This window comes from Marmoricola sp. URHB0036, from assembly GCF_000426045.1.
Lineage (GTDB): Bacteria > Actinomycetota > Actinomycetes > Propionibacteriales > Nocardioidaceae > Marmoricola.
Genome location: NZ_AUEP01000008.1, coordinates 165,999 through 256,808, shown reverse-complemented (window position 1 = coordinate 256,808; position 90,810 = coordinate 165,999). Strand labels below are relative to the sequence as shown.

At 70.0% G+C, this 90,810-nt stretch carries 91 protein-coding genes and 1 riboswitch (1 of these 92 cut by a window edge); of the genes, 45 read left to right on the top strand and 46 right to left on the bottom strand.

Annotation, left to right across the window (positions count from 1 at the left end; translation table 11 throughout):
• Positions 1-207 precede the first annotated feature (207 nt).
• Positions 208-891, bottom strand: coding sequence for a bifunctional 2-polyprenyl-6-hydroxyphenol methylase/3-demethylubiquinol 3-O-methyltransferase UbiG (locus tag H976_RS0110845; protein WP_027861565.1), 684 nt, complete (start codon positions 889-891; stop codon positions 208-210).
• On the bottom strand, positions 888-1,826 hold the full coding sequence (locus tag H976_RS0110840; protein ID WP_027861564.1) for an NAD(P)/FAD-dependent oxidoreductase: 939 nt from the start codon (positions 1,824-1,826) through the stop codon (positions 888-890). Before H976_RS0110840 ends, H976_RS0110845 begins: the two co-directional genes overlap by 4 nt.
• A 91-nt stretch (positions 1,827-1,917) precedes the next feature.
• Here H976_RS0110840 and H976_RS0110835 point away from each other — a divergent pair, with 91 nt between their 5' ends.
• On the top strand, positions 1,918-2,502 hold the full coding sequence (locus H976_RS0110835) for a helix-turn-helix domain-containing protein (RefSeq protein WP_027861563.1): 585 nt from the start codon (positions 1,918-1,920) through the stop codon (positions 2,500-2,502).
• Here the strand turns inward: H976_RS0110835 and H976_RS0110830 are convergent.
• Positions 2,491-3,243: a TetR/AcrR family transcriptional regulator gene (locus tag H976_RS0110830; protein WP_027861562.1), complete on the bottom strand. Its 753-nt coding sequence runs from the start codon at positions 3,241-3,243 to the stop codon at positions 2,491-2,493. The genes H976_RS0110835 and H976_RS0110830 overlap by 12 nt on opposite strands.
• 62 nt (positions 3,244-3,305) lie before the next feature.
• Here H976_RS0110830 and H976_RS0110825 point away from each other — a divergent pair, with 62 nt between their 5' ends.
• Positions 3,306-4,181, top strand: coding sequence for a daunorubicin resistance protein DrrA family ABC transporter ATP-binding protein (locus H976_RS0110825; protein WP_027861561.1), 876 nt, complete (start codon positions 3,306-3,308; stop codon positions 4,179-4,181).
• 14 nt (positions 4,182-4,195) lie between these two features.
• Entirely contained in the window at positions 4,196-4,987 is a 792-nt protein-coding gene (locus H976_RS0110820) for an ABC transporter permease (protein ID WP_051276667.1), read from the top strand.
• On the opposite strand, the gene H976_RS0110815 is transcribed toward H976_RS0110820, so the two are convergent.
• Positions 4,977-5,672 (bottom strand): hypothetical protein, encoded by a 696-nt coding sequence (locus H976_RS0110815; protein ID WP_027861559.1) that lies wholly within the window; start codon positions 5,670-5,672, stop codon positions 4,977-4,979. The genes H976_RS0110820 and H976_RS0110815 overlap by 11 nt on opposite strands.
• Entirely contained in the window at positions 5,669-6,592 is a 924-nt protein-coding gene (locus H976_RS0110810; protein WP_369759020.1) for a 5'-3' exonuclease H3TH domain-containing protein, read from the bottom strand. Before H976_RS0110810 ends, H976_RS0110815 begins: the two co-directional genes overlap by 4 nt.
• Before the next feature lie 52 nt (positions 6,593-6,644).
• On the opposite strand from H976_RS0110810, the gene H976_RS0110805 reads away from it, so the two are divergent.
• Entirely contained in the window at positions 6,645-7,082 is a 438-nt protein-coding gene (locus H976_RS0110805; RefSeq protein ID WP_027861557.1) for an Lrp/AsnC family transcriptional regulator, read from the top strand.
• A gap of 192 nt (positions 7,083-7,274) precedes the next feature.
• Here H976_RS0110805 and H976_RS0110800 read toward each other — a convergent pair whose 3' ends face one another.
• Entirely contained in the window at positions 7,275-7,760 is a 486-nt protein-coding gene (locus tag H976_RS0110800; protein ID WP_027861556.1) for a VOC family protein, read from the bottom strand.
• Between the two features lie 82 nt (positions 7,761-7,842).
• Positions 7,843-8,844 carry a DNA topoisomerase IB gene (locus H976_RS0110795; protein WP_027861555.1) on the bottom strand — a complete coding sequence of 334 codons (1,002 nt, stop codon included), beginning with the start codon at positions 8,842-8,844 and terminating at the stop codon, positions 7,843-7,845.
• A 104-nt stretch (positions 8,845-8,948) separates the two neighbouring features.
• Here H976_RS0110795 and H976_RS0110790 point away from each other — a divergent pair, with 104 nt between their 5' ends.
• A complete protein-coding gene (locus H976_RS0110790; RefSeq protein ID WP_027861554.1) occupies positions 8,949-10,448 on the top strand; it encodes a carboxylesterase/lipase family protein in 1,500 nt (499 codons plus the stop codon).
• A gap of 54 nt (positions 10,449-10,502) precedes the next feature.
• Positions 10,503-10,874 carry a hypothetical protein gene (locus H976_RS0110785; protein WP_027861553.1) on the top strand — a complete coding sequence of 124 codons (372 nt, stop codon included), beginning with the start codon at positions 10,503-10,505 and terminating at the stop codon, positions 10,872-10,874.
• A 4-nt stretch (positions 10,875-10,878) separates the two neighbouring features.
• Here H976_RS0110785 and H976_RS25735 read toward each other — a convergent pair whose 3' ends face one another.
• Positions 10,879-12,291, bottom strand: coding sequence for a KamA family radical SAM protein (locus H976_RS25735; RefSeq protein WP_051276665.1), 1,413 nt, complete (start codon positions 12,289-12,291; stop codon positions 10,879-10,881).
• Positions 12,292-12,394: 103 nt separating this feature from the next.
• Between H976_RS25735 and H976_RS0110775 the strand changes: the two genes are divergently transcribed.
• From H976_RS0110775 to H976_RS0110750, 6 genes are all read left to right on the top strand, one after another.
• Positions 12,395-13,417, top strand: coding sequence for a hypothetical protein (locus H976_RS0110775; RefSeq protein WP_027861552.1), 1,023 nt, complete (start codon positions 12,395-12,397; stop codon positions 13,415-13,417).
• Positions 13,418-13,419: 2 nt separating this feature from the next.
• Positions 13,420-15,015, top strand: a complete 1,596-nt coding sequence (locus tag H976_RS0110770) for a lysine 5,6-aminomutase subunit alpha (RefSeq protein WP_027861551.1) — start codon at positions 13,420-13,422, stop codon at positions 15,013-15,015.
• Entirely contained in the window at positions 15,012-15,842 is an 831-nt protein-coding gene (locus tag H976_RS0110765) for an OAM dimerization domain-containing protein (protein ID WP_231388858.1), read from the top strand. The genes H976_RS0110770 and H976_RS0110765 overlap by 4 nt, the downstream gene beginning before the upstream one ends.
• Positions 15,839-16,243: a hotdog domain-containing protein gene (locus tag H976_RS0110760; protein ID WP_027861549.1), complete on the top strand. Its 405-nt coding sequence runs from the start codon at positions 15,839-15,841 to the stop codon at positions 16,241-16,243. The genes H976_RS0110765 and H976_RS0110760 overlap by 4 nt, the downstream gene beginning before the upstream one ends.
• A 439-nt stretch (positions 16,244-16,682) precedes the next feature.
• The gene (locus H976_RS0110755; RefSeq protein WP_027861548.1) at positions 16,683-17,462 is read left to right on the top strand and encodes a polyprenol monophosphomannose synthase; all 780 of its coding nucleotides are present in this window, start codon (positions 16,683-16,685) and stop codon (positions 17,460-17,462) included.
• A 7-nt stretch (positions 17,463-17,469) separates the two neighbouring features.
• Positions 17,470-17,958, top strand: coding sequence for an FxsA family protein (locus H976_RS0110750; RefSeq protein ID WP_369759019.1), 489 nt, complete (start codon positions 17,470-17,472; stop codon positions 17,956-17,958).
• A 21-nt stretch (positions 17,959-17,979) separates the two neighbouring features.
• Here the strand turns inward: H976_RS0110750 and H976_RS0110745 are convergent, their stop codons facing one another.
• The 3 genes from H976_RS0110745 to H976_RS0110735 form a co-directional block, all read right to left on the bottom strand.
• Positions 17,980-18,366: an RNA polymerase-binding protein RbpA gene (locus tag H976_RS0110745; protein ID WP_027861546.1), complete on the bottom strand. Its 387-nt coding sequence runs from the start codon at positions 18,364-18,366 to the stop codon at positions 17,980-17,982.
• 241 nt (positions 18,367-18,607) lie between these two features.
• Positions 18,608-19,990, bottom strand: a complete 1,383-nt coding sequence (locus H976_RS0110740; protein ID WP_027861545.1) for an MFS transporter — start codon at positions 19,988-19,990, stop codon at positions 18,608-18,610.
• A 43-nt stretch (positions 19,991-20,033) separates the two neighbouring features.
• Positions 20,034-20,870, bottom strand: coding sequence for a glycerophosphodiester phosphodiesterase (locus H976_RS0110735; protein ID WP_231388857.1), 837 nt, complete (start codon positions 20,868-20,870; stop codon positions 20,034-20,036).
• A 105-nt stretch (positions 20,871-20,975) separates the two neighbouring features.
• Between H976_RS0110735 and H976_RS30345 the strand changes: the two genes are divergently transcribed.
• Positions 20,976-21,236 (top strand): zf-TFIIB domain-containing protein, encoded by a 261-nt coding sequence (locus H976_RS30345; RefSeq protein ID WP_036225798.1) that lies wholly within the window; start codon positions 20,976-20,978, stop codon positions 21,234-21,236.
• A 96-nt stretch (positions 21,237-21,332) separates the two neighbouring features.
• On the opposite strand, the gene H976_RS0110725 is transcribed toward H976_RS30345, so the two are convergent.
• Positions 21,333-22,859 carry a UDP-N-acetylglucosamine 1-carboxyvinyltransferase gene (locus H976_RS0110725; RefSeq protein WP_027861543.1) on the bottom strand — a complete coding sequence of 509 codons (1,527 nt, stop codon included), beginning with the start codon at positions 22,857-22,859 and terminating at the stop codon, positions 21,333-21,335.
• Between the two features lie 54 nt (positions 22,860-22,913).
• Between H976_RS0110725 and H976_RS0110720 the strand changes: the two genes are divergently transcribed.
• A complete protein-coding gene (locus H976_RS0110720) occupies positions 22,914-23,933 on the top strand; it encodes a zinc-dependent alcohol dehydrogenase family protein (RefSeq protein WP_027861542.1) in 1,020 nt (339 codons plus the stop codon).
• Here H976_RS0110720 and H976_RS0110715 read toward each other — a convergent pair.
• Entirely contained in the window at positions 23,926-24,477 is a 552-nt protein-coding gene (locus H976_RS0110715; protein WP_027861541.1) for a GNAT family N-acetyltransferase, read from the bottom strand. The two genes, H976_RS0110720 and H976_RS0110715, sit on opposite strands and share 8 nt — an antisense overlap.
• Positions 24,478-24,637: 160 nt before the next feature.
• Between H976_RS0110715 and H976_RS25725 the strand changes: the two genes are divergently transcribed.
• From H976_RS25725 to H976_RS0110680, 7 genes are all read left to right on the top strand, one after another.
• Complete coding sequence (locus tag H976_RS25725) at positions 24,638-26,470, top strand: response regulator (RefSeq protein ID WP_051276663.1); 1,833 nt, start codon at positions 24,638-24,640, stop codon at positions 26,468-26,470.
• Between the two features lie 26 nt (positions 26,471-26,496).
• Positions 26,497-26,904: a DUF5709 domain-containing protein gene (locus H976_RS0110705; protein WP_027861540.1), complete on the top strand. Its 408-nt coding sequence runs from the start codon at positions 26,497-26,499 to the stop codon at positions 26,902-26,904.
• A 109-nt stretch (positions 26,905-27,013) separates the two neighbouring features.
• On the top strand, positions 27,014-29,134 hold the full coding sequence (locus tag H976_RS28750) for a cell wall metabolism sensor histidine kinase WalK (RefSeq protein WP_051276661.1): 2,121 nt from the start codon (positions 27,014-27,016) through the stop codon (positions 29,132-29,134).
• The gene (locus H976_RS0110695) at positions 29,097-29,555 is read left to right on the top strand and encodes a helix-turn-helix transcriptional regulator (RefSeq protein WP_027861539.1); all 459 of its coding nucleotides are present in this window, start codon (positions 29,097-29,099) and stop codon (positions 29,553-29,555) included. The genes H976_RS28750 and H976_RS0110695 overlap by 38 nt, the downstream gene beginning before the upstream one ends.
• Positions 29,556-29,565: 10 nt before the next feature.
• The gene (locus H976_RS0110690; protein WP_027861538.1) at positions 29,566-29,982 is read left to right on the top strand and encodes a VOC family protein; all 417 of its coding nucleotides are present in this window, start codon (positions 29,566-29,568) and stop codon (positions 29,980-29,982) included.
• Positions 29,979-30,215, top strand: a complete 237-nt coding sequence (locus H976_RS0110685; RefSeq protein ID WP_027861537.1) for a DUF1059 domain-containing protein — start codon at positions 29,979-29,981, stop codon at positions 30,213-30,215. The genes H976_RS0110690 and H976_RS0110685 overlap by 4 nt, the downstream gene beginning before the upstream one ends.
• 28 nt (positions 30,216-30,243) lie before the next feature.
• Complete coding sequence (locus H976_RS0110680) at positions 30,244-32,601, top strand: excinuclease ABC subunit UvrA (RefSeq protein WP_027861536.1); 2,358 nt, start codon at positions 30,244-30,246, stop codon at positions 32,599-32,601.
• A 142-nt stretch (positions 32,602-32,743) separates the two neighbouring features.
• On the opposite strand, the gene H976_RS0110675 is transcribed toward H976_RS0110680, so the two are convergent.
• On the bottom strand, positions 32,744-33,298 hold the full coding sequence (locus tag H976_RS0110675) for a cysteine hydrolase family protein (protein ID WP_027861535.1): 555 nt from the start codon (positions 33,296-33,298) through the stop codon (positions 32,744-32,746).
• Positions 33,299-33,362: 64 nt separating this feature from the next.
• Positions 33,363-33,872, bottom strand: coding sequence for a carboxymuconolactone decarboxylase family protein (locus H976_RS0110670; protein ID WP_027861534.1), 510 nt, complete (start codon positions 33,870-33,872; stop codon positions 33,363-33,365).
• 262 nt (positions 33,873-34,134) lie between these two features.
• On the opposite strand from H976_RS0110670, the gene H976_RS29935 reads away from it, so the two are divergent.
• The gene (locus tag H976_RS29935; RefSeq protein ID WP_155918161.1) at positions 34,135-35,253 is read left to right on the top strand and encodes a hypothetical protein; all 1,119 of its coding nucleotides are present in this window, start codon (positions 34,135-34,137) and stop codon (positions 35,251-35,253) included.
• Positions 35,254-35,339: 86 nt separating this feature from the next.
• Here the strand turns inward: H976_RS29935 and H976_RS0110665 are convergent, their stop codons facing one another.
• A complete protein-coding gene (locus tag H976_RS0110665) occupies positions 35,340-35,717 on the bottom strand; it encodes a cupin domain-containing protein (RefSeq protein WP_036225794.1) in 378 nt (125 codons plus the stop codon).
• 30 nt (positions 35,718-35,747) lie between these two features.
• On the opposite strand from H976_RS0110665, the gene H976_RS0110655 reads away from it, so the two are divergent.
• Genes H976_RS0110655 through H976_RS0110635 form a run of 5 tightly spaced genes read left to right on the top strand, consistent with a single transcriptional unit; the run spans position 35,748 to position 39,791 of the window.
• Positions 35,748-36,434 carry an NADPH-dependent F420 reductase gene (locus H976_RS0110655; RefSeq protein ID WP_036225792.1) on the top strand — a complete coding sequence of 229 codons (687 nt, stop codon included), beginning with the start codon at positions 35,748-35,750 and terminating at the stop codon, positions 36,432-36,434.
• A 14-nt stretch (positions 36,435-36,448) separates the two neighbouring features.
• On the top strand, positions 36,449-37,285 hold the full coding sequence (locus H976_RS0110650) for an SDR family oxidoreductase (RefSeq protein ID WP_027861531.1): 837 nt from the start codon (positions 36,449-36,451) through the stop codon (positions 37,283-37,285).
• A complete protein-coding gene (locus tag H976_RS0110645) occupies positions 37,282-38,052 on the top strand; it encodes a methyltransferase domain-containing protein (protein WP_027861530.1) in 771 nt (256 codons plus the stop codon). Before H976_RS0110650 ends, H976_RS0110645 begins: the two co-directional genes overlap by 4 nt.
• Positions 38,053-38,075: 23 nt before the next feature.
• Complete coding sequence (locus tag H976_RS25715; RefSeq protein WP_155918159.1) at positions 38,076-38,750, top strand: peptidylprolyl isomerase; 675 nt, start codon at positions 38,076-38,078, stop codon at positions 38,748-38,750.
• Between the two features lie 30 nt (positions 38,751-38,780).
• Entirely contained in the window at positions 38,781-39,791 is a 1,011-nt protein-coding gene (locus H976_RS0110635) for an aldo/keto reductase family protein (protein WP_027861529.1), read from the top strand.
• A 6-nt stretch (positions 39,792-39,797) separates the two neighbouring features.
• Here the strand turns inward: H976_RS0110635 and H976_RS0110630 are convergent, their stop codons facing one another.
• Positions 39,798-40,514, bottom strand: coding sequence for a hypothetical protein (locus tag H976_RS0110630; RefSeq protein WP_027861528.1), 717 nt, complete (start codon positions 40,512-40,514; stop codon positions 39,798-39,800).
• Positions 40,515-40,605: 91 nt separating this feature from the next.
• Between H976_RS0110630 and H976_RS0110625 the strand changes: the two genes are divergently transcribed.
• The 6 genes from H976_RS0110625 to H976_RS28745 all read left to right on the top strand — a co-directional run bounded on the left by H976_RS0110625 (position 40,606) and on the right by H976_RS28745 (position 49,962).
• Complete coding sequence (locus H976_RS0110625; RefSeq protein WP_027861527.1) at positions 40,606-41,439, top strand: formate dehydrogenase accessory sulfurtransferase FdhD; 834 nt, start codon at positions 40,606-40,608, stop codon at positions 41,437-41,439.
• Between the two features lie 61 nt (positions 41,440-41,500).
• Positions 41,501-42,673, top strand: a complete 1,173-nt coding sequence (locus H976_RS0110620) for an exonuclease SbcCD subunit D (protein WP_027861526.1) — start codon at positions 41,501-41,503, stop codon at positions 42,671-42,673.
• Positions 42,673-45,684: an AAA family ATPase gene (locus tag H976_RS0110615; RefSeq protein ID WP_027861525.1), complete on the top strand. Its 3,012-nt coding sequence runs from the start codon at positions 42,673-42,675 to the stop codon at positions 45,682-45,684. Before H976_RS0110620 ends, H976_RS0110615 begins: the two co-directional genes overlap by 1 nt.
• 10 nt (positions 45,685-45,694) lie before the next feature.
• Complete coding sequence (locus H976_RS0110610; protein ID WP_036225784.1) at positions 45,695-47,218, top strand: TldD/PmbA family protein; 1,524 nt, start codon at positions 45,695-45,697, stop codon at positions 47,216-47,218.
• Entirely contained in the window at positions 47,218-48,609 is a 1,392-nt protein-coding gene (locus tag H976_RS0110605) for a metallopeptidase TldD-related protein (RefSeq protein WP_036225782.1), read from the top strand. Before H976_RS0110610 ends, H976_RS0110605 begins: the two co-directional genes overlap by 1 nt.
• Before the next feature lie 3 nt (positions 48,610-48,612).
• Entirely contained in the window at positions 48,613-49,962 is a 1,350-nt protein-coding gene (locus H976_RS28745; protein WP_051276657.1) for a serine/threonine-protein kinase, read from the top strand.
• A gap of 13 nt (positions 49,963-49,975) precedes the next feature.
• On the opposite strand, the gene H976_RS0110595 is transcribed toward H976_RS28745, so the two are convergent.
• The 5 genes from H976_RS0110595 to H976_RS0110575 all read right to left on the bottom strand — a co-directional run bounded on the left by H976_RS0110595 (position 49,976) and on the right by H976_RS0110575 (position 56,139).
• A complete protein-coding gene (locus H976_RS0110595; protein WP_027861522.1) occupies positions 49,976-51,241 on the bottom strand; it encodes a serine hydrolase in 1,266 nt (421 codons plus the stop codon).
• Positions 51,238-54,084, bottom strand: coding sequence for an aminomethyl-transferring glycine dehydrogenase (gene gcvP / locus H976_RS0110590; RefSeq protein WP_027861521.1), 2,847 nt, complete (start codon positions 54,082-54,084; stop codon positions 51,238-51,240). The genes H976_RS0110595 and gcvP overlap by 4 nt, the downstream gene beginning before the upstream one ends.
• Before the next feature lie 84 nt (positions 54,085-54,168).
• Positions 54,169-54,265: riboswitch (glycine riboswitch) on the bottom strand.
• Positions 54,266-54,298: 33 nt separating this feature from the next.
• Positions 54,299-54,886 (bottom strand): MerR family transcriptional regulator, encoded by a 588-nt coding sequence (locus tag H976_RS25705; protein WP_051276676.1) that lies wholly within the window; start codon positions 54,884-54,886, stop codon positions 54,299-54,301.
• Positions 54,887-55,101: 215 nt separating this feature from the next.
• A complete protein-coding gene (locus H976_RS0110580) occupies positions 55,102-55,575 on the bottom strand; it encodes a bifunctional nuclease family protein (RefSeq protein WP_027861520.1) in 474 nt (157 codons plus the stop codon).
• A 9-nt stretch (positions 55,576-55,584) separates the two neighbouring features.
• Positions 55,585-56,139 (bottom strand): TetR/AcrR family transcriptional regulator, encoded by a 555-nt coding sequence (locus H976_RS0110575; protein ID WP_027861519.1) that lies wholly within the window; start codon positions 56,137-56,139, stop codon positions 55,585-55,587.
• Positions 56,140-56,213: 74 nt separating this feature from the next.
• On the opposite strand from H976_RS0110575, the gene H976_RS0110570 reads away from it, so the two are divergent.
• A complete protein-coding gene (locus tag H976_RS0110570) occupies positions 56,214-56,540 on the top strand; it encodes a multidrug efflux SMR transporter (protein ID WP_231388866.1) in 327 nt (108 codons plus the stop codon).
• Positions 56,541-56,560: 20 nt separating this feature from the next.
• On the opposite strand, the gene H976_RS0110565 is transcribed toward H976_RS0110570, so the two are convergent.
• The 10 genes from H976_RS0110565 to H976_RS0110520 all read right to left on the bottom strand — a co-directional run bounded on the left by H976_RS0110565 (position 56,561) and on the right by H976_RS0110520 (position 63,771).
• Positions 56,561-57,283 carry a MerR family transcriptional regulator gene (locus H976_RS0110565; protein WP_027861517.1) on the bottom strand — a complete coding sequence of 241 codons (723 nt, stop codon included), beginning with the start codon at positions 57,281-57,283 and terminating at the stop codon, positions 56,561-56,563.
• 3 nt (positions 57,284-57,286) lie between these two features.
• Entirely contained in the window at positions 57,287-57,814 is a 528-nt protein-coding gene (locus H976_RS0110560) for an FHA domain-containing protein (RefSeq protein WP_027861516.1), read from the bottom strand.
• A 133-nt stretch (positions 57,815-57,947) separates the two neighbouring features.
• Entirely contained in the window at positions 57,948-58,331 is a 384-nt protein-coding gene (gcvH, locus tag H976_RS0110555; RefSeq protein ID WP_027861515.1) for a glycine cleavage system protein GcvH, read from the bottom strand.
• A 38-nt stretch (positions 58,332-58,369) separates the two neighbouring features.
• On the bottom strand, positions 58,370-59,119 hold the full coding sequence (locus H976_RS0110550; protein ID WP_081682821.1) for a DUF881 domain-containing protein: 750 nt from the start codon (positions 59,117-59,119) through the stop codon (positions 58,370-58,372).
• Complete coding sequence (locus tag H976_RS0110545) at positions 59,116-59,448, bottom strand: small basic family protein (protein WP_027861513.1); 333 nt, start codon at positions 59,446-59,448, stop codon at positions 59,116-59,118. Before H976_RS0110545 ends, H976_RS0110550 begins: the two co-directional genes overlap by 4 nt.
• Positions 59,445-60,308 carry a DUF881 domain-containing protein gene (locus tag H976_RS0110540; RefSeq protein WP_155918156.1) on the bottom strand — a complete coding sequence of 288 codons (864 nt, stop codon included), beginning with the start codon at positions 60,306-60,308 and terminating at the stop codon, positions 59,445-59,447. The genes H976_RS0110545 and H976_RS0110540 overlap by 4 nt, the downstream gene beginning before the upstream one ends.
• A gap of 4 nt (positions 60,309-60,312) precedes the next feature.
• On the bottom strand, positions 60,313-60,924 hold the full coding sequence (locus tag H976_RS25700) for a CDP-alcohol phosphatidyltransferase family protein (RefSeq protein WP_081682820.1): 612 nt from the start codon (positions 60,922-60,924) through the stop codon (positions 60,313-60,315).
• 385 nt (positions 60,925-61,309) lie between these two features.
• Positions 61,310-61,705: a nuclear transport factor 2 family protein gene (locus H976_RS0110530; protein WP_027861511.1), complete on the bottom strand. Its 396-nt coding sequence runs from the start codon at positions 61,703-61,705 to the stop codon at positions 61,310-61,312.
• 48 nt (positions 61,706-61,753) lie between these two features.
• The gene (locus H976_RS0110525) at positions 61,754-62,944 is read right to left on the bottom strand and encodes a 4-hydroxybenzoate 3-monooxygenase (protein WP_027861510.1); all 1,191 of its coding nucleotides are present in this window, start codon (positions 62,942-62,944) and stop codon (positions 61,754-61,756) included.
• 50 nt (positions 62,945-62,994) lie between these two features.
• Positions 62,995-63,771 (bottom strand): IclR family transcriptional regulator, encoded by a 777-nt coding sequence (locus H976_RS0110520; protein WP_027861509.1) that lies wholly within the window; start codon positions 63,769-63,771, stop codon positions 62,995-62,997.
• A gap of 34 nt (positions 63,772-63,805) precedes the next feature.
• Here H976_RS0110520 and H976_RS0110515 point away from each other — a divergent pair, with 34 nt between their 5' ends.
• From H976_RS0110515 to H976_RS0110480, 8 genes are all read left to right on the top strand, one after another.
• The gene (locus H976_RS0110515; RefSeq protein WP_027861508.1) at positions 63,806-64,651 is read left to right on the top strand and encodes a carbohydrate kinase family protein; all 846 of its coding nucleotides are present in this window, start codon (positions 63,806-63,808) and stop codon (positions 64,649-64,651) included.
• Positions 64,652-64,722: 71 nt separating this feature from the next.
• The gene (gene pcaH / locus H976_RS0110510; RefSeq protein ID WP_027861507.1) at positions 64,723-65,502 is read left to right on the top strand and encodes a protocatechuate 3,4-dioxygenase subunit beta; all 780 of its coding nucleotides are present in this window, start codon (positions 64,723-64,725) and stop codon (positions 65,500-65,502) included.
• The gene (pcaG, locus tag H976_RS0110505; RefSeq protein WP_027861506.1) at positions 65,499-66,065 is read left to right on the top strand and encodes a protocatechuate 3,4-dioxygenase subunit alpha; all 567 of its coding nucleotides are present in this window, start codon (positions 65,499-65,501) and stop codon (positions 66,063-66,065) included. The genes pcaH and pcaG overlap by 4 nt, the downstream gene beginning before the upstream one ends.
• Positions 66,065-67,294: a lyase family protein gene (locus H976_RS0110500; protein WP_027861505.1), complete on the top strand. Its 1,230-nt coding sequence runs from the start codon at positions 66,065-66,067 to the stop codon at positions 67,292-67,294. The genes pcaG and H976_RS0110500 overlap by 1 nt, the downstream gene beginning before the upstream one ends.
• Complete coding sequence (gene pcaC, locus H976_RS0110495) at positions 67,291-68,490, top strand: 4-carboxymuconolactone decarboxylase (protein WP_027861504.1); 1,200 nt, start codon at positions 67,291-67,293, stop codon at positions 68,488-68,490. The genes H976_RS0110500 and pcaC overlap by 4 nt, the downstream gene beginning before the upstream one ends.
• Positions 68,487-69,668, top strand: a complete 1,182-nt coding sequence (locus H976_RS0110490) for a thiolase family protein (protein ID WP_027861503.1) — start codon at positions 68,487-68,489, stop codon at positions 69,666-69,668. Before pcaC ends, H976_RS0110490 begins: the two co-directional genes overlap by 4 nt.
• Complete coding sequence (locus H976_RS0110485; protein WP_036225775.1) at positions 69,665-70,336, top strand: 3-oxoacid CoA-transferase subunit A; 672 nt, start codon at positions 69,665-69,667, stop codon at positions 70,334-70,336. The genes H976_RS0110490 and H976_RS0110485 overlap by 4 nt, the downstream gene beginning before the upstream one ends.
• On the top strand, positions 70,333-70,983 hold the full coding sequence (locus H976_RS0110480; protein ID WP_027861501.1) for a 3-oxoacid CoA-transferase subunit B: 651 nt from the start codon (positions 70,333-70,335) through the stop codon (positions 70,981-70,983). Before H976_RS0110485 ends, H976_RS0110480 begins: the two co-directional genes overlap by 4 nt.
• Positions 70,984-70,996: 13 nt before the next feature.
• On the opposite strand, the gene H976_RS0110475 is transcribed toward H976_RS0110480, so the two are convergent.
• The 11 genes from H976_RS0110475 to H976_RS0110425 all read right to left on the bottom strand — a co-directional run bounded on the left by H976_RS0110475 (position 70,997) and on the right by H976_RS0110425 (position 82,885).
• Positions 70,997-71,266, bottom strand: a complete 270-nt coding sequence (locus tag H976_RS0110475) for a hypothetical protein (protein ID WP_027861500.1) — start codon at positions 71,264-71,266, stop codon at positions 70,997-70,999.
• A 58-nt stretch (positions 71,267-71,324) separates the two neighbouring features.
• Positions 71,325-72,179, bottom strand: a complete 855-nt coding sequence (locus tag H976_RS0110470; protein WP_027861499.1) for an NAD(P)-dependent oxidoreductase — start codon at positions 72,177-72,179, stop codon at positions 71,325-71,327.
• A gap of 281 nt (positions 72,180-72,460) precedes the next feature.
• Positions 72,461-73,369: a non-homologous end-joining DNA ligase gene (gene ligD / locus H976_RS0110465; protein WP_051276655.1), complete on the bottom strand. Its 909-nt coding sequence runs from the start codon at positions 73,367-73,369 to the stop codon at positions 72,461-72,463.
• 25 nt (positions 73,370-73,394) lie between these two features.
• Positions 73,395-74,243: an aldo/keto reductase gene (locus H976_RS0110460; protein ID WP_036225771.1), complete on the bottom strand. Its 849-nt coding sequence runs from the start codon at positions 74,241-74,243 to the stop codon at positions 73,395-73,397.
• Positions 74,244-74,276: 33 nt separating this feature from the next.
• The gene (locus tag H976_RS0110455; RefSeq protein WP_027861496.1) at positions 74,277-75,284 is read right to left on the bottom strand and encodes a sugar phosphate isomerase/epimerase; all 1,008 of its coding nucleotides are present in this window, start codon (positions 75,282-75,284) and stop codon (positions 74,277-74,279) included.
• A gap of 25 nt (positions 75,285-75,309) precedes the next feature.
• Complete coding sequence (locus tag H976_RS25695) at positions 75,310-76,530, bottom strand: Gfo/Idh/MocA family protein (RefSeq protein WP_051276653.1); 1,221 nt, start codon at positions 76,528-76,530, stop codon at positions 75,310-75,312.
• A gap of 63 nt (positions 76,531-76,593) precedes the next feature.
• Positions 76,594-77,652: a substrate-binding domain-containing protein gene (locus H976_RS0110445; RefSeq protein ID WP_027861495.1), complete on the bottom strand. Its 1,059-nt coding sequence runs from the start codon at positions 77,650-77,652 to the stop codon at positions 76,594-76,596.
• A 76-nt stretch (positions 77,653-77,728) separates the two neighbouring features.
• Positions 77,729-78,796 (bottom strand): ABC transporter permease, encoded by a 1,068-nt coding sequence (locus H976_RS0110440; RefSeq protein WP_027861494.1) that lies wholly within the window; start codon positions 78,794-78,796, stop codon positions 77,729-77,731.
• Positions 78,793-80,325, bottom strand: a complete 1,533-nt coding sequence (locus H976_RS0110435; protein ID WP_231388855.1) for a sugar ABC transporter ATP-binding protein — start codon at positions 80,323-80,325, stop codon at positions 78,793-78,795. The genes H976_RS0110440 and H976_RS0110435 overlap by 4 nt, the downstream gene beginning before the upstream one ends.
• A gap of 119 nt (positions 80,326-80,444) precedes the next feature.
• Positions 80,445-81,641 (bottom strand): ROK family transcriptional regulator, encoded by a 1,197-nt coding sequence (locus H976_RS0110430; protein WP_036225768.1) that lies wholly within the window; start codon positions 81,639-81,641, stop codon positions 80,445-80,447.
• Positions 81,642-81,802: 161 nt separating this feature from the next.
• The gene (locus H976_RS0110425) at positions 81,803-82,885 is read right to left on the bottom strand and encodes a histone deacetylase family protein (RefSeq protein WP_027861491.1); all 1,083 of its coding nucleotides are present in this window, start codon (positions 82,883-82,885) and stop codon (positions 81,803-81,805) included.
• 48 nt (positions 82,886-82,933) lie between these two features.
• Here H976_RS0110425 and H976_RS25690 point away from each other — a divergent pair, with 48 nt between their 5' ends.
• Both H976_RS25690 and H976_RS25685 read left to right on the top strand, forming a co-directional pair.
• On the top strand, positions 82,934-84,019 hold the full coding sequence (locus H976_RS25690) for a P1 family peptidase (RefSeq protein ID WP_051276652.1): 1,086 nt from the start codon (positions 82,934-82,936) through the stop codon (positions 84,017-84,019).
• Positions 84,006-85,937: a CocE/NonD family hydrolase gene (locus H976_RS25685; RefSeq protein WP_051276650.1), complete on the top strand. Its 1,932-nt coding sequence runs from the start codon at positions 84,006-84,008 to the stop codon at positions 85,935-85,937. Before H976_RS25690 ends, H976_RS25685 begins: the two co-directional genes overlap by 14 nt.
• 4 nt (positions 85,938-85,941) lie before the next feature.
• Here the strand turns inward: H976_RS25685 and H976_RS0110410 are convergent, their stop codons facing one another.
• The 3 genes from H976_RS0110410 to H976_RS0110400 are packed head-to-tail and all read right to left on the bottom strand — an operon-like array spanning position 85,942 to position 90,307.
• On the bottom strand, positions 85,942-87,153 hold the full coding sequence (locus tag H976_RS0110410) for an acyl-CoA dehydrogenase family protein (RefSeq protein WP_027861490.1): 1,212 nt from the start codon (positions 87,151-87,153) through the stop codon (positions 85,942-85,944).
• Positions 87,154-87,179: 26 nt separating this feature from the next.
• Positions 87,180-89,120: an alpha/beta fold hydrolase gene (locus H976_RS0110405; protein WP_155918154.1), complete on the bottom strand. Its 1,941-nt coding sequence runs from the start codon at positions 89,118-89,120 to the stop codon at positions 87,180-87,182.
• Positions 89,121-89,140: 20 nt separating this feature from the next.
• A complete protein-coding gene (locus H976_RS0110400) occupies positions 89,141-90,307 on the bottom strand; it encodes an aromatic ring-hydroxylating dioxygenase subunit alpha (RefSeq protein WP_036225766.1) in 1,167 nt (388 codons plus the stop codon).
• 53 nt (positions 90,308-90,360) lie between these two features.
• Here H976_RS0110400 and H976_RS0110395 point away from each other — a divergent pair, with 53 nt between their 5' ends.
• Positions 90,361-90,810, top strand: partial view of a TetR/AcrR family transcriptional regulator gene (locus H976_RS0110395; RefSeq protein WP_027861487.1) — the 5' portion only. The gene runs 159 nt beyond the window's last position; the window shows 450 of its 609 coding nt (coding positions 1-450); the start codon lies at positions 90,361-90,363; its stop codon lies off the right edge, out of view.

Sequence of the window (90,810 nt, the reverse complement as noted above, 5' to 3'; positions counted from 1 at the left end):
GGGGGGGGGGGGCGTATTCGTCGCTCAGCGACCAGGCCGGCGCCTGGAGCCGACGAGGCCTGGTTGCGCCTACGCGGTTGACGGATCGTTCCGTCAACGGAGCGTTTTGGCGGAACGATCCGTCAAGCCGGTTCGCCGCCCGACCCGTCTAGCCTTCTTGTCCACCCCTGCCGACCGAAGCTGCCGTGCGCCGGCTGAGCGTCCACGTCAGCGGAGTCGGCGCGCTCGCAGCACCGTGTCGTGCAGGGTCACGGCCCCGCCCTCCGGGTGCCGGCCGGGACGGGGTCGTTCCTCACTGGTCAGGATCTCCCACCGGTCGTCGAGCCCGGCGGCGAGCTCCTCGGCGGTGAAGTAGAGGTCGGGGTCGTCCGGTCTCGGGACGACGCCGATGTCGAGAGGACTGTGCGCGCCGACCAGGAAGGTGCCTCCGACGACGACGGCGTCAGCCAGCCCGGCGTACACCGCCCGCCGGTCGCCGCCGGGGAGGTGCATGAACGACACCGTGACGAGGTCGTAGGCCCGCTCGGGTGGCCGCCAGGACATCAGGTCGCGCTTGGTCCAGGTCAGTCGTCCCTCGGCCTCCGCGCCGGCCGCCGCGGCGTGACGGGCTGCCCGGTCCAGGGCGACCTGCGAGACGTCGACACCCTCCACCTGCCAACCGCGCCCGGCCAGCCACAGGGCGTCGCCGCCCTCGCCGCAGCCGACGTCGAGCGCGGTGCCGGGGGGCAGGCTCTCGGTCTCGGTCATCACCACGGCGTTGACGTGACCGCTCCACAGTGCCGGGCTGGAGCCGTAGCGCTCGTCCCAGAACTCCGCGGTCCAGCGGACCGACGGGTCCTCGGCCTCGCCTGCCTCGTGCTGGTGCCCGTGGTGTGCCTCGTGCGCGCTCACGCGACCACCTTCTCGCGTGCGTCGCTCATCACCAGGTCGGCGTTGACCGCGGCGCCGGCCTTCGTCCCCGCCGCTGCGGCTCCCATCACCTGGGCCGAGATGTCGGTGACGTTGCCGGCGGCGTACACGCCGGGAACCGACGTCTGGCCCATCAGGTCGACCTCTACCGACTCGCCCATGCCGGACGGGTGTGCCACAGCCTCGATGCCGAGCGACTCGAGCAGGCTGCTCCGCGCGCTGGAGTACGGCGACACCACGACCGCCCCGACCGCGAGCAGGCTCCCGTCCTCGAGCCGCAGGCCCGAGACGACCCCACCGGCGGCCTCCACCGACCGGACCGTGCTTTCGAGCACGGTCACACCGGCCCCGGCCAGCAGGCTGAGTGACTCGGCGTCCGGCTCGAAGGAGTGCGTCACCAGCGTGACCTCGTCGCTCAGCTGGCTGAACAGCAACGCCTGGTGCACCGACGTCGCACCCGTGGCCACCACGCCGATCGCCTGGTCACGCACCTCCCACCCGTGGCAGTACGGGCAGTGCAGCACCCCGGTGCCCCAGTGCTCGCGCAGACTGTCGATGTCGGGAAGGGCATCGACCACACCGGCCGTGACGACGAGACGCCGCGCCACCAGTCGCTCGCCGTCCTCGAGCCTGACGGCGAACCCGTGGTCCAGCCGTTCGGCGGTGTCGACCCGGCCGAGACGCAGCCCGCCGCCGTAGTGGGCCAGCTCGGTCCGCCCCGACGCCACCAGGTCGTGCGGACCGATCCCGTCGCGGGAGAGGAAGTTGTGCACGCCCGCGGCCGGAGCGTTGCGAGGTTCTCCGGCGTCGATCACGAGTACCGAGCGACGTGACCGGGCCAGTGCGATGCCCGCGCTCAGTCCCGCTGCTCCGCCCCCGACGACGATCACCTCGTGATCGATGTGGTCGATGTCCATGGTCGTGCTCCTGTCTCTGGGGTCTGGTCACCAGAGTCCGCCGTACGGCCGCAGTTGACAAATCAGGTTGCTGAAACGGCAAACTGGTCCCATGACAGATGACGTGCTCGACGGGGTGGGCGCGCGGCTCCGCGCGCTGCGCCAGGAACGTGACATGACCCTGGCGGAGCTGTCCGAGGGCACTGGCATCTCGGTGAGCACGCTGTCGCGGCTGGAGTCGGGGCAGCGCAAGCCGACGCTGGAGCTGCTGCTGCCGCTCGCCCGGGTGCACCAGGTGCAGCTCGACGAGCTCGTCGGCACCGGTCCCGCCGAGGACCCGCGGGTGCGCGGCAAGGCCATCAAGATGGGCGGCATGACGATGGTTCCGCTGACCCGCCGGCCCGGCAGCCTGCAGGCGTTCAAGACCACCATTCCCGGTGGCTCACGCCGCCGGAAACCGGAGCCGAAGACGCACGAGGGCTACGAGTGGCTCTACGTCCTCAGCGGTCGCCTGCGGATGATCCTCGGCGAGCACGACCTGGTGCTCGAGCCGGGCGAGGCGGCGGAGTTCGACACTCGCCTGCCGCACTGGTTCGGCGGCGCGGACCCGCGTCCGGTGGAGTTCTTGTCGATCTTCAGCCGTGAGGGGGAGCGCATCCACGTCCGCGCCCGCTCCACCGATCCGTCACGTGCCTGACCGGGTGGCGGCCTCGAAGCCGTCGAGGATGATGCCGATGTCGAAGAGGTACTCCGCGTGGGGGTCGTTCGCCGGCGCCTCCGCCGGTGGCTCGCTGTGCACGAGCCGGGTCAGGTGTGGGTACGTCGCCGGGTCGGCCAGCTCGCGGATCAAGGTGGCGTAGTCGGTCTCGACGCCCGTCTCCTCGGCGGCCTCGCGAGCCTTGCGCTCGTCGTGGACCATGCGAGCATCGATCAGTCCGTGCTGGCTGATCAGGCCCAGGACCCGGATCTTCACGTAGTCCGGCGCGTCCACCTCGTCCAGGGCAGCCAGCCCGAGCTCCACCCACGCCAGCGACGAGGGGGCGAGGGGAGGTGTCGACATCGGCAGCCGGGTGATCCAGATGTTCTCCTCCACGACCTCGCGCTGCCGGAGGGCCCAGGACGTCAACCGCTCCCGCCATGTGTTCCCCTCGGGAGTCCAGTCACCCAACGTCCGGGCGCTGGCGTTCCACATCAGCTGGAGCAGCTCGTCCTTGTTCTGCACGTGCCGGTACAGCGACATCGTGGTGAAGCCGAGCGCCTTGGCCACCCGCGCCATCGAGACGGCTTCCAGCCCCTCGTCGTTGGCGATGCGGACGGCGGCATCGACGATGCGGTCCACGTCGAGCTCGGCGCGCGGACCGCGCGTCCCGGGGGAGCGGCGACCCCACAGCGCCTCCAGGGCGGGTGGCAGCACGACGCTGTCGGTGGACTCGGGCATGGCGGAAATCTTTCACATCGAGGTGCTTGCTATGTTCAGTGTACGACGCATACAGTTTGTGTATGACATACACAGTTAACGTCGGCGGGGTCACCAAGACCTTCGGCCAGACCCGCGCCCTGGACGGCGTGGACCTCCGCATCACCGCCGGCACCATCTACGGCCTGCTCGGTCCCAACGGCGCCGGCAAGACAACGCTCGTCCGGATCCTGGCGACCCTGGTCCGGCCGGACGCCGGCACGGCGTTCGTCGCCGGGCACGACCTGGTCGCCGAGGCCGACGCCGTCCGGCGGTCGATCGGCCTGACGGGGCAGCACGCCGCGGTCGACGACGTCCTGACTGGTCAGGAGAACCTGCTGATGATGGCGCGGCTGCGCAAGCTCTCGGGCTCCGTCGCGCGGGCACGCACCCAGGAGCTGCTCGAGGAGTTCGACCTCGTCGAGGCCGCCGGGCGCCGGGCCGGCACCTACTCGGGCGGGATGAAGCGGCGCCTCGACCTGGCGGTGAGCATGATCGACCGACCGAGGCTGCTCTTCCTCGACGAGCCCACGACCGGACTCGACCCGCGCAGCCGCGAGCAGGTGTGGTCGACGGTCAGCCAGCTCAGGGCCGAGGGCGTGACCATCCTGCTGACCACCCAGTACCTCGAGGAGGCCGACCGGCTGGCCGACCTCGTCGGGGTGCTCGATGGAGGCCGCATCGTCGCCGAGGGGACGCCCGACGAGCTGAAGGCGACGGTCGGTGCCGAGCAGGTGCGGCTGGAGCTGGCCGACGGGTCGGTGCAGACCGTGACGACGGACGGGTCAGCCACAGCGATGGCCGAGGTCCTGGCCGACGCCGCACGCCGTCAGCTCGACGTACGCCGGGTGGAGACGGTCCGCCCGTCCCTCGACGACGTGTTCCTGTCCCTCACCGACCGCCGCCCTGTCGCGGCCTGAACCGGAGAACCCAGATGAGCCTGACCGTGCACCACTTCGCCGACCGGGTTTCCGGTACCGCGCTCGACACCCGGGTGATGGTGACCCGCAGCGTCCGCCGGTCCTTGCGCGACCCCGAGGCGTTCTTCACCGCACTGATGCTGCCGGTGATCCTGATGCTGCTCTTCGTCTACGTCTTCGGCGGTGCCATGCGCACCGGCACGTCGTACGTCGACTACGTGGTGCCGGGCCTGATCGTGCTGTGCGCCGGATTCGGTGCCGGCACCACCGCCACCGCGGTCGCACAGGACATGACCAACGGCATCGTCGACCGCTTCCGCTCCATGCCGGTGGCGCCGTCCTCGGTGCTGACCGGTCACGTCGTGGCCAGTGTGCTGCGCAACCTGCTGGCGACGTTCCTCGTCATCTGCGTCGGACTGGCGGTCGGCTGGCGCCCGACCGGTTCGCCCCTCGACTGGGTTGCCGCGATGCTCGTGGTGGTGCTCTTCATCCTGGCCCTGTCGTGGCTGGCCGCCGCCGTCGGCCTGCTGGCCGGTGGGCCGGAAGCCGCCAACAGCATGACGATCGTGCTGATGTTCCTGCCCTACGTCAGCACCGCCTTCGTGCCCGTCGACACGATGCCGTCGTGGTTGCAAGGTTTCGCGGAGCACCAACCGATGACCCCGGTCATCGAGACCCTGCGCGGGCTGTGGATGGGTACGCCGCTGGGGCACCAGCCGTTCTGGGCCGTCGTCTGGTGCGTCGGCATCCTGCTCGTCGCAGCCGTGGTCTCCTCGATGCTGTTCACACGCCGGGTCAGCCGCTAGGTGAGCGACGGCGCTCCGGGAGCACGATGCGGACGTGCGGGTGGTACTGCCCCACGTGGGCCAGCAACGGTGGCAGCAGGTGCACGAACCGCGCCGGCACGCCCCAGACCATGGCGCCGGCCGCCTCGCTGACCCCCAGGAGGCGGCCGGCGCCGCGGGTGCGCTGCAGGCCGCGCACGAGACGGATGCGGTCCTCGTGCACCGCCACGAACTGCAGGAACACCATCGCGGCACCGTCCGGCACCTCGACCTCGCTGGCCACCAGCGCCGCACAGTCCGTCCAGGCGAGCCGGGCCAGGGGTGCGTGGTCCTCGGCTCCCTGGCGGATCGCGATGTCGTCCTCGGTGAAGACCAGACCGAGCTCCGGCGACGGCGCACCACGGGCGTCGAGGAGGGCGGCCACCTCGGTCGGCGGGAGCACCTGCTCCTCGCCACCTTCGTCTGTGGCGGGGCCCCACAGGCGCCGTCGGCCCTCCGAGGTCATGTACCGGGACAGCATCACCAGCACGACGAGGTCGAGGAGCAGGAGCACCATCGCATGGCGCAGCCCGGCGGGGGTGCCCGTGCTCGCTTGTCGCGTCGCCGGCACCAGCAGCACCAGGAACAGCACCACCCCGACGGCGACGTCGTAGACCGCGCGCCAGCGAATCGTCCAGGGGGAGGAGTCGCCGGCCGCGTCGCTCATCGCGCCAGGGTCTCCCGCAACCGCTCGACCGGGCTGTTCAGCCCCCACTGCTCGGCGATCGCCTCCAGCATCTCCGGGTCGTGCGGCGCGGACGGAAGGGTCAGGTCGCGGTCGCCGAGGTCGATGTCGCGAGCCACGGCGACGACCTGTGGGGCCACCGCGAGGTAGTCCAGCGAGGCCTTGATCTTGCCGCGTGGTCCCGGCCCCATGTCGCCGTCGGGGTCCTGTGCCGCGGCGATGATCGCGTCGAGGTCGCCGAACCGGTTGAGCAGCACCGCCGCCGTCTTGTCACCGACACCGGGGACGCCGGGCAGCCCGTCGGAGGTGTCGCCGCGCAGGGTGGCGAAGGCGGCGTACTGGTCGGCATTGACGGCGTACTTCTCGCGCAGGACGTCGTTGGTCACGCGCTCGTGCTTGCCGACCCCGCGCGCCGTGTAGAGGACCCGCACACCGGCCTCGTCGTCGACGAGCTGGAACAGGTCACGGTCGCCAGTGACGATGTCGACCGGCATGCCGGCATCGGTGGCCAGGGTGCCGATCACGTCGTCGGCCTCGTAGTGGTCGGCGCCGACGATCGCGATCCCGAACGCCTCGAGCACGGCGACGATGATCGGGATCTGCTGCTCGAGCGGGTCGGGGACCTCCTCGATGTCGGGGGTGTCTCCCGGCCGGGGGGCCTCCACGCGGTGAGCCTTGTACGACGGCAGCAGGTCGACCCGCCACTGGGGGCGCCAGTCGTTGTCCCAGCAGCACGCGAGGTGGGTCGGCCGGTACTCGTCGACGAGCCGGTTGATGAACTCGAGCAGTCCCCGCACTGCGTTGACGGGCATCCCGTTCGGAGCCACCACGGAGTCCGGTACGCCGAAGAAGGCGCGGAAGTACAGCGAGGCGGTGTCGAGCAGCATCAGCCGGGAGTTCACTCCGGGAGTCTAGGTGCCCCCGCCCGGTCCGCGTCCGTCTAGGCTCAGGCTCGTGGAGAAGATCGACCGCCAGATCCTGGGACTGCTCGCCGACGACGGGCGGATGTCCTACACCGACCTCGGCAAGGCGACCGGGCTCTCGACGAGTGCCGTGCACCAGCGGGTCAAGCGACTCGAGGAGCGCGGGCTGATCCTGGGGTACGGCGCCACCATCGACCATGCCGCTGCTGGGAAGCCGCTGACGGCGTTCGTCAGCATCACCCCGTTCGACGTCTCCGAGGCCGACGACTACCCCGACCGGCTCGAGCACATCACCGAGATCGAGTCGTGCTGGTCGGTCGCGGGGGAGGAGTCCTACATCCTCAAGGTGCGGGTGGCCACACCGGCCGACCTCGAGGAGCTGCTGGCCCGGGTGCGTACGGCGGCCAACGTCTCGACGCGGACCACGATCGTGCTGTCCACGCCGTACGAGAACCGCCCGACGCACTGACCGCACGTCCTCCGGGCAAGGCGCGACCCCGTCCGGTCTACACCGGTTCGCGGCATTCCTGCCGACATTTCGCGTCTTGTTCGCCTGATGCCGCAGAATCTCCGTCGTGGGCGGTGTCAGCCTCCCGGGTTCCTCGCCGTGGTAGGAATCCGAGGACGATGACACCGCCCACATCCAGTTCTTGAGGGCGTCTCACTCGCCGGCGAAGGCCGCCTCGAGCTCGTCGATCCGGAACGCGCGCTTGTCGATCGCCATGAAGCACGCCGTGACCCGCCGGACCCGCTCCGGGTCCGAGTCGGCCATCATCTTGTCCAGCACGGTCGGGTAGACCTGCCAGCTGAAGCCGTAGCGGTCCTTCAGCCAGCCGCACGGCCCGGGCTCGCCACCGTCGACTAGTGCGTCCCACAGGCGGTCGATCTCGTCCTGGGTGTCGCAGGGGATCGCCAGCGACACCGACTCGTTGGCCTCGAACCGGGTGTCGGCACCGTTGATGGCGACGAACGGCTGGCCCTGGAGCTCGAAGTAGAGAGCCATCTTCTGCCCGGCCCACTCGCCGGCCTCCGGGCCGTAGTCGGAGGAGCTGACCACGCGGCTGTCCTCGAAGAGCGAGCAGTAGAAGGCCACCGCCTCCTCGATCCTGCCGTCGTTGATCCACAGGTTGGTGGTGATCCGTTGCATGGCTGTCTCCTCTGCGTGAGCGATCCGGGGTCAGGGAGGCAGACCCGGTCAGGCAGCGAGACTCATCGCTGCCCCACCCACGCTAGGCGAGCAGCTCGAGGACGGCTGCCTCGAGAGTGCGCTGCTTGGCAGCGGGGGAGCGGTACTTCTTGGTGACGAGCTTCGGGTCGATCGTCGTACCGTTCTCGTAGAGGTCGAGGACCCGCGGGTCGATGTAGGAGTTCTTCGCGATGGTCGGGGTGTTGCCGAGGTACTCCGACACCTCGGTGACCGCCGCCTTGATCGCACGCTGACGCGATCGCTTGGTGTCGCCGGGCTCGTCGGAGGCGGCCAGTGCCGCGGCCGCGATCACGGTGGCGTGCCAGGTGCGGAAGTCCTTGGCAGTGAGGTCCTCGAACAGGCCCCGGATGTAGGTGTTCACCGCCGTCGAGTCGAGGTCGCGCCACCGCCGTTGCAGCTGGTAGGCGAGCAGGCGGTCGCTGCCGCCGCGACGGCGACGCAGGCTGTCCAGCACCTCGAGCAAGGCGGGATCGTCGATCTCGATGCTGTGCTCGATCCCGGACTTCCCCACGAACCGGAACACCAGGCGGTCCCGGTTCTTCGACACGTGCCGCTTCTCCAGCGTGGTCAGCCCGAACGAGCCGTTGGTGTCGGCGTACATGTCGCTGCCGATCCGGAAGTAGCCCAGGTCCAGCAGGCGTACGGCGACGGCGTCGGCTCGCTCGAGCGGCATCCCCTCGAGGGCCAGGTCGCGCATCACCGCCCGGCGCGCGGCCGGCAGCTTGCGGGCGGCCTGGAGCACCCGGTCGAACTTCTGCTTGTCGCGCTTGATGCGCCAGTCGGGGTGGTAGAGGTACTGGCGCCGTCCGGCATCGTCGGTGCCGACGGCCTGGATGTGCCCGTTCGGGTACGGCGAGATCCACACGTCCCGCCAGGCCGGCGGGATCGCCAGTGACTTGATCCTCGCGATCTCCTCGGCGTCGGAGATGCGGGCTCCGCTCTGGTCGATGAACGTCCAGCCCGACCCGGCACGACGGCGCGTGAGACCCGGTGAGTGAGGGGAGACCGTTCGCAGTCGGGGCATGGCGGAGAAGTTCCCCGAGGGGCCGGTCGCATGCTTGACCGGCTGCGGTGACGTCCACCACGCTGCAGTCACCCGGTGGCCGGGTGCGAGCGAATGGGGCGACGATGGACATCCATCTGAACAGCGGAACGGTCCGCGGCGCTGAAGCAGGCGGCATCGCCCGGTTCCTCGGGATCCCCTACGCCGCCGCGCCCTTCGGGGAGCTCCGGATGCAGCCACCGGCGGCAGTCGAGCCGTGGCACGGGGTGTTCGAGGCAACGACGTACGGGCCGACCGCGCCCAAGGGCGACTACCCACCGCAGTACCAGCCGTTGCTGCCCGAGCAGGTGATCCCCGGTGAGGAGTGCCTGAACCTCAACGTCTGGACGCCGGCCGATGCACCGGCGAACGGCGCCGACCTGCCGGTGCTCGTGTGGATCCACGGCGGCTCGTTCATGAACGGCTCCGGCTCGGTCCTGGAGTACGACGGCGCCAACTTCGCTCGCGACGGTGTGGTCTGCGTGACCATCAACTACCGCCTCTCCGCCGAGGGCTTCATGTTCGCCGAGTCCGACGTCGCCGACGGGCGGGCCAACCTCGGTCTCCAGGACCAGGTGGCTGCCCTGCGGTGGGTGCAGCACAACATCGCGGCATTCGGCGGGGACCCGTCCCGGGTGACCGTCGCGGGGGAGTCGGCCGGCGCCATGAGCATCACCACCCTGCTGGCGATGCCCTCCGCTGCCGGGCTCTTCGCGCAGGCCATCACCCAGTCGGGCGCCGCGGCTCACACCCTCACCCCGGAGATCGGGCTCACCGTGACGCGGACGCTGGCCGAGGCGCTCGGCGTCGCGCCCACCCGGGAGGCGATCGCCGCCGTCGACCTGGACACGCTGATCCGGGTCGCCGCCCAGCTCGTCATCGAGGTGCAGAGCGCACCCGACCCGGTGAAGTGGGGTTCGCTGGCGCTGAGCCTGCTCCCGTTCGCGCCCGTGGTCGACGGCACCGTCCTCCCGCAGCACCCTCTCGACGCCTTCGCCGCCGGGGCGTCCTCCGACGTGCGCGTGCTGGTGGGCGCCAACCGGGAGGAGTCCCGCCTGTTCCTGGTCGCCCCCGGTGCTATCGACTTCGTCGACGAACCGTCCCTGGTCGGCGGCGCGGCCGCCTACGGACTCCCGCCCGACGGCGTCGACCTCTATCGGAAGAACCGGCCGGGTGCGTCCCCGGGTGACGTGCTGGCGGCCGTGGTCTCCGACTGGTTCTTCACGATCCCGGCGATCCGTCACGCCGAGGCACGAGCCGAGGGTGGCGGCACGACCTGGGCCTATCGGTTCGACCGTCCCGCGCAGGAGGACAACAACCGCTACGGAGCCTGCCACGCGGTCGAGATCCCGTTCGTCTTCGACAACATCGGGCTCGACCAGACCAGGCCGCTGATCGGCGACCACCCCTCCCAGGCCCTCGCCGACACCGCCCACGCGACGTGGGTCGCCTTCGTGACGTCGGGCGATCCCGGTTGGGCGCCGTACACCGCCCGGACCCGGACCACCGGTGTCATCACCGAGGAGCTCACCGTCATCGACGACCCGGACGGCGACGAGCGGGCCACGTGGGACGGCATCCGCTAGAACTCCATCTGGCTGGCGAGCGCGACTGTCAGGGGTGGCTGCCACGATCACGGAATGCTGACCGGACTGCTTCTGGCCGAGAGCCTGCGCGTGGGCGCCGAGCTGGCGGTGCCCGACGTCCGGCTGACCCGCCTGGTACGTCGCGACGTGAGTGACTCGGTGGTCGAGAGCCAGCCCGACGTCTGGACCTTCGTGGAGTTCGAGGCACCCGAGCATCGTGCCGACGAGCTGGCCGAGGCGCTGGCTGCGGCGCTGATCGCGGAGGACGGGTGGTACGCCGACTTCGACGTCGGCACCGACCACGTGGTCGTCTTCGCCGGCCGGGTCTTCCGCTACCGCAACGACGACGAGGCCGGACACCGCGAAGCGGTCGACTACGGCCGCTCCGCCGGCACGCCCGAGCACCAGCTGGACTGGAAGAGCTGACCGCTCAGACCGAGTGCACGGTCTCCTGCCCCTGGCGGGCCCACCACGCCTGGCCCTCGGCGGGCAGCGTGTGGATCGGGTCGTAGTACTCGTAGGTGCGGGTCAGCGCCTCCGGGTCGGCGGCCTCGATCGAGGTGCGGTAGTTCTTCGTCCAGTAGGAGATGCCCTTGACCTCGTCGTACGACGAGATCTGGTGCACCCACCGCTTGCCGACGAACGGCACGTCACACACGATGCGAGGCGTCGCAAAGCCGGGGAGGTAGCCCATGATGTGGTGCTGGAGCCGCTGGGCGTCGGCGACCGAGATCCGCCAGTGCTCGGCGTTGGGGATCATGTCGCACATGTAGAAGTAGTAGGGCAGGATCTGCGCGCCGTCGAGCAGCCGGAAGCACAGGTCGAGCATCGCGTGCGGGTCGGCGTTGACGCCGTTGAGGATGACGCCCTGGTTGCGGACGTCGCGTACGCCGGCGTCGAACATCGCCTGCGCCGCCTTCGCGACGAGCGGCGTGACCGAGTTGGCGTGGTTGACATGGGTGTGGATCGCGAGGCCGACGCCCCGGGCGCGGGCCGTGCCGGCCACCCGGCTCATGCCCTCGACGACCTCGTCCTGGAGCCAGTGCTGGGGCAGGCCCATCAGCGCCTTGGTGGCCAGCCGGATGTCGCGGATGTTCTCGATCTCGAGCAGCTTGGTGAGGAACTCCTCCAGGCGCGCCCACGGCATGTTGGCCACGTCGCCACCGGATACCACCACGTCGCGGACGCCCGGGTGGGTGCGCAGGTAGTCGAGCATCTCGGCGTGCCGGTCGACCGGCTTGCCGAGGAACTTCAGCTTGTCGACGGTCGGGGTGGAGTTGCCGACGAGGTCCATCCGCGTGCAGTGGCCGCAGTACTGCGGGCAGGTCGGCAGCAGCTCGGCGAGCACCTTGGTCGGGTAGCGGTGGGTGAGGCCCTCGGCGGCCCACATGTCGTGCTCGTGCAGCGAGTCGCGGCTGGAGTAGGGGTGCGAGGGCCAGTCGGTACGCCGGTCGGAGAACACCGGGATCATGTAGTGCCGGATCGGGTCGGCGTAGAAGGCCTCGGTCAGCGAACCGGGCCCAGCCGGCTGCTCGTGGGGCGCCATCGTGTTCATCATCTGCGGCGGGATCAGCATCGACATCGTCGCGCGCTCGGCCTGGTCGCGCTCGAGATCGGCGTAGAACCGCTCGTCAACGAGGTCACCGAGCAGCTCGCGCAGCTGGCGGAGGTTCTTCACGCAGTGGGAGCGCTGCCACTGGGCGCTCTCCCACTCCTCGCGGGTGACGTCCTTCCACCCCGGGAACCGGGTCCAGTCGGGCTCGACCAGCTCGACACGCCGGTAGGGATAGGGCTGGCCCGTTTCTCCCTCGACAATGGAGGCGATGGAGGTCTCGATGCTCATGCGACTATGGGACCACGAAGTTTGCGGTGCATCAAACACATCACCGTAAGATTTGCTGGCAAGAACTGGTTCAACGGGAAGGTGTCGGGACAACGTGGGACGCATGACAGGCGATCCGGTGGGCATGCACCGCGTGCTGGAGCCCGTGGGGGTGCTGCCGCAGGCGGCTCAGCGGCTGGACACCGACCCGGTGATCCGTGACGACGAGGTCCGGGTGCGGGTCGAGCGGCTCAACCTCGACGCCGCCTCCTTCCGTCAGCTCGAGACCAAGCACGGCGGTGACGGCGACGCCGTGCGGGCCGAGGTGCTCGAGATCGTGCGCAGCCGCGGCAAGATGCACAACCCGGTGACCGGCTCCGGCGGCATGCTCGTGGGCACCGTCGAGGACGTGGGGGAGGGTTCGCCGCTCGGCCTGGCGGTCGGCGACAAGGTGGCCACCTTGGTCTCGCTCACCCTCACTCCGCTCGTCATCGAGGGCGGGCTCTCCGACTGGGACGGTCGCAGCGAGCAGGTGCCGGCCGACGGCTACGCCATCCTGTTCGGCCGGTCGATCGCGGCGAGGCTGCCCGACGACCTGCCGGCTCCGCTCGCGCTGTCGGTCATGGACGTCTGCGGTGCGCCCGCCCTGACCGAGCGCCATGTCCGGCGGTACGACGCGCCGGTCGTCGCCGTGGTCGGCGGCGCCGGCAAGTCCGGGTCGCTCTGCCTGGCGGCAGCGCGTCGGGCCGGCGCGAGCAGGATGCTGGCCGTCGTACCCCACCAGGGCGAGGCCGATCTCCTCGAGCCCACCGGACTCGCCGACGAGGTCGTGGTCTGCGACGCGCGCGACCCGGTCGCCCTGCGTGACGCCGTCTCCGCCGCGGGCGGTCCGGCCGACCTCACCATCGTGTGCGTCGACGTGCCGGGCTGCGAGGGTGGCGCCATCCTGGCCACTGCCGAGGGCGGCACGGTGATCTTCTTCTCGATGGCCACCTCGTTCAGTGCTGCGGCGCTCGGCGCCGAGGGCCTGGCCGCCGACGTCACCATGATCGTGGGCAACGGCTACGTCCCCGGTCACGCCGACCTGGCGCTGGAGATCGTGCGCTCCACCCCTGCCGTCCGGGCCCTGCTCGAGCGGAGACTGTGACCATGGCGACCCCCCAGAAGACCAAGCCGAAGCTCGACCTCGACCCGGTCACCGTCCGGAAGGCGCGCAGCCTTGCCCGCAAGGTCGGCCGCCCGATCGTCAAGCTGGCCCAGCAGCACACGACGGTCTCGGTCGAACGCGCCACCCTGCGCCTGGCCGGGCTGGCCGGCGCCGACCCCGACGGCACCCCATGGGTCAACCGTCTCGCCGACGCGGTGCGCGCCGACGTCGGTCTCGAGCACGGTCTTGCCCTCCCGGTCTGGGACGCGCTGCTGCGCGGCGAGGCCGAGGACCTCTCCACCCTCGCCCAGAAGGCGTCGGCCGGTTCGGTCAGGTTCCGGTTGCCCGAGGGCCGCGACGCCCAGAAGGCCACGACCGCTTCCCGCAAGGTGGTCGGCGCCGGAGTACGCCGCATCGACGGTCGTCGTCGCGAGCGGGAGCGACTGGTCAAGCGGATCGGTGACGCTCCTCGCCAGCCCTGGATCTACCTGATCGTGGCCACCGGCGACATCTACGAGGACATCCCGCAGGCCCAGCAGGCGGCCCGCGAGGGCGCCGACGTGATCGCGGTGATCCGCTCGACCGGGCAGTCGCTGCTCGACTACGTGCCCGAGGGCGCCACCCGCGAGGGCTTTGCCGGCACCTACGCCACCCAGGAGAACTTCCGCCTGATGCGGGCCGCGCTCGACGACTCGAGCAAGGAGCTCGGCCGCTACGTCCGGCTGACCAACTACGCCAGCGGCCTGTGCATGCCCGAGATCGCAGCCCTGGCCGGCCTCGAGCGGCTCGACATGATGCTGAACGACTCGATGTACGGCATCCTCTTCCGCGACATCAACCCGGTACGCACCTTCGTCGACCAGCGCTTCAGCCGTCAGGTGCATGCCCGAGCCGGCATCATCATCAACACCGGCGAGGACAACTACCTCACCACCGCCGACGCGGTCGAGGCCGCGCACACCGTCACCACCAGCCAGCTGCTCAACGAGTACTTCGCCAAGGAGGCCGGTCTCGAGGACTGGCAGCTCGGTCTCGGCCACGCCTTCGAGATCAACCCGGAGCTGCCGGACTCCTTCCGGATGGAGCTGGCCCACGCCCTGCTGGCTCGCGAGCTGTTCCCCAAGGCCCCGTTGAAGTGGATGCCCCCGACCCGGCACATGACCGGCGACGTGTTCCGCGGCTACCTGCTGGACGGGTTCTTCAACCTCGCCGGGGCTCTCACCGGGCAGGGCATCCTGCTCGTCGGGATGATGACGGAGGCGGTCGTGACGCCGTGGATCAGCGACCGCGACCTGGCGCTGCAGAACGTGCGCTACGTGATGGAGGCCGCCGGTGCCCTCCACGAGGACTTCCACCCGGCGCCCGACGGCTTCATCGCCGAGCGCGCCCGCACGGTGCTCGCGGAGACCATCGACCTGCTCGACCGGATCGCCCACGACACCGACAGTGCCGGCGACCCACCGTTGCTTGCCGCCATCGCCGACGGCACCTTCGGGCTGATGAAGCGACCGGCCAACGCGGGCCGCGGGCTCGAGGGCGTGGCCAGGAAGTCGGCCGCCTACTTCAACCCGGCGACCGAGATCCTGGAGGAGTCGTGAGCAAGCAGCTGCCCCCCGCAGAGGGCGCCGCAGACTCGGGCGACGGCGACAGTGGCGGCGCTCTGCCGACGGCCTCCGCCGCCGCGAAGCGCCTCCTGAGGCCGTACGGGGACACGACCGGTGACGGGATGGTGCAGCTCTCCTTCACGCTGCCGATGCCCCACTCCAAGATCGTCGAGGGGGCCGCCGTACAGCTGGCCAACAAGATGGGCATGGACCCGGCGTTGGTCGTGCACGCGAAGGCGATGGGGCCGGACTTCACCTTCTTCGTCGTCTACGGGCGGGTGAACCACCTCGTCGACCCGAGCGTGGTCGAGGTCGTCGAGCGTGACTACGAGCTGCTCACCCCCAAGGAGGTCAACGCCGCGATCAAGCGTGCGCTGCGTCGCCGGATGGTCGTCGTGGGCGGGTGCATCGGCACTGACGCCCACACCGTCGGCATCGACGCGATCCTGAACATCAAGGGGTTCGCGGGGGAGAAGGGGCTGGAGTACTACCGCGAGCTGAAGGTGGTCAACCTCGGGGCCCAGGTCTCCGTGCCCCAGCTCGTCGAGCGGGCCGTGGAGGAGAAGGCCGACGCCGTCCTGGTCTCGCAGGTGGTCACCCAGCGCGACGCCCACCTGCTCAACACCCGCGAGATGTCGGCCGCCTTCCGCGAGGCGTTCCCACCGGCGCGGCGTCCGCTGCTGGTGGTCGGCGGACCTCGTTTCGACGAGACCATGGCCGCCGATCTCGGCGTCGACCGGGTCTTCACGCGCGGCACGACACCCGGCGAGGTGGCCAGCTACCTCGTCCACCGCGTCGTCACCGAGAAGATGTCAGCATGAGCGCGCCCTTGGAGCCCGAGGTCGGCACCGCCGTCACGCACCGCCGCTACGTGTCGTACGCCGAGGCGCACTACGCCGGCAACCTCGTCGACGGCGCCTGGGGACTCGGACTGTTCGGCGACGTCGCCACCGAGATGTGCATCCGTACCGACGGCGACGAGGGCCTGTTCGCGTCGTACTCCGACGTGCAGTTCCGGGCACCCGTGCACGCCGGCGACGTCGTGGAAGCAGTGGCCACGCTCACGCGGGTGGGTCGACGCTCCCGCGAGATGACCTTCGAGCTCCGGGTGGTGGCTCGCGGTGACGCCTCGGCGGGGTCTGCTTCGGCGGCCCTGATGCTCGACGAGCCGATCGTGGCGACCACCGCGACGGGCACGGTCGTCGTACCTGCTGAGGCGTGAGGTCTGGACCACCCCGGCGTGTCCAGCGCGACACGCCGGGCAAGTGCAAATTTGGAAACCTGTTGTTCATCCGCAGGTCGCCGGGCTGACCTGCGGTTTTGCCCGAAAGGGCTGGTCAGGCCCCTGTTGACACCGGTGTGTTCGCCGCGCGAAAGTTCGCGAGTTACTCCGGGCAGAACGTCAGTCGCATGCTCGACGGATGCGGTTTCCGGGCCATCTCGCCAAGATGGCTTCGGGGTCGCACTTGGCGGGTTGAGCAACGCGGCCTCGACGGGAGGACACGGGGGGAGTGAGGCGTCCAGTAGACAACGCCTACGACTCTGGCAGCCGGCCAGGGCGTGAGCGGTCCGAAGGTCACCCAGCTCCCCTCGTCCTGCCCCCTCTTCGTGACGGCACCTCCGTCGAACCTCACGAGCATCTCTTCGATAGGTTGCTCGGCATGCCTGCAGGGGAGGGTCTGGGTCGGGTCGTCATGGTGGTGCCCACCTACAACGAGTCGCTCAACCTGGGGCCGGTCATCGAGCGGTTGCGGCGCGCACAGCCCGAGGTCGACGTCCTCGTCGTCGACGACGGGTCGCCGGACGGTACCGGTGATCTCGCCGACGCGATCGCCGCCGAGGACCCCCAGGTCACGGTGCTGCACCGCACCACCAAGGAGGGCCTCGGAGCGGCGTACCGCCACGGCTTCGAGGTCGCGCTCGACCGGGGCTACGACGTGATCGGCGAGATGGACGCCGACGGGTCCCACCAGCCCGAGCAGCTGCAGCTGCTCCTGGATGCGCTGCGCGAGGCCGACCTGGTGATCGGGTCGCGGTGGGTTCCGGGCGGTCGCATCGTCAACTGGCCGCTGCACCGGGAGCTGCTCTCGCGAGGAGGCAACTTCTACACCCGCCACCTGCTCGGCATCCGGGTGCGCGACGCGACGGCGGGCTACCGCCTCTTCCGTCGTACGACGCTGGAGCGGATCGACCTCCAGGAGGTGCAGTCCTCCGGCTACGTCTTCCAGGCCGACCTCGCCTTCCGGACCGTCCAGGCCGGCCTGCGCGTGGTGGAGGTTCCGATCGAGTTCGTCGAGCGGGAGCTGGGCGACTCGAAGATGAGCAGGGACGTGGCCACCGAGTCGCTGAAGCGGATCACGGTCTGGGGTCTCGGTGAGCGGCGGCGTCGGCTGCGTGCCGCTCTGGGGCGCTCGGAACAGCCCACCCCTCCCAGTCGTTGAGCCAGACATGAGCGAGATGCGCAGACGCAGGTTCCCCAAGGGGCTGCTGTTGGCTGCCTTCATCCTGGTGCCGCTGGTGGAGATCTACGTCATCATCCAGATCGGCCAGGTGATCGGCGCCTGGTGGACGATCCTGCTGCTGATCGCCGACAGCATCCTCGGCTCCTGGCTGGTCAAGCGCGAGGGCGGGCGGGCCTGGCAGGCGCTGCGCGTGGCCCTGCAGGAGGGCCGGATGCCGCACAAGGAGCTGGCCGACGGCATCCTGATCCTCGTCGGCGGCCTGCTGATGCTGACCCCGGGCTTCGTGCTCGACATCGTCGGGGCGATCTGCATCCTGCCGTTCACCCGGCCCATCGGCCGGCGCTTCCTGTCCGGCATGATCAGCCGCCGGCTGGTCGGGGTGACCTACCCCGGCGCCGGCACCGGCACTGGTCCCCAGGCACAACAACGCCCCGGACCCGATGATGGCGTGGTCCAGGGCGAGGTCGTGGACTGACCGGAGCGGTCAGTCGTCAGCTCAGACGGAGGACTTCTTCTTCCGCGCGCTGGCACGGTGCAGGTGCGCCGGGCCGATCTCGCCGCCGCGCAGCAGCTCCAGCCGCTCGGTGAGGATGTCCTCGAGCTCCTTGACCGACCGGCGCTCCAGGAGCATGTCCCAGTGGGTGCGGGCCGGCTTCTCGGCCTTCACCTCGGGCTCGATGCCGGACGTGGCGCGGGCCTCGGCACCGCACCGCGGGCACTCCCAGAGGGCCGGGACGTCGGCCTCGACCGACATCGTCACCTCGAACTCGTGGCCGTGGGTGCAGCGGTATCCGACCTGCTGGCGGGCGGCGAACTCGATCCCGCGCTCGTCCTCGAAGCTCTGACCTCCGAGTCGTGCCCCTCGCAGCGTGCGCTCTCCCATGGGAACCTCCAAAACTATGCGCCCGCGTCCAGACGAATCGCGGGTGTCTTGCTCATGCGTACCGTCCCTGAGACGGAACATCAAGCCGGTCATGACGCTGGTCGAGTCTGGTGAGTCGGCCGGTGAGCCTGACCTCTCATCATCCACCGCTCGGCAGCAGGCGTCACGGGTATCAACGAACGTGATGCAGTGAGGATTCCCCGCGAGACCCGCCTCACACCTCGGGAGGCCCCAGATGACCTCAGATGGCCTCGGGAGGCCGGTTTCCCGCCTCGCGGATGCCGCGTTCGGGGTCGAGCCGGAGCAGGAAGACCACCCCGAGGACGAAGAAGATGATCAGCGCGAAGATCGCCGGTCGGTAGGACCCGGTGATCTGGAAGACCACGCCGAACAGCAGCGTCCCGAACCAGGAGGTGCCGCGCTCGGCCGCGTTGTACAGGCTGAAGTACTCACCTTCACGACCGCGGGGGATGAGCAGGCTGAAGAACGACCGCGAGAGCGCCTGGGTGCCACCGAGCACGACGCCGATGGCGAGCGCGAGTAGGTAGAACAGCACCGCCTGGCCGGCAGGCAGCACCATGGCGACGACCACGATCCCCATCCACGCGAAGGTCCCCCAGAGAATGGCCCGGTAGGAGCCGAAGCGCTGGGCCAGCCGACCGAAGTAGAGGGCCCCGCCGAAGGCGACGAACTGGATGAGCAGGATGGTGGCGATCAGCACCGTCTTGTCGAAGCCCAGTGTCTTCTCGCCGTACGTCGAGGCGGCGTAGATCACCGTCTGGATGCCGTCGTTGTAGAACAGGTAGGCCACCAGGAAGGTGAGCGTCATCGGGTAGCCACGCATCTCGCTGAGCGTGGTGAACAGCTGCCCGAAGCTTCGTTGCCAGAGACCGCCCCGCTCGACGAGACGACCGACCGCGGGATGGTTCCTGAGCCGCGCCAGCGGGATCAGGGTGAACAGCGCCCACCACAGACCGGCACTGAGCAGCGACAGGCGCACCGCGAGCTCCTCGCCGAGGCCGATGGCGTCGTGGCCGAGGTACATGCCGAGGTTGATCGCGAGCAGCAGGCCGCCGCCGAGGTAGCCGAACGCCCAGCCGCGTGAGGACGCGCCGTCGCGTTCCTCCTCGGTCGAGATGTCGACCAGGATGGCGTAGTAGGCGACCAGGGAGCAGCCGCCGAGGATGCTGCTCATCACGATCGCGAAGGCACCGAGCTGCCACTGGTCGCCCTTGAGGAAGAACAGCAGCATGCAGAAGAACGAGCCGGCGAAGGCGAAGCCGGCCATGTTCCACTTCTTGCGGTCCGAACGGTCGACGAACGCCCCGACGACGGGCAGCACGAAGGCGCTGGCGATGGTGGCGAAGCTGGTCAGGTAGAACGGCAGGGACCCGGCGGCGAGGTGCAGTCCGAGCAGGTTCACCGTCTTGTTGCAGGAGTCGGTGTCGTCGGTGCAGCCCGCGGCGCGACCGGCGACCGTGCTCATGTACGGCGCGAACAGCACGCTCAGCACGGTCGTGTAGTAGGCGCTGTTGGCCCAGTCGTACCAGTTCCACGCCCGCTGCTGCTGGAGCCGGTCGACCGGCGTCAGATCAGCGATCCCCGACGGTGTGTCCGTGCTCATGCGGGGCCCCCGCGGAGGTGCGAGTGGCTTCGTGGGGTGAACATCATGGGTGGTCCCTCCATTGTCCGCGCCTCATCAGCACCTGCTTGAGCACGTCGGTCCGGTCGGTGATCAGGCCGTCGACGCCCAGGTCGAGCAGCTCGTCCATCTCCGCCGGCTCGTCGACGGTCCACACGTGCACGTGCGCGCCGGCCGCGTGGGCGCGTCGTACGAGCGAGCGGGTGACGATGGGCAGCGGTCCCCGACGATGAGGCACCTGCAGGGCCGCGACCCGTCGGCGGGTGACGAACCGCGCGGCCCGGCCCGAGGGCAGCGCCATGAAGACGGCCACCTCGGTCGGGGCCGCCGAGGTCGCGACCCGGCCGCCGGTGGCCCGGCGGAAGGTGTCGAGGCGGCGCTGGGAGAACGACCCGATGCAGACCCGGTCGTGGCTTCGCGTCTGCTCGACCAGGTCGACGAGCGGCTGCACGGCCGCAGCCGACTTGATGTCGATGTTGAACCGGCAGTCGGAGAACTCCTCGAGGAGCTCGGCCATCGAGGGCACGGCGTGCGCGCCACGGATGCGCGCCTTGCGCACCTCGTCGGCGGTCAGTCGCGACAGCTCTCCCTGGGAGTCCGTGACCCGGTCGAGCACCAGGTCGTGGAAGGCGAGCAGGACCCCGTCACTGGTGGCGTGCACATCGGTCTCGAGGTAGTGGTAGCCCAGCGCGACAGCGTGCGCGAAGGCGTGCAGCGTGTTCTCGGTGCCGGGGATCTCGGGGTGGAGGCCGCCGCCCCGATGCGCCATCGCGATCACCGAGCCCGGCTGGTCGAGCACCGAGTCGAGATAGCCGAACCCCGTCACTGGCGAGGGTCTCCCCGCCGGGGTCTCCGCGGTCACGCGAGCAGTATTCACCGGCACCCTGCGATGGTGCTCCCGAATCGCCGCCCGGGCCATCCGCGTTCCTACTCAGGTGCTCCCGGGCGGGGGAGTACGGTGCGAGACATGGAGGAGATGACGTGCCCGAAGTGCGGCGGCGCCATGGCCGCGCGCTCCCACGGGCGGGTGACTGTCCGACAGTGCGAGTCCTGCCAGGGCGTGTTCCTGGACCGTGCCGACCTCGGCTCCCTGGTCGAGGGCGAGAACGACTGGCACGCCCACCGGTCGACCGACACGGCCCGGTTGCCCCGCATCACGCCCGACATGGTGGCCCCGCCTCCGCGGGCCAAGGCGCGGTCGTACGTCGACTCGCTGTTCACGGGGTGAGGTTTCACCACCGGTGCTGTGAAACTGGCGTTGCGATCGAAGCCTTGATCGGGTCGCCACAGCTTCACGACACGTGTGATGAAGCTGCCAGCCGCCTCAGAGGTCCCGGAAGGTCTCGATCTGGGCGCCGAGCTCGTTGAGCCGGTCGGCGAGGCCCTCGTAGCCACGGTGGATGACGTACGTCGAGCGCAGCACAGAGGTGCCCTTCGAGGCCAGCATCGCCAGCAGGATCACCACGGCCGGACGGAGGGCCGGAGGGCAGACCACCTCGGCACCCGACCAGCGGGTCGGGCCCTCGATCATCACCCGGTGGGGGTCCATCAGGGTCACCCGGCCGCCGAGCTTGTTCAGCTCGGTCAGGTAGATGGCGCGGTTCTCGTAGACCCAGTCGTGCAGCATCGTCTGGCCCTGCGCGGTGGCCGCGATGACCGCGAAGAACGGCAGGTTGTCGATGTTCAGCCCCGGGAACGGCATCGGGTGGATCTTGTCGATGGGGGAGCGGAGCAGGGAGTGCTGGGTGGTGACGTCGACGAGGCGGGTGCGCTGGTTGGCGGCGAGGTACTCCTCGGAGAGCCGGTAGCGGAATCCCATCTCCTCCAGCACGGCCAGCTCGATCTCCATGAACTCGATCGGGACCCGCTTCACGGTGATCTCGGAGTCGGTGACGATGGCGGCCGCCAGCAGTGACATCGCCTCGATCGGGTCCTCGCTCGGCGCGTAGTCGACGTCGCGGGAGATCTCGGTGCAGCCGGTGACGACCAGGGTGGTGGTGCCGATGCCCTGGATCTCCACGCCCAGCTTCTGCAGGAAGAAGCACAGGTCCTGGACCATGTAGTTCGAGCTGGCGTTGCGGATCGTCGTCGTGGTGTCGGAGAGCGCCGCCGCCATCAGCGCGTTCTCGGTGACGGTGTCGCCGCGCTCGATCAGCACGATCGGGCGCGTCGGCGAGATCCCGGGCTGCACGCTGGCGTGGTAGTTGCCCTCGGTCGCCTTGACCTGCAGCCCGAAGGGACGCAGCGCGGTCATGTGCGGCTCGACGGTGCGGGTGCCGAGGTCGCAGCCGCCGGCGTAGGGGAGCTCGAACTCGCTGATCCGGTGCAGCAGCGGGCCGAGGAACATGATGATCGAGCGGGTACGACGGGCGGCAGTCGCGTCGATGCCGCTCAGGTCGAGGTTCGGGGGCGGAGTGATCTCGAGGTCGTTGCCCTCGTTGAGCCAGCGGGACTTCACCCCGATGCTGTCGAGCACCTCGAGCAGCCGGTTGACCTCCTCGATCCGGGCGACCCGGCGCAGCGTCGTACGGCCACGGTTGAGCAGGGACGCGCACAGCAGCGCGACTCCGGCGTTCTTGGAGGTCTTCACCTCGATCGCACCGTGCAGCGTGGTGGGTCCGGTGACGCGGAGGTGCGTCGGTCCCTGGCCGATGCTGACGATGGGGGAGTCGAGGGCCTCGCCGATGCGGGCGATCATCTCCAGGGACAGGTTCTGGTGGCCGCGCTCGATGCGGTTGACCGCACTCTGGCTGGTGGCCAGCTCGTCGGCCAGCTGTTGCTGGGTCCAGCCACGGTGCTTGCGGGCGTCGCGGATCAGGTTGCCGATGCGGGCCAGGTAGTCCTCAGTCACCGCGCGACTGTATCTCAGATATGAGATAGGACCGCACATGGCAGCATGCGTGTCATGCGCGCCACCACCATCCACGCAGCCCGCGACATCCGCCTCGAGGAGCGCCCCACACCCAGCATCGAGGCGCCCACGGACGCCATCGTGCGAGTGACCGCCGGCTGCATCTGCGGCTCGGACCTGTGGCCCTACCGGGGCGAGAACGACATCACGCCGGGCGACACCATCGGGCACGAGATGATCGGTGTGGTGGAGGAGGTGGGCAGCGGGGTCAGCTCTTTCGGGCCGGGCGACTTCGTGATCGCGCCGTTCTGCCACTGCGACAACACCTGCGCCCACTGCCGGGCCGGCGCCCACTCCGCGTGCGTCAACGTCGGCTTCACCCAGAGCGGGCAGGCCGAGTACGCCAGAGTGACCCAGGCCGAGGGCAGCCTGGTCAAGACCGACGGCATGCCGCCGGCCTCGCTGCTGCCCTCGCTGCTCACCCTCTCCGACGTCTTCCCGACCGGCTGGCACTGCGCGGTCTCGGCCGACGTGAGCCCCGGCGACACCGTCGTCGTGGTCGGCGACGGCGCGGTCGGCCTGTGCGGCGTGCTGGCCGCGGCCGAGATGGGGGCCGAGCGGGTGATCGCGATGTCGCGCCACGAGCAGCGCCAGGAGATCGCCCGCCAGTTCGGGGCGACCCACATCGTCGCCGAGCGCGGCAAGGAGGGTGCCGAGCGCATCAAGGAGCTCACCGACGGGGTCGGCGCCGACGCCGTCCTGGAGTGCGTGGGCACCGACGACTCGATGAAGCAGGCGTTCGCGTGCGCCCGTCCGGGGTCGACCGTGGGCTTCGTCGGGGTGCCGCACGGGGTCGAGCTCCCGGTGCGCCGGATGTTCAGCAAGAACATCGGGCTGGCCGGGGGTGTGGCCCCGGTGCGCCGCTACCTGCCCGAGCTCCTCGAGCTCGTCACCGACGGCACGGTCGACCCAGGGCTCGTCTTCGACCTCACCCTGCCCCTCGACAAGGTCGCCGAGGGCTACCGCGCGATGGACGAGCGCACCGCGATCAAGGTCTACCTCGAGGTCAGCTGAGCTCCGCTGGTGGTTCGCTGCCGGCCGCCAGCCGGCGCTGCATCCAGAGCACGTCGTGCCAGGCGCCGAACTTCCAGCCGATGCGCCGCCAGGTGCCGACGTCCTCGAAGCCCAGGCTCCGGTGCAGTGCCTCGCTGGCCGGGTTGGGCAGTGTCATCCCGGCCAGCGCCGTGAGGTAGCCGCGGTCGACCAGCCGGGGGAACAGCGCCTCGTAGAGCACCCGCCCGGCTCCGGTGCGACGGCGACCGGTCTCGACGTACACGCTGACCTCGCACGCCCACCGGTAGGCGGCGCGGCTCCGGTAGGCGCTGCCGTAGGCGTAGCCCCGGACGCCGAGGTCGTCCTCGAGCACCAGCCAGTCGTGGGTCTCCAGGGACCGCTCCATCCGGTCCCGGACCTCCGGAACCGAGGGCGGGTCCATCTCCAGGCTGATCACGGTGTCCCGCACGTACGGCGCGTAGATGGCCTGGCACGCCACGGCGTCGTCCGGGGTGGCGCGGCGTACGACGAGAGCGCCGCCGGCATCCGTTTCTGGAACGCTCACGGACAGGACCGTAGACCCGAGTCCGGCACCGGGCTAGACCGCTCGTCTCACATCCTGGGGACTCCGGCGTCCCGCGGCCCTTGTCCGGCTTTCGTATCGCGCCCCACGAGCCACAGACGTAGAGTCCAAGCACGCGGGACACACCCTAGAAAGCGTTTACATGGAATCCACGGCCCAGCTGGGGCAGCTGTTCGAACTCGCCGGTGTGCTCTCCGGCGTGCACGAGCCCGACCGGGCGGTCGTCGCCGCCCTGCCGCTGCTGCGTCAGCTCGCCGGCGCCGAGGCCGTCCTGCTGGTCAGCGCTGCAGACCAGACCGATGACTCCGCACCTCGACCAGTGGTGGCCCACGACGGAGTCGCGCTGCCCGTCGAGGACCTCGCCGGCATCGCCGCCACCGGGCCCACGCTGACCGGCACAGGGGTCCCCGGCAGCTGGGGCGCTCAGGGCATCGGCCACGTCGCCGTACAGGAGCTTCCCGGCCACGTCGGGCTCCTGCTGCTCGCCTGGCCCGATACCGATACCGACACCGACGCGCACGTCTCGCCCGCCCTCGAGCTCGCCCTGTCCTACGTCGACACCGCCGTCGGGCGCGCGGTCTCCCAGGAGCACCTCGTCGACCTGGCTGCGCGCGTGGACAACGCCCAGCAGCTGGCCAACATGGGCGACTACGACTGGCACATCCCGACCGACACCAACCGATGGTCCGACCAGCTGTTCCGCATCTACGGGCACGAGCCGCAGTCGTTCAACGCGTCGTACGAGCGGTTCCTGCAGCTGGTCCACCCCGACGACCGCGAGCGCATCCAGGCCCTGCACCAGAAGGCCTACGCCACCGGCGAGCCCTGGCAGGTGGTCGAGCGCATCGTCCGGCCCGACGGCGCGGTCCGGCACCTGCTGACCAACGGCGAGGTCGTGATGGGGCCCGACTCGGTGCCGGTGCGCATGCGCGGCACCTGCATCGACATCACCGACCGCGTGCTCGCCGACGGGGAGAAGGCGCAGATGTCGGCCCGCTTCCAGAGCCTGGTGGAGTCGGCACCGGACGCCATCCTGGTGCTCGACGAGGCCCAGTGCATCCTCAGCCACAACCCCCAGGCGCGCGAGCTGCTCGGCGCAGAGCCGCAGGGGCACGCCATCGCCGAGATCCTGCCGGGCTGGCCCGACATCGACGGTGACGCGGCCGCGGCCCGGAGCCTCGACGGGCGTGACCTGGTGCTCGACATCACCACGGCAGCGGTCAGCTCGGAGGAGGACACCGGCGACGCGTTCATGGCGCTCTACCTGCGCGACGCCGAGCCCCGGCTGGCTCAGGAGGCACTGGCCACCCGGCTGGGGGAGGCCCATCTGCGGCGGCGTCAGGCCCTCGAGATCAACGACAACGTGGTGCAAGGGCTGGTCGCCGCGTCGTACGCCCTCGAACAGGGGTCGATGCCCTCGTCGCGGGCCTACCTCGACCAGACCTTGTCCGCAGCCCGAGCGATGATGGACGACCTGCTCGAACCTCTCGACGGAGAGGGGCTGCAGCCCGGCGACCTCGTGCGGACCACCCCGGCATCGATCGGGGTATCGCCCGACGCCGCCGCTGCTCACCAGGAGGAGAACATCGAGCAGAACGACTCCCACCGCGTCCTCGTCGTCGACGATGCCGAGGACCTGCGGATGCTGCTGAGAGCGCGGATGGAGACACGCAACGGGCTCACCGTGGTCGGTGAGGCGGCAGACGGCCTGGCGGCCGTCGAGCTCGCCTCCGAGCTGCAACCCGACCTCGTCATGCTCGACCTGGCGATGCCCCGCATGGACGGCCTCGAGGCACTGCCGCTGATCCGGGCCGCCGTGCCCGGCGTCCGCGTGATCGTGCTCTCGGGGTTCAACCAGAGCACCCTGGCCGAGAAGGCGATGGAGGCCGGCGCCGACCGGTACGTCGTCAAGGGCGGCTCGATGCGTCAGCTCCTCGAGCTCGTCGACACCGTGCTGGACGCCGCCGCATCCTGAACCACCCGCATGGGTACGGTCGGGACATGAGTGGAGACCAGCTTCAGCCCGAGGACACCCTGGACGACCGGGGAGTCGACGACGTGCTCGACGAGGGCTACTCGCCGCCCGAGCGGGAGCCCGACCACCTGCGCCACCCCGAGGGCGGTGAGTCCATCGAGGACCGGCTCGACGAGGAGGAGCCGGAGGTGTGGGCCCGCGTGGAGGAGGAGGCCGATGTCGACATCCTCGACGGCGACGTCGGCGGGGAGGTCGGCGGCGCCCGCACCGGACGGCTGCTCGCTCCTGACGAGGGCTCGCACGAGGACGTCGACTCCGAGCTCGTCGCCGAAGACGAGGGCATCGACGGTGAGCTCGTCGCCGAAGACGAGGGCATCGACGGTGCCGGCGCGAGCGCCGAGGAGGCCGCCATGCACACCATCGACGACGAGTGACCCCCAGCGCGTTTTAATGTGATTTAGCGCTCTTGCCCGGTTCTGGGTGCGATCATCGAGATCGAACCACCCGGCGCGGGGGACCGCATCGGCGTACCCAGGGAGTCCCATGCGGCACCGCAGCCCACCGAGCGATCGCTCCTGGCTGCACAGCGTCGCCCTGTGGCTCGGCGCCCTCGTGGTCACCCTGGTGGTCATCGCGTTGCGGCCGATGTCGGCTGATCCGGTGCTGTCCGGAGACTGGATCAGCACCGGCCTGACCGGGGTGGCGACGGTGTGCTGCTTCGTGGTGGCCTGGCGTACTCCCGGAGGTCTGCGCCGGTCGTGGATCCTGTTCGGCACCACCATGGCGATGTGGACCGTGGCCGACCTGCTCTGGTACCGCTACGGCACCGCCGACGGGTTCCACTCGATCCTCTCGGTGGCCGACACGATGTACCTGCTCGGGCTGGTCCCGGCCTCACTCGGCCTGGTGTTCTACCCGGTCGGGCGCTGGGAGCCAGGTGCCCGGGCTCGACTACTGCTCGACATCGTCGTGCTCGGCAGCGCCCTGCTGCTGATCAGCGAGCTGGTGGTGCTGGGGGAGGTGGTCGCGAGCGAGGGAATCGGCTGGGACTCCTTCGTGTACGCGATCTACCCGATCACCGACGCGCTGATGGCGGCGCTGGCCGCCCTGCTCCTACTGCGCAGCAGTGGTCGCCCGCGTCTCGACCTGGTGCTGATCGCCGCCGCCTTCGCGGTGTGGACCTTCGCCGACAACGGCTTCGCGCTGATGTCGGTGCGGGGCCAGGACTACGCCGGCACGGCCGTCGACATGGCCTACGTCCTCGCACCTGCCCTGCTGGCCCTGGCTGCCCTGAACGCGGCCCGGTCGGCGACCTGGGCCCGGACCTTGCGTCGGGACCTCACCGGCTGGCTGGCCATGCTGCTGCCCGACCTGATCGCCCTGGCAGCTCTCGCCGTGTGCGCCGTGGACGGGTTGGACGGGTGGGCCGAGTGGTCGCTGGCAGCGACCGTGCTGGCGCTGACCGGAACCCGGCAGCTGGCCCGCACCCTCGACAACCAACGCCTGCACGCCGCGCTCGAGCGGCGCGTCGCCGCGCGCACCCAGGACCTCGAGCACCTCTCCGAGCAGCACGAGCGCATCCTCGACTCGGTGGGGGAGGGCATCTTCGGGGTCGACCGCGAGCGGAGGATCTCCTTCGTCAACCCGGCCGGCGCCGAGCTCCTGGGATGGGACGCCGGCGAGCTGCTGGGCCGTGACTCCTGCCGGGCCCTGTGCACCGAGCAGCACGACGAGTGCCTGGTCAGCATGGTGATGGCTCTCGGCGAGCCCGTCACGCAGTCGGCCCGGACCTACCGACGTTCCGATGACACCGAGTTCCCGGTCGAGGTGACCGCCGCGCCGATGGCGGGACCCGCCGGCGTGGACGGCGCCGTGGTGATCTTCCGCGACATCACCGAGCGCACGGTCCTCGACGACATGAAGCGACAGTTCGTCAGCTCGGTCAGTCACGAGCTGCGAACTCCGCTCTCGGCGATCCGCGGTTCGCTGGAGATGCTCGCGGACGGTGACACCGGCCAGCTGCCCGACCAGGCCCAGCGGGTCGTCGAGGTCGGGGCGCGGGGCACCGAACGGCTCACCCGTTTGGTCAACGACATCATCGACATCGAGCGGCTCGAGGCCGGCACCTTCGACATCCGGCCGCGGCCCGAGGACCTGGCTCCACTCGTGGTCGACGCCGCCGACTCGCTGGTGCCGCTGGCGGCCGAGCGTGAGGTGACGATCGAGATCACGGACGCAGCCGGCAGCGCCCTGTGCGACGCGGACCGCATCGTGCAGGCCCTGGTCAACCTGCTCGGGAACGCACTGAAGTTCACCCACCGCGGCGGCACCGTCCAGCTCAGTGCCGTCCCCGCGGACCACGAGATCCTGGTGTCGGTCCGGGACGAGGGACGCGGGATCCCGCCCGAGGAGTTCGAGTCGATCTTCGAGCGCTTCCACCAGGTGCAGCAGGTCGACGGCCGCAAGCTGGGCGGCACCGGTCTGGGGCTGCCGATCACCAAGGCGATCGTGGAGCGCCACGGAGGACGGATCTGGGTGGAGAGCGAGCTCGGGGTCGGGTCGACGTTCTGCTTCACGCTGCCGTTGCTCACCGAGGAGTCCGGTGGTCCGTCGTACGATCGCGGACGTGACCAGCACACGCGCCTCGGAGCAACATCTGCGTGACCTTCGGCTGTTGCGCCAGGTCAAGGACCGGATCGACCGGGAGTACGCCGAGCCGCTGGACGTCGAGGCACTGGCCCGAGGCGTGCACATGTCCGCGGGCCACCTGAGTCGTCGGTTCCGGGCGGCGTACGGCGACTCGCCGTACTCCTACCTGATGACGCGGCGCATCGAGCGGGCGATGGCGCTGCTGCGCAAGGGCGACCTCAGCGTCACCGACGTCTGTTTCGCTGTGGGTTGCCAGTCGCTCGGCACCTTCAGCACCCGGTTCACTGAGCTGGTCGGCGTCCCGCCCAGCGTCTACATGCGTGAGGCGACGGAGTCGACGGCGGCGATGCCCTCCTGCGTGGCCAAGCAGGTCACTCGGCCGGTCAGGGCCAAGTCGATCAGGAACAGAGAAGCGCAGCCGTCGAGCGCCTCCTAACGTTCTCGGCATGGACATCAACATCTACTCGGCCTTCCTCCCGCACGACGACCGCGATGCCGCGGTCGACTTCTACTGCGACAAGCTCGGCTTCGAGCTGCGCAACGACGTCGGCTACAACGGCCTGCACTGGCTGACTGTCGGACCGCCCAACCAGCCCGACGTGAACGTCGTGCTCTACCCGCCAGGTGCCGACCCGGGCGTCACCGACGAGGAGCGCCGTACGCTCACCGAGATGATGGCCAAGGGCACGCTGGCCATGCTCACGCTGGCCACCGACGACCTCGACGGACTCTTCGAGAAGCTCCAGGCCAGCAACGCCGAGGTCATGCAGGAACCGACCGACCAGCACTACGGCATCCGCGACTGCGCGTTCCGTGACCCGGCCGGCAACACCGTCCGCATCAACGAGGTGAAGGCATCATGAAGACGATGACGTGCAGGCAGCTCGGGGGAGCGTGCGACCTCGAGCTGCGGGGCGAGAGTGCCGACGAGGTGATCAAGGCCCAGGACAAGCACCTCCGGGATGCCGTCGCCGCGGGCGACACCGCTCACGAGCCGGCGCTCAACGACATGAAGGGCAGGTGGAAGCACCCGATCAAGGGCATGGGTTGGTACAAGGACACCAAGAAGAGCTTCGCGGCACTGCCCGACGACTGACCGCACGAGCCGAGGAGAATCGCCAGGCATGGAGCACACCGCCGACTCCCACGACATGATCCGCGTCCAGGGCGCACGGGTGAACAACCTCAAGGACATCGACGTCGAGATCCCGAAGCGACGGCTGACGGCGTTCACCGGCGTCTCGGGATCGGGCAAGAGCTCGCTGGTCTTCGGCACGATCGCCGCCGAGTCACAGCGGCTGATCAACGAGACCTACAGCGCGTTCGTGCAGGGCTTCATGCCGTCTCTCTCGCGGCCCGAGGTCGACGTACTCGACGGGCTGACGACGGCGATCATCGTCGACCAGGAGCGGATGGGGTCCAACCCGAGGTCCACCGTCGGCACCGCGACGGACGCCAACGCCATGCTGCGGATCCTGTTCAGCCGCATCGGCAGGCCGCACGTCGGACCACCCACCGCGTTCGCATTCAACGTCCCGACGCGCACGGCCAGCGGCGTGATGAAGACCGAGAAGGGCGGTCGCGAAGAGAAGAGCGTCGTCCGCAACGCGGTCTACCAGGGCGGCATGTGCCCGCGCTGCGAAGGCATGGGCTCGGTCAACGACTTCGACCTCTCCGCGCTGTACGACGAGACCAAGTCGCTCAACGAGGGCGCACTCACCATCCCGGGCTACAGCATGGACGGCTGGTACGGCCGGATCTTCAAGGGCTCCGGCTTCTTCGACCCCGACAAGCCGATCGGGAAGTACACCAAGAAGGAGCGCCAGGACCTCCTCTACAAGGAGCCGACCAAGATCAAGGTCGAGGGCATCAACCTCACCTACGAGGGCCTGGTCCCGCGCATCCAGAAGTCGATGCTGTCCAAGGACGTCGACTCGCTGCAGCCGCACATCCGCGCCTTCGTCGAGCGTGCCGTGACCTTCCAGACCTGCCCGGAGTGCGACGGCACCCGCCTCAGCAAGGAGGCGCGGTCGGCGAAGATCGCCGGCAAGAACATCGCCGAGGTCTGTGCCATGCAGATCACCGAGGTGGCCGACTGGGTGCGCGGGTTGGACGAGCCCTCGGTGGCTCCACTGCTCGCTGGCCTGCAGCACCTGCTCGATGCCTTCGCGCAGATCGGACTGGGCTACCTCGCGCTCGACCGACCGGCCGGCACGCTGTCGGGTGGCGAGGCACAGCGCACCAAGATGATCCGGCACCTCGGCTCCTCGCTCACCGACGTCACCTACGTCTTCGACGAGCCGACCATCGGGATGCACCCCCACGACATCGAGCGGATGAACGCACTGCTCCTGCAGCTGCGCGACAAGGGCAACACCGTGCTGGTCGTGGAGCACAAGCCCGAGACGATCGCCATCGCCGACCGCGTCGTCGACCTCGGTCCCGGCGCCGGCACCGACGGCGGCACCGTGTGCTTCGAGGGCACCGTCGAGGAGCTGCGGGGGAGCGACACCATCACCGGTCGCCATCTCGACGACCGGGCCCGCCTCAAGGAGTCGGTGCGTACGTCGTCCGGCGCACTGGAGGTCCGTGGGGCGAGCACCCACAACCTCCAGGACGTGGACGTCGACATCCCGCTCGGTGTGCTCTGTGTGCTCACCGGCGTCGCCGGCTCGGGCAAGAGCTCACTGGTGCAGGGATCGGTCGCCGGCCGGGACGGCGTGGTGACGATCGACCAGGGCGCCATCCGCGGTTCCCGCCGCAGCAACCCGGCGACGTACACCGGACTGCTCGAGCCGATCCGCAAGGCGTTCGCCAAGGCCAACGGCGTGAAGCCGGCGCTGTTCAGCTCGAACTCCGAGGGCGCCTGTCCGGCCTGCAACGGCGCCGGTGTCATCTACACCGAGCTCGGCGTGATGGCGACCGTCGAGTCGACCTGCGAGGAGTGTGAGGGTCGCCGGTTCCAGGCCTCGGTGCTGGAGTACACGCTCGGCGGCCGCAACATCGCCGAGGTGCTGGCGATGTCGGTCAACGAGGCCGAGGAGTTCTTCGCCGACGGCGAGGCGCGCACACCCGCGGCCCACAAGGTCCTCGACCGGCTCGCCGACGTCGGGCTCGGCTACCTCACCCTGGGCCAGCCGCTGACCACGCTGTCCGGCGGCGAACGCCAGCGACTGAAGCTGGCCACCCACCTCGGTGAGAAGGGTGAGGTCTTCGTCCTGGACGAGCCCACCACCGGCCTGCACCTCGCCGACGTCGAGCAGCTGCTGGATCTGCTCGACCGAATGGTTGAATCCGGCAAATCGGTCATTGTCATCGAGCACCACCAGGCGGTGATGGCGCACGCCGACTGGATCATCGACCTCGGCCCGGGCGCCGGTCACGACGGTGGACGCATCGTCTTCGAGGGAACGCCCGCCGATCTGGTGGCCGACGGCTCGACACTGACAGGCAAGCACCTCGGGGAGTACGTGGCGAGCTGAGCCGGAGCGACTCCTGGGCCAGAACGTATGACGCACGAGGGTGCCGCTAATCCGGGAAGTACCGCCGATAAGGTACATTATGTCAATCTGTCCAGACGTCACCACGCCTGAGCAGCTCCGGCAGGACTGCTCCCCGCTCCCCTCAGCCTGCGAACGAGACGTCCTTGGTCTCGGTGACGCCCGCGCTGCGACCGGGGGCGTCCTGGAACTTCCAGTAGAGATTGACGTGGCGGATGATGTCGGCCGGCGGGATGTTGCCCCACTGGGTCTGGTCCTCGGTGGTGTGCGCGTCGCCGACCAGCGTCACGTCATATCCGCGGGCAAAGGCTCCGTGGATCGTGGAACGGATGCACGCGTCGGTCTGCGCACCGGTGACCACCAGGCGTCCAACGCCGGCCTGGGCCAGCACGTCCTCCAGGTCGGTGCCCTCGAAGGAGTCTCCGTAGTTCTTGTGCACGAGCGGCTCGCTGTCCTCGCGGACCAGCTCCGGGACGTACTCCCAGTCGGGACTGCCCTGCGGCATGTCGTCGTCGGAATGCTGGACCCACACCACCGGGACGCCTTCGCCCCTGGCCTTGTCGACCAGTGAGTTGATGTTGGCCACCACCTCGTCGCGTGCGTGCGCGCCGGTGACGACGCCGTTCTGGACGTCGATCACCATCAGTGCGGTGTTGGGTCGGTCGGACAACGTGGTCATGGTGTCTCCTCGAGGATCGCCTGTCTTGGCTCCACGCTAGACAGCACCACCGACAAAGTGGTCCTCAGACGGTGCGGCCACCCACGTGGGCCTCCGGGACGCGGCAGAGACCGTCGACGTCGAAGACGCGGTTCATCCGTCCGAAGGCCAGCCAGGAGCTCACGCACAGCCCGAGCTCGACCAGCTCCTCGTCGGCGAAGGCGCCGTGCAGCCGCTCCCAGAAGGCGTCGTCCATCCCCACGTGGTCGGTGGCGAACCGCTCGGCGAACTCCGAGGCCAGCGCCTCCCGTTCGCTGAGCCTTCCGTCCTGCGCCGCCACCTCGCGGTCTCCCCCGAGCAACGTCTCGTAGAACGACTCGTCGGGCCCGTCCGGGGACCGCATCGTGCGACAGATGTTGCAGTCGTTGATCTGCGCGATGGTGATCCGCGCCGCCTCCATCTCCCCCAGCGGCAACGTGCTGCGGTTGTACACCGCGTCGCTGAACTTCGCCGCCGGCACCGAGAGTCCCGGCGCTGCGCCGCCCCACAGGTGCATCAGCGGGTCCTGTCCATCGGGTACGGCGATGCGCGGCATGCCCTGACGCTAGCCCGACGGAGCCGAAAGTGGAACACGTTCCAGTTCGATGCGCGTGCCTGGCCCGGGTGAATGCAGTTTTCTGGGATGCCCAGGGGGGTGGTCGAACACCCATCGTGGCTGGAGGGTTCTCCAAGGCTTTGAAGAGCATCGGCATCGTTGCCTGACTTCTTCTTGGGGTTACTCAGACTGCTCTTCGTGCACGCCAGGCGGACGTTGCAGGGAGTCGCAAACTGTCCTTCCGTGCGGATAGCCTCGCGCCATGTCGGATGTCAATGAGGAATCAGCGCCACCGTTGCGATCCCCTGATGCTCCTGCTGTTGCGGCGGAAGTATTCCAGAGTTGGCAATCCGGGCAGCGGGACCAAGCCCTGCAGCGCCTCGCCGAATACGCGGATCGTGAGGAGCCGTGGGCTATGAGTTTGCGCGTTTTCTTGAGACTGCAGTTGGGCATCGAAGGATTCCCCCAGGCGCTCGAGGATGTTCGTCGGTGTTCAAGGCTGGCCATGCCTTGGGTACTCGCGAATTACGCCAACAATGTCATCCCCAATGCAAGTTCGGTGCCGCAACTGGTTCCGGCTGTGCTCGAGATGATTCGTGAAACCGCACCTTGGGGCCCAGGCACTTTCGACCCCTTCAATTTGGGGTGGAGTCTCTTGGCCAACAATCAGCCCGAGACCGCCGTCGACATGTGGGGCCTGCAGTGGCCGAATCTATTGGAATCTGGTGGTTGGGCGGGTCTTGTTGCAACGGCGCAGGCACGGGTGAGTGAGTTGGCGGGCCTCACCGAAACCGTTCGTCAGCAAAGCGGCCAGGCTCTTTCCAATATCGACGCCGCCCAGAAGGACATAACGACAAAAGCAGGGCAGGTTTCGCTTCTTATCGACAGTCTCTCCGATCGCACTGCGAACGCACTGTACACAGAAGATGCAGAGAGGAGGGGCAAGGAAGGGAAGGCCGCGTGGCGTCTTGGACTTGCGGTTCTCGTAACCGCCGCTTTCGTCGCCCTGTGGCCCTTGCTGGCGCACTACGCCGGTCGCGGTCCTGCCTACACAACAAACACATTGCTGGCGGCGCATGTGGGCCCGACGATTGCGCTGGGCGCTCTAGCGGGCGTCCTGCTGGCTAGGGCACGAAATCGCGACCACGCGAGCCAGCGGTCCGCTGACCTTGCGACTGCCATGGGGACAATGATCGTGTACAGCGAAAAGATCGAAGACCCCGCAGCCAGGCAACTGTTCATGCAAAACATGGGCAGGCTGATATTGGAAGCGCATTTACGAGCCGAAGCATCCCCCACGACGGGTGCTCCGCGCGACGATCTGAATGGCCTCGTGGCTCTCGCGAACGCCTTGCGTCCGTCCGGACCCAGCCCTTCGTGAGCGACGCTTGAATACCCAGTCCAAGTGCGCTCCTAGCCGGGGTCCCCTGGCCAGCCCCTGCCTTTTGGAGCGCGTTAAGTTGCTCCTCACCGATGAGGAGCAGGCGCCTCGTCGACGTTGACCGTCGGCACGCCGAAGCCGGCGCGCGAGATGAGGCACAGCGACGGCTCGTCCAGGGGGTTGCTCTCCCGGTGCACGGTGCGGGCCGGCACGTGCACGAAGTCCCCCGCCTGCGCGTCGACGTAGCCCTCGACACCCTCGCACTCGAAGCGCAGCACGCCGCGGACGACGTACAGCCCGGACTCGTTGCTGTCGTGGTGGTGCCACCCCGACATCGTCCGAGGAGCCGTGGTCAACCGGCCCGTCCACAGCCCCGGCACCTCGAAGGCTCGCTCGCGCAGCATCCCCGACGTGGGGTCCGCCTCGACGAGCTCGTCGGGGTGCACGATCCGGATCGGAGGCATATACCGAGGGTAGAGGTTGTTGCGGCAAGCATGACGACCATCGGACTCATCGGAAGTGGACACATCGGCAGCACCGTGGCGCGACTGGCGGTCGACACCGGCCACGACGTGGTGCTCAGCCACAGCCGCGGGCCGGAGACGCTCGCCGACCTCGTGGAGGAGCTCGGCCCGCGCGCCCGGGCCGCAACGGCCGCCGACGCCGCGGCGGCCGGCGACATCGTCGTGGTGACGATCCCGCTGAAGGCCTATCGCGAGGTCCCGGTCGAACCCCTGCGCGGCAAGGTCGTGATCGACACCAACAACTACTACCCGCAGCGCGACGGGCACATCGCCGAGCTCGACGACGAGTCGACCACCGTCAGCGAGCTGCTCCAGGCGCACCTCCCGGAGTCCCACGTGGTGAAGGCGCTCAACAACATCTACTTCGACCACCTCGCCACGCTGAAGCGGCCGGCAGGTGATCCCGAGCGGTCGGTGCTGGCGATCGCGGGCGACGACGAGGAGGCCAAGAAACAGGTCACCGCGCTCTTCGACGACCTGGGCTACGACGCCTACGACGTCGGCCCGCTCGCGGAGGGTTGGCGCTACCAGCGCGACACCGCTGCCTATGCCGGGCTGTACGCCACTGGCGACGAGTGGCCGGGAACGCCCCGCCAGGTCACTCCTGAGCTGCTGAAGGAGAAGCTCGACGCTGCCGTCCGCTACGCGGATCAGTAATAGTCTCCGGTGACATGAGCACCCCTCGCACCGCTCTCGTCACCGGCGCCTCCTCCGGCATCGGCCTGGCCACGGCCAGGCGCCTTCTTGATCGCGGCTACCGGGTCATCGGCACCAGCAGGAACCCCGACGAGGTGCCTGACTCGGCGCGACCCGAGGGCCTGCGATATCGCACGCTCGACCTTCGCGACCAGCACTCCATCGACGGCTTCGCGGGAGCGCTGTACGCCGAGGACATCCACGTCGACATCCTGGTCAACAACGCCGGGGAGTCGCAGAGCGGACCGCTCGAGGAGATCCCGCTCGCGGCGTTGGAGCGGATCTTCCAGATCAACGTGCTCGGACCCGTCCACCTGACCCAGCTGCTGCTCCCGGGCATGCGCCGTCGCGGGTACGGACGGGTGGTGATGGTGAGCTCGATGCTGGCCAGCTTCCCGCTCGCCTACCGGTCGTCGTACGTCGCCTCGAAGGCTGCCCTGGAGGGGTTCGCGACCGCCGCCCGGTTCGAGATGTCGCCGTTCGGCGTGTGGCTGACCACCGTCGAGCCGGGCTCGATCAAGACGGGGATCAGCACCCGCCGGACGAAGTACGTCGCCGACGACTCCCCCCACCTGCCGGCGATGAAGAAGATGCTCAAGACCCTCGACGGCAACGAGCGCGAGGGCGTCGCACCGGAACGGGTGGCCCGGACGATCGTCGACGCCATCGAGGAGAAGGCGCCCGCGTCGCTCTACGCCGTCGGCAGCAATGCGCCGGCGGTCTTCGCGCTGCGCCGGGCACTCCCCCGCGGCGCCATCGAGCGCGTCGTCGGCCGCATGTACGGCATCCGCAGCGGCTCGATCGCTCGATGACCATCGAGCTGCCGCCGCTGCACGAGGACATGGTGTTCCTCAGCCCGCTCTCGGAGGAGCGGGCGACGGGGTTCGTGGGCTGGCTGGCCGGCGGCCTGCCGGCGCACGCGACCATGCTCGACGTCGGCTGCGGGTGGGCCGAGCTCAGCCTGCGAGTGGCCGCCGCCGCACCCCGGGCACGTGTGGTCGGAGTCGACCTGGACGAGCAGTCGCTCGAGGTCGCCCGGCGCCGGGCCCGCGAGCGACACCTCGGCGACCGCACCCAGTTCCTGCCGGGCGACGGGGCGATCACCGGCCCCGACGAGGTCGACGTGCTCGTCGCGATCGGCGCCAGCCAGGTCTGGGGGCAGGAGTCCGAGGAGATGCAGCCACTCCCCTACGCCGCAGCACTGTCGGGGATCCGGGACCGCGTCCGCCGCGGCGCGCGGGTGCTGTACGGCGATGGCGTGTGGTCCCGCTCCCCCACCCCCGAAGCCACCGCTCCCCTCGCCGGTCGTGACGACGAGTTCGTGACGCTGCCCGAGCTGGTCGACCTCGCCGTCGAGCACGGCTTCGTCCCGGTCGCCGTGCAGGAGGCGAGCCAGGACGAGTGGGACGCGTTCGAGTCGGGCTTCACCGCCCACTACGCCACCTGGTTGGCCACGCACGAGCCCGATCACCCGGACGCGGACGAGGTGCGCGATCGCGCACGGAGGCAGCGAGACGCCTACTTCCGCGGCTATCGCGGCATCCTCGGCCTTGCCTACCTGCAGCTGCTCGCGGTGTAGCCGTCGCTACCATTCGGCGGGTGATGCCCCGGACCAGAATCGCCACCGTGCTCGTCGTACCGCTGCTGGTCATGGTGGCGGCCTGCGGCAGCGGTGGCTCCTCGGACAGCACTCCGAAGTCGTCCGGGAACGCCGAGTGCACCTACACCGACGACGGCCGCGAGGCGGCGAAGAAGGTCGACCTCCCGCCCGGGACACCGGTCACCAAGAAGCCCACCACCGTGAACATCTCCACCAACCGCGGCGACATCAAGGCGACCCTCAACGGCGACACCACTCCCTGCACGGTGAACTCGTTCCTGTCCCTGGCCAAGCAGGGGTACTTCGACGACACGAAGTGCCATCGCCTGCACATCACCGACTACTTCGTGCTGCAGTGCGGAGATCCGACCGGCACCGGCCAGGGTGGCCCGGGTTACGTCTACGACGACGAGCTGTCCGGCCAGGAGAGCTACCCGGCCGGCACCCTCGCGATGGCCAACAGCGGCGAGAACACCAACGGCTCACAGTTCTTCATCGTCTTCAAGGACAGCCCGTTCCCGCCGTCGTACACGGTCTTCGGGCACGTCAACGCGGCCGGCCTCAAGCTGGTGCAGGGCATCGCGGCCGAAGGCATCGGCACGCCCAGCAACAACCCCCAGCTGGGCCCGGGCGACGGTACGCCGAAGAGCCCGGTGGTCATCCACACGGTGAAGTAGGCGCATCACCTCACCCCGTAGGGTCGGGACATGGAATTCCGATACCTCGGCAACTCGGGCCTCAAGATCTCCGAGATCACCTACGGCAACTGGCTCACCCACGGCTCCCAGGTCGAGAACGACGTCGCGACGCAGTGCGTCCGCGCCGCTCTCGACGAGGGCATCAGCACCTTCGACACCGCTGACGTCTATGCGAACACCGCCGCGGAGACGGTGCTCGGCGAGGCGCTCAAGGGCGAACGACGCGAGTCGCTGGAGATCTTCACCAAGGTCTACTGGCCCACCGGTCCGCGCGGCAAGAACGACACCGGTCTGTCGCGCAAGCACATCATGGAGTCGATCAACGGGTCGCTGGAGCGACTGCAGACCGACTACGTCGACCTCTACCAGGCCCACCGCTACGACGTGGAGACCCCGCTCGAGGAGACCATGCAGGCCTTCGCGGACGTCGTACATCAGGGCAAGGCGCTCTACATCGGCGTCAGCGAGTGGACCGCCGACCAGATCCGCGAAGGCCACCGGCTGTCGAAGGAGCTCGGCTTCCAGCTGATCTCCTCGCAGCCGCAGTACTCCGCCCTCTACCGCGTGATCGAGGAGGAGGTCGTGCCGACCTGCCGCGAGCTCGGCATCTCCCAGATCGTCTGGTCGCCGATCGCGCAGGGCGTGCTCACCGGCAAGTACAAGCCGGGCCAGGCACCTCCCGAGGGCTCGCGCGCGACCGACGAGAAGGGCGGCGCGGACATGATCAAGCGCTTCATGGAGGACGACGTCCTGACCCGGGTGCAGGAGCTCGAGCCGATCGCCAAGGAGCTCGACCTGACCATGGCGCAGCTGGCGGTCGCGTGGGTGCTGCAGAACGACAACGTGGCCGCCGCGCTGGTCGGTGCTTCGCGTCCCGACCAGGTCAGCGAGAACGTCAAGGCCGCCGGGGTCACCATCCCGCCGGAGCTGATGACCCGGATCGACGAGGCGCTCGGCGACGTGGTGGAGCGTGACCCGGCGAAGACGGCCGCGCAGACGCCCGAGACCCGCGTCGTCTGACTCAGGTCACGAGGCGCGGCAGCTCTCGAAGGCGCTGTGCTCGACCAGGGCGGGGTACTTCGCCTCGAGATCCTGCGCCAGCACGTTGTCGGCGATCTCCTTCGTTGCGCCCTTGGTCACGGTGGTGCCGTCGACGGTGTACGTCGTCTGCTTGACGTCCCACGCCGGGACCACCCCGATCGGCTCGTGCGCGACGGCCTCGGTGAACACGAGGCCGTCGGCCGAGCAGTCGATGCTCCAGGGGTGCTCCTGGACGTCGGAGGCCACGAACGGCAGCAGCGGTTGCCCGTCGACCTTCAGCTCGGTGAGCTCGTCGGCGCTGGCGACGTAGATGCGGAGCTGGTAGCCGCCGCGCGGGTGGTCGGCCCTGGTCACGACCAGCTGGCCGCCAGTGCCGGGGTCGACGGCGAAGGCACCGGTGGCCGGTGGCTCGGTCGGGACAGCCGTGGCGACGTAGCCCTCCCCCAGCTTGGCGAACAGCGTGGTGGAGCAGTCGCCTCCGGGCGTCGTCAGCTTGACCGCCTCGGGTGTCCCGTCACCGTCGAGGTCGGCGCTGACGAGCGTCTTTGCGCTGGTCACCTGGTCGGAGGTCGCGGAGCAGTCGCCGACCATGGCCGAGCCCTTCTCCTGGTCGGAGCGGGCCTTGCTGCCGTCGTCACTCTTCTCGGCCGAACCGCACCCGGCGAGGACCAGGAGGACGGCCACCATCAGCGCACGCTTCATGGGGATGGGACGCAGTCGAGGACCTGACGGTTCCGGCACACCGCCCACGGTAGACCTGTCTCGTCCCGATTCTCGGCCTACAGTCAGGCGTGTGAGCACGACGAGGGCGCGACGTCCGGGACCATCGGTACGCACGCGGGTGGTCGAGTTCCGCGATGCCACCCGGCTCGACCACGAGGACCGGGTCGCGACCGAGGAACCGCTCGAGATCCGGGTCGCCGCGCCCCACTCCCCCGCCCAACGCGTGGCGGTGACGATGCGGACGCCGGGGAACGACTTCGAGCTCGCCGCGGGCTGGCTGGTGCACGAACGGGTCACCACACCGGACGTGATCGCGGGCGTCAAGTACTGCACCGACGTGACCCTGACTCCGCTCGAGGAGTTCAACGTCGTGACCGTCGACCTCTCCGCTCCCCCGCTGACGATGCCGACCGCCCGGCTGGTCAACTCGGCGTGTGGCGTGTGCGGCACCGACACCGTGCAGGACGTGTTGGCCAACGCCGCCGGCTTCGAGCCACTGAGCCTCGACCTCGCGACGATCCTCTCGTTGCCCGACCAGCTGGCCGAGCAGCAACCCGGTTTCGGCAAGACCGGTGGGCTGCACGCGGCGGGACTGTTCGAGGCCGACGGCACCCGGGTCGTCGTACGCGAGGACGTCGGACGGCACAACGCCGTCGACAAGGTGATCGGCTCGCGGATCCTCTCCCAGTCGGCGGTCCCGCCCGTGCTGGTGCTGAGCGGTCGGATCGGCTTCGAGCTCGTGCAGAAGGCCGTCGTGTCCGGGGTCTCCGCCGTCGTGGCCGTCGGCGCGCCGACCTCATTGGCGCTGTCGCTGGCACAGGACGCCGGCCTCGTGCTCGTCGGCTTCACGCGGGCCCAACGGTGCGTGGTGTACGCCGGGGCGGATCGCGTCACGCAGACCTGATCGCTGGGGAATCCGGCGTGTGCTCAGGCGTTCTGTCCGCGCCCGCTCCTACCGTTGAAACATGCGCATCCTGCACACCTCCGACTGGCACCTGGGCCGGTCGTTCCACGGCGAGGACCTCCTCGTCGCGCAGGCGGCGTACGTCGACCACCTGATCGAGACGGTCGAGACCCAGCAGGTCGATCTCGTGGTCGTCTCTGGCGATGTCTATGACCGGGCGCTGCCCTCCGTCGACGCCGTCGAGCTCGCCGACGAGGCCCTCCACCGGCTCGGCACCTCCCGCGCCCGCGTGGTCATCACCTCCGGCAACCACGACTCCCAGCGTCGATTGGGCTTCAACTCGCGGCTGGTCGACCTCGCCGGGGTCCACCTGCGCACCGACGCCGGCCGGCTCGACGAGCCCGTGCTGCTCGACGACGAGCACGGACCGGTCGCGGTCTACGGCATCCCCTACCTCGAGCCCGACGTCCTCACCCGCGCCTGGGCCCTGCCGACTCGCTCCCACCGGGCCGTGATGTCGACGGCGATGGACCGCGTCCGGGCCGACCTCGCCACGCGACCCGCGGGCACCCGCTCGGTGGTGCTGGCGCACGCGTTCGTGGCGGGCGGACTCCCGAGCGAGAGCGAGCGGGACATCTCGGTGGGCGGCGTCTCCGTCGTACCCCTCGAGCTGTTCGACGGCATCGACTACACCGCCCTCGGTCACCTCCACGGCCGGGCGAAGCTCAGCGAGACGGTGCGCTACAGCGGCTCGCCCATCGCCTACTCCTTCTCCGAGGCCGACCACGTCAAGGGATCGTGGCTCGTCGACCTCGACGCCGACGGCCTGGCCGAGGCTGCCTTCGTCGCGGCGCCGGTCCACCGGTCCCTGGCCCGTCTCGAGGGCACCATCGACACACTGCTCGCCGACGAGCGGTTCACACCTCACGAGCAGTCCTGGGTGCAGGCCACGCTCACCGACGAGGTCCGTCCCCTCCAGGCCATGGACCGCCTGCGCACCCGCTTCCCGCACGCGTTGGCGCTGCGGTTCGCGCCCAGTGGCGGCGAGACCCATTCGCCACGCGTGACCACGACCGGCCGGTCGGCGCACGACGTGGCCCTCGACTTCGTCGCCCATGTCCGCGGAGGGGCGGTGGCCACCCAGGCCGAGTCCGTGCTGCTCCGCGAGGCCCTGGAGTGCTGCTCCGAGGACCCCGACCTCGTGGCCTCGCGAGACGCCGTGGTGTCGGGCTGATGCGTCTCCACCAGCTCTCGATCACCGCTTTCGGCCCGTTCGTCGACACCGTGCACGTCGACTTCGACGAGCTCGCTGCCGGGGGGCTGTTCCTGCTCACCGGCGACACCGGTTCGGGCAAGACCAGCGTGCTCGACGCCGTCTGCTTCGCGCTCTACGGCGAGGTCCCGGGCGACCGGCACACGGCCCGCCACCTGCGCAGTGACCAGGCCGCGCCCGAGACGGAGCCGCTCGTGGTGCTCGACGTCAGCGTCGGCGGTCGCACCCTCCGATTCACCCGCTCCCCCACGTGGGAGCGGCCCAAGCGACGCGGGTCCGGGACCACGCGCGTCCAGGCCCACGTCGTCGTCGAGGAGCTGCGCTCCGGTGAGTGGATCGCCCTGACCAACCGGCTCGACGAGGCCGGCCAGCTGGTCACCGGTCTGCTCGGGATGACCTGCAGCCAGTTCACCCAGGTCGCGATGCTGCCGCAGGGGCGGTTCCAGGCCTTCCTCCGCGCCAGCTCGACCGAGCGCCACGCCGTGCTGCAGCGGTTGTTCCGCACGCGGAGGTTCGAGGAGGTCGAGCGCTGGCTGGTCGAGCGGCGCATCGAGCTGAGGCGGCGCTGCCAGACCCACCACGACGTGTGTGCGGGCGTGGTCAACCGGCTCCAGGAGGCCGCCGGCACCGGCGTACCCGAGAGCTGGGACCTGCACGCACTCGACCCGGTGGCCGAGGACGGCTCGCTCGATCGCTGGTCGGACGGGTGCCTGACGACGGCCGCCGCCGAGCTCGACCGTCGTCGCGCCGGGCTGGCGGCCGCCACCGCCGACGTGGCCGAGGACCAGCAGGCCGTCGACCGTGCTCGCGCCGCCACGGACGCCAGGGCGAGGGGCACCTCGGCGCAGCAGAGGCTGGCCTCGCTCGACTCCTCGACCGAGGAGGAGAAGGCAGTGACGGCGGCGCTGGACGCCCACCGGCGGGCTGCCCCGGTGCTCCCCCAGGCGATGCGGATGGAGACCGCCGAAGCCCAGCTGGCCGAGGTCGAGGACCGAGCCGCCGGCCACGTCGATGCCGTGTGTGCCGTCCTCGGCGTCGACGCGGACCAGCTCGACCTCGAGCTCCTGGTGGCCGCCAGCACGCGGCTGGCCGAGGAGCGTGCCGTCGCCGAGTCATGGCTGCCGCGCGAGCGAGAGCTCACGCACGAACGTTCCCGGCTCGATGCGCTGGCGGCCGAGACGGCGCGGCTGACCACGGTGGTGGCCAGCCGCGGCGATCGGGCCGGCGAGCTGCTCGCCGCCCGCGAGCAGGCGGTCGCGGCCCTCGCCCGGGCAGCGGCGGTCGCCGAGACGGCCCAGGCCGACCGCGCCGCCCTCGAGGCTGCCCAGGCCGGCCTGGAGGCCGCTGCCGAGGCGGCCGAGCTGACCGGCGAGCTGACCGCGACGCGCGCGCGGCTGGCCGACGCGACCAGCCACGCCCAGGAGCTACGGCAGGCCTACCTCGATCTCCGCGAGCGACGCATCACCGGGATGGCGGCCGAGCTGGCCGGTGCCCTCGCGGTCGGCTGCTCCTGCCCGGTCTGCGGCAGCGTCGACCATCCCTCGCCCGCGACGGCATCAGGGGCGATCAGTCGTGCCGACGAGGACGCCGCCCGCGAACGCCACGAGAACGCCGACTTCGAGCGCCAGACGGTGATGGAGCTCGTCACCACCCAGTCGACCCGGCTCCAGGGCGCCCTCGTCCGGAGCGGCGGCCACACCGTCCCCCACTGGCGCCGCTCGGCCGCATCGGCGGCCACCGCCGCGGCCGCGAGCACCGCGGCCGCACGCGAGACGATGCGGTTGCGCGACGAGCTGGCCGCGATCGAGGACGAGGAGAAGCCGCTCGCCGCCGAGCTCGCCGCGTCCCGGGTCTCGTTGCAGGAGCGCAGTCGCGAGCGCGACGCCGCCGCCGACCGCGTCGATCGCCTCGGGGGCGAGCTCGAGGCCCTGCTCGCCGATCACCCCGACATCACCTCCGTCGGCGGCCTGGTGGCGTCGCACCGTCGGGCGGTGCACGAGCTCGACGAGGCGCGTGCGGCCCTGGTGGCCCGAGAGCGAGCTGCCCACGAGCTGACCCAGGCAGCAGCCGCCGCCGAGGCTGCGGCGCTCGAGGCCGGCTTCGAGTCCCTGGCCGAGGCGGTTGCGGCCGTGCTCACCGGCAGTGAGGCCGCTGCTCGGGCCCGACAGCTCGACGAGCGGCGCATCGCCCGCGCCGCGGCCGACGACGTGCTCGCCGAGGAGTCGGTGCGCAGCGCCCTGGTTGCGGATCCCCCGGATCTGCCGGCCCTGGCGGCGCGACTGTCCGAGTCTGGTCGCCGGCGCGACGAGATGCATGCCGCTCACGAGCAGGCAGCACTGCGCGCACGCCGGCTGAGCTCCCTCACCGTCGAGCTGGCCGACGCCCTGGCTGCCTGGGCGCCGGTGAGGCAGGACCACGCATTGACGGCCGGTCTTGCCGCACTGGTCGAGGGCAAGAGCGTGGACAACCAGCAGCGGATGCGGCTCTCGGCGTACGTCCTCTCCGAGCGGCTGCGCCAGGTCGTGGCCGCGGCCAACGAACGCCTCGGCACCATGACCGAGCGTCGGTTCAGCCTCGAGCAGGCCGACGAGCGCGGAGCCGGCGAGCAGCGCGGTGGGCTGAGCCTGCGCGTCCGCGACGAGTGGAGCGGCAAGCAGCGCGACCCGGCGACGCTCTCGGGCGGCGAGACGTTCATCGTCTCCCTCGCCCTGGCCCTGGGCCTCGCCGACACCGTCAGCCACGAGGCAGGCGGCACCCAGCTCGACACCCTGTTCATCGACGAGGGCTTCGGCGCTCTCGACGCCACCACCCTCGACGGAGTGATGGACACCCTCGATGCCCTGCGCGACGGCGGCCGGGTGGTCGGCCTGGTCAGTCACGTGCCCGAGCTCCGCAACCGGATTCCCGCCCAGCTGGAGGTGCGCAAGGCACGCCGCGGCTCCACCGTCCGGGCGTCATTGACCGACCATTAAGGTCGTTCGCATGGCACAGCACGAGATCGATCCGACGTTCCTGGCGCTGCCGTACAAGCGGCTCGGCCAGGTCGCCCTGGAGCGGGCCCGCGACTTCGGGGTCAGCCACGCCGACTTCCGCTTCGAGCGCAACCGCTACCAGTTCTTCTCGGTCCGCGACGGCGCCCTCGAGGGCGCCCAGGACGCGGAGGACCTCGGTTTCGCGGTGCGGGTGATCCTCGACGGCGCGTGGGGCTTCGCATCGGGCGTGGCGCTGACGGAGTCCGAGGCGGTCACGGTCGCCGAGACCGCCGTCACCGTGGCCAGGGTGGCGGCCAAGATGACCAGTCGACGGGTCGAGCTCGCTCCCGAGCCGGTGCACGCGGACGCCAGCTGGGTCTCGGCGTACGACGTGAACCCGTTCGACGTCCCACTGTCCGAGAAGACCGCGCTCCTCGCCGGCTGGACGAGCGAGCTGCTCGCCGCCGACGGCGTCGACCACGCGACCGGCTATGTCCAGCAGGTGCAGGAGAACAAGTACTACGCCGACCTCGCCGGCTCCTCGATCGCCCAGCAGCGGGTCCGGGTCGAGCCCGTGGTCGAGGTGCACGGTGCCGACCCCTCCACCGGCGTCTTCGACTCGATGCGCACCTTGGCGGCTCCGGTCGCCCGGGGCTGGGAGTACCTCACCGGGGACACCTTCGACTTCGCCGCCGAGCGAGCCCAGCTGCCCGAGCTCCTGCGCGAGAAGCTGGCGGCCCCCAGCGTCGAGGCCGGCACCTACGACCTCGTCATCCACCCGTCCAACCTGTGGCTGACCATCCACGAGTCGATCGGCCACGCCACCGAGCTCGACCGGGCCCTCGGCTACGAGGCCAACTACGCCGGCACCTCGTTCGCGACGTACGACAAGCTGAACACGCTGCAGTACGGCTCCCCCGTCATGCACGTCACCGGCGACCGCACCACGCCCCACGGCCTCTCCACGGTGGGGTACGACGACGAGGGGGTCGCCGCGCAGGAGTGGGACATCATCAAGGACGGTGTACTCGTCGGCTACCAGCTCGACCGCTCGATGGCGCACACCTACGGCGCCGAGCTGAACGGCGGTCGGTCCAACGGCTGCGCGTTCGGCGACTCCCCCGGCCACATCCCGATCCAGCGGATGGCCAACGTCTCGCTGCAACCGGCGCCCGGCGGGCCCGACACCGCCGGCCTGATCAGCCAGGTGGAGCGCGGGCTGCACATCCTCGGGGACAAGTCGTGGTCGATCGACATGCAGCGCTACAACTTCCAGTTCACCGGCCAGCGTGCCTACGCCATCGAGAACGGCGAGCTGAAGGGTCAGGTGCGCGACTTCGCCTACCAAGCGACGACCACCGACTTCTGGGGGGCGATGGAGGCGGTCGGCGGACCGCAGACCTACGAGCTCGGCGGCGCGATGAACTGCGGCAAGGCCCAGCCGGGGCAGGTGGCGGCGGTCAGCCACGGTGCCCCGACATCGCTGTTCCGCGGCATCCGAATCCTGAACACCAACGAGGAGGGCACGGCCTGATGGCACTTCTGACCGGCAACGGCCGACCACAGGGTCTCGTCGAGCACGCGCTGGCGACCTCCACCTCCGAGCAGTGCATCGTGATCGTGAACGACAGCACCAGCGCCAACCTGCGCTGGGCCAACAACACCCTGACCACCAACGGGGTGATGCACTCGATCGACGTCACCGTGATCGCGTTCCAGGGAGCGGGGAACGCATCGGTCAGCGGGACCGCCGCCTCTCCCGAGCAGGTGACCGCCCTCGTCGAGAGCGCCGACCGCGCTGCCCGCCTGGCCGACCCGGCCGAGGACAAGGCCGAGCTGGTCACCGGCGACGTCGCCGCGGACTGGGACGACCCGTCGGGCGAGACCTCGATCCAGGTCTTCGACGGCTTCGCGGCCAAGCTCGGCGAGGCGTTCAAGCAGGCCGACGCCGAGAAGCGCATCCTCTACGGGTTCGTGTTCCACGAGGTCGCCACCACCTACCTCGGCTCCTCGACCGGGCTACGCCTGCGACACGTGCAGCCCACGGGGCACTACGGCTGCACCGGCAAGAACGCCGAGCTGACCAACAGCGCCTGGGTCGGTGGCGCCACCAGGGACTTCGCCGACGTCGACGCCGCGCAGATGGCGGCCGACCTGACCACACGCCTCGGCTGGGGCGAGCGACGGATCGACCTGCCCGCCGGTCGCTACGACACGGTCCTCTCCCCCACCTGCGTGGCCGACATGGTCGCCTACGCCTACTTCGAGATGAGCGCCCGCAACGCCGACGACGGCCGCACGGTGTTCTCCAAGCCGGGCGGTGGCACCCGCATCGGCGAGCAGATGGTGAGCGAGGGCGTGCGGTTCTACTCCGACCCGTCGTACCCCGGCCGCGAGTGCGCCCCGTTCGTCATCGCCAGCGGATCCTCGGACCGCAGCAGCGTCTACGACAACGGGCTGCCCACCGGACCCACCGACTGGATCAAGGACGGGCGGCTCACCTCCCTGATCCAGACTCGTCACAACGCAGCGGCCACGGGTGCAGCCGCCACCCCCGGCGTGGACAACCTCGCCCTCGACATCGCCACCGGCACCGGCACCGAGGCCGACCTCGTCGCCGGGGTCGACGACGGCCTGCTGCTGACCTGCCTGTGGTACATCCGCGAGGTCGACCCCCAGACGCTGCTCCTCACCGGCCTGACCCGTGACGGCGTCTACCGGGTGGAGGGTGGCGAGATCACCGGTGCCGTCAACAACTTCCGCTACAACGAGAGCCCGATCGACCTCCTGCGGCGCTACACCCACGCCTCCGAGACGGTTCCGAGCTTCTCCCGCGAGTGGGGCGAGGACTTCTTCTCCCGCACCGCCACGCCGGCCCTGCGCGTCCCCGACTTCAACATGAGCTCGGTCAGCCAGGCGCTCTAGTCGATGATCGCAGGCAGGTACTCGCTCGACCGTGAGATCGGACGAGGCGGCATGGGCGCCGTGTGGCTCGGACGTGACGAGGTGCTCGGGCGGCAGGTGGCGCTCAAGCGGATCGGGCTGCTGCCCGGTGCCGACAAGGCCGACCTGGCGCGGGCCGAGCGCGAGGCCCGGCTGAGCGCCCGGCTCAACCACCCCCACGTGGTCTCGGTCTTCGACTTCGTCGCCGACGACGAGAGCGACGCCCGCTGGTTGGTGATGGAGTACGTCGACGGCACCACGCTCGCCCAGATCATCCGACGGGGCGGACCGCTCTCCCCCGACGTGGCGGCGCCGCTGCTCCGACAGGTGGCCGACGCGCTCGTCGCCGCACACGCCGCGGGCATCCTGCACCGGGACGTGAAGCCGTCCAACATCCTCGTCGACCGCAGCTGGAACCTGAAGCTCACCGACTTCGGCATCGCCCGGATCGAGGCAGACGCATCCCTCACCCAGACCGGTCTGCTCACCGGGTCGCCGGCGTACCTCGCACCCGAGGTGGTCACCGGTGGCCGTGGCGACCAGTCCGGTGACGTGTGGTCGCTGGGCGCCACCCTCTTCTACGTGCTGTCGGGGCGGCCGCCGTACGACGTCGGCGACAACGTCATGGGCACCCTCTACCGCATCGTCAACGAGGATCCGCCCCGGCTGCCCGAAGCCGGCTCCCTCGCGCCACTCCTCGAGGCGACCCTGGTCAAGGACCCGTCCCAGCGCTGGTCGATGGCGCAGGTCCGCGACTTCCTCAGCTCGCCCCCGGAACAGGACCAGGACGCGACCCAGGTGATCAGCGTCGTCGCCCCGCCGGTCACACCCGCCGAACGTCGACGACCTCCGACGAGGCTGCTGCTGGCCGGCGCCGCCGTCCTGGTGGCCCTGGTCCTGGCCGGGGTCCTGTTCGCGGTGCTGAACAACGACACGCCCAAGGACGACACCGCCAACCCGCCCTCCAAGCAGCCGTCGTCCGGCCCCTCCACCCAGGCAGCGGCGACCAAGCCGACCGCTGCCGGGATGGAGTCCTTCATCCGTGACTACGTCGCCGCGGTGTCGGAGGACCCCGACACCTCCTGGAAGATGCTCACGCCCGAATTCAAGCGCGAGAGCGGAGGTCTGGAGACCTATCGCCGCTTCTGGGACAGCGCCACCAACGGCCGGGTGCTCGACATCTCCGCCAACCCCGAGAACCTCTCGGTCAGCTACCAGGTGCACTTCGACAACTTCAAGAACGGCCCCGGTCCGACCGTGCTCGACCTGAGCTTCCAGGACGGTCAGTACAAGATCGCCGGCGAGCGCACCAAGGGCTTCGTCCCGGCCGGGTGACCGCAGATGCCGGTCACGGACCGTCGGGGTAGGGCTCCCGGGTGTAGACGAACGTGGCGCACTCGAGGTGGTCGATCGACCCGTCCTCCCGGCGTACGACGTGCAGGGTCTCGCCGTGGTGGTAGCCGGCGACACCGACGATGCGATCGCCGCGCAGCTCGAACTGTTCCTCGACGACGCCACCCATCGAGAGGTCGCGGAACTCGAGCTGCTCACCTTGCCAGCGCACCTCGAAGGCCGTGTTGCCCCAGTGCCAGTAGCCGAGTAGCTCGCGTGCCCACTCCGGCAGCGTCTCGGTCGGCTGCCAGGGCGCGACCGGGGTCGGTGTGTGGTCGCCCAGCAGCGCCAGCGCCAGCTCGCTGCCGGAGAAGCCGGTCGTCGCGTTGGTGAGCGCGACCACCCCGAGATGGGCGAGCGGGTCGACGAACAGGGTCGCCTGGAAGCCCGGCATCGAGCCGGTGTGCCCGGAGAGCACGCCGCCGGCGTACGGCACCAGACGGATGCCGAGCCCGTAGTCGATCGCTGGCGGCACCGCCTCGCGCATCTCGGTGAGGGTCTGGTCGGCCAGCACCGGGGGGTTCCCCAAGGAGAGGAAGGCGCCGAACCTGGCCAGGTCCTCGACCGTGCTCCACAGCTGGCCGGCCGGCGCCATGGCGCCGGTGTCCTGCAGCGGCTCCGGTGTGAGGGTGTTGGCGAGGTGGTGCACGCTCAGGCCGCGGGCGTACGGCTCCTCGGGGAGGTACGACGTGCGCGTCATCCCTAGTGGCTCGAGGATCCGCTGCTCGACCAGGTCGAACCAGGGCGCTCCCCGGAGCCGGGCCACCGTCTCGCCCAGCAGTCCGAACCCGAGGTTGCTGTAGTGCCACTGCTCCCCCGGCGCGAACACCGCGCCCGAGCCGTCGTTGGCCGCGAGCAGTGTCTCGACGGAGACTCCCGGCGAACGCTCCCACCACGGACCGACTGGTTCGCTCTGCATCCCCGAGACGTGGGCCAGCAGCGAGCGCACCGTCGCGTCAGCGTACCCCGTCTCCGGGACGTGCCGTCCGATCCGGTCGTCGAGGTCGAGCAGGCCGTCGTCGCGGCACTGCATCACCAGCACCGCGGTCATCACCTTGGTGATCGAGCCGATCCGGTACTGCGTGTCCGTCGTCGTCGGCGCTCCGGCCGAGCCCGACCAGCTCAGCTCGGGCCCGTCGAGCACGCCCGCGACGACGGACGGCAGACGACGGTCGGACTGGTAGCGGTCGAGGACGGCCTGGTAGTGCTCGGCCTTGCTCAAGAAAAGGCCTCGACCGGGGGGCAGGCACAGAACAGGTTGCGGTCGCCGTAGGCCTGGTCGATCCGCCCGACCGGCGGCCAGTACTTGTCCGGGTCGGGACCGGCCGGGAACACCGCGACCTCGGCGGAGTAGGCGCGCTCCTCGGTCCCGGTGATCACCGAGGCGGCGGTGTGCGGAGCGCCGCGCAACGGCGAGTTCTCCGGGGTCCACTCCCCCGCCTCGACCCGACGGATCTCGTCGCGGATGGCGATCATCGCGTCGCAGAAGCGGTCGAGCTCGCCGAGGTCCTCGCTCTCGGTCGGCTCCACCATCAGCGTGCCGGCGACCGGGAAGCTCATGGTCGGGGCGTGGAACCCGTAGTCGACCAACCGCTTCGCGACGTCGTCGACAGTCACCCCGCTCGACTTGGTCAGGCCGCGCAGGTCGAGGATGCACTCGTGCGCGACCCGGTCGTGGTGACCCCGGTAGAGCACCGGGTAGTGGTCCTGCAGCCGCTCGGCGACGTAGTTCGCTGCGAGCACCGCCACGGCCGTCGCGTCGGTCAGGCCGTCGCCACCCATCAGCCGCACGTAGGCCCACGAGATCGGCAGGATCCCGGCCGAGCCGTACGGCGCCGCGCTGATCGGACCGATGCCGGTGCGCTTCTCGGGTTCGGGGTGCATCCCGTGCGAGGGGAGGTACGGCGCGAGGTGCTCGCGCACACCGACCGGACCGACGCCCGGACCGCCACCGCCGTGCGGGATGCAGAACGTCTTGTGCAGGTTGAGGTGCGACACGTCGCCACCGAACTCGCCGGGCTTGGCGTAGCCGAGCAGCGCGTTCAGGTTGGCCCCGTCGACGTAGACCTGCCCGCCGGCGTCGTGCACGGTCTGGCACAGCTCGGAGATGGTGTCCTCGTAGGCGCCGTGCGTCGAGGGGTAGGTGACCATGATCGCGGCGAGGTCGTCGCGGTGGTCCTCGCACTGCTGGCGCAGGTCATCCATGTCGACCGAGCCGTCCTCGGCCGACTTCACCACGACCACCTTCATCCCGGCCATCACGGCCGAGGCGGCGTTGGTGCCGTGGGCCGACGACGGGATCAGGCAGACCCGCCGCTCGCCCTCGCCGTTGGCCTGGTGGTAGCCCCGGATCGCGAGCAGCCCGGCCAGCTCACCCTGCGACCCGGCGTTGGGCTGCAGCGAGACGTGGTCGTAGCCGGTGACGTTCGCCAGCCACGACTCGAGCTGGTCGATGAGGGTGCGGTAGCCGAGTGCGTCCTCGGCCGGGGCGAACGGGTGCAGGTCGGCGAAGCCGGGCAGGCTGACCGGCTCCATCTCGGTGGTTGCGTTCAGCTTCATGGTGCAGGAGCCGAGCGGGATCATCCCGCGGTCCAGGGCGTAGTCGCGGGCGGAGAGGCGGCGCAGGTAGCGCAGCATCGAGGTCTCGGAGCGATGGGTGTTGAACACCTCGTGGGTCATGAAGTCCGTCGTACGACGCAGCTCGGCGGGGAGCGTCGCCTGCACGGTGACGTCGTCGATCGCGACTCCGAAGGAGATGGCCACGATGTCGACGACGTCGGCGTCGGTGGTCTCCGACGTGGTCACCCCGACGTGGTCCTCGTCGACCAGTCGCAGGTGGATGCCGGCCTCGCGGGCGGCGGCGACCACCTCGGCGGCCCGGCCGGGGACGCGCGCCAGCACGGTGTCGAAGAAGTCGGCGTGCACGACCTCGACGCCGCCCTCACGCAGCAGCGCCGCCAGTCGGTGCGCGTGGTGGTGGGTCGCTCCGGCGATCTGCCGGAGGCCGTCGGGTCCGTGGTAGACGGCGTACATCGAGGCGACCACGGCCAGCAGCACCTGGGCGGTGCAGATGTTGGACGTGGCCCGGTCACGGCGGATGTGCTGCTCGCGGGTCTGCAGCGAGAGGCGGTACGCCGGTCGTCCGGCCGAGTCGACCGAGACGCCGACCAGCCGACCGGGGAGGTGCCGCTCCAGCCCGGACCGCACCGCCATGAAGCCGGCGTGCGGTCCGCCGTAGAAGAGGGGGACGCCGAAGCGCTGGGAGGACCCGACCGCCACATCGGCCCCGAACGTGCCTGGCGACTCCAGCAGGGTCAGGGCGAGGAGGTCGGCGGCCACCACGGCCAGCCCGCCGCGGGCGTGCGTCTCGTCGATGACAGCACGAGGGTCGAGCAGGCGACCGGACGCGCCGGGGTACTGCACCAGCACGCCGGAGAGGTTGCCCTCGGGAAGTCCGTCGACCAGGTCGGCGACCAGCACCTCGATGCCCATCGCCTCGGCCCGGGTGCGCACCACCTCGATGGTCTGCGGGAGTGCGTCGGCGTCGACCACGAACGGTCCGTCGGCCTTGTTGGCACGCCGCACCAGCGTCATCGCCTCGGCCGCCGCGGTGCCCTCGTCGAGCAGAGAGGCGTTGGAGGTCGGCAGGCCGGTGAGGTCGGCCACCATCGTCTGGAAGTTCAGCAGTGCCTCGAGCCGGCCCTGGCTGATCTCGGGCTGGTACGGGGTGTACGCGGTGTACCAGGACGGGTCCTCGAGCACGTTGCGTCGTACGACGGGCGGGGTGACGGTGCCGTGGTAGCCGAGACCGATCATCGCGACCAGCGGGTTGTTCATCGCCGCCAGCTGGCGCAGCTCGGCGGCAGCGGCCCGCTCCGAGGCGGCAGGCGGCAGCGCGAGACCGTCGGACCGGATCCGGCCCGGGACGGCGTCGTCCATCAACGCCTCGAGGCTGCTGAGGCCGAGCGCCTTGAGCATCTCGGTGACCTGGTGGTCATCGGGCCCGATGTGCCGCTGGCTGAAGGGGCGTGGCTGCAGATCGTCCGCGAGATTCTGGTCTGACATGTCACTCCTGGTCGTGAGGCGAGCCACCGATGCATCGGTGAGTGCGCCTCCCCTCAGTCACAACGTCGTCGTTGCTCCTGAGTGCCAGCCTGTGCGGTCCGTGAGCCTGAGAGGTTGGTGGGAGGAGTTGCCCCTTCGGCGCCCCGGATGGATCTACCGGGGACTCTCCCGCACAGGGTTGGTCAGCACGGCCAAAACTACCAGTGCGGCGTGATCAGCCGGTGAGCCGCGCCTTGCGACGCGCGGCGAGCTCGTCGCTCTCGTGCGCTTCCTCGGCCTCGGCGGTGCGCTCCGAGGGCAGGTCGGCCAGCGACCCCTCGATCTCGCGCCAGACCCCACCGATGGCGATGCCGAAGACGCCCTGGCCACCCTGGAGCAGGTCGATGACCTCGTCGTTGCTGGTGCACTCGTAGACGCTGGCGCCGTCACTCATCAGGGTGACGCGGGTCAGGTCGTCGGTGCCGCGAGCGCGCAGGTGCGAGACGGCGGTGCGGATCTGCTGGAGCGAGATGCCGGCGTCGAGCAGTCGCTTGATGATCTTGAGGATCAAGATGTCGCGGAAGCTGTAGAGGCGCTGGGTGCCGGAGCCGGTCGCACCGCGCACCGTCGGCTCGACCAGGCCGGTGCGGGCCCAGTAGTCGAGCTGGCGATAGGTGATGCCGGCGGCGTTGCAGGCCGTGGGTCCGCGGTAGCCGAGGTCGTTGGGCAACGGGGAGACGTCGTCGTCGAAGAGCAGACCCTGCTCGTCGGCGTCGTGCGCTGCGTCCAGCACCGCCTGCTCGTCATGCGGCTGGTCCTTGATCGCCACTGCTACCTCCGAAGTTCCTCCACTGACCGTAACCCCCGGGAAGGGTGGCCGGTGACCGAGGACCTGGGGCTCAGGAACGGAATACCAGCCGTGGAGTTACAGCGAAGACAGTTCGAAGGTAGACCTCTGTTCGAGGGTTGGTCAAAGAGCGCTGCGGCGTGTCGCTCAACCTTAAAGTTTCACTTGAAGGTGAAGGAACGCCTCCGGGGTCACTTCTGGCCCTCGTCGAAGTCCTCGGGTGAGACGTGGTCGAGGAACTCGCGGAACCGCTCCACCTCGTCCTCCTGCTCGTCGGGTACGACGATCCCGGCGTCGTCGAGCAGCTCCTCCGAGCACACGATCCGCGAGCCGGTGCGCAGCGCGAGGGCGATCGAGTCCGACGGTCGGGCGCTGACCTCGACGCCGGAGGCGAGCACCAGCTGGGCGTAGAAGACGTTGTCGCGCATCTCGGTGATCCGGATCTCGGAGACCTCGTTGCCGGTGGCCTCGAGGATGTCGCGCAGCAGGTCATGGGTCAGGGGCCGCGGCGGCACCACCCCCTGCTGGGCGAACGCGATCGCGGTCGCCTCGACGGCGCCGATCCAGATGGGGAGGTAACGCTCCCCCATCAGCTCGCGCAGCAGCACGATGGGCTGGTTGGAGGGCATCTCGACCCGGACCCCGACGACCTCGACCTCGCGCATACGGCCAGCCTACTCGGACCAAACAGCCGCGACGGCGTCGGCAAGATCACCGATGCTGCGCCTGATCTGCATCGCCGGCTCGAGGGGTTCGTCGAGTTGGAAGCCCATGAACGCCGCCTCCACCAAGCGGGCGGCGCGGCCCGCGTCGGAGGTCCGCATCCCGGAGGACACGAGGTGGTCCGCGAGGGCGCCGAGCCACTCCTCGTTGGCCTCCCCCACCACGGTCGCGAATGGCTCTGCCCCGAGGACTCCGAGAGCCGCGGCCTCGACGTACAACCGCTGGCAGCGTGCCTGCTCGGGCTGGCTGACCACGCCCCACAGGTCGACCACGGCCTGGCGCACGTCACGCGACGGCCTGAGCTCACGGATCCCCCGCACCGAGCGGGCGTTGGAGACGTTGAGCACCGTCGCGACCAGGTCGAGCTTGTCCTTGAAGTGGTAGAGCAGCATCCGGTCGCTGGTGCCGAGGGCCGCTGCCAGCGGGCGCAGGCTCAGGTCGAGCAGGCCGTGCTCGAGGACGTAGTCCGTGGCCGCCTCCGCCAGATCATGCCGACGATCACTCATTCCCTCAGTGTAGCGAGTGCTACATTTGTCTTTGTAGCGAACGCTACACAGAGAGCTTCGAGGACGTGGACGACATGGGTCTGGCGATGGCAGTGCTGCTGCTGGCGATCGGCATCGAGGTGGGGGCGACCGCTGCGCTCCCCCGCGCCGACGGCTTCCACGACCCGTTCTGGACCACGATCGTGCTGATCGGCTACGCCGTCTCCATCTGGATGCTGGCCATCGTGGTGCGCCAGGTCCCTGTCTCGGTCGCCTACGCCATCTGGGCCGGGCTCGGCACGGCGGCGATCGCAGTCGTCGGCGTCGTACTGCTGGGTGAGTCGTGGGACCTGACCAAGGTGCTCGCGTTGACCCTCATCATCGTCGGCGTGGTCGTGCTGAACCTGCACGGCGCCCACTGAGGCCCGCCACGAGGTCGGGCTCAGCGCAAGGAGCGCAGCCCGGACTTGACCAGGGCGGCGTGCAGCCGGATCGAGAGCACCGCCATCTCGTCCATCGTCTGGGCGGCTCGTCCCTCCGCGCCGTCCTCACGGCTGCGCCGGATCGGTGAGACGACCTGCTCGACCAGTCCCACCTCGCGCTCGGCGGCGGTCCGGAAGGCGCGCAGGTGCCGGGGCTCGAGGCCGTACGCCGCCATCTCCCCCGCCACCTTGGCGATCACGAGCGCGTCGGCGTCGTAGTGCTTGGAACCGGTGCGGGTGCGCACCAGACCGAAGTTCTCGAGCTGGTCGAGCAGCTCCTCGGTGATCTCGGCCGTCTTGATCAGCTCTCGCCGCGAGATGCGGACGTCGGCCGAGTGGGAGAGCAGGGACTCGGCACCCGGGGCCGGGTTGGCCATCAACGAGCCGGGGATGCTCGGCGCCCCGCTCAGCGCAGGCGGCTCCAGACCACGGTCGAGGGCATCGAGGTGCTCCCGGATGACCCGGAGCGGCAGGAAGTGCTCCCGCTGGGCCCGGATGATGTAGCGCAGCTTCTCCATGTCCTGCACGGAGTACTTGCGGTAGCCCGACGGAGTCCGCTCGGGCTCGACGAGCCCTTCGTTCTCCAGGTGCCGGATCTTCGACTCCTTGATGTCGACGTCCGGGAACTCCGCCTTGAGGTCGGCGACGGCCTGCCCGATGGTGATTCGGGCCGCCTCACGCACGGGTCAGTTGCCCTTCGCGTCGCTGGCGAAGAAGATCAGGCGGAACTTGCCGATGCGGACCTCGTCGCCGTTCTGCAGCTCGGCGTCGTCGACCCGGTCGCCGTTGAGGTAGGTGCCGTTGAGGCTGCCCACGTCGTGCACCCGGAAGGTGTCGTCCTCGCGGCGGAACTCGACGTGTCGCCGGGAGACGGTGATGTCGTCGAGGAAGATGTCGCTCTCGGGGTGCCGGCCCACGGTGGAGAGCTGCGTGTCGAGCAGGTAGCGGCTGCCGGCGCCGGGACCACGCTGGACGACCAGCAGCGCGCTGCCGGCAGGGAGCGCGTCGACAGCGGCCGCGTCGGCGGCGTTCAGCGAGGTGCGCTCGTCGGCGTCAGCGGCCTTGGCCGGTGCCCCGAAGGTGATCGTCGCGGTGGCGTCGTCGGGGACCTGCTCGCCCTCGGGTTCGGTGGGAGGAGCCAGCGGGGTACCGCACTGCGAGCAGAAACGGGCGTTGTCGGAGTTCTGACTCCCGCACTGCGAGCAATAGGGCATCTCGTGCCTCTCCTTTCTCCGAGGTAACCCTGAACCACCAGTGGAGGTTCAGGGTTCTGGCCGTCAACCTACCAGCGGCGGGCAACCGCGCGGACAACCCCGAGCGGAGTTTCGTCGACGTCCGGGTGAGGGCTCAGGCCTCGAGCCCGGCCTCGTAGGTCGCGGCGTCCAGCAGGTCGGCCGAGCCGCTGTTGTCGGGGGCGATCTCGAAGAGCCAGCCGTCGCCGTACGGGTCGGTGTTGACCAGCTCAGGCGTGGCGTCAAGGGCCTCGTTGCGGGCCACCACCTCGCCACCGACGGGCGCGTAGACCTCGCTGACCGACTTGGTCGACTCGAGCTCGCCCACCACCGCCCCCGAGGTCACGGTGTCCCCGACCTCGGGCAGCTGGACGAAGACGATGTCACCGAGCGCGTCCTGGGCGTAGGAGGTGATACCCACACGGACCGAGCCCTCGGCCTGGCCCGGATCGCGCAGCCACTCGTGCTCGGCGGTGTACTTCAGCTCTTCAGGAAACACGCTGCTCCTTGTTGTCGTGGCACCACAGGAGGTCGAGGCTACTGCCCGGGCACGGCTTCGGCGTAGCGGGGCTTCACGGGAGTGCGGGTGGCCGAGACCTCGACGCGGTCGGCCTTCTTGATCGACACCTTCCCGCCGTCGGCCTCCACGTCGTCGGTGAAACCGTCCTGGAACTGCAGCGCGCCCGCCAGGGTGTCCGGGCTGCCGATCGCGTCGATGACGTACGGCGGCTTGAGCACGACGCCGTCGACCCGCACCCCGTCGGGATCCTCCTCGAAGGAGGTCTGGGCGATCACGCGCACCCGGTCGTTGATCTCCACGGCCTCGACCCCCGCGTTGCGCAGCTCCTCGATCCCGTCGAGCAGGTGGTTGAGGCTGAGCTCGTTCTTCGGGTCCTCGACGGTGATGGTGATGCCGGGTCCGGTGGCCGGCACCGTGCCGGCGAGCACCCCGAGAGTCTGCACCTCCTTCTGCGCCTGCTCCAGCGCGGTCGTCCGGCGCAGGGTGCTGCTGCGCAGCTGGTCACGGGTGGTCTCGAGGTCGGAGATGTCCCGCTCGGCCTTGCGCGAGGCCGCCTGGAGACCGTTGAGCGCCTGGATCAGCTCGGCCTCACGGAGATTGGCGTAGGTGTCGTCCTTCCCGGCCAGGCGGACCTGGGTCACCGCGGCGAAGGCCAGGATGCCGACGAGGACGCCCACCACGGCCTGGCCGCGCGAAGGAGACTTCAGGGCCCGCCGCAGGCGGTCCATGCCGGACCGCTCACGGGGAGGCGTGCCGGTCTCGCTCATGCGTGGAAGATGTGACGCCGGATGGCGGCCACGTTGGAGAAGATCCGGATCCCGAGCACGACGACGACGCCGGTGGAGAGCTGGGCACCGACCCCCAGCTTGTCGCCGAGGAAGACGATCATGGCCGCGATCAGCACGTTGCTGATGAAGGAGACCACGAAGACCTTGTCGTCGAAGATCCCGTCGAGGAAGGCGCGGAACGCACCGAAGACCGCGTCGAGGGCGGCAACCACGGCGATGGGAAGGTAGGGCTCCATCGACAGCGGCACGTCCGGGGTGAGGAACAGGCCGAGGACGACACCGACCACGAGCCCGATGATCGCGATCACGACGCGCCTCCTGGTTTCTTCTGGTTGGCGTAGCGCAGGGAGACCTCCGCTGCGGGGAGCCGGAGCGACGACTCCGGCGTGATCTTCAAGCGCAGTCCGACCTCGCGCTGCAGGTCCAACCATGCCTGACCGCTCGTCGTTTCTGCGAAACGCGCCGGCAGCGTGTCCTTGTTGCCGATCGCCTGTACGACGTAGGGACGGCGCAGCGAGTGGGCGTTGACCGTGATCGCGTTGCCGGCCAGCCGGATGGTGCTGAGGTTGGTGAGTCGCTGGCCGTTGAGCGAGATCGCCTCGGCCCCCGCCTCCCAGAGCCCGTTGACGAGCTTTTGCAGGTCGGAGTCGAGCACCTCGTTGCGGGCACTGTCGGCGCCCTTCGCGTCGTCGGCGACCACGCGTACGCCGGGACCGCGCACTGGGATCGTCCCGGCGCGCATGCCCAGGAGCTTGATGGTGTCGAGCACCCCCTTGGCCGAGGTGTCGTTGCTCAGCTGCCGGGTCTGCAGCCGGCGTACCTCCTGCTGGAGGGCGGTCAGCCGCGACCGGTCACCGTCGACCTGGGCACGCGCCTGGTCGACCTGGCCGACGAGCTCGCGGCGCTCCTTCTCGTCACTGACCGAGTTGCGCGAGGTCTGCACGGCGGCAGTGACCACGAGCACGGCGAACAGCGCCATCACGAGCGCGCCGACGACTCCGATGCGGGATCTCGACGGGGCCTTCTCGACCGACTCGCCCCGCGCCTCGGCGCGCTGGCGTCGCTCCGAGACGAACTCGTAGTCCTCGTCCATCGCGTGGGTGGTCAGGTAGTCGAGCAGCCCCATGGCGGCCTGGGGCGGGAGTCGGGTGTCGGCGTCTCGGGCCACGGCGTCAGCCGTCCGCGAGCCTGGGAGCGCGTCGGTCGCGGTCGGCCAGCAGCTTGCGCACCTGCCAGGCGTAGAGCAGGCCGGCCCACCAGTAGAGCCCGATCCCCCAGATGGCGAAGGCCCAGCCGAAGACCTGCGCCAGGGTGGCGACGGCGCCGTCACCGTCGCCGAGGAACAGGAGCGGGAAGGCGTAGAGCAGCGCTGCGGTCGCGGTCTTGCCGAGGTAGTGGACCGGAAGGGCCGAGTAGCCGCGGGTGCGCAGGAAGGGCACCAGGCCCCAGAGGAAGACGTCGCGCAGGGGCAGGATCACGGCCACCCACCACGGGATGATGTCGCGGTAGAGCAGGCCGATCACGGCGGCCAGGATGTAGAGCCGGTCGGCCACCGGGTCGAGGATCTCGCCGAGCTTGGACATCTGGTTCAGCCGGCGGGCGAGGTAACCGTCGAGCCAGTCGGAGAAGCCGGCGACCATCAGCACGACGAGGGCCCAGACATCGGCCTCGGGGCCGATCACCAGCCACAGGAAGAGGGGGACGCCGGCCAGCCGCACGGTGCTGATGATGTTGGGGAGCGTCCACACGGCGGAGGTTCGCTCCCGCACGGGGGGCCGAGCCACGGTGTCCTCCTGACGGGTCGTCGGAGGTCACCCTATCTGCGGGTCTTGCGGTGCTTGAGGTGCCGTGCCGCTAGGTCGCGTCGGCGACTCGGGCTAGTTCAGGCAGCACCCGCAACGCGGGCAGTGCAGCCGCTTGGTCGTGCCGATCTCCTGGCCGCAGCCACACACGAGCAAGGTGGTCACGCCAGATCCGCTGGCGCTGGTGCGGCCGTACAAGGCCGCTTCTGTCGCAATCATCGGAATCTCCCTCTGAGGTCCTATGACCATGAGACGCCTTGTCCGGTTTTGTCTGACGCGTGACACGCACAAATAGTCCGAACGGGCCATGGATATTGACTCGCTCAGGTCACTCACGCTCTCGACCGGTCTGGACCGGTTCGGGCATTTATGGACCAGTCGGGACAAAATTCTCAGGAAAGCGAGGTCCGGCATGCCCAGCCAGGCAGACCCAGCGGTCGCCCCGGCGTACCCAGACCTGGGTCATCGGCATCCGGAACTGCTCGGGTCCGGAGCCGCGGTCGACGGTGTCGACGACCTGGCAGCGCAGCACCGCGGTGTGCGGGTGGGCGACCACCTCGACCTCGGAAAGCTCCTGACCGTCCCAGCGGTTGGCGCCACCGGTGTTGGACTGCACATAGGACTCGCGGTCGAAGCGCTCGCCGGTGTGGGAGAACCAGCGGAACTGGGGATGCAGCATCTCGCGCAGCTCCTGGGCATCACCGGCCGCAAGCGCGGCCGCACGCAAGCGGGCCGCTTCGAGTACCTGCTGGGAGGTGTCCACTTGCCCAGCATGCTCCTCGCGGAGGTGTTCGACGCCTCCGGGCGCCCACTAATCGCGGTCCGGCCACCCGGTGTAGGCCTCGGCGAGGTACGTCGACCCGGCGGTCGACGAGACCACCGACGAGAGCTCCCCCACCTGCCGGCGCAGGTCGAAGGGACTGGCCTCGGCGGGCCGGTGCAGCATCGTGGTCATCCAGTAGGAGAAGTGCTGCGCCTTCCACACCCGGTCCAGCGCCCGCTCGGTGTAGGAGTCCAGGAGCGAGCCGTCCTTCTTGCTGATCGCGCGCTCGAGCTCCTCGGCCAGCACCCGCACGTCGGCGAGCGCGAGGTTGAGCCCCTTGGCACCGGTCGGGGGCACGGTGTGGGCAGCATCGCCGGCCAGCAGCAGGTTGCCGTGGCGCATGGGCTCCTGGACGAAGCTGCGGAAGGGCAGCACGGTGCGCGAGGTGATCGGCCCCTCCTGAAGGGTGTAGCCGTTGGCGCCGACCCGCGTCTGGAGCTCTTCCCAGATCCGGTCGTCGGACCAGTCGTCGACGTCCTCGTGCGGGTCGCACTGGAAGTACATCCGCTGCAAGGTCTCGGTGCGCTGGCTGATCAAGGCGAAGCCGCGCTCGGAGTGGTTGTAGATCAGCTCGGGCGCGCTGGGGGGTGCCTCGCACAGGATGCCGAACCAGGCGAACGGGTACTCGCGGAAGAACTGGCGTCGCTGGCTCTCCGGGAAGCTGTCACGGCAGATGCTGCGGGAGCCGTCGGCACCGACGAGGTAGTCGCAGCGCACCTCCTGCCGCTCCCCCGCCGAGTCGGTGAACAGCACGCCGGGCTGGTCGCTGGTGACGTCGACGACGCCCACCTCGTTCACGTCGTAGCGCACGTCGCCACCGTCACGGTCCCGGGCGTCGGCGAGGTCGATGAAGACGTCGGTCTGCGGATAGAGCTGGACCGAGGCGCCCACCAGTGCTTCGAAGTCGATGCGGTGCCCGGCTCCGCCGAAGGCCAGGTCGATGCCCTCGTGGCGGTAGCCGTCACGCAGCACCCGGTCCGAGACGCCGGTCTCGTCGAGCAGCCGGACGCTGTCCTGCTCGAGGATCCCCGCACGGTGGGTGTGCTCTACCTCCTCGCGCGTGCGCAGCTCGACGACGACCGAGTCGATGCCGGCCCGCGCGAGCAGGTGGGACAGCATCAGTCCGGCCGGCCCACCACCGACGATGCCGACGCGGGTGCGGGTGAGGTCAGGTGGCATGGCGGGAGTATCGCGTTCCCCGGCGTGCTGTCACGACGTCCATCTTCCGTTCAGTGGAACCGATCGACCGAGGTGGCCGGGTCGACGAGGGCCCGGCCGATCCCTCGAGCGGCGACCTGCATGGCACTCACGAGGGGAGCCCGGTCCTTCTTCAGGCTCGGCACCACGATGCCGAGCGCCGCGACCACGTCGCCCCTGGCCCGGATCGGTACCCCGACCGAGCAGGCGCCGAGGCTCATCTCCTCCACCGTGGTTGCGTAGTCGTCGCGCAGGACCCGCGCGAGCTGCCGGCGCAGGGTCCCCGGCTGGTTGATGGTGTACGGCGTGATGCGGGTCAGGTTGGCGAGCACCTCCGCCTGCACCGACGCCGGCGCATGGGCGAGCAGCACCTTGCCCACGCCGGTGGCGTGCATCGGGAGCCGCGACCCGATCGTGCTGACCACCGGCACCGAGGCGTGCCCGGAGAGCCGGTCGAGGTAGAGCACCTGGAGACCGTCGCGCACCGCCAGGTGGACGGTGGCGAGGGTGGCGCCGTAGAGGTCGTGGAGGTACGGCGAGGCCAGCTGGCGCAGCCCGGTCTGCACGGGGGCGAGCAGTCCCACGTCCCACAGTCGTCGGCCCACGACGTACTCCCCCGACGCCGTGCGGCTCAGCGCTCCCCAGGCCACCAGCTCACCGACCAGCCGGTGCGCCGTCGCGACCGGCAACCCGGCACGCCCGGCCAGGTCGGAGAGCGAGAGCCTGCGATGGTCCTCGTCGAACGCCCCGACCAGCGCCAGGGCACGACTGGTCACGCTCGCCCCGGGAGTGGAGACGTTGCCGGCCATCTCCCCATCCTTCCACTGGGTAGAAGATGGAGCGATGACAGCGCACGTGTTCGTCGCGGGTCCGGCGTCGTGGAACACCCTCGTCCGCCTCGACCGGCTCCCCGAGAGCCGCCCGCACATGGTGCGCGCCACCGGCCACGACACGGCGATCGGCGGCACGTCGGCGGGCAAGGCGTTGCACCTCGCCCTCCTCGGCGAACGCGTCACCCTCCGCACCCTGGTCGGGACCGACGAGCTCGCCGACAAGATCCTGCGCAGGCTCGACCGCGACCGCATCGCGGTCGTCGCCGAGATCGCACCCGGTGCCAGCGAGCAGCACCTGAACCTGATGACGCCGACGGGCGAACGGCTGTCCATCTACCTCGACGTGCCCGAGCTCGTGGGCGAGCAGCACGCAGAGCGCACGCGGGAGGCCTTGCGCGCCTGCGACGTGGCCGTGATCGACCTGGCCGAGCACAGTCGACCGCTGCTGGCCGAGGCACGGCGGCTGGGCGTCGAGGTGTGGTGCGACCTGCACGACTACAACGGCCGCAGCGCGTTCCACCAGGAGTTCATCGACTCGGCCGACGTCTTGTTCCTCAACGACGACGGGCTCGGCGACCCCCTTCCCTTCATGACCGAGCGCGTCCGCGCAGGCACGGCCACCGTCGTGTGCACCCAGGGAGCAGCCGGTGCCCTCGCCGTGACCACCGGTGGCACCCTCCACGTGCCGGCCCCACACGTCGACGACATCGTCGACACCAACGGCGCCGGCGATGCGTTCCTCGCCGGCTTCCTGAGCTCGCGCCTCCGCGGCCGCGACCTCGCCGACTGTCTGGAGGCCGGCCACGCCCAGGCCGCCACGGCCCTGCGCGTGCCCGACCTGGCACCGGAGAGCTGAGAGACCCCCGCTTTCCGCTCAGTGAGATCCGCGGCGCGCGGCCGGTCGCTGTCCCGACGTACGGTTCGGGGGTGAAGACGACCGACTCCGACTCCGCCCAGGACAGTCAGGCGACGATCAGTGACGAGATCGCCCGGATCCAGGACGACTACCAGAGCACCGGGGTCGAGGAGACGCAGCCGCGGCTGGACTACGCGCCCTACCGGAGCAGCCTGCTGCGCCACCCGACCAAGGACCCTCACCACGCCGACCCCGAGACGATCGAGCTGTTCGCTCCCGTCTTCGGGCAACGCGACATCGGCACGCTCGAGTCCGACCTGACCGTCCAGCACCACGGCGAACCGGTCGGCGAACGCATCGTGGTCACCGGCCGCGTGGTCGACGGCGAAGGACGCCCGGTCCGTCACCAGCTGGTCGAGATCTGGCAGGCGAACGCCTCCGGCCGCTACATCCACAAGCGCGACCAGCACCCGGCTCCGATCGACCCCAACTTCACCGGGGTCGGCCGGACGTTGACCGATGGGGACGGCAGCTACGCCTTCACGACCATCAAGCCCGGCCCCTACCCGTGGAAGAACCACCACAACGCCTGGCGTCCGGCGCACATCCACTTCTCCCTGTTCGGGCAGGAGTTCACCCAGCGGATGATCACCCAGATGTACTTACCCGGCGATCCGCTGTTCGCGCTCGACCCGATCTACCAGTCGATCGTCGACCCCAAGGCGCGCGAGCGGCTGGTGGCGTCCTACGACCACGACGTTACGCAGCACGAGTGGTCGACGGGGTACAGGTGGGACATTGTCCTCACCGGCTCGCACCGCACCCCGATGGAAGAGGAGGACTCGAAATGAGCAGTCAGGCGATCCTCGCCGCGACCCCCGGCCAGACCGTCGGGCCCTTCTACGGCTACGCCCTCCCCTACCCCGGCGACAGCGAGCTGGTGCCGGCCGGTCGTGCCGGTGCCATCCGGCTGCACGGCACGGTGTACGACGGTGCGGGCCAGCCCGTCCCCGACGCCCTGATCGAGATCTGGCAGGCCGACGAGAACGGCGCCGTCTCCCGCGCCGGCGGCTCGCTACGCCGCGACGGATTCAGCTTCACCGGCTTCGGTCGGGCGGCGGTCGACCCGGAGGGGCACTACTCCTTCACCACGGTGCGCCCCGGCCCCACCGGCGACGGTGCCCCCGCGTTCTTCGCGATGACCGTCTTCGCCCGCGGGCTGCTGAACCGTTTGTTCACCCGGGTCTACCTCCCCGACCACGAGGCCGTGCTGGACGGGGACAGGTTGCTCCGGTCGGTGGCCGAGGAGCGTCGCTCCACGTTGGTGGCTGAGGCCGACGCCGACGGGTACGTCTTCGACATCCACCTCCAGGGCGACGACGAGACCGTCTTCCTGGCCTTCCCGGGGGCTTGATGGCCGACCTCTTCTGGCCCGGTGACGAACGGGCCGCGCTGGCCTTCGACCCGGGCTCGTTCCTCGAGACGATGGTCGAGGTCGAGGACGTCTGGCTGAACGTCCTGGTCGAGGCAGGTGTCGCACCGGCCGGCGCGCGAGCAGACCTGGACGGCCTGGTCTCCGGTGCCGACCTCGAGCGAGTCGCCGGTGCGGCCGAGGCGAGCGGCAATCCCGTCGTACCTCTGCTGTCGTTGCTGCGCGAACGCCTCGCCCCCACGAACGCCGAGGCCGCCACCTGGCTGCACCGCGGGCTGACCAGCCAGGACGTGCTGGACACCGCCGTGGTCCTCTGTGGACGTGCGACGACCGCCCTCGTGCTCAGCCACCTCGACCGGTCGGTGTCCGCCCTGGAACGGCTGGCCCGCCGTCACCGCGACGACGTCATGGCCGGACGCACACTGACCCAGCACGCGGTGCCGATCACCTTCGGGCTGAAGGCCGCCCACTGGCTGCAGGGCCTGCTCGACGCCCGCGACGACCTGCGGGCGCTGCGCTTCCCGGTCCAGGTCGGTGGCGCCGCCGGGACCCTGGCGGCGACGGTCGAGCTGGCCGGTGACGTGGACGCCGCGCAGTTCCTCGTGGCCGAGACCGCTCGGATCCTGCACCTCGACAACGCCTCGCCGTGGCACACCACCCGCACTCCCCTGACCAGGTACGCCGACGCGCTGGTCCACGCCACCGACGCCATGGGCCATCTCGCCAACGACGTGCTGCTGCTGGCTCGACCCGAGATCGCCGAGCTCGCCGAACCTGCCGTCGACGGGCGCGGTGGCTCCTCGACGATGCCGCAGAAGGCGAACCCGGTGCTCTCGGTGCTGATCCGTCGCGCGGCGTTCGCCGCCCCGGGACTGAACGCCCAGCTGCACCTGGCGGCCGCCGCAACCGTGGACGAGCGACCGGACGGCAGCTGGCACACCGAGTGGTCGGCGCTGGCCGCCCTCTCGCGACACACGGTGACGGCCGCGTCGCAGACCGCCGAGCTGCTGGAGGGACTGCACGTGGACACCGCCCGGATGGCGGCCCTGGTCAAGCAGCACGGCTCGGCCTTCACTGCCGAGCAGCGCAGCATCGCCGAGCTGCTCGACCGGGAGGCGACGAGCGACCCCCGGCACTACCTCGGTGCCGCAGGCGAGATCATCGACGAGGTGCTCTCGCGCACCGACGACCACGACCAGGAGGAGCAGTGAGCGTCCCGTCGATCACGGCGGTCCGGCTGACCGGCGCCGCCCACCGGGCCGAGCTGCCCCTGCTCGTCCTCGGGCCCTCACTCGGCACCTCCGCCACCACCCTGTGGGGGCGGTGCGCCCAGGAGCTCACCGACGTCTTCGACGTGGTGGCCTGGGACCTCCCGGGCCACGGACACAACCACGCGGTGCCCGAGGAACCGTTCACGATGGCCGAGCTCGCGCAGGGTGTGTTGCGCGTGGTCGACGAGATCCTCGAGCAGCGTGACCAGTACCGCGGCTCCTTCGCCTACGCCGGCGACTCCGTCGGTGGCACGGTCGGGTTGCAGCTGCTCCTCGACCAGCCCGACCGCGTCACGTCCGCCGTACTGCTGTGCACCGGGGCCAAGATCGGGGACGCCTCCAGCTGGGCCGGCCGGATCGGGCAGGTCAGCGTCTCCGGCACGTCGGTGATGGTCTCCGGCTCCGCCGAGCGCTGGTTCGGCCACGGCTTCCTCGAACGTGAGCAGGCGACCGCCTCCGCTCTGCTGCACGCCCTCCAGGACGCCGACGACCAGGGCTACATCCTGGTCTGCCAGTCGCTGGCCGAGTTCGACGTACGCGACCGGCTGGGTGAGATCGACACACCAGTCCTCGCGGTGGCCGGCAGCGACGACGTCACGACGACACCCGAGATGCTGCGCACCATCGCCGGGCAGGTGAAGGACGGCCGCTACGTCGAGCTCGACGGCGTCAGCCATCTCGCCCCGGCGGAAGCGCCGTCGGTCGTGGCCCGGTTGATCCGCCAGCACGTGCTCGGCGAGCCGGAGGTGTCCGACGAGCCGCTGTCGGCCGGCATGGCCGTACGCCGCGAGGTGCTCGGCGACGCCCACGTCGACCGGGCGACCGCCAACGCCACCGACCTGACCCGCGAGTTCCAGGAGTTCATCACGGAGTACGCCTGGGGTGGCATCTGGACCCGGCCCGGGCTCGACCGGCGCAGTCGTTCGATGATCACCCTGACCGCCCTCATCGCCCGCGGGCACCACGAAGAGCTCGCGATGCACCTGCGGGCCGCACGCACCAACGGCCTGACCAACGACGAGATCAAGGAGCTCATCCTGCAGTGCGCCATCTACTGCGGCGTGCCGGACGCGAACACCGCGTTCCGCATCGCCCAGGGCGTGCTCGACGAGCTCGACAACGAAGGAGCCTCATGAACGACGCGTTCGTCTACGACGCGGTCCGCACCCCGTTCGGCAAGTTCAACGGTGGGCTCGCCGGCGTACGCCCCGACGACCTGGCCGCGGTGGTGCTCGAAGCCGTCCGCGACCGCACCCCCGGCCTGGACCTCGAGTCGGTCGACGAGGTGATCCTCGGCAACGCCAACGGCGCCGGTGAGGAGAACCGCAACGTCGCCCGGATGGCGACCTTGCTGGCCGGTTTCCCGGTGTCGGTGCCGGGATCGACCGTCAACCGACTGTGCGGCTCCTCGCTGGACGCGGCCATGGGTGGGTCGCGGATGATCGAGACCGGCGACGCCGCGATCGTGCTGACCGGTGGCGTCGAGTCGATGACCCGGGCGCCGTGGGTGCTGCCGAAGCCGTCGCGGGCCTTCCCGGCCGGCAACCTGGAGGCCGTGTCCACGACCCTCGGGTGGCGGCTGGTCAACCCGAACATGCCGGCGGAGTGGACGGTCTCGCTCGGGGAGGCCAACGAGCAGCTGCAGGAGAAGTACGACGTGTCGCGCGAGCGCCAGGACGCCTTCGCCGTGCGCTCCCACGATCTCGCCGACCGGGCCTGGTCCGACGGCTTCTACGACGACCTGGTGGTGGCGGTGCCGGACACCGACATCCCGCGCGACGAGTCGATCCGCGCCGGGTCAAGCGTCGAGTCGCTGGCGAAGCTGAAGCCGTCCTTCCGCAAGGACGGCACCATCACCGCCGGCAACGCCTCCCCGCTCAGTGACGGCGCATCGGCCGTGCTGCTCGGCTCCGAGATGGCTGCCGACTCGCTCGACCGTGCCCCGGTCGCCCGGATCGCCGGCCGCGCCGCTCATGCCCTGGAGCCGCACCGGTTCGGCTACGCCCCGGTCGAGGCGGCCGAGAAGGCCCTGGCCCGAGCCGGCATCGGCTGGTCCGACGTCGGCGCCGTGGAGCTCAACGAGGCGTTCGCCGTGCAGTCCCTCGTCTGCGTGGACGCCTGGGGCATCGATCCCGAGATCGTGAACACGCGCGGCGGCGCGATCGCCGTCGGCCACCCGCTCGGTGCATCGGGGGGCCGCATCCTCGGCACCCTGGCCAAGGTGCTGCGTGAGGATGGCCACCGGTGGGGGGTCGCGGCCATCTGCATCGGCGTCGGCCAGGGGCTGGCGGTGGTGCTGGAGAACGTGTCGTGAGCAGCGACATCCTCGAAGGACGCGACGCCGCTGCCCGGGCCGTGGCCGACATCCCCGACGGAGCCACCGTGCTCATCGGCGGCTTCGGTCCGGCCGGACAGCCGCTGGAGCTGATCGACGCGCTGAGTCGCCACGGTGCCCGCGACCTCACCGTGGTGAACAACAACGCCGGCAACGGCGACTACGGCCTGGCCGCGCTGCTCAAGACCGGTCATGTCCGCAAGATGATCTGCTCGTTCCCGCGGCAGAGCGACTCCTGGGTCTTCGACGACCTCTACCGCTCGGGCCGGCTCGAGCTCGAGGTGGTGCCGCAGGGCAACCTGGCCGAGCGGATGCGTGCTGCTGGTGCCGGCATCGGCGGGTTCTTCACCCCGACCAGCGTCGGCACACCTCTGGCGGAGGGCAAGGAGGAGCGCACCATCGACGGCAAGGACTACGTCCTGGAGTACCCGCTCCACGGCGACTACGCCCTGGTCAAGGCGCATCGGTCCGACCGGATGGGCAACCTCGTCTACCGCAAGACCGCTCGCAACTTCGGGCCGGTGATGGCCACCGCGGCGAGTACGACGATCGCCCAGGTCAACGACGTGGTCGCGACCGGCGAGCTCGATCCGGAGGTCATCGTGACGCCGAGCATCTACGTCGACAAGGTGGTGCTGACCTCATGAGCTCTCCCCTCGAGAAGACTCCGCTGTCGAAGGATGGGATCGCCAAGCTGATCGCCGACGACATCCCGACCGGCTCGTTCGTGAACCTCGGCATCGGCCAGCCCACTCTGGTCGCCGACCACCTCGACCTCGAGCGCGGTGTCGTGCTGCACACCGAGAACGGCATGCTGGGCATGGGCCGTGCCGCCGTCGGTGACGAGATCGATCCGGACCTCATCAACGCCGGCAAGGTACCCGTCGTGGAGACCCCGGGTGCGTCGTACTTCCACCACGCCGACTCCTTCGCCATGATGCGCGGCGGCCACCTGGACGTCTGTGTGCTCGGCGCCTTCCAGGTCTCGGTCACCGGCGACCTGGCCAACTGGCACACCGGTGCCGCCGACGCGATCCCTGCCGTGGGTGGCGCGATGGACCTCGCCATGGGGGCCAAGGACACCTACGTGATGATGACGCTGTTCAGCAAGGACGGCTCCGCCAAGCTGGTGGAGAAGTGCACCTATCCGCTGACCGGAGTCGCCTGCGTGAGCCGGGTCTACACCGACCACGGCGTCTTCGAGATCACGCCCGACGGCGTACGCGCCAGGTCGACGTACGGCGCCACCCTGGACGAGCTGCGCGAGCGGACCGGGTTGGACCTGCTCGACTGAGCCGCCCGCAGGGCTACTCGTCGAGGAACCGCGGTGCGCCGACGTGTGTGGTGTCACCTTCGAAGTTGACCTGCCGGTCGCCTCCGATCACCTGCCGCACTGCTTCCCGATCAGGCGCGCCCTCGCCGTCGGTCGTGATCACCACGAACTCGGTGCCGTCGGACGACGCCTGCGCCGCAGCGACGTACCCCGCCTTGCGGAGGTCGGCGACCACCACGGCGGGGTCGACACCTCGAGGGGGTTGATAGTGCAGCGCCTCTTGGTCGTTGGCGTCTGAGCTCATCACCGACTCCTTCCGGCTCCTCCCCGGCGTACCCGCATCAGGTCCCGACATGCCTTGCTCAGTGCGCCAGGTAGGTGGCCGCCATGTCGAGGTCACCGTGTCCTGCCTCGACGCCGCGGGCGAGGTGGTCCCGGACGCCGGGGATGAGGCCGAGGTCGGTACCGGTCTCCGCGGCCGCCTCGATGATCAGGTCGACGTCCTTCAGCGCACCGGCCAGCGTGAAGGCCGGGTCGAACGTCCCGGCGAGCATGTTGGCGCCCTTGAGCTGCACGTACGGCGCGTCCATCGCCCCGCCCTTGACCGCCTCGAGGAACAGCGCGGGGTCGAGACCGAGGTCGCGCGCCAGCGTCAGCGAGTCGGCCACCCCTTCCAGCACGGTGGCGACCCAGGCGTTGGCGACGAGCTTGAGCCGCTGGCCGGCTCCGGCTTCTCCGACCCACAGGGAGCGGCTGCCGACCGCCTCGAAGACGGGTGCCAGCTTCTCCTGGACGTCGTCGGGTCCCGAGGCGAGTACGACGAGCGCGCCGTCCTCGGCCGGCTTCTTGGTGCCGAGCACCGGCGCGTCGACGTAGGTGACGCCGAGGTCGTCGGCCAGCGCCTTCAGCCGGTCGGAGGCCTCGACCCCCACGGTGCTCATCTGCAACCAGATCGCGCCGTCGGCGAGGTGGCCGCGAGCCTGCTCCATGGTCTCGGCGACACCGTCGGCGTCCCAGAGCACGGTGATGACCACGTCGGCGCCCTCGACCGCCTCAGCCACGGTGTCGCACACCGTGGCGACGTCGGCCAGCGCGTCGGCCTTCTCACGGCTGCGGTTCCAGACCCGGACCGCCATCCCGGCCTGGGCGATGTTGCGGGCCATCGGGGCACCCATGGTGCCGGTACCGAGCAGGGCGACGGTGGGGTTCTCGCTCATGCCCCGACCGTACCCAGTGGTGGTTTCGAGACGCTCGCTGGCGCTCGCTCCTCAACCACCGAGGAACGCGGATCCGCTGCCGAGCGCAGGCGCGACCACGGGATGTGCGACTCCGCGCGTCACATCCCGGCCCGGCCCAGCACGGGATGTGCAACCCCGAGCGTCACTTCCCGCCCCGGCCCAGCACCGGAAGTGCAACCCGGAGCCTCACTTCCCGCCCCGGCCCAACACGGGATATGCAACCTCGAGCGTCACTACCCGGCAGCGGCCGATAGCGCGCCTCAGGCCGTGAGCTTCCGCAGGCGCTCCTGCGCCTTGTCCAGTCCCTGGGCACGACGGCGCAGGCCCCTCCACGGGTCGTTCATCCGGCCGAGGCGGCGGCCGATGGAGCGGATCGTGTACTGGTCGGGACGCACCCGGGACAGCTCGTCCCAGCGGATGGGCGTGGAGACCGGTGCTCGCGGGCGCGCCCGGACGGCGTACGGCGGGACGGCGGTCTGCCCGTAGCCGTTGCGCTGCACGTCGACGAGCACCCGATCGCCTCGCTTGTCCTTGCGAGCCTCCAGGGTGAGCAGGTCGGGCTCACGCTCGACGAGCACCTCGGCCACGCTCCGGGCGAACCCCCGCACCTGCTCGAAGGTCCACGACCGGCGCAGCGGCACCAGCACGTGGTAGCCGCGCGAGCCGGTCGTCTTCAGGTAGGTGGTCAGGCCGAGGTCGTCGAGCAGGTCACCGACGAGGCGGGTGGCGCGTCGTACGGCCGCGAGTCCTTCGACCGATGGGTCGAGGTCGAAGACCAGCTGGTCGGGGTGCTCGAGGTCCTCGGTCGTGCTGAGCCAGGTGTGCGGGGTGATGCAGGCCTGGTTGGCGAGGTAGACGAGGCTGCGCTCGTCACCGGCGACCACCTGGTGCTGCTCACCGTCGGAGGTGCTCACCTCGACGGTGTCGACGAAGTCCGGGAAGTGGCTGGGCGCCTTCTTCTCGAAGAACGACGGGCCGCCGATGCCGTCCGGGAACCGCTGCATGTTGACCGGACGGCCCCGCAGGAAGGGCACCATCGCCGCGGCCACGTCGGCGTAGTAGCTGGCCAGGTCGAGCTTGGTCACGGCGGGCGCCGATCCCGAGGCGGGGATCAGCTCCTTGCCGGGCCGCGAGATCGCGACGCCGGCCACGGTTGGCTGGTCGCTCATGCCTCCAGACATACCGCAGGGGTGGTCACATCTCCTCGTGGGAGTCCGGGTCACCGCCGAACAGCCGTCCGTCGGGCCGGCCCAGGGCAGAGATCGCGTCGACCTCCTCCTCGGTGAGCTCGAAGCCGAAGACGTCGAGGTTCTGCCGTTGGCGCTCGGGGTCCGCCGACTTCGGGATCGGCAGCGAGCCCAGCTGGACGTGCCACCTCAGGATCACCTGACCGGGCGTCACGCCCAGCCTGGTTGCGGCCGTGGTCACCACGTCCTCCTCGAGCGGCGCGTTGCGCTTGCCCATCGGGCTCCAGGCCTCGGTGCGGATGCCGAGGCGCTCGTGCACGGCTCGCATCCCCTCCTGCGGGAAGCGCGGGTGCAGCTCGATCTGGTTGACCGCCGGAGTCACCCCGGAGTCGTCGATGACCCGGGTGAGGTGGGCCTCGGTGAAGTTCGAGACGCCGACCGACCGGACCAAACCCTCCTTCTGCAGGTCGACGAGCGCTCGCCACGCCTCGACGTACTGGTCGACGCTGGGGTTCGGCCAGTGGATGAGGTGGAGGTCGACGTACTCCAGGCCGAGCCGCTCGAGCGACCCACGGACAGAGGCGATGGCGTCGTCGTACGCATGGTGACGGCCCGGCAGCTTGCTGGCCACCTGCACGTCCTCGCGCGGGAGTCCGGAGCGGCGCAGCGCCTCGCCCACCTCGGTCTCGTTCTCGTAGTTGACCGCGGTGTCGAGGAGCCGGTAGCCGGCCTCGAGGGCACCCTGGATGGCGCTGATGCCGTCCTCGCCCTTGAGCGGATAGGTGCCGAAGCCGACCGCGGGCAGGGTGGTGCCGTCGTTGAGCGTGTACGTCGGGATGGTGGTGTGCTCAGCCATGCACCCACCCTTGCAGGTGACGGTAGGGATCGTTCAGTCGCCGGAGGAGAACGCTGCGTCGAAGGCTGCCTCGGGCTGGTCGAAGGCCAGCGATCGCACGAACTCGAGTGCCTCGGGGGCGCCCCGCAGTCGATCCATGCCGGCGTCCTCCCACTCCACCGAGATGGGCCCCTCGTAGCCGATCGTGTTGAGCATCCGGAAGCAACGCTCCCAGGGCACGTCTCCGTGGCCGGTGGAGACGAAGTCCCAGCCACGGCGCGGGTCGGCCCAGGCGAGGTGGGAGCCGAGCCGGCCGTTGCGACCGTTGCCGACCTGGAGCTTGGTGTCCTTGCAGTCGACGTGGTAGATCCGGTCGCGGAAGTCCCAGAGGAACGACACCGGGTCGAGGTCCTGCCACACGAAGTGCGACGGGTCCCAGTTCAGCCCGAAGCTCTCGCGGTGCCCGATCGCCTCGAGGGAGCGGGTCGTCGTCCAGTAGTCGTAGGCGATCTCCGAGGGGTGCACCTCGTGGGCGAAGCGCACTCCTTCCTGGTCGAAGACGTCGAGGATCGGGTTCCAGCGGTCGGCGAAGTCCTGGTAGCCGGCATCGACCATCTCCTGGGTGGCCGGCGGGAACATCGCGACGTACTTCCAGATCGCGGAGCCGGTGAACCCGACGACGGTGTCGACGCCGAGCCGGCGGGCCGCGCGGGCGGTCATCTTCATCTCCTCCGCGGCTCGACCCCGCACTCCCTCGGCATCGCCGTCGCCCCAGATGCGGCCCGACAGGATCCCGTGGTGGCGTTCGTCGATCGGGTCGTCGCAGACGGCCTGACCGGTGAGGTGGTTGGAGATCGTCCACACCTTCAGGTCGTACTTCGCGAGCACCTCCTGCTTGGCGGCCAGGTAGGCGTCGTCCTCGACCGCCTGCCAGACGTCGAGATGGTCGCCCCAGCAGGCGACCTCGAGGCCGTCGTACCCCCAGCTCGAGGCGAGTCGGCACACCTCCTCGAAGGGCAGGTCGGCCCACTGGCCGGTGAAGAGAGTGATGGGTCGCGTCATCGCGAGGTCCTTTCGGTCGTGCTGCTCAGTGTGTGCCGAGCAGCTGTTCGTCGTCTGCTGCCGTGGTCTGCCAGGAACCGGTTTCGGAGCTGCTCTCGACGGCGGCCAGCACGCGTTGCACCTGGAGGCCGTCGGCGAAGGACGGAAGCGGCTGCACCCCCTGGCCGATCGCCCTCACCAGGTCGACGACCTGATGGGTGAAGCCGTGCTCGTAGCCGAGGCCGTGGCCCGGCGGCCACCAGCTGCCGACGTAGGGGTGCTGCGGCTCGGTGACGAGGATCCGCCGGAAGCCGGCCGTCTCGGAGGGCTCCTCGGCGTCGAAGAACTGGAGGACGTTCATGTCCTCGAAGTCGAAGGCGAGGCTGCCCTTCGAGCCGTTGATCTCGACCCGGATCGCGTTCTTGCGGCCGGTCGCGAACCTGGTCGCCTCGAACACCCCGACGGCCCCGCTGCCGAAACGGGCCAGGAAGACCGCCGTGTCGTCGACCGTGACCTCGCCCAGCTCCGCGCCGGTGCCGTTCACGGCGTCGCCGCCGAGCAGCGAGCCGGATCCCGCACCCGCCACCGGGCGTTGCCCGACGAACGTCTCGAGCAGCCCGTTGACCGTGACGATGCGGTCGCCGGTGATGTACTGCGTGAGATCCACGATGTGGGCGCCGATGTCGCCCAGCGCTCCCGAGCCGGCCTTGTCCTTCTCCAGTCGCCACGTCATCGGGCTGGCCGGGTCGGTGAGCCAGTCCTGGAGGTACTGCGCGCGCACGTGCCGGACCTCACCGATCCGGCCCTCCTCCACCAGGCGTCGAGCCAGACCGATGGCCGGCGTACGACGGTAGGTGAACCCGACCATCGAACGGACGCCGTGCTGGGCCGCCCGCTCGGCAGCCGCCGCCATCGCCTCCGCCTCGGCCACCGTGTTGGCGAGCGGCTTCTCGCAGAGCACGTGCTTGCCCGCCTCGAGAGCGCTGACGGCGATGTCGACGTGGGTGTTGCCGGGGGTGCAGATGTCCACCAGGTCGATGTCGTCGCGGGCGACCAGCCGGGTCCAGTCGGTCTCGGTCGTCTCCCAGCCGAGCCGCCCGGCCGCCTCGTTCACGCGGACGGAGTCGCGCCCGCACAGGGCCAGCATCCTCGGTCGCAGCGGCAGGTCGAAGAAGTGCGGTGCGGTGCGCCAGGCCTGGGAGTGGGCAGCGCCCATGAAGGCGTACCCGACCATGCCGACGCCGAGGGCAGGGGCGTGGGAATCCATGCGAAGTCCTTCGGGGTGGGGTGGGGTGACCGGACCGGTGCCAGATCCGGTCACCCCCGTCGGTCAGGACTGGAAGCAGAGGTCCTTGTAGTCCTCGACGTTGTCCTTGGTGACAACGGGAGCGTTCAGGACGATCCGCTTGGGGACGGCCACCTGGACCAGGTCGGAGAGACCCTTGTCCTGCGCGATCAGCCGCGCCATCCGGATGCCGTCGGCGGCCTGGGTCGGCGGGTAGATGACCGTGGCACCCATCTCGCCGTCCTTGATCCACTGCATGGCGTTGCAGGAACCGGCACCGCCGATGAAGGTGAACTCGTCACGACCCGCGTTGTCGAACGCCGCCTTGACGCCCACACCCTGGTCGTCGTCGTGGTTCCAGATGACATCGATCTTGGGAGCGGCCTGGAGCAGGTTCGAGGCTGCCTTCTCACCGGACTCCACCGTGAACTCCGCGGCGACCCGGTTGTCGACGTTCTCGCCGCACGCCTTGAGCGCGTCCTTGAAGCCCTTCGAGCGATCCTGGGTCAGGGGCAGTGCGTCGATGCCGGCGATCTCGGCGACGACCGCGTCCTTGATGCCCTTCTTCTTGATCACCGAGCAGGCGTAGGTGCCGGCGGAGACGCCCATCCCGTAGTTGTCGCCGAGGACCGTGGTCCGGGCGGCGAACGGGGTGGAGAACTCACGGTCGACGTTGATGACCGGGATGCCGGCATCCATCGCCTTGGTGGCCACATCGGTGAGGGCGGCGCCGTCGGTCGGCAGCAGCACGATGGCGTCGACCTTGTCGTTGATGAAGGTCTCGACCTGGCTGATCTGCTGGCTGGCGTCGTTGGTGCCCTCCGCGGTCTTGAGCTCCACGTCGGAGTACTTCTTCGCCTCGGCGATGGCCGAGCTGTTGATGGCCGCGAGCCAGCCGTGGTCGGCAGCAGGGCCGGAGAAGCCGATCACGACCTTCTTCCCCGGGTCGTCGTTGTTCGACGTCGCCTTGGTTTGGTCGCTGGCGCTGCTCTTGTCGTTGTCGGTGTCGTTGGTGTCGGTGCTGCAGGCCGAGATGAACAGCACCCCGGCCAGGGCGGTGCCGGTGACCAGCGAGAGCCGGCCGAATCGGGTGGTGCGGGACATGAGTGCTCCTTCTTGACGGTCCGAGAGAGGTGGCATTTCGTGCGTGCATGCTGCGTGCGGCTCGGGGGGCCGCGTACTAGGGACTCCCGCTGTTGCTGCGCGCCGCGAGCCGCTGCTGGAGCAGGACGGCGACGACGATGATGAGTCCCTTGGCGACCGACTGGGCCGAGCTGGACAGGTTGTTCTGCGTGAAGACGTTGGACAGCGTCGTGAAGATCAGGACACCGAGCACGGTGCCGACGATCGTGCCCCGTCCTCCGGAGAGCAGGGTGCCTCCGATCACCACAGCGGCGATCGCGTCGAGCTCGTAGAGCGTTCCGTGGGTCGAGGACCCGGTCGTCGTCCGGGCGACGATCATCACCGCGGCGATGCCGCAGCACAGCCCGACGATCGCGTAGAGGGCGACGGTGTGCCGCTTGACGTTGATGCCGGCCAGCCGCGCGGCCTCGGGGTTGCCGCCGACCGCGAACGTACGCCGGCCGAAGGTGGTGCGGTTGAGCACGACCCAGCCGATCAGGGCCACCAGGATGAAGATGATGACCAGCAGCGGAATGCCCAGCGGTTCGTGGCGAAAGAAGTCGCTGAAGCCCGGCACGTTCACGATCTGGGTCCGTCGCTGGGCGATGATCTCGGCCAGGCCGCGAGCGGCAGCCAGCATGGCCAGCGTCGCGATGAACGGCACCACTCCGCCGTACGCCACCAGCAGGCCGTTGATCAGGCCACATCCCAGGCCCACGAGCACCGCGACGAGGACCATCACGGTCCAGTGGTTGCCGCGGGCCAGTGACTGGGTCGCGAGAGTGGTGGCCCAGACCGACGACAGCGCCACGATCGCCCCGACGGAGAGGTCGATCCCGCCTCCGGTGATCACGAACGTCATCCCGACCGAGACCACGCCGATCACCGAGGCCAGCCGGAGGATGGTCAGCGCGTTGTCGATGCTCGCGAACTGCTCCCCCGCGGTCCAGATGCCGACCAGGCACAGCACGAACAGCGCGATGACCAGGCCCAGGTTGCGGCCGACCGAGGTGCCGAGCAGCACGCCGACGAACCCACTGCGCTCGTTGCCCGTTCCGGCGAGCGACTCCTGGGCCGGGTCCGTGCCGGACACGGGGGTGTTGGTGACCTCTCGTTCCTGTGTCACGCTGCGCTTCCCTCCATCACCAGGTCCAGGACCCGGTGCTCGTCGATCTCTGTGGCCGGTCCGCTGTGCACGATGCGTCCCTCGCGTACGACGAGGACGCGGTCGACCAGACCGAGGACCTCCTCGACCTCGCTGGACACCACGACCACCGCCAGCCCTCGTGCCGCGAGCGAGCGGATCAGGGTGTAGATCTCGCTGCGCGCACCCACGTCGACGCCTCGCGTCGGCTCGTCGAGCAGCAGCACCCGACAGTCACGCAGCAGCCACCGGGCCAGGACGACCTTCTGCTGGTTGCCGCCCGACAGGGTCCGCACCGGTCGGGTGACCCCGCTCGGGCGCACGTCGAGGGCCTGGGTCCACTCCAGCGCCGAGGCCCGTTCGGCCGCGCCGCTGAGGAACCCGGCGCGAGCGAAGCGTCCGAGGCTGGAGACGGTGATGTTCTGGTAGATCGACTGGTCGAGCAGCAGTCCCTGGCTCTTGCGCTCCTCGGGGGCCAGGCCGATCCCCGCCTTGACCGCGGCACCGACCGAACCGGCGCGGAGTCGCTTGCCGTCGACGGTCACGGTGCCGCTGGACGGCCGGCGTGCGCCGTACACCGCCTCGAGGATCTCCGACCGTCCGGAGCCCACGAGCCCGGCCAGGCCGACGATCTCCCCCGCCGCGACGTCGAAGCTGACGTCGGCGAACACCTTGTTGACGCTGAGGTCGGAGACCGACAGCACGGTCTCGGCAGTCGCGTCGGCCTGGGGGCGGTCAGGGAAGACGTACTCGATGTCACGGCCGGTCATCAGCCGGATCAGCTCGGAGGTGGCCGTGCCCTTGGCCGGCAGGTCGGTGGCGACCGTGCGCCCGTCCTTCAGCACCGTCACCCGGTCACCGACCTGACGGATCTCCTCGAGCCGGTGCGAGATGTACACGACCGCGACGCCCTGGGCGGTCAGGTCACGGATCACCCGGAAGAGGGTCTTGACCTCCTGCTGGTCGAGCGCGGCCGACGGCTCGTCCATCACGATCAGCCGGGTGTCGTGGGAGAGCGCCCGGGCCATGCTGACGATCTGCTGGCCCGATGCGGGCAGCGTGCCCACCTCCCGGTCGGCGCGGATCTCGGAGTGGCCCAGCCGGGACAGCAGGGAGCGCGCTGCCTTGCGGGTCTCGGCCCGCTTGACCAGCCCGCCTCGGGACTTCTCGTGGCCGAGGAAGATGTTCTCGGCCACGGTGAGCCCGGCCACGAGGTCGAGCTCCTGGTAGATCGTGGAGATGCCGAGCGTGATCGACGCATCGGGGTTGGCGAGCGAGACCGGCTCGCCGAGCCAGCGGATGTCGCCCTCGTCGGGGCGGTGCGCTCCGGCCAGCACCTTGATCAGGGTCGACTTGCCGGCGCCGTTCTGACCGAGCAGGCAGTGCACCTCTCCCGGTCGCACCACCAGGTCGACACCGTCGAGGGCGCGGACGCCGGGAAAGGTCTTCACGATGCCGCGCATCTCCAGCAGCGGCCGACCGTCGGCTGCGTCGTCCAGCACGTCGCTCACCCGGTCTCCTCGGCTGCCCCGCGATGTGACCCGCGTCACTCGCTGTTGCTGGAAACCTAGAGGGCAAATCGAAAGAGAGCAAGACTATTTCGCAAGTTGCTTGCGAAAGTGTGCCCGAGTTACCCCGCGGCGTAGACCGCGTCACTGATCAGTCGGGCCGCCCCGATGACCCCGGCGTCACCGCCCAGCTCGCTCAGCACGACCGGCATGTTCCCCGTCGCGAGCGGCAGCGACTGGCGGTAGATGACGCTGCGGATCTCGGCCAGCAGCGAGTGTCCGAGCCCGGCCACCCCACCGCCGATGACGATCAGGTCGGGGTTGAAGAAGGACACCAGGTTGGCCAGCACCGAACCGACGCGACGCCCGCCGTCGCGGGCGAGCTGGAGCGCCACGGCGTCCCCTTGCCCGATCGCCGACCCGACATCGGCCGCGGTGAGCGCCCCCCGCTGTTCGAGCAGCTGGGCCAGCACGCCGGAGCGGCCGGACCTGGCCGCGGTCGTGGCGTCCCGCGCCAGCGCCGCGCCTCCGAAGAAGGCCTCGAGGCAGCCCTGGTTGCCGCACGCGCACAGGGGCCCGTCCTGCTCGAGGCGGATGTGGCCGATGTCGCCGGCACAGCCGTCGGCGCCCCGGTAGAGATGACGCTGTACGACGATCCCGCAACCGATGCCGGTGCCGATCTTCACGAACAGGAAGTCGGAGGCCGACCGGGCCACGCCGTTGTGCTGTTCGCCCAGCGCCATCACGTTGACGTCGTTGTCCAGCAGGACGGGTGTCCCGAACTCGCGGGAGAGTGCGTCGCGCACGGGGTAGCCGTCCCAGCCGGGCATGATCGGCGGGGACACCGGCACGCCGGACTGGAAGTCCACGGGCCCCGGCACGCCGATGCCGATCCCGGCCGGGCGTTCGACGCCGTGGTCGGCCAGCAGCTTGCGGACCAGGGCGATGGCTTCCCCGAGCACGGACTCGGGCCCACGCCGGATGTCGGCCTCGGGAGCGGCGGCGCGCGCGAGCACGCCCAGACGCCCATCGGTCATCGCGACTCGCATCGACGTGGCACCGAGCTCGATGCCCACGAAGCGGAGGCCGGCATCGAGGTCGACGAGGGTCGAGCGGCGTCCGCCTCGGGACGCCGCCGGGCCGCCGTCCTCGGCCAGGCCGAGCTCGACGAGGCGTCCCACCTCGGCGGCCACGGTCGTGCGGGAGACGTTCAACCGGCTCGCCAGGTCCATCCGGGACAACGGTCCCTCGTCCCGGACGTAGGTCAGGATCCGGGACTGTGTCGGCGTCTCGGCCCTGCCGGACAGCACATGTGCCATGCCCGGATGATGCCACTAGTCGGCCCCAGTTTCGCCAGCACATGTGAAAAGTCCTGGTTGTCGGAACTCCCCACTTTCGACAATCTGTGACGAAAGCCAGGGTCAGGAGCGACCGTCCAGGGCGACCGTCGTGCTAGGCCGCCGAGCGTGGGTGGGCGTGCTCACGGCGACGCGACCCGGGAGCCGTGGCCGGAGAGGTACGACGTGACCAGCGCACCGAGCGTCGGCAGGTGGTAGCCACCCTCCTGGACGACCACCGACGGCAACCCGGTCCCGCCGAGCAGGGCGCCGGCCTCGGAGTAGCCGTCAACGGTCACCATCAGTGGGCTCTCGGGATCGTCCTTCGCGGCATCGACGCCGAGGGACACGACGAGCGCCGTGCAGCCCTCGGCCGCGACCCAGTCGGCGAGCTGGCGGACCGCGTCGAGCCACGTCCCGTCACCCGTGCCCTCGGGCAGCGGCAGGTTGCGGGTCGCGCCCGTCCCTGCGCCTCGACCGGTCTCGTCGGCGTGGCCCACGACGTGCGGGAACCACCCGGCGGCCGGGTCGACGTGCACCGAGCCGTAGAGCACGTCGGCGCGGTCGTAGAAGATCGCGGCCGTGCCGTTGCCCTGGTGCGCGTCGACGTCGACGATGCCGACGCGGTCGAAGCCGGCGGCGCGCAGCGCCTGCCCCGCGACGGCGGCGTTGTTGAGGTAGCAGGAGCCACCGAAGCCGGCGGGCGTCGCATGGTGGCCGGGTGGCCGGCACAGTGCGTAGGCCATCGGCTCCCCTCCCACAACGAGATCGGTCGCCGTCAGGGCACAGTCCGCCGCTGCTCGTACCGCGGGCCACGTCCCCGGCCCGATGAGGGTCATCGTGTCGTAGGCGAAACGGCCGGCATCCGCGTGCACCGAGACCGCCGGCCTGGTGGGCATCCCGGCCGTCATGGCAGGGGTCGGGAACAGGTAGGGCACCACCCGGTCCTGGCCCACCAGCTCGTCGTACGGGCCCTCCTGCCAGCGGTCGGAGGCGGTGGCGAGGAACTCCAGCAACCCCGGGTCGTGCACCGCGCGCAGCATGTCGTCGGGATGCGACGTGGCCTCGACGATGCGATGGCCCGCTGAGGTCGTGCTGTCGAGGATGGTGTCGACCCGGGCCGACACCTCGGTGCCTTCGGTGGCGACGCCCACCCAGACCTCGTGCTTCGGGTCGTGGCTGCGGGTGGCAGGCGACCAGACGACCGGAGCGGCGTACTGATCCATGAGTCAGTATCCCACCACGTCAGAAGTCGTTTCGGGCAAGATGGCGGCATGCCGCGAGCTCGTGAGACCGGGATCAGCATCGGCGTCCTGCCGACCGGTCCGACCAACTCGGTGCTCGACGTTGCCGGCGTCGGCCTCGGGCACACCACGCTTGTGCGCGACGAGACGGCACCACCGGGGGGTCGTGGCACGGCACGCACCGGTGTCACCACCCTCGTGCTCGCAGAGGACGCCTACACGCGACCGCTCGCAGCCGGCGGAGCCGTGCTCAACGGCGCCGGTGAGTGCACCGGGTTCCTCACCGCGACGGAGTGGGCGGTGGTCGAGACGCCCGTCCACCTGACCTCGACCATGCAGCTGGGCCGGGTGTACGACGCCGCCTGCCAGCTCGCGCTCCAGCGACACCCGGCCGTCGCTGAGGACGTGGTCATCCCCGTGGTCGCGGAGTGCGACGACTCGTTCCTCAACGACTGTCGAGTGATGCAGGTCGAGACCCCGGACGTGTTCGCGGCGCACCAGGCGGCCCTGGACTCTCGCGGCGCGACCGTGCCCCCCGACGAGGGGGCTGTCGGCGCTGGCACCGGGATGTCCTGCCTGGGCTTCAAGGGCGGCATCGGCACCTCGTCCCGGGTGACGCCGGCTGGCCACACGGTGGCCGTGCTGCTGCTGACCAACTTCGGCGAGCGCAAGCGGCTCACGGTCGCCGGCGTGCCGATCGGCGCCCTGTTGCCTCCGGTGGAGACGACTCCCCCGAAACCGGCGGGCTCGTGCATCGGCGTCGTGGTCACCGACGCCCCCGTCGCCGGCGCTGACTGCGCTCGGCTGGCGCGGCGCATCGGTCTGGGGCTGGCACGCACGGGCTCGACCGCGCACCACGGCAGCGGCGAGATCTTCCTCGGCGTCTCGACCACGTGCCGTTTCGACCGCGACGGCCGTCCGGAGGACAGCTCCCGGGTTGCCGGCCGTGGGCTCGATGACCTGTTCGAGGCGGTGGTCGACGCCGCCGAGGAGTCGGTGCTCAACTCCTTGCTCGGCGCCTCCACCACGGTGGGCCGGGATGGCAACCTCAGCGAGGGCCTCGATCCCCAGGTCGTCACGCGGCTGCTCGCGGAGGCCGGCCGTGCCGGGCACTGAGCGCGAGGTCCGGATCGCGATGCCGGATGGTGTGCGGCTGTCGGCGACCCTGTACCTCCCCGCCGAGTCCGTCGGGCCGCAGCCGTGCCTGCTCGAGGCACTCCCCTACCGCAAGGACGACCTGACCTCGTCGTACGCCGAGTCCTACGTGACGCTGCGCGACGAGCACGGGTACGCCGTGTGCCGGCTGGACCTGCGCGGCACCGGATCGTCCGAGGGCGACGCCACCGACGAGTACCCCGAGGCCGAGCAGACCGACCTGGTCGAGGTGATCGCCTGGCTGGCCGACCAACCGTGGTGCGACGGCAAGATCGGCATGTGGGGCACGTCGTACTCGGGGTTCAACTCGTTGCAGATCGCCTGCGAGCGGCCGCCGGCCCTGAAGGTGGTGTGCGCGATCTATGCCAGCGACGACCGGTGGACCGACGACGTGCACTGGCGTGGCGGAGCGCTGCGGCTCGTCGACCTCGTCGACTACGACCACTACATGACCCCGATGTGCGTGCTGCCGCCCGTGCCGGCGGTGTGGGGAGACTCCTGGCGCGACGAGTGGCGACGTCGGCTCGAGGTCAACGAGCCGTGGGTACTGACCTGGTTGCGGGAGAACCGCGACGGACCCTACTGGCGGCACGGCTCGGTCCGCACCGACGGCGAGGGCCACGGCTACGACCGGATCGACTGCGCAGTGATGGTCGTCGCCGGCTGGGCCGACGGCTACCGCAACAACTCCTTCCGCACGATCGAGGCGCTAGCCGAGGCCAGTGTCCCGCACCGGCTGCTCGCCGGGCCGTGGGTGCACGCCGACCCGACCACGGCGTACCCCGGACCGCGCATCGACCTCGATCGCGAGATGGTCGCGTGGTGGGATCGCTGGCTGCGGGGCCGCGACGAGACGCCACACCGTGACGTGGTGGACGTGTTCGTGCGGACCACCACCCGGCCCGAGGCGTTCCTCGACCAGCACGCGGGCCACTGGATCCGCGATGTCTGGCCGTCCCCGTCGGTGGCGACGCAGACGTGGCAGCTGGACGGTCCGCGCGAGCTGGCCGTCCAGCCCGACACCGGCACCGCTGCCTGGATCGACTGTGCCGGCCACCTGCCGTGGGGTCTGTCCACCGACCAGCGCGACGACGACGCGCGATCGCTGGTCTGGGAGTGGACGGGCGCCTCCGAGACCGTGCTGGGCCATCCGCGGGTGCGACTGCGGGTCAGTGCCGACGCACCGCAGGCGTCGTTGTCGGTCAAGCTGTGCGACGTCTTCCCCGACGGCACCTCGGCCCTGATCTCACGGGGCAGCCTCGACCTCGCCTTCCGCGACGGGGTGCACGCGCCGGCGTCGCCATCGCCGCTGGTCCCCGGCGAGGAGTACGACGTCGAGGTGGTCCTCGATGCCTGTGCCTACCAGCTCGCTCCCGGGCAGGCCCTCCGGCTCTCGATCGCCGGGGCGGACTGGCCGAACACCGTCGCTCCCCCGGCCCCCGTGACGCTCACCGTGCACGCGGGGTCGCTCAAGCTGCCGCTCCAGTCAGGCGCCGCCGAGGAGCCACCGGCGTTCACTCCCGGTGCGCCGACGTCGTCGGAGGAGCCGGACGGGGTCTCCTGGACGGTCAGCCGCGACGTGCTGCGCAACACCACGACGTGCGCTGTACGCCATGGTGCGGAGTACGACGTGCCGTACGACGGTCGCGCCTCGGAGCAGTACGCCGGTGACGTCGTGGTGCACCGTCGTACCTTCGCCCAGCACGCCTCCGCCGACTGCACCTACCGGCTCACCTGGCCCGAGGTCGACGTCTCGGTGTCCTCCACGATGCGGGTCGACGTGACCGCCGCGGGCTACGACGTCGTCATCGACCTCGACGCCTTCGACGACGGGGACCGGATCGCCCACCGCACCTGGAGCGAGCACATCCCGCGCTGAGCGGTCAGCGGATCGGGGCCCCCGAGATCGCGCGTGCGATCACCAGCCGCTGGATCTCCGAGGTGCCCTCGAAGATGGTGTAGATCTTGGCGTCGCGGGCCATCCTCTCGACCGGGTAGTCGCGGGTGTAGCCGTTGCCGCCGAGGATCTGGATCGCCTTCTCGGTCACCCGGACAGCCGTCTCGCCGGCGTACAGCTTGGACATCGAGCCCTCGGCCGCCTCGAAGCGCTTGCCCTGCCGGGCCATCCAGGCGGCCCGCCAGACCAGCAGCCGCGAGGCGTCGATCGAGGTCTTCATGTCGGCCAGCGCGAAGGCGATCGCCTGGTTCTCGATGATCGGCTTGCCGAACTGCTCGCGGGTCTTGGCGTAGTCGAGCGCCACCTCGTACGCCGCGCGGGCGATGCCGATCGCCTGGGCTCCGACCCCGGGCCGGGTGCGCTCGAAGGTGGCCATCGAGGCGTTCCCCGAGGACGAGGCACCCTCGCGCGCCTTGGCCAGCCGGGCGTCGAGCTTCTCCTTGCCACCGAGCAGGCAGCGGCCCGGGATGCGGCACTGGTCGAGGACGACCTCGGCGGTGTGCGAGGCCCGGATGCCGTGCTTGTGGAACTTCTGCCCCTGGCTGAGTCCCTTGGTGCCGGGCGGCACCACGAAGCTGGCCTGTCCGCGCGTGCGCAGGTCGGGATCGACGACGGCAGTGACGACGTGCACGTCGGCGATGCCGCCGTTGGTGGCCCAGGTCTTGGTGCCGTTGAGGACCCACTCGTCGTTGGCCTCGTCGTACGTCGCCCGGGTGCGCATCGCGCCGACGTCGGAGCCGGCGTCGGGCTCGGAGGAGCAGAACGCCGCCAGCCTGAGGTCGCCCGGGCTGCCGAACATCTCCGGGATCCACTCCATCGCCTGCTCGTCGGTGCCGTTGCCGCGGACGGCGGCAGCCGCGAGCGTCGTACCGACGATGGACAGGCCGATACCGGCGTCGCCCCAGAAGATCTCCTCCATGGTGACCGGGATGCCGAGCCCGGTTTCGTCGAAGCTCTGGGTGGCCCAGAAGTCGAGCGAGTAGAGACCGATCTTGGCGGCCTCCTCGACCACCGGCCACGGGAACTCCTCGCGCTCGTCCCACTCGGCGGCCGCGGGCCTGATGACGTCGGCGGCGAACTCGTGCAGCCAGTCACGGAGCTCGATGCGGTCCTGGTCCAGCTCGAAGGAGGGAGTCACGCGACGAGGCTAGCGGGACGCCGCGCTCACGGCGCCGGGAACGTGAGACGAACCCGATGACCGCCCAGCGTGCCGGCGAGGACGGCGGTCGCGCCGGTACGACGCGTCAGCCAGCGCCCGTGCAGCCGACCGTGCGCTCCCGAGCCGGCGAGACGCAGACGCACTCGCATCGCGTTGCCGTAGCGGTCCCACGTCGCGGTCCCGCTGACGGCCACACCCGAGACGAGCTTGACGCGGTGGAGGTGGAAGCGGGTGACGCGGTCGCCGCTGTAGCTCCAGTGGCCGCCACGCAGGCCGAAGCCGACTTCTGAGTAGTTGTTGAACCATCGGTCGACCACGTCCGCGACCGTCAGGGCCGCGACCCGGCCCGTCCGTCGGACCCCCAGCGGGCCAGTGCCGGCCGCCGGCGGCACCGAGCCCAGTCCGCGCGGGAAGACCGCCATCGCCCGGTGCGGTGGCACGGACCTGGCACAGGCGCGTCGGGCCGCGCTCAACGGACCCGGGTCGAGCACGAAGGCACGCACCAGGCTCTGGGCGCAGCCGTCGGTGTCCCCCATCGCCGTGACGTGGAAGCTGTTGCGGACCACGACCTGCTGGGCGTCGGGGAACTGCTGCGCGACCAGGTGCCCCTCGGCGGGGGTGGTGATGGAGTCGAGCTCGCCGCTGAGCACGAGCACCGGGACCGGCGGGTATCCACCCGGTGGGGTCGGGGGACCGGCCGGGTTGCCCGCGGGGGCGACCGGCCACCGGGTGCACCAGTCGAGGGACTGCCAGTCGGAGCGGGCGTACTCGCGGATGGTGAACGGCCCGTAGAGGGCGGGGTTGGTGCGGGTCGCGCGGGCGAGCGCGGCGGCGTACTGACGTTGCCGGACCGCCGGAGCGGCCCGCATGTCGTAGAGCTGGGGGTAGTCGTGGCAGGCCACGGCTGCGTCCAGGCCCTCGCTGTAGTCGACGGGGTCGCCCGCGTCGGTGCCCCCTCCCGTCGCCTCGGCGACCAGACGCAGCAACGGCTTGCGGTCACCGCGCAGGCCGGACCGCAGTGCAGCTGTCAGCTCACGGTAGAAGGCGACCGAGTAGGTCGCCCCGAACGCCACCGAGGCGAGGGCGGCTCCGGTGATCTTGACGTGGGCCCGGCGGCCGTCGGCGTCGTGGGAGACGCCACGCCACGGGTGCCTGCGCACCTTCTGGAGGACCAGTCGCAGCGCGGTGAGGTAGGACCGTCCGCCGACGCGGCAGGGCGCCGATCGAGCACACGCGAGGGCGAAGGAACGCCGCATCGCCGGCCCCTGGGTCGGGTAGAACGCCGACTCGCCGTACGTCGGGTAGGCGCCGTCGAGGATCAGGCTGCGCACCTGGTCGGGATGGCGGCCCGTGAACACCTCGGTGAAGAAGGTGCCGTAGGAGTCGCCGTAGACGTCGACCTTGCCGAGCCCGAGCCGGGTGATCACCACGGCGAGGTCGTCGGCCGAACGGGCCGAGGTGTAGTCGTCGGCGTGCGCGCCCAACGAGCGCCCGCATCGGCCGGCGGCGACGTTGTAGGCGATCTTCAGGTCCTGCAGGGCAGGGCAGTTCAGCGCCTGGGAGCGACCGGTCCCGCGCTGGTCGACCAGCAGGAGGTTGTGCCGGTTGAGCAACGGGCCGTACATCGGCGCGTAGTACGAGGCGCTGCTGGTGGTGCTGTAGCCCGGACCGCCCTCGTGCGGCACCACGGTGCCGACAGCGGGTCCGTGCCGGGCCGGCACGAAGGCGAACCCGACCCGGACGCGCCCCTGGGCTGGGTGCGCCGGGTCCCAGAGCCGCATGATCGAGCCGCACAAGGCGCGCGGCAGGACGTCGCACTTCCGGAGCGTCAGGGAGCCGACCTGGGTCGGTGCTGCCTTGGCCGCCGGCTTCACCGTGGCGCCGGCGGAGCTGCTGTCGACCAGGGCGGCGGCCACGAAGGCCAGCACCACCACGACAGCCGCCACCCAGCGGCCTCGGGGAGTCCTCACTCGAACCGGCCGACCCGATAGGCGCGGCCCACCCGCGTCACGAAGTCGGCCACGGCGTCCTCCTTGGGAGCGAACGGGCCGGGCCGGAAGTGCGGGCTGGCGAGCCCACGCTGCACGCTCTCGCACGCGGCCCAGTCCTGCTTGTTGGTGATGTCCCAGAAGTCGACGGCCCCACGGAGCTCCGGGACGGTGCCGCCGGCGCTCGGTGCGACGAACCACGAGCACTCGACCCACGTGCGTCCCGGCGCCAGGGGCACCATCCGGTGAGCCATCACGTAGTCAGGATGCGCCGAGACGAGCAGGTTCGGCAGGAGGTGGAGGTACTCCACGCGTGTCGCGTCGACGTCGGGAAGCGGATTTCCGGCCAGCTCGCCGGTCAGGGACATGGTCGACATGCCGTCGCGCAGGAACATCGCACCGCCCACCCAGGCGCCCGGCAGGTCGTAGTTGTCCCCGGAGTCCGGCGGCGTGACCTGGCACAGCTCGGGATGGATCAACGGGCAGTGGTAGCACTCGTGGTAGTTCTCGGCGATCACCTTCCAGTTCGCCGCGACCTCGTAACTGTGCCGGTCAGCGAGGACCAGGTCGTCACAGCGGTACGGCGTCAGGAGGTCCGCGAGGTCACCCAGGTGACGCTCGAAGTCGGGCTCTTCCTCGGAGCCGGCGGGATGCAGCGCGTGTCCGAACACCCACCCCTGCCAGACCCGGACGGGCAGCTCGACGAGCGAGTGGTCCTCGTCGTCGAAGCCCTCGACGTCCTGGAAGCCACGGGCCGCCCGCAGCGCACCCTCGAGGTCATAGCTCCACGCGTGGTAGGGACACACGATGCGGCGTCGAGGGGAGGTCTCTCCCTCCCCCAGCAGCTCATGGCCCCGGTGCCGACAGGTGTTGGCGAACATCCGCAGCACGTGGGCGTCGTGCACGAGCAGGACGGGAACGTCACCGAGCACGGCGGCCCGTTGCCGGACAGCGGCGCCGGCATCGGGGAAGAGGTCGGTGAACCGGCCGAGACAGGTCCAGCTGCCGGCGAACAGGTGGCGCCTCTCCCAGTCCAGCACCGCAACGGAGGTGTACGCCTCGGCCGGGAGCATTCGTTCCGGGTCGCCCTCGACCGGAGTGGCTGCGCGGACGGCGTCCAGCGGGTCGGCGTACGTCTCGGTCATCAGCCTTCCTCCGTTCGTGATCGGCCTATGCTGCGCGCCATGGGAGCGAATCGATGACGCGTCGGGGACGCCGCGCCGTCGAGGTGCGGCGCGAGGAGATCCTGACCGCGACCACCGACCTGCTCGACCGCATCGGGCTGTCGTCGATCCGGGTCGCCGACGTGGCCGAGGAGCTCGGTGTCAGTCCCGGCCTGGTCTTCTACCACTTCGGCACCAAGGACAACCTGGTCGCGGAGGCGTTCGCGCACGCGGTGGACCGCGACCTCAGCCGCCTCGACGGCGCCACCGCACGCGGCACCGATCCTGCTGACCGACTGCGTCGCGTGCTGCGGCTCTACGGACCCACCGGCACCGCGGCCGGGTGGCGGCTGTGGATCGACGCCTGGGCACTGGCCCAACGGGAGCCGGTGATCCGCAAGGTGCTCCGCCGGCTCGACCAACGCTGGTCCGCGTCGCTGTTGGAGGTGGTCGAGCAGGGCGTGGTCGAGGGTGCCTTCGCCTGC

What these genes read in the sequence shown, in the direction of transcription:
- H976_RS0110840 (WP_027861564.1), bottom strand. Translation starts at nt 1,826, where the DNA reads ATGGACATCGACCACATCGATCACGAGGTGATCGTCGTCGGGGGCGGA.
- H976_RS0110835 (WP_027861563.1), top strand. Translation starts at nt 1,918, where the DNA reads ATGACAGATGACGTGCTCGACGGGGTGGGCGCGCGGCTCCGCGCGCTG.
- H976_RS0110830 (WP_027861562.1), bottom strand. Translation starts at nt 3,243, where the DNA reads ATGCCCGAGTCCACCGACAGCGTCGTGCTGCCACCCGCCCTGGAGGCG.
- H976_RS0110825 (WP_027861561.1), top strand. Translation starts at nt 3,306, where the DNA reads ATGACATACACAGTTAACGTCGGCGGGGTCACCAAGACCTTCGGCCAG.
- H976_RS0110820 (WP_051276667.1), top strand. Translation starts at nt 4,196, where the DNA reads ATGAGCCTGACCGTGCACCACTTCGCCGACCGGGTTTCCGGTACCGCG.
- H976_RS0110815 (WP_027861559.1), bottom strand. Translation starts at nt 5,672, where the DNA reads ATGAGCGACGCGGCCGGCGACTCCTCCCCCTGGACGATTCGCTGGCGC.
- H976_RS0110800 (WP_027861556.1), bottom strand. Translation starts at nt 7,760, where the DNA reads ATGCAACGGATCACCACCAACCTGTGGATCAACGACGGCAGGATCGAG.
- H976_RS0110795 (WP_027861555.1), bottom strand. Translation starts at nt 8,844, where the DNA reads ATGCCCCGACTGCGAACGGTCTCCCCTCACTCACCGGGTCTCACGCGC.
- H976_RS0110790 (WP_027861554.1), top strand. Translation starts at nt 8,949, where the DNA reads ATGGACATCCATCTGAACAGCGGAACGGTCCGCGGCGCTGAAGCAGGC.
- H976_RS0110785 (WP_027861553.1), top strand. Translation starts at nt 10,503, where the DNA reads ATGCTGACCGGACTGCTTCTGGCCGAGAGCCTGCGCGTGGGCGCCGAG.
- H976_RS25735 (WP_051276665.1), bottom strand. Translation starts at nt 12,291, where the DNA reads ATGAGCATCGAGACCTCCATCGCCTCCATTGTCGAGGGAGAAACGGGC.
- H976_RS0110775 (WP_027861552.1), top strand. Translation starts at nt 12,395, where the DNA reads ATGACAGGCGATCCGGTGGGCATGCACCGCGTGCTGGAGCCCGTGGGG.
- H976_RS0110770 (WP_027861551.1), top strand. Translation starts at nt 13,420, where the DNA reads ATGGCGACCCCCCAGAAGACCAAGCCGAAGCTCGACCTCGACCCGGTC.
- H976_RS0110760 (WP_027861549.1), top strand. Translation starts at nt 15,839, where the DNA reads ATGAGCGCGCCCTTGGAGCCCGAGGTCGGCACCGCCGTCACGCACCGC.
- H976_RS0110755 (WP_027861548.1), top strand. Translation starts at nt 16,683, where the DNA reads ATGCCTGCAGGGGAGGGTCTGGGTCGGGTCGTCATGGTGGTGCCCACC.
- H976_RS0110750 (WP_369759019.1), top strand. Translation starts at nt 17,470, where the DNA reads ATGAGCGAGATGCGCAGACGCAGGTTCCCCAAGGGGCTGCTGTTGGCT.
- H976_RS0110745 (WP_027861546.1), bottom strand. Translation starts at nt 18,366, where the DNA reads ATGGGAGAGCGCACGCTGCGAGGGGCACGACTCGGAGGTCAGAGCTTC.
- H976_RS0110740 (WP_027861545.1), bottom strand. Translation starts at nt 19,990, where the DNA reads ATGAGCACGGACACACCGTCGGGGATCGCTGATCTGACGCCGGTCGAC.
- H976_RS30345 (WP_036225798.1), top strand. Translation starts at nt 20,976, where the DNA reads ATGGAGGAGATGACGTGCCCGAAGTGCGGCGGCGCCATGGCCGCGCGC.
- H976_RS0110720 (WP_027861542.1), top strand. Translation starts at nt 22,914, where the DNA reads ATGCGCGCCACCACCATCCACGCAGCCCGCGACATCCGCCTCGAGGAG.
- H976_RS25725 (WP_051276663.1), top strand. Translation starts at nt 24,638, where the DNA reads ATGGAATCCACGGCCCAGCTGGGGCAGCTGTTCGAACTCGCCGGTGTG.
- H976_RS0110705 (WP_027861540.1), top strand. Translation starts at nt 26,497, where the DNA reads ATGAGTGGAGACCAGCTTCAGCCCGAGGACACCCTGGACGACCGGGGA.
- H976_RS28750 (WP_051276661.1), top strand. Translation starts at nt 27,014, where the DNA reads ATGCGGCACCGCAGCCCACCGAGCGATCGCTCCTGGCTGCACAGCGTC.
- H976_RS0110690 (WP_027861538.1), top strand. Translation starts at nt 29,566, where the DNA reads ATGGACATCAACATCTACTCGGCCTTCCTCCCGCACGACGACCGCGAT.
- H976_RS0110685 (WP_027861537.1), top strand. Translation starts at nt 29,979, where the DNA reads ATGAAGACGATGACGTGCAGGCAGCTCGGGGGAGCGTGCGACCTCGAG.
- H976_RS0110680 (WP_027861536.1), top strand. Translation starts at nt 30,244, where the DNA reads ATGGAGCACACCGCCGACTCCCACGACATGATCCGCGTCCAGGGCGCA.
- H976_RS0110675 (WP_027861535.1), bottom strand. Translation starts at nt 33,298, where the DNA reads ATGACCACGTTGTCCGACCGACCCAACACCGCACTGATGGTGATCGAC.
- H976_RS0110670 (WP_027861534.1), bottom strand. Translation starts at nt 33,872, where the DNA reads ATGCCGCGCATCGCCGTACCCGATGGACAGGACCCGCTGATGCACCTG.
- H976_RS29935 (WP_155918161.1), top strand. Translation starts at nt 34,135, where the DNA reads ATGTCGGATGTCAATGAGGAATCAGCGCCACCGTTGCGATCCCCTGAT.
- H976_RS0110665 (WP_036225794.1), bottom strand. Translation starts at nt 35,717, where the DNA reads ATGCCTCCGATCCGGATCGTGCACCCCGACGAGCTCGTCGAGGCGGAC.
- H976_RS0110655 (WP_036225792.1), top strand. Translation starts at nt 35,748, where the DNA reads ATGACGACCATCGGACTCATCGGAAGTGGACACATCGGCAGCACCGTG.
- H976_RS0110650 (WP_027861531.1), top strand. Translation starts at nt 36,449, where the DNA reads ATGAGCACCCCTCGCACCGCTCTCGTCACCGGCGCCTCCTCCGGCATC.
- H976_RS0110645 (WP_027861530.1), top strand. Translation starts at nt 37,282, where the DNA reads ATGACCATCGAGCTGCCGCCGCTGCACGAGGACATGGTGTTCCTCAGC.
- H976_RS25715 (WP_155918159.1), top strand. Translation starts at nt 38,076, where the DNA reads ATGCCCCGGACCAGAATCGCCACCGTGCTCGTCGTACCGCTGCTGGTC.
- H976_RS0110635 (WP_027861529.1), top strand. Translation starts at nt 38,781, where the DNA reads ATGGAATTCCGATACCTCGGCAACTCGGGCCTCAAGATCTCCGAGATC.
- H976_RS0110630 (WP_027861528.1), bottom strand. Translation starts at nt 40,514, where the DNA reads ATGAAGCGTGCGCTGATGGTGGCCGTCCTCCTGGTCCTCGCCGGGTGC.
- H976_RS0110620 (WP_027861526.1), top strand. Translation starts at nt 41,501, where the DNA reads ATGCGCATCCTGCACACCTCCGACTGGCACCTGGGCCGGTCGTTCCAC.
- H976_RS0110615 (WP_027861525.1), top strand. Translation starts at nt 42,673, where the DNA reads ATGCGTCTCCACCAGCTCTCGATCACCGCTTTCGGCCCGTTCGTCGAC.
- H976_RS0110610 (WP_036225784.1), top strand. Translation starts at nt 45,695, where the DNA reads ATGGCACAGCACGAGATCGATCCGACGTTCCTGGCGCTGCCGTACAAG.
- H976_RS0110605 (WP_036225782.1), top strand. Translation starts at nt 47,218, where the DNA reads ATGGCACTTCTGACCGGCAACGGCCGACCACAGGGTCTCGTCGAGCAC.
- H976_RS28745 (WP_051276657.1), top strand. Translation starts at nt 48,613, where the DNA reads ATGATCGCAGGCAGGTACTCGCTCGACCGTGAGATCGGACGAGGCGGC.
- gcvP (WP_027861521.1), bottom strand. Translation starts at nt 54,084, where the DNA reads ATGTCAGACCAGAATCTCGCGGACGATCTGCAGCCACGCCCCTTCAGC.
- H976_RS0110580 (WP_027861520.1), bottom strand. Translation starts at nt 55,575, where the DNA reads ATGCGCGAGGTCGAGGTCGTCGGGGTCCGGGTCGAGATGCCCTCCAAC.
- H976_RS0110575 (WP_027861519.1), bottom strand. Translation starts at nt 56,139, where the DNA reads ATGAGTGATCGTCGGCATGATCTGGCGGAGGCGGCCACGGACTACGTC.
- H976_RS0110570 (WP_231388866.1), top strand. Translation starts at nt 56,214, where the DNA reads ATGGGTCTGGCGATGGCAGTGCTGCTGCTGGCGATCGGCATCGAGGTG.
- H976_RS0110560 (WP_027861516.1), bottom strand. Translation starts at nt 57,814, where the DNA reads ATGCCCTATTGCTCGCAGTGCGGGAGTCAGAACTCCGACAACGCCCGT.
- H976_RS0110550 (WP_081682821.1), bottom strand. Translation starts at nt 59,119, where the DNA reads ATGAGCGAGACCGGCACGCCTCCCCGTGAGCGGTCCGGCATGGACCGC.
- H976_RS0110525 (WP_027861510.1), bottom strand. Translation starts at nt 62,944, where the DNA reads ATGCCACCTGACCTCACCCGCACCCGCGTCGGCATCGTCGGTGGTGGG.
- H976_RS0110520 (WP_027861509.1), bottom strand. Translation starts at nt 63,771, where the DNA reads ATGGCCGGCAACGTCTCCACTCCCGGGGCGAGCGTGACCAGTCGTGCC.
- H976_RS0110515 (WP_027861508.1), top strand. Translation starts at nt 63,806, where the DNA reads ATGACAGCGCACGTGTTCGTCGCGGGTCCGGCGTCGTGGAACACCCTC.
- pcaG (WP_027861506.1), top strand. Translation starts at nt 65,499, where the DNA reads ATGAGCAGTCAGGCGATCCTCGCCGCGACCCCCGGCCAGACCGTCGGG.
- H976_RS0110500 (WP_027861505.1), top strand. Translation starts at nt 66,065, where the DNA reads ATGGCCGACCTCTTCTGGCCCGGTGACGAACGGGCCGCGCTGGCCTTC.
- H976_RS0110490 (WP_027861503.1), top strand. Translation starts at nt 68,487, where the DNA reads ATGAACGACGCGTTCGTCTACGACGCGGTCCGCACCCCGTTCGGCAAG.
- H976_RS0110480 (WP_027861501.1), top strand. Translation starts at nt 70,333, where the DNA reads ATGAGCTCTCCCCTCGAGAAGACTCCGCTGTCGAAGGATGGGATCGCC.
- H976_RS0110475 (WP_027861500.1), bottom strand. Translation starts at nt 71,266, where the DNA reads ATGAGCTCAGACGCCAACGACCAAGAGGCGCTGCACTATCAACCCCCT.
- H976_RS0110470 (WP_027861499.1), bottom strand. Translation starts at nt 72,179, where the DNA reads ATGAGCGAGAACCCCACCGTCGCCCTGCTCGGTACCGGCACCATGGGT.
- ligD (WP_051276655.1), bottom strand. Translation starts at nt 73,369, where the DNA reads ATGAGCGACCAGCCAACCGTGGCCGGCGTCGCGATCTCGCGGCCCGGC.
- H976_RS0110460 (WP_036225771.1), bottom strand. Translation starts at nt 74,243, where the DNA reads ATGGCTGAGCACACCACCATCCCGACGTACACGCTCAACGACGGCACC.
- H976_RS0110455 (WP_027861496.1), bottom strand. Translation starts at nt 75,284, where the DNA reads ATGACGCGACCCATCACTCTCTTCACCGGCCAGTGGGCCGACCTGCCC.
- H976_RS25695 (WP_051276653.1), bottom strand. Translation starts at nt 76,530, where the DNA reads ATGGATTCCCACGCCCCTGCCCTCGGCGTCGGCATGGTCGGGTACGCC.
- H976_RS0110445 (WP_027861495.1), bottom strand. Translation starts at nt 77,652, where the DNA reads ATGTCCCGCACCACCCGATTCGGCCGGCTCTCGCTGGTCACCGGCACC.
- H976_RS0110430 (WP_036225768.1), bottom strand. Translation starts at nt 81,641, where the DNA reads ATGGCACATGTGCTGTCCGGCAGGGCCGAGACGCCGACACAGTCCCGG.
- H976_RS0110425 (WP_027861491.1), bottom strand. Translation starts at nt 82,885, where the DNA reads ATGGATCAGTACGCCGCTCCGGTCGTCTGGTCGCCTGCCACCCGCAGC.
- H976_RS25690 (WP_051276652.1), top strand. Translation starts at nt 82,934, where the DNA reads ATGCCGCGAGCTCGTGAGACCGGGATCAGCATCGGCGTCCTGCCGACC.
- H976_RS0110400 (WP_036225766.1), bottom strand. Translation starts at nt 90,307, where the DNA reads ATGACCGAGACGTACGCCGACCCGCTGGACGCCGTCCGCGCAGCCACT.